Source organism: Pseudomonas sp. DVZ6 (assembly GCF_024259445.1).
GTDB lineage: Bacteria > Pseudomonadota > Gammaproteobacteria > Pseudomonadales > Pseudomonadaceae > Aquipseudomonas > Aquipseudomonas peradeniyensis.
Genome location: NZ_JANCLM010000022.1, coordinates 1 through 98988, shown reverse-complemented (window position 1 = coordinate 98988; position 98988 = coordinate 1). Strand labels below are relative to the sequence as shown.

Genomic DNA, 98988 nt, shown 5'->3' with positions numbered 1-98988 from the left:
GGTGGGTTGGGGGGGGGGTGGCCCGGGGTTTGCAGGGGGGGCCAACCCCCGCTCCCACGCAGATTTCATCATTTCGTCACCATTCCTCCGCCAAACCGTAAACCGCCAAGGCCAGTCTGAAACTCCCGCATCCTATCTGGGAGACAGGCAATGGCACATGATCACGCAGGTGTGTACCAACCCAACGCCAAGGCTCGCAAGCAACAGGAAAAGGACCAGCGCCGCATGGAGTTCCGTCGCGCGATCGAAAGCTACTGCGACCAGCGCCAGCTGCTGCGCGAACTGGCCGACTACCCCGACCTGCAGGACATCACGGTGTGGCAGGTATCGGCGGCAACTTCCCCGAGAAACGCTCAACAAGCCCACTGATTTGCGCACGTTCGCCGCGGATGAACGCCTGGAACGCCAAGGCGACCGGCGACTGGCGCTTGCTTTTGGATTGCACCAGGCACCAGCTGCGGTACAGCGGCAACTCCTCCACCGGCAGTTCCCTGAGCACGCCGGTGGCCAGCTCCAAATTGACTGCGTGGCGGGTCAGCAGGGCGATGCCCAGGCCGGCCACCACGCATTCGCGCTGGGCATCGGTTGAGGCTACCTCGAGGGTCTGGGTGAAGTGCACGCGCTTGTCCTTGAAGAACTCCTCGCAGGCCTTGCGCGTGCCCGAGCCCTGCTCGCGAACCAGCAGGGTATGAGGTTCGAGGTCCTGCAGGCGCAGTTGCTCCAGCTTGCACAGCGGGTGGTCCGGCGGTGCCACGGCGATGATCGGGTTGTTGAGGAAGGGCAGGAATTCCAGACCCATGTCCTGGGGCACCATGGACATGATGGTCAGGTCGTCGCGGTTGTCCGAAAGGCGCCGGATCGCCTGGGCCCGGTTGACCACCGTGAGGGTGAGGTTGACCTCCGGGTGGCGCTGCTTGAAGGCGGCGAACAGGTGTGGCACGAAGTACTTGGCGCTGGACTCGATCGCCAGTTTCAGCTGCCCCTGCAATGAGCCCTGCAGGTCCGACAGCTGCATGTCGAGGTTCTCCAGGCGCCCGAAGATATCCCGGCTGGCGCGTTGCAGCGCCTCGGCCGCCTCGGTCAGGTAGAGCTTCTTGCCGACGTACTCGAACAGCGGCTGGCCGACCAGCTCCTCGAGTTGGCGGATCTGTAGACTAACGGCGGGTTGCGTCAGCGCCATCTCCTCGGCCGCCCGGCTGTAGGAGCGCAGATCACACACCTCGTTGAACACCTGCAGTTGACGTAAAGTCATACGCATCAAGGACTTACGCATTTTTTCCGGGGCTCCGGCAAAACCTTGTTACCTCACTATAAGCTTTTGCTAATGCTGCCCCTAACAAATATTGATTTTTGTTTATCGATCTTCAGCGCTAGGGTGAATATGCGACTGGCCAGCGACGTCTGGTCACGCGCCGACCGGTAAAACCGGATCGTCTGTTCCTACGGCTTTGGGAAGACTCCAGTGATAACAAAAATCCTGATCGCCAACCGGGGTGAGATCGCAGTTCGGATCGTGCGTGCCTGCGCCGAGATGGGCATTCGCTCCGTCGCGATCTATGCCGACGCCGACCGTCACGCCCTGCACGTCAAGCGCGCCGACGAGGCCTACAGCATCGGTGCCGAGCCCCTGGCCGGCTACCTGAACCCGCGCAAGCTGGTGAACCTTGCTGTCGAGACCGGCTGCGATGCCCTGCATCCAGGCTACGGTTTCCTGTCGGAAAACGCCGAACTGGCAGAAATCTGCGCCGAACGTGGAATCAAGTTCATCGGCCCGTCCGCTGATGTCATTCGCCGCATGGGCGACAAGACCGAAGCGCGCCGCACCATGATCGCGGCCGGTGTCCCGGTCACCCCCGGCACCGAAGGCAACGTCGCCGATATCCATGAAGCCCTGCGCGAGGGTGACCGCATCGGTTACCCGGTGATGCTCAAGGCCACCTCCGGTGGCGGCGGGCGTGGCATCCGCCGCTGCAACAGCCGTGAAGAGCTGGAGCAGAACTTCCCCCGTGTCATCTCCGAGGCCACCAAGGCCTTCGGCTCGGCGGAAGTGTTCCTGGAAAAATGCATCGTCAACCCCAAGCACATCGAGGCGCAGATCCTCGGTGACAGCTTCGGCAACGTGGTGCACCTGTTCGAGCGCGATTGCTCGATCCAGCGCCGCAACCAGAAGCTCATCGAGATTGCTCCGAGCCCGCAGCTCACCCCCGAGCAGCGCGCCTATATCGGCGACCTGGCGGTGCGCGCAGCCAAGGCGGTGGACTACGAGAACGCCGGTACCGTGGAGTTCCTGCTCGCCGATGGCGAGGTGTACTTCATGGAAATGAACACGCGGGTGCAGGTGGAACACACCATCACCGAGGAAATCACCGGCATCGACATCGTCCGCGAGCAGATTCGCATCGCCTCCGGCCTGCCGCTGTCGATCAAGCAGGAAGACATCCAGCACCGCGGCTTCGCGTTGCAGTTCCGCATCAACGCCGAAGATCCGAAGAACAACTTCCTGCCCAGCTTCGGCAAGATCACCCGCTACTACGCTCCCGGCGGCCCCGGCGTGCGCACTGACACGGCGATCTATACCGGCTACACCATCCCGCCGTTCTACGACTCCATGTGCCTGAAACTGGTGGTCTGGGCACTGACCTGGGAAGAAGCCATGGACCGCGGCCTGCGAGCCCTGGACGACATGCGCGTGCAGGGGGTGAAGACCACCGCCGCGTATTACCAGGAAATCCTGCGCAACCCGGAATTCCGCAGCGGGCAGTTCAACACCAGCTTCGTCGAAAGCCACCCTGAACTGACCAACTACTCGATCAAGCGCAAACCCGAAGAGCTGGCCCTGGCCATCGCCGCCGCCATCGCCGCGCACGCAGGCCTGTGAGGAACCGAACAATGTCCAAGAAAATCTTTGTTACCGACACGATCCTGCGCGACGCCCACCAGTCCCTGCTGGCTACCCGCATGCGCACCGAAGACATGCTGCCGATCTGCGACAAGCTCGACAAGGTCGGCTACTGGTCGCTGGAAGTCTGGGGCGGCGCCACCTTCGACGCCTGCGTGCGCTTCCTCAAGGAAGACCCGTGGGAGCGCCTGCGCAAGCTGCGCGCCGCATTGCCCAACACCCGCCTGCAGATGCTCCTGCGCGGCCAGAACCTGCTGGGCTACCGCCACTACAGCGACGACGTGGTCAAGGCCTTCGTCGCCAAGGCGGCGGTCAACGGCATCGACGTGTTCCGCATCTTCGACGCCATGAACGACGTGCGTAACCTGCGCGTGGCCATCGAGGCGGTGAAGGCCGCCGGCAAGCACGCCCAGGGCACCATCGCCTACACCACCAGCCCCGTGCACACCATCGATGCCTTCGTGCAGCAGGCCAAGCAGATGGAAGCCATGGGCTGCGACTCGGTGGCGATCAAGGACATGGCCGGCCTGCTGACCCCGTTCGCCACCGGCGAGCTGGTCAAGGCGCTGAAGGCCGAGCAGTCGCTGCCGGTGTTCATCCACTCCCACGACACCGCCGGCCTGGCCGCGATGTGCCAGCTCAAGGCGGTGGAAAACGGCGCCGACCATATCGACACCGCGATTTCCAGCTTCGCCTGGGGCACCAGCCACCCGGGTACCGAATCGATGGTCGCCGCGCTCAAGGGCAGCGAGTTCGACACCGGCCTGGACCTGGAGCTGCTGCAGGAGATCGGCCTGTATTTCTACGCCGTGCGCAAGAAGTACCACCAGTTCGAGAGCGAGTTCACCGCCGTGGACACCCGCGTGCAGGTCAACCAGGTGCCGGGCGGGATGATTTCCAACCTGGCCAACCAGCTCAAGGAGCAGGGCGCGCTCAACCGCATGAACGAAGTGCTGGCGGAGATCCCGCGGGTGCGTGAAGACCTCGGCTTCCCGCCGCTGGTGACCCCGACCTCGCAGATCGTCGGCACCCAGGCGTTCTTCAACGTGCTGGCCGGCGAGCGCTACAAGACCATTACCAACGAAGTGAAGCTGTACCTGCAGGGCGGTTACGGCAAGGCTCCGGGCGTGGTCAACGAGCAGCTGCGCCGCCAGGCCATCGGCAGCGAGGAAGTGATCGACGTGCGCCCGGCCGATCTGCTCAAGCCGGAGATGGCCAAGCTGCGTGCCGATATCGGCAGCCTGGCGCACTCCGAGGAAGACGTGCTGACTTTCGCCATGTTCCCCGACATTGGCCGCAAGTTCCTCGAGGAGCGCGAAGCCGGCACCCTCAAGCCCGAAGCCCTGCTGCCGATTCCGGAAGCCGGCGCGGTGGGCTCGGTGGGCGGTGAGGGCGTACCGACCGAGTTCGTCATCGACGTGCACGGCGAGACCTACCGCGTCGACATCACCGGCGTGGGCGTCAAGGCCGAAGGCAAGCGCCACTTCTACCTGTCCATCGACGGCATGCCGGAAGAAGTGGTGTTCGAGCCGCTCAACGACTTCGTCGGCGGTGGCGGCAGCAAGCGCAAGCAGGCCAGCGAACCGGGCCATGTCAGCACCACCATGCCGGGCAACATCGTCGATGTGCTGGTCAAGGAAGGCGATGTGGTCAAGGCCGGCCAGGCAGTGCTGATCACCGAGGCGATGAAGATGGAGACCGAAGTCCAGGCGGCCATCGCCGGCAAGGTCGTGGCCATCCACGTGGCCAAGGGCGACCGGGTAACCCCGGGCGAGATCCTGATCGAGATCGAAGGCTGACAGAAGCCTTCATCTGCAAGCGGTTAACCTCTGGGGAGCGAATGCTCCCCTTTTTTTGTCATTCCATCTGCACTATTTTGCAGAACAAGACATGGAGGCTTTAAAGCTTATGTATTTTGATGCAGATTATTTGTTGAACCTTTGTAAAAATCTGCACTATGCTGCATATCGAAGGAATGGTTGACCCCTTCACATGCAGTCAATCACAGGCGGCCCATGCACAGACTTACGCTCCAGCTCCATGACGACGGCAAGTGGCAGGACGCTCTGGCGATGGCCTTCGCACAGCCGGAGCACAGCCTCGCCAGCCCTTGCGAGTTTGGCTATCTGTCCGATTACGTCAGGGCGAATCCGGATGGCTATGACAGCCTGTTCTGCCGGGCGGCGAGTGCAATGCTGCCGGTGGATTTTGGCAACCATCGCCTGCCCCACGCCCCTGCATTCCTTTACGACATCGCGCCTGCTGGTGCCGCCAAGTGTTTCCTGCTCAAGCATATTGGCCGCGAGAAGCCGGCCGGCATGGGAGAGGACCTGTTTCTGCTTGGGCGCTCCACCCCTGCGCCGATCGGCAACCTGCGCATCAAGGAGTCCTTCGAGCAACTGGATCTGGCAAGCCCCATCGGTTTTACCCGCGAGGATGTCGTTTCCCGGGATCAGCGCTTTCTCGAGTACGCCTATGAGCAGGGAGCGGCCATTGGCGGTGCGACCGGTGCTGGCGGAGAAGCGCCGAAGCTGTTGATGACCGAGGACGAAAGCGGGCAGTTGTACCCGGATGCCGTGCTTGCCGACGAACACGCTCGCCGTCACTGGTTCATCAAATTTGCCAGAAACCAGGCACTGGTCGATGACCAGGAGATTCTGCGAGCCGAGCACCTCTACTACAAAGCCTTGCAGCGTTTAGGTATTGATACGGTCGCCAGTGAACATATGGCGTTGGAGGAGGGCCGCAAGCCCAGCCTCTGGATGGCGCGCTTCGATCGTAAGGTGTCCGCAGGGGGGGTGCAGCGCCTTGCGGTGGAGTCGGTCTACTCGTTGTGCGGCGTGACCGAGCCCGGCAGCCGTATGGGTCACCTGGAAGTGATCGATACCCTTGTCGCCCTATGGCATGAGGCTGGGCAGTCGGATCAGGTGCCTGGGCTGATTGCGGACTACCTGCGCCGCGACCTGATCAACAAGATCCTGGGCAACTCCGACAACCATGGACGCAATACCGCCATCATCCGCACCCGCGATACGGTGCGCCTGGCGCCAATCTATGACCTTGCGCCGATGGTGATGGATCAGGAGGGGGTAACCCGGACAACCAAATGGCCAGTGCCGATCGAGCGGGCTGGTGAAATCGACTGGATGGCGGTGTGCGACGCCCTGGCCTCGGTCATTGACCCGGAGCAGGCGTACCAGCGTTTGCGCGAGGATGCCCGCCAGTTGCTGGCATTGCCCGATATCCTGAGCGGACTGGGGTTGGCAAGCCGAGTCATGAATCACCCGGCGATTGCGCTGGGCAAGCTTGAGCGGCGGATGGCCGAGTGGGGGTTGGCATGACGGTATCCATCGATGCCCGCGGGTTGTTGATTGACGGTGTGCGTGAGGGAATCGCCGACGGCAGCCTGGAGCTGGGCGCAGCGGTCAGGCGCTTGCGTACGGAAGTGGCGAAGATGCAGCAGACCCAGTTTGCGCGGATGTGCAAGGTTTCGGTTCGCACGTTGATCCAGATCGAACAGGGGGAGGGCAACCCCACGCTCAAATCGCTGAATGCGGTCTTCAAGCCGTTCGGGCTGCAGATGGGCGTCGTCAGGCGTCATCGTCAGATCAGATGAGGACCTTGGGGGCAAGTCTGCTCCCACGCATTACCGTGGGAGATCGCCCAGCCCTTCAGGCTACGCTGTCGCGCAGGTAACAGAGTTCCAGCGTGGGAGCGGGCTTGCCCCGCGATAAGGTCAGCCCTGGCGACAGGCCTCCAGCGTCCTCGCCTGACCTTCAGGTTGCTGGTTATCCACACTCAACCATCGCTCGAACCCCGCCGCCACCGCCGGCCATTCGCCGTCGGTAATCGAATACCACGCCGTATCCCGGTTGCGGTCCTTGACCACCATGTGCTGACGGAACACACCTTCGAAGACGAAGCCGAAGCGCTCCGCCGCGCGTTTGGAGCGGGCATTGGCGTCGTTGCACTTCCATTCCAGACGGCGGTTGCCCAGCTCGAAGCCCAGCTTGCCCAGCAGGTACACCGCCTCGGTGCCTTTCGGCGTGCGTTGCATGGCGGCGCCGAAGGCGATGTGGCCGATCTCGAAGCGGCCCTGTTCCGGGACGATCGACATGTAGCTCAGGATGCCTTGAACCTGGCCGCTGGCGCGGTCGATCACGCTGTAGAACAGCGGATCGCGGCTGGCGGCGTTGCCTTGCAGCCAGTGGTCGAAGCCGGCGCGCTCGGCAAATGGGCCGTAGGGCAGGTAGTCCCACAGCACCGGGTCCGAACCCGGACCTTGCAGTACTTCCCAGAGGTCGTCGCCATGGCGGGCCGGATCGAGCTTTTCCAGGCGGATGAAACGGCCTTCCATAGGGTCGGCCTTGGGTGTGCCGGCGGGCTTCCAGTTCAATGCGTCGTTCATGTTCGGCCTACAGTGCTTTGCGAAATTGAATGAAGCCTGGCCGCTCGGCGACCTGTTCGTACAGGCTGATGGCGGTGGCGTTGGTCTCATGGGTCAGCCAGTGCACCTTCGTGCAGTCGGCGGCCTTGGCCGTCGCGTAGACATGCTCGATCAACTGGCGGCCAATACCCAGACCGCGTTGCTCGCTGTCCACGTAGAGGTCCTGCAGGTAGCAGGAATTCTGGATGCTCCAGTTGGTGCGATGGTAGATGAAGTTGACCAGGCCCACTGCCTTGCCGTCGACCCAGGCCAGGGTCGAATGGGTGGGCTCGTTGGGGTCGAGCAGGCGTTGCCAGGAGCTGACGTAGATCTCGTCGGCCAGTTCGGTCTGGTAGAAGCGCAGGTAGGCCTGCCACAGGGAGCGCCAGGCGGCGTGATCGTGGGCGCCGACCGGGCGCAGGGTAACGTGGCTCATGGGCTTTTCCTTCAGAGATCGCGCATGTGCGCGGCGAGTTGGTTGTCCAAGTGGTCATTGCTGGCGCCGAGGCCTTCGCACACGCCGGCAATGTCCTGCGCCGAGCGGTTCTGGCTCAGCTTGCGCGCACCTTGCAGGCGGCTGATGGGCAGGCGGATGCCGACGATGGCGCGGAGCATGCCGTCGAGGTAGTCGCTGGGGGCGTCAGACACTTTCCAGGGTTCGTTGCGGTGTTGTTCATGGCGTTCGGTGAGGCGGGTGACGATGCCCAGCAACGACTGGGCGTTGTGGATAACTTCGACCGGGCCGTAGGCGTGCACAGCCAGGTAGTTCCAGGTCGGCACCACCTTGGGGTTGTCCGCCTTGCTCGGGTAGTAGCTCGGGCTGACGTAGGCATCGGCACCGGGAAACACCAGCAGCGCCTCGCCCCCTTGCTCCAGGTCCTGCCACTGGCGGTTGGCCCGAGCGAGGTGGGCGTAGACCGTGCCGAACTCGCCTTCGCCGGTCTCGACCAGTACCGGCAGGTGGGTGGCCAGCAGGCCCTGTTCACCCTGGCTGACCAGCAGCGCCAGGCGGGTTTGCAGCATGTGCCGGTGCAGGCGGTCGAGGTCGTGTTCCTGGTGGGGCTTGTTGTTGTACATGCTGGATGTCCTTGTTGAATGGCTCCATGCTAGGCAGGCTATTGGCTCTGGGTAAGAGCCATTCACGGCTGTTTTCATAGGTCCAATGCCATGATCGAACGTTGCCATCCTCTGCCTTTCGACCCCACGGGTATCGTCCTGGACCGCCGCCGCGGGCTGAGCCAGCAGCTCTACCATGCCTTGCGCGCCAGGGTTTTGGATGGGCGTTTGGGCAGCGGCACGCGGTTGCCGGCCACCCGCGACCTGGCGGCGATGCTGACGCTGTCGCGAAACAGCGTGGTGCGGGCCTACGACCAGCTGTATGCCGAAGGCTTCATCGAGAGCCGGGTCGGCGATGGCACCTATGTGAGCCAGCTACCGAAACTATCCACACAATTATCAACAGGGTTATCCCTGGGTTTATCAACAGACTTATCCACATTTCGCACTGCGGATACTGAGGATTTATCCAGTCAGGCTGTCATCAGCGAGCCCCTGCAACGTCTGAAAAATCATCATTTGCCGCTGCCCAGGGGCGGGGCACCCAGGGCTTTTCGCGTGGGTGTGCCGGCGTTCGACCTGTTCCCGTTCGAGGTGTGGGCCAAGCTGCAAGCGGGTTTCTGGCGAAATCCCGACCCGGCGATGCTGGGTTATGGCGACCCGGCGGGTGAGTGGCAGCTGCGCGAGTTGATTGCCACCTACCTGCGACGCTCGCGGGGGCTTTACTGCGCGGCTGAACAAATTGTGATCACCAGTGGCGCGCAGGAGGCCATCAGCCTTTGTGCACAGCTGCTGTTGCAGCCTGGCGATGGCGTGGCTGTGGAAAACCCGGGGTACCGGGCTGCCGGGCATGCGTTCGCGATGGCCGGGGCGACGCTCAGGGGTGTGCCGGTGGATGCCGAGGGCATGGACTGCGCGAGACTGGCCGAGATGCCCGAGTGCCGGCTGGCCTACGTGACGCCTGCCCACCAGTACCCCACGGGTATCACCATGAGCCTGGCTCGTCGCCTGTCGTTGCTGGCCTGGGCCGAGCGCCAGGATGGCTGGATCCTCGAGGACGACTACGACGGCGAGTACCGTTACAGCGGTGCGCCGCTGGCGCCACTGGCCGCGCTGGACCGCCAAGGGCGCGTGCTGTACGTGGGGACCTTTGGCAAGATCGCCCTGCCGGCCCTGCGCCTGGGATACCTGGTGCTCCCTGGGCGTCTGGTGCAGGCGTTCAGTCAATGCCGGGCGCTGGCGGTGCGCCATTCGGAGGTTGGTACCCAGTGCGTGATGGCGCAGTTCATGGCCCAGGGGCATTTCCAGCGGCATGTCCGCCGCATGCGCCGGGCTGCGCTGGCGCGGCGCAATGTGCTCCAGGCTGGCTGGCCACAGGATGTGCCGGGGCTGGGGGCCATGCCGGTGGTGGCGGCGGGGCTTCATGTGAAGGTGGATGTGGATAACTTCGCGCAGGAACAGGACCTGGTGGCTCGGGCGGAAGCGGTGGGGGTGGAGGTCAATCCGCTGAGCAGCTACTGGCTGGAGGACAGCGAGGAGCCTGTGGATAAAAGGGCGGGGCTGGTGCTGGGGTTTGCCGCGGTGCCGGAGGGGGAGATTGCGCAGGCTTTGATGCGCCTGCGCAAGACCTGGCGCTAGCCATCGCGGGGCAAGCCCGCTCCCACGCAGCCAACACAATCGGCGTGGGAGCGGGCTTGCCCCGCGATGGTGTTCAGGTACCGGACTTGATCTTGGTCCAGGCCCGCGTCCGTGCCCGTTCGGCATCCCGCGGCAACGGCTTGAGGGTATACAGCTTGGCCATCGCCTCCGCCGTCGGGTACAGGTTCGGGTTGTTGCGGATCGCCGGGCTGACCTTGTCGGTCGCATCCTTGTTCGGGTTCGGGTAGCCGACGAAATCGCTGATCGGCGCGATCACCTCAGGCCGCAGCAGGTAGTTGATGAAGGCATGGGCATCCTCCGGGTTGGCGGCATTCTTCGGGATTGCCAGCATGTCGAACCAGATCGGTGCGCCTTCCCTGGGCAGGCGCATGTCCACCACTACGCCGTTCTTCGCCTCGTGGGCGCGGTTGGCGGCCTGGGAGAAGCTGCCCGAATAGCCCACCGCCACGCAGATGTCGCCGTTGGCAATGTCGGCCATGTACTTGGAGGAGTGGAAGTAGGTGACATGCGGGCGAATCTTCAGCAGCAGGTCCTGGGCCTTCTGGTAGTCGGCCGGCTTGCCGCTGTTGGGGTCCAGGCCCAGGTACGACAGGGCCAGCGGCAGGATCTCCGACGGCGAGTCGAGCAGTGCCACGCCGCATTGCTTGAGCTTGGCGATGTTCTCCGGCTTGAAGATCAGGTCCCAGCTGTCCACCGGAGCGTTGTCGCCGAGCACGGCCTTGACCTTGTCCGGGTTGAAGCCGATCAGCACGGTGCCGTACATGTAGGGCACGGCGAACTTGTTGCCGGGATCGTTGGCCTCGATCAGCTTCATCAGCGCCGGGTCCAGATGTTGCCAGTTGGGCAGCTTGGTGCGATCGAGCGGCTGGAACACGCCGGCCTCGATCTGCTTGGCGAGGAACACATTGGACGGCACCACCACGTCGTAGCCGGAGTTGCCGGTCAGCAGTTTGGCCTCCAGCGCCTCGTTGGTGTCGAAGATGTCGTAGACCAGTTTCACCCCGCTGTCCTTCTGGAAGTCGGTGAGGGTCTGCGGGGTGATGTAGTCGAACCAGTTGTAGACCCGCAGGGTGCGCTGGTCGGCGTGGGCCTGGAGCGCGCCGGCGAGCAGGCCGGCGGTGATGAGCGGGGCGAGCAGACGCTTGAGTCGGACCATGTTCAGGCTCCTGGCTGGGCGCGCTGGAAGCCTTCCAGCACATTGACCGCGTTGATGCCGATTTCCTCCACAGCGTAGCCGCCCTCCATCACGAACAAGGTCGGCTTGCCCAGCAGGGCGATGCGCTTGCCCATCTCCAGGTAGTCCGGGCTGTCGAGCTTGAACTGGGAGATCGGGTCGTCCTTGAAGGTGTCGACGCCGAGCGAGATCACTAGTACATCCGCATCGTAGGTGGCGATGCGCTGGCAGGCGGCTTCCAGTGCCGCGCTCCAGGCCGCCCAGTCACTGCCGGCGGGCAGTGGGTAATTGATGTTGCAGCCTTCACCCGCGCCTTCGCCGACCTCGTCGGCATAGCCCAGGAAGAACGGGAACTCGTCCTGCGGGTCGCCGTGGATTGAGGCGAAGAACACATCGTTGCGGGTGTAGAAGATGTCCTGGGTGCCGTTGCCGTGGTGGTAGTCGACATCGAGGATGGCCACCTTGCGCCGGCCCTGGTCGAGAAAGGCCTGGGCGGCGATGGCGGCGTTGTTCAGGTAGCAGTAGCCACCCATCACCTCGGCGGCGGCGTGGTGTCCCGGCGGGCGGCACAGGGCGAAGGCCGCGTAGGCGCCTTGCTGGATCGCGGCCTGGGCGGTCAGGGCCACTTGCGCTGCGCTGTAGGCGGCCTGCCAGGTACCGGCGGTGATCGGCGCGCCGGCATCGAAGCTGTAGTAGCCGAGTTCGCCGTGCAGGCCGGTGGGCTTGACCTGGCGCAGGGTGCGCGCCGGCCAGGTGAAGGGCAGCAGGTCGCCGTCGTGGCCCAGTGCGGCCCAGCGGGCCCAGGCGCCTTCGAAGAAGTTCAGGTAGTCGGTGCTGTGGATGCGTTGCAGCGGAGCGCGGCCGAAATCGGTGGGGCCTTGCACAGGGCCGAGGTTGCGCCTTTGCACCTGCTCCAGGACGTGGTCGGCGCGGGAGGGCATTTCAAAGCAGGGCATCAGCTGGCCGTCGATCAGCTCGCAGCGGCCATGGTGCAGGCGGTGGTCATCGGAATAGACCGTCAGCATTTGTTGTTCTCCGTTTATGACTGGCGTGAGGCCATTCTGCTGGGTGGGCCAGTGAGGAGAGAACGGTGCGGATGGCCAAAAGGGGATCGATGTGGCCAAGGCATGTGCTGGCCTCATCGCGGGGCAAGCCCGCTCCCACGCCAGATCTTCCGTGGGAGCGGGCTTGCCCCGCGATAGGGTCGGCTCAGATCAACCGCGGAAATGACTGGGCGCCACGCCGCTCCAACGCTGGAAGGCATGCCTGAAACTCGCCGTCTCGCTGAACCCCAGCGATTCGGCAATGCGATAGATCGGCATCTGGTCTTCGGCCAGCAGTTGCTTGGCCCGTTCGAAGCGCAACTCGTCGAGCAGCTGTTGATAACTGCTGCCCAGCGCCTGCAGGTGCCGGCGCAAGGTGCGCGACGAGCAGTTCATCTGCCGTGCCAGCCCCTCCAGCCCGGGAGCGGCATCCAGCTGTTGGACCAGCAACTGGCGAATGCGCCCGAGCCAGGCCTGGCGTCCGGTGAACTCCAGGTTCAGGCGCCGGCAGCGTTCGCCCATGGCCTTGTGGGTGATCGGGTCGGCCAGCGGCAGCGGCATGTCCAGCCAGCGGCGCTCGAAGGCGAAGGCGTTATCGCCGGCCTCGAAGCCGAGCGGGCACTGGAATGCACCGTCGTAGAGCGTGTGGTAGCCGGGGCGCGAGTGTTCGAAGCGCGCCGCCAGCAGCGGCAGCGGGCGGCCGAGCAGGTCATCGCAGATCACTTTCAGCGACACCAGGCAGAACTCGGCGTTGAAGGCGGCAAGGCCGGGGGCGTCGTAATGATCGCTGGCGCAGAGCCAGACCCGCTGGCCGTCGTCCACCAGGCGCAGCTGGAAGACTGTTCCCAGCAGTGCCGGGTAACTCAGCGCCAGGCGCAGGGCGTCACCCAAAGTGGCACTGGAGAGCAGGGCGTAACCCAGCATCCCGTAGCACGAAACATGCATCCGTCGGCCCAGTTCCAGGCCGATGTCCTCGCGTCTGGCCACGGCGTTGGCGCACACCTGCAGCTCCTGCTGGGTGGTGATGCGCGCATCGGCGTGGCCCAGGTCCGCCGGGCCTATGCCGCTGCCGGCGAGCAGCTGCCGCGAGTCGACGCCGGCCTCCTGGAACACCTGGAGGATCAGCGAAACCGCGTTGAGGGTGGTGAGGTGGCTGTGCAGCATGCTCGGCGTCCCATTGGGCTGAGCGGATAATGGAGCAAGTTGTGTGCCGGGTGCGCGGCATGGCGTGGGAGCGGGCTTGTCCCGCGATGGCGTTGTTGAGGCCCGCATCGATATCGCGGGGCAAGCCCGCTCCCACGAAGCCGCTCCCCCAACAACGGCATTTCCCAGGCATAAAAAAAGGGCCCGGAGCGTGCGCTCGGGCCCTTGAAAGGTTGAGAGGTGTCTAGTCCCTCGACCTGGTGAGACTGTTTGCAGCGGTCTGGGTTACGCCTTCAGCGGAACCAGACGGGGAGCGATCATGTTTTCCGGACGCAGGATGTCGTTGAGCATCTCTTCGTCCAGCAGCTTCTCTTCGCGCACCAGTTCCAGTACACCGCGGCCGGTTTCCAGGGCGACGCGGGCGATACGGGTGGCGTTTTCGTAGCCGATGTACGGGTTCAGGGCGGTGACCAGGCCGATCGAGTGCTCGACCAGTTCACGGCAGCGCTGTTCGTTGGCGGTGATGCCGACGATGCAGTGCTCGCGCAGCATGTCCATGGCGCGTTGCAGCAGGCGGATCGAGTCGAAGATCTTGTAGGCGATCAGCGGTTCCATCACGTTCAGCTGCAGCTGGCCACCTTCGGCGGCGACGGTCAGCGCCAGGTCGTTGCCCATGATGGCGAAGGCCACCTGGTTGACGGCTTCCGGGATCACCGGGTTGACCTTGCCTGGCATGATCGAGCTGCCTGGCTGGCGCGCCGGCAGGTTGATCTCGTTGATGCCGGTGCGTGGGCCGCTGGACAGCAGGCGCAGGTCGTTGCAGATCTTCGACAGCTTGACTGCGGTGCGCTTGAGCATGCCGGAGAACAGCACGAAGGCGCCCATGTCGGAGGTGGCTTCGATCAGGTCGGCAGCCGGGACCAGCGGCTGGCCGCTGATGATCGCCAGGCGCTGAACGGCCAGCATCTGGTAGCCCGGGTCGGCGTTGATGCCGGTACCGATGGCGGTGCCGCCCAGGTTGATTTCGGTCAGCAGTTCCGGAGCCAGCGAGCGCAGGCGCTGCAGGTCTTCGGTCATGGTGGTGGCGAAGGCGCGGAATTCCTGGCCCAGGGTCATCGGCACGGCGTCCTGCAGCTGGGTGCGGCCCATCTTCAGTACGTGGTCGAACTCTTTACCCTTGGCGGCGAAGGCCTGGATCAGGCTGTCGAGGCTGGCCAGCAGGGCGTCGTGACCCAGCAGCAAGCCCAGACGGATCGCGGTCGGGTAGGCGTCGTTGGTCGACTGCGCCATGTTCACGTCGTTGTTCGGGTGCAGGTACTGGTACTCACCTTTCTGGTGGCCCATGTGCTCCAGCGCGACGTTGGCGATGACTTCGTTGGCGTTCATGTTGGTGGAGGTGCCAGCACCGCCCTGGATCATGTCCACGACGAACTGATCGTGGAAGTCACCCTTGATCAGTCGGGCGCAGGCTGCAGTGATGGCAGCGTGCTTGGCATCGCTCAGGTGCCCCAGCTCACGGTTGGCGTCAGCAGCAGCCTGCTTGACCATCGCCAGGCCGACTACCAGTTTCGGGTAGTGCGACAGCGGAACGCCGGAGAGGTGGAAGTTGTTGGCAGCGCGCAGAGTCTGGATGCCGTAGTAGGCATCGGCAGGGACTTCAAGGGTACCAAGCAGATCTTTTTCGACGCGGAACGATGCAGCGGAGGACATGATGGATATCATCTCGATTTTGACCCGGCACCTGCCGGAATGGCGCCAATGCTAGGGCTGCCCGGATTTTGCGGCCAATGCTGTTGCACGCTAACCTATGCACAAACGGCATACGGTTTGATGTGACGCCGATTGACAATCGAGCGTGTTCCATTTTGGTGCACGCGTTGCGGAGTAGTCGATGAACCTCGAAAGCAAATGGCTGGAAGACTTCAGTGCCTTGGCCTCCACCCGCAGTTTTTCCCAGGCGGCCGAGCGCCGTTTTGTCACCCAGCCGGCCTTCAGCCGACGCATACGCAGCCTGGAGGCGGCGCTGGGGCTGACCTTGGTGAATCGTTCCCGCACACCCATCGAACTGACCGAGGCCGGTCAGCTGTTTCTCGTCACTGCGCGTACCGTTGTCGACCAGTTGAGCGAAGTTCTCCGCCATTTGCATCACCTCGAAGGCGGGCAGGGCGAGGTGATCCAGGTGTCGGCGGCGCACTCCCTGGCGTCGGGCTTTTTCCCGCGCTGGGTGGCGCAGTTGCGCAACGATGGCTTGAACATCGCCACGCGCCTGGTGGCCACCAACGTCGGTGATGCCGTTCATGCATTGCGCGAAGGTGGCTGCGACCTGATGCTGGCTTTCTATGACCCGGACGCCGCCCTGCAGATGGACGCCGAGATATTCCCCTCATTGCACATGGGCACCACCGAAATGCTTCCGGTGTGCGCGGTGGGCCCGGACGGCAAGCCGCTGTTCGACCTGGAGGGCGAGGGTAGCGTGCCGCTGCTGGCCTATAGCGCCGGCGCCTTTCTCGGCCGTTCGGTCAATCTGCTGCTGCGCCAGCGCAACCTGCGCTATACCACTGTCTATGAAACCGCGATGGCCGACAGTCTCAAGAGCATGGCCCTCGAAGGCATGGGCATCGCCTGGGTGCCGAGGCTGTCGATGCGTGGTGAGCTGGAGCGCGGCGAACTGGTGATCTGTGGCGGCAGCCAGTGGCATGTGCCGCTGGAAATCCGCCTGTATCGCTGCGCGCTGGTGCGCAAGGCCAACGTGCGGTTGCTGTGGCGCAAGCTGGAGGGCGGCTCAGTTGACCCGAAAGTCAGCCAAACCCCCGAAAAATAAGGGCGACAGTTGGTCGCCGGGGGTGCCGTGATCGCCTCGCGTTACGCTATACTGCGCGGCCCCTCGACCGGATAGATCCGGTCATGATCAGCAAACAAGCCACGCCGGTCGTCCCGCGTGGCTTGTTGTTTTTTGACGCGCCTGCGGGCGCACAAGCGAAGAGGCTCGACGATGAGTGCACTGGTTGGCGTGATCATGGGCTCCAAGTCCGATTGGTCCACCCTTAGCCACACCGCCGATATGCTGGAAAAACTCGGCATCCCCTACGAGGTGAAGGTGGTTTCCGCCCACCGTACCCCGGACCTGCTGTTCCAGTACGCCGAGGAGGCCGAAGGCCGCGGCATCGAGGTGATCATCGCCGGTGCCGGCGGCGCCGCCCACCTGCCAGGCATGTGCGCCGCCAAGACCCACCTGCCGGTGCTGGGCGTGCCGGTGCAGTCGTCGATGCTGTCGGGTGTCGATTCGCTGCTGTCGATCGTGCAGATGCCGGCCGGCGTGCCGGTAGCCACCCTGGCCATCGGCAAGGCCGGCGCGATCAACGCCGCGCTGCTGTCGGCGAGCATCCTGGGCGCCAAGTACCCGCAGTTCCACGCGGCGCTCAAGCAGTTCCGCACCGAGCAGACCGACACCGTGCTGGACAATCCAGACCCGCGCCAGGCTTGAGGTTGACGCTATGAAGATCGGTGTAATCGGTGGCGGCCAACTGGGCCGCATGCTGGCCCTGGCGGGCACCCCGCTGGGCATGAACTTCGCCTTCCTCGACCCGGCCCCGGACGCCTGCGCCGCCCCGCTGGGCGAGCACCTGCGCGCCGACTACGGCGACCAGGACCACCTGCGCCAGCTGGCCGACGAAGTCGACCTGGTAACCTTCGAGTTCGAGAGCGTGCCGGCGGAAACCGTCGCCTTTCTCTCGCAGTTTGTGCCGGTCTACCCGAGTGCCGAGGCCCTGCGCATCGCCCGTGATCGTCTGTTCGAGAAGAGCATGTTCCGCGACCTGGGGATTCCGACCCCGGCTTTCGCCGACATCCTCTCGCAGGAAGACCTGGATGCGGCCGTCGCCAGCATCGGCCTGCCGGCCGTGCTCAAGACCCGCACCCTGGGGTATGACGGCAAGGGCCAGAAGGTCCTGCGCAAGCCTGAGGACGTGGTCGATACCTTCGCCGAGCTGGGTAGCGTGCCCTGCCTGCTGGAAGGTTTCGTGCCGTTCACCGGCGAAGTGTCGCTGGTGGCCGTGCGTGCCCGCGATGGCGAAACCCGCTTCTATCCGCTGGTGCACAACACCCACGACAGCGGCATCCTGAAACTGTCGGTGGCCAGCGACGCGCACCCGCTGCAGGCCCTGGCCGAAGACTACGTCGGTCGCGTGCTGCAGAAGCTGGACTATGTCGGCGTCATGGCCTTCGAGTTCTTCGAAGTCGACGGCGGCCTGAAGGCCAACGAGATCGCCCCGCGCGTGCACAACTCCGGGCACTGGACCATCGAAGGCAGCGAGTGCAGCCAGTTCGAGAACCACCTGCGCGCCGTCGCCGGCCTGCCGCTGGGTTCGACCGCCAAGGTCGGCGAGAGCGCCATGCTCAACTTCATCGGCGAAGTGCCGCCGGTGGACAAGGTCGTGGCCATCGACGATTGCCACCTGCACCACTACGGCAAGGCGTTCAAGGTCGGACGCAAGGTCGGCCATGCCACCCTGCGCTGCGCCGACATGGCCACCCTAAAGGCCAAGATCGCCGAAGTAGAGGCGTTGATCGCCGGCTGATCGAACTTCTGCCCGGCAATGCCGCTCTGAGATGGCAACATGCCAAAGCGCTGACTAGGCTTTGGCATGTTTCATGTTCATCACAGAGGGATTGCCATGGGCATCATTGGAACCATCTTCATCGGCCTGATCGTCGGCCTGCTGGCGCGTTTCCTGAAACCGGGTGACGACAGCATGGGCTGGATCATGACCATCCTCCTCGGCATCGCCGGCTCCCTGGCCGCCACCTATGGCGGGCAAGCCCTGGGCATCTACCAGGCCGGACAGGCCGCAGGCTTCTTCGGGGCCCTGGTCGGCGCCATCATCCTTCTGGTGATCTACGGCTTCATCAAGAAGAACTGAACACAGGCTAGAATGCCCGGCAATTCAATCCCGAGTTGTCGAGCATTCCCATGCGTGCGTTATTCCTCGTCCCCCTGCTGTTGGCCAGCGCCCTGGCCCATGCCGAACTGCCCGAGACCGACTGGCTTGAGCTGATGCCCAAGTCGGACCAGAAAGCCCTCGAGCAGATGCCCGAGATCGACCACGACTCCCCGGAAGCCCAGGGGACCTTTACTACCAAGGGTGGCCTGAAGCAGAGCAAGGGCTTGCCTGCGGTGATGTACTCGACCAAGACCGTGGCAGCGATGAACGGCAAGCAGATCCGCCTGGGCGGGTATCCGGTGCCGCTGGAGAGCGATGCCAAGGGCAACAGCACGCTGTTCTTCCTGGTGCCGTACCCGGGCGCTTGCATCCACGTACCGCCGCCGCCGCCGAACCAGCTGGTGCTGGTGCGTTATCCGAAAGGTTTGAAGATCGACGACATCTACACGCCGTTGTGGGTGACCGGCACGCTGAAGGTGGAAACGGTCAGCAATGACCTGGCGGATGCGGCGTATGCGCTGGAGGCGGGGCAGGTGAGGGTGGTGGAGGATGCTGATCTGTGATTGGACCAATCGCGGGGCAAGCCCGCTCCCACGTGATAGTCGTGGGAGCGGCGATGCGGCGACCCGACTTGCCCCGCGATGGCATTAACAGAGCACTTCGCTACCGATCGCCACGCTCATCGCATGACTCGCCCCCGGCTTGAGCACCACCACGTCGTCCATCACATTCGCCGTCTCGATGCACAGCATGCGCTGCCAGCCATCGTCGGCCATGTCCGGCAGGTCGCGGGCGCGCTCGGTCCAGGGGTTCCAGATCACTGCGGTGCGTGAGCCGCCGGCCTGCAGGGTGATGCGGCGGTTCCAGTGTGGGTCGACGATGGCCAGGCGCTCAGGGGCGTTCAGGTAGATGCGATCGGTCTCGCCCGCGAAGCCCAGGTTGCCCTGCTGTTGGCGTTGCTCCCAGTTGGCCAGGGTTTCGATATAGGCCAACCCGTCCACACCTTGCACCTGTACCTGGCGCACGTCGCTTACCGCGAAGTAGCTGTGCAGGGCCTGGCTCAGGGTGACATCGGTATTGCCGAGGTTGTAGCTGGTGAGGGTCAGCTTCAGCTGGTCGCCCAGTTCCACCAGCAGCTTGAGCTGGACCTCGTGGGCCCAGCCGGGCAGGTCGCCCTGGGCTTCGGGCAGTTCGAATTCGATCCGCAGGTTGTCGCCGTGTTCCTCGGCCCCCAGCAACTGCCAGTCGCGGCCTCGCACCAGGCCGTGGGCCGGTGGTTGCTCGCCCTTGAACATGGCTTTGACCGAATCCGGGTTGCGGTCGAAGATGCCGAACCAGGGCCAGCACACCGGTGCGCCGGCGCGCACCGATTTGCCCTGGCGGAAGATGGCTTTCTCGCTCAGCCATAACAGCGGCTCGTCACCAAAGCGCTGGTAGCTGAGGACCTGCGCGCCCTGCTGGGCGATCAATAGTTCGGCATGCTCGCTGGTGATGCGCCAGCAATTGAGTTCGCCGTGAAGCTCGGTCTCGACCGTGAAGTTAGCCATTGCGCTCGTCTCATTGATTGTCTGTCAGGCCGTTGGACCCGGTGACGTGCAATGAGTTTACCGCTCGCTCGGCTCAGCGACGAGGCACCGAGCGGGTGCGACCGCTGCCGTCGATGGCGACGAACACGAACACCGCCTCGGTGACCTTGCGCCATTCGCTCGAAAGCGGGTCATCGCTCCACACTTCGACCATCATCTGGATCGAGCTGCGGCCGATCTCCAGGGTCTGGGTATAGAAGGACAGCTGCGCGCCCACCGCCACCGGCACCAGGAAGGCCATGCGGTCGATGGCCACCGTGGCCACCCGGCCGCCGGCGACGCGGCTGGCCATGGCGGTGCCGGCCAGGTCCATCTGGGCGACCAGCCAGCCGCCGAAGATATCGCCGAAACCATTGGTCTCGCGTGGCAGCGCGGTGATCTGCAAGGCCAGGTCGCCCTGCGGGATAGGATCTTCTTGTTCGAGCTCAATCATGCCGTGGGGCCTCTGACCCGTGAAGCTTCGTTGGTGGCGCAATGAAGGACGCCGTAAAAACGATTCAGCAACACGCATACTACGCTGATTTCGCTTCGCGAGGCGGCCAAAGGGAAACTCTGCGAAACAGTCTGACAACAATGACCGACGTTTTCGCACAACTTCCCACAGGGAAAGCAACCTTTTCCTACGAGCGGGCAGTATATATACCTGCAAAGCCAGCGACGACCGCACATTCATGAATATCTGTATGGATTTTGTACCGCTATGAGCGCGGCTCGGCAATTTGCTATCTTCGCTGCCTATCCAATCCAGAAGCCGCATGCCAAGCGGTCCGCAGACCTACAAGAGAAAGAACAGCGATGACCTCCGTGCAGAGCAGTATCGAGCAGCCGTCCCGGCCGTTGTCCCGCAGTGACTACAAGACCCTCTCGCTGTCCGCCCTCGGCGGGGCCCTGGAGTTCTACGACTTCATCATCTTCGTGTTCTTCGCCACGGTGGTCGGCAAACTGTTCTTCCCGGCCGACATGCCCGAATGGCTGCGCCTGATGCAGACCTTCGGCATCTTCGCCGCCGGCTACCTGGCCCGCCCCTTGGGCGGGATCGTCATGGCTCACTTCGGCGACCTGCTCGGGCGCAAGAAGATGTTCACCCTGAGCATCTTCCTGATGGCCGTGCCAACCCTGGTGATGGGCCTGCTGCCGACCTATGAGCAGATCGGCTTGTGGGCGCCGATCCTGCTGCTGCTGATGCGGGTGATCCAGGGGGCGGCCATCGGCGGCGAGGTGCCGGGGGCCTGGGTGTTCGTTTCCGAGCACGTGCCGGCGCGCAACACCGGCTATGCCTGCGGCACCCTGACCGCTGGCCTGACTTCGGGCATCCTGCTCGGCTCGCTGGTGGCGACGCTGATCAACACGATCTATACCCCGTACGAAGTGGCGGACTTTGCCTGGCGTATTCCGTTCCTGCTCGGTGGGGTATTCGGCTTCTTCGCGGTCTACCTGCGCCGCTGGCTGCATGAAACCCCGGTGTTCGCCGAAATGCAGGCGCGCAAGGCGCTGGCCGAGGAGCTGCCGCTGCGCGCGGTGCTGCGCAACCACCGTGGCGCGATCATCCTTTCGATGCTGCTCACCTGGCTGCTGTCGGCCGGTATCGTGGTGATCATCCTGATGACCCCGGCCTTGCTGCAGAGCCTCTATCACGTCAGCCCCACCGACTCGCTCAAGGCCAACAGCCTGGCCATCGTGCTGCTCAGCCTGGGCTGCATCGGTGCTGGCAGCCTTGCCGACCGTTTCGGCGCCGGGCGCGTGTTCATCGTCGGCAGCCTGGCGCTGCTGGCGTCGTCCTGGGCCTTCTACCACAGCCTGCCGACTCGACCGGACCTGCTGTTCCCGCTGTACGCCCTGACTGGCCTGTGCGTGGGTATCGTCGGCGCCGTGCCCTACGTGATGGTCAAGGCCTTCCCGCCAGTGGTGCGCTTCAGTGGCCTGTCGTTCTCCTACAACCTGGCCTACGCGATCTTTGGCGGGCTGACGCCGATGGTGGTGACCGCGCTGCTCAAGTTCAGCCCTATGGCACCGGCCTATTATGTGGCGTGCCTGTGTGCCGTTGGTCTGCTGGTTGGTACCTATCTGCTCGTCAACAAGCGCTGAGCCGAACAAAAATCGCGGACCTGTAGGAGCGGCCTCGTGCCGCGAAAGGGGCGCGCAGCGGCCCCAGGATCTCGGCCTCCTGCAAGACCGTCGGGGCTGCTTTGCAGCCCTTTCGCGGCGCAAGGCCGCTCCTACAGGGGCGTGCTCCGACCCCCTCCAGAAACATCTTGAAAGGCCATCCCGGATAACCGGTGATGGCCTTTCATCCAATTGTCACATTCGAGTCATAGAGTGTTCATGCGGCCTGCAGATACTTGGGCCCGTTCCATCTCACAACCCACGATATTCCTGCTAGGAGCAAGGCATGAAACTGAAGCGTTTGATGGCGGCCCTGACCTTTGCCGCCGCTGGCGTCGCTGCCGCCAATGCGGTCGCCGCTGTCGATCCTGCAATCCCGACCTACACCAAGACCACCGGTGTATCGGGCAACCTCTCCAGCGTCGGTTCCGACACCCTCGCGAACCTGATGACCCTGTGGGCCGAGGCCTACAAGAAGGAATATCCGAACGTAAACATCCAGATCCAGGCCGCCGGCTCCTCGACCGCGCCACCCGCGCTGACCGAAGGCACCGCCAACCTGGGCCCGATGAGCCGCAAGATGAAGGACGTCGAGCTGCAGGCCTTCGAGCAGAAGTACGGCTACAAGCCGACCGCCATCCCGGTCGCCGTCGACGCCCTGGCCGTGTTCGTGCACAAGGACAACCCGATCAAGGGCCTGACCATGGCTCAGGTTGACGCCATCTTCTCCTCCACCCGCCTGTGCGGCGCCAAGGCTGACGTCAAGACCTGGGGCGACCTGGGCGTGACCGGCGACCTGGCCAACAAGCCAGTGCAGCTGTTCGGCCGCAACTCGGTATCGGGTACCTACGGCTACTTCAAGGAAGAAGCCCTGTGCAAAGGCGACTTCAAGCCTAACGTCAACGAACAGCCTGGCTCGGCCTCGGTCGTGCAGTCGATCAGCTCCTCGCTGAACGGCATCGGCTACTCGGGCATCGGCTACAAGACCGCCAGCGTCAAGACCGTGGCCCTGGCCAAGAAAGAAGGCGGCGCCTTCGTTGAAGACAACGAAGCCAACGCCCTGAACGGCACCTACCCGCTGTCGCGCTTCCTCTACGTCTACGTCAACAAGGCCCCGAACAAGCCTCTGGCCCCGCTGGAAGCCGAGTTCGTCAAGCTGGTGCTGTCGCAGGCCGGCCAGCAAGTTGTCGTGAAGGACGGCTACATCCCGCTGCCAGCCAAAGTGGTCGACAAGACCCTGGCCGACCTGGGCCTGTCCCACGCGGGTAACGTTGCAAAGAAGTAAGTAACTGAGGACGAGGCCGGTGACCACAATGCCGGCCTCCTCCACGAATTCCTTAGTCCGAAGCCAGGGCTCCTGAGCGGCGGGCTTTTTTGCGTCACTGCACTGTCATGTTTTTGTCATACGGGACCGCTAGGGTGTGCGCATGAATGATCTGGCCAACTCCACAATGACCCAAAATTCTCCTCCCGTGCGCATTGACTTCAATACGCCCGAGTTGCAACGCAAGCGCCGCATGCGCGCCCTCAAGGACCGCCTGACCCGCTGGTACGTCCTGGTGGGCGGCCTTGCCGTGCTGGCAGCGATCACGCTGATCTTCTTCTACCTGGCCTACGTGGTGCTGCCGCTATTCCAGGGTGCCGAGTTGACCAGCAAGAAAGCCCTGGAGCCGACCTGGCTGCAACAGGACGCCGGCAAACCCCTGATGATCGCCCTCGAGGAGCAGAACCTCGTGGGCATGCGCGTGTCCGACAAGGGCCAGGCGCTGTTCTTCGATACCAAGACCGGCAATGAACTGAAGCGCGTCGACCTGCCACTGCCCGCCGGCGCCCAGGTCAGCTCGATCAGTACCGACCAGCCCGGCAGCCCGCTGGTGGTGCTGGGCCTGTCCAACGGCCAGGCGCTGGTGTTCCACCACACCTACAAGATCACCTATCCGGACAACAAGAAGACCATCGAGCCGGGTATCGACTACCCCTATGGCCAGGACCTGTTCACCCTGGATGACCAGGGCCGTGCGCTGGAGCACGTGAGCGTCAACGTCAATGGCGATACCCTGCTGCTGGCCGGCTCCACCGGCGCGCACCTGCAGGTGCTCGAACTGTCGCGCACCGAGAACATGATGACCGACGAGGTCACCATCGAGCAGAACCGCATCGAGCTGCCGCAGATGACCGAGGTGGTGAAGAACATCTTCATCGACCCGCGCCAGCAGTGGCTGTACGTGGTCAACGGCCGCGCCACCGCCGATGTGTTCAGCCTGCGCGACAAGAGCCTCAATGGCCGCTACAAGCTGCTGGAAGACGGCAACGCCGAAATCACCGCGACCGCCCAGCTGGTCGGCGGCATCTCGCTGATCTTCGGTGATTCCAAGGGCGGCCTGAGCCAGTGGTTCATGGCTCGCGATCCGGATGGCGAGTCGCGCTTCAAGCTGATCCGCAGCTTCCAGCTGGGCAAGGCCCCGGTGGTGCAGATCGACGCCGAAGAGCGCCGCAAGGGCTTCATCGCCCTGGACAGCGAAGGCAAATTGGGCGTGTTCCACAGCACCGCGCACCGCACCCTGCTGGTCGAATCGGTCGCCGAAGGCGCGGGTGTACTGGCCCTGTCGCCGCGCGCCAACCGCATCATCATCGAAGAAGGCGGCAAGCTGCTGCCGCTGAGCCTGCGCAACCCGCACCCGGAGATCTCCTTCAGCGCGCTGTGGGGCAAGGTCTGGTACGAGAACTACGACGAGCCTAAATACGTCTGGCAGTCGACCGCCTCGAACACCGACTTCGAACCCAAGCTGAGCCTGTCGCCGCTGACCTTCGGTACGCTCAAGGCCGCGTTCTACGCGATGATCCTGGCTGCGCCGCTGGCCATCGCCGCCGCCATCTACACCGCCTACTTCATGGCCCCGGGCATGCGCCGCAAGGTCAAGCCGGTGATCGAGCTGATGGAAGCGATGCCGACGGTGATCCTCGGCTTCTTCGCCGGCCTGTTCCTCGCGCCGTACCTCGAAGGCCACCTGCCGGGCGTGTTCAGCCTGTTCGTGATCATGCCGATCGGCATCCTGCTCGCCGGCTTCAGCTGGAGCCGCCTGCCGGAGTCGATCCGCCTGCGTATCCCGGATGGCTGGGAAGCGGCGATCCTGATCCCGGTGATCCTGGTGATCGGTTGGTTCGCCCTGTACATGAGCCCGCTCCTCGAGAGCTGGTTCTTCAAGGGCGACATGCGCCTGTGGATCAGCAACGATCTTGGCATCACCTACGACCAGCGCAACGCCCTGGTGGTCGGTATCGCCATGGGCTTCGCGGTCATCCCGAACATCTATTCCATCGCCGAAGACGCCGTGTTCAGCGTGCCGCGCAGCCTGACCCTGGGTTCGCTGGCCCTGGGCGCCACGCCGTGGCAGACCCTGACCCGCGTGGTCATCCTCACCGCCAGCCCGGGTATCTTCTCGGCGCTGATGATCGGCATGGGCCGTGCGGTGGGCGAGACCATGATCGTGCTGATGGCCACCGGCAACACCCCGGTGATGGAGATGAACCTGTTCGAGGGCATGCGCACCCTGGCCGCCAACGTGGCCGTGGAAATGCCCGAATCGGAAGTCGGCGGCAGCCACTATCGTGTGCTGTTCCTCGCCGCCCTCGTGCTGCTGATGTTCACCTTCGTGATGAACACCCTGGCCGAGCTGATTCGCCAGCGCCTGCGCAAGAAATACTCGTCGCTTTGATAGAAAGGTAGAGATCCGTGAAAAAGGATTCCCTCAAAGGCTGGTTCAAGAGCGGCGCCCCCGGCGTCTGGATCAGTGGTGGCGCGGTCGCCATGGCGGTCATCATGACCGTCGGCCTGCTGGCCGTGATCGCCGTGCGCGGCCTGGGCCACTTCTGGCCGGCCGACTTGGTCCAGGCCACCTACAAGGTGCCGGGCCAGGCCGACCACGTGGTCGTCGGTGAAGTGGTGCAGAAGGAAGAAGTACCGCGTGAACGCCTCAAGGGTGCCGGCCTGCCGGTGCCCGAGCAGGGCCCGGAGTTCATGACCCGCGAGCTGATCAAGGTCGGTAACCGCGACCTCAACGGCAGCGACTTCACCTGGGTCGTTGGCGAGTGGCTGGTGGACCAGCAAAAGCCGGTCGACCTGATCGCCCTGGAGCGTCGTGAGTGGGGCAACTTCTACGGCTACCTGGTCAGCGTCAAGGAAGAGGGCCGCGTGGTCGCCCAGGGCCCCGAGGCCTGGAACGAGCTGCAGGCCCGCCTCAAGCGCGCCAGCGAGTTCAACGACCAGTTGGTGAAGCTGGAGAAGAAGGATATCGGTGCCATCAACCATGGCCTCGAGCGCCTGCGCCTGCACAGCCGCAAGCTGGAACTGGACGGCAAGCTGGACGCTGCCGCCCAGGCCGACATGGACGCCGAGCGCGCCGAGCTGAACAACCGCTACAAGGCCATCGAAGAGCGCCTGACCGGCCTGCACCAGGCCTTCGCCCGCGACAGCCTGGTGGCCCGCGACGGCAACGGCCGCGAGGTGGAGATCAACCTGAGCAAGGTGGTCCACGCCATCCAGCCGAACGCCATGTCGGGCATGACCAAGATGGGCGCCTACTTTGCCAAGGTCTGGGAGTTCCTCAGCGACGACCCGCGTGAGGCCAACACCGAAGGCGGTATCTTCCCGGCCATCTTCGGCACCGTGATGATGACCCTGATCATGGCCGTGATCGTCACCCCGTTCGGCGTATTGGCGGCGGTCTACCTGCGCGAGTACGCCAAGCAGGGCCCGGTGACCCGCTTGATCCGCATCGCGGTGAACAACCTGGCCGGCGTTCCGGCGATCGTCTACGGCGTGTTCGGCCTGGGCTTCTTCGTCTACGTGCTGGGCGGCTCGATCGACCGATTGTTCTTCCCCGAGTCGCTGCCGGCGCCGACCCTCGGCACCCCCGGCCTGCTGTGGGCCTCGCTGACCCTGGCGCTGCTGGCGGTGCCAGTGGTGATCGTGGCCACCGAAGAAGGCCTGGCGCGGATTCCGCGCACGGTGCGCGAGGGCTCGCTGGCCCTGGGCGCGACCAAGGCCGAGACCCTGTGGAAGATCGTCCTGCCGATGGCCAGCCCGGCCATGATGACCGGCATGATCCTCGCCGTGGCCCGTGCCGCCGGCGAAGTGGCGCCGCTGATGCTGGTGGGTGTGGTGAAGCTGGCGCCGTCGCTGCCGGTGGATGGCAACTACCCGTACCTGCACCTGGACCAGAAGATCATGCACCTGGGCTTCCACATCTACGACGTCGGCTTCCAGAGCCCCAACGTCGAGGCCGCGCGGCCGCTGGTGTACGCCACGGCGCTGTTGCTGGTGCTGGTGATCGCCACCCTCAACCTCTCGGCGGTGTGGATCCGTAACCACCTGCGCGAGAAGTACAAGGCCCTCGACCACTGATCCTGATTGCAAGCGTGCCGCCCGAACGCCGGGCGGCCCTTTGAAACGAATTGATAGCGTATGGAGTTGACCATGCAGCATGAATCCCACGCCCACGGCATCGACATGTCGGCCCTGGGCCGCGACAAGCAGAGCCTGCGCCTGGCCGAAGAGACCGTGGCCATCGAAGTACCCGGGCTGTCCCTGTTCTACGGCGACAAGCAAGCGCTGTTCGACGTCAGCATGAACATCCCCAAGCAGCGCGTGACTGCCTTCATCGGCCCGTCCGGCTGCGGCAAGTCGACCCTGCTGCGGACCTTCAACCGCATGAACGACCTGGTCGATGGCTGCCGCGTGGAAGGCGCCATCAACCTGTACGGCAGCAACATCTACCGCAAGGGCGAGGACGTGGCCGAGCTGCGCCGCCGCGTGGGCATGGTGTTCCAGAAGCCCAACCCGTTCCCCAAGACCATCTACGAGAACGTGGTCTACGGCCTGCGCATCCAGGGCATCAACAAGAAGCGCGTGCTCGACGAAGCCGTCGAGTGGGCGCTGAAGGGCGCGGCGCTGTGGGATGAGGTCAAGGACCGCCTGCACGACTCGGCCCTGGGCCTGTCCGGTGGCCAGCAGCAGCGCTTGGTGATCGCCCGTACCATCGCCGTGGAGCCGGAAGTGCTGCTGCTCGACGAACCGTGTTCGGCGCTGGACCCGATCTCGACGCTGAAGGTCGAAGAGCTGATCTACGAACTGAAATCCAAGTACACCATCGTCATCGTCACCCACAACATGCAGCAGGCGGCCCGCGTTTCGGACTACACCGCGTTCATGTACATGGGCAAACTGGTCGAATTCGGTGACACCGACACCCTGTTCACCAACCCGGCGAAGAAGCAGACCGAAGACTACATTACTGGCCGTTACGGCTAGGTAGGCTCAGTGGGAGCGGGCTTGCCCCGCGATTGCGTCGGTGCTGCCGCCGGAAATCGCGGGTCAAGCCCGCTCCCACGCTGGATTTTCATTGCCAGGACGACACGAACGACTTGAAGCCTGCAGCTGCTTCGCGGAGCGAAACGATGATCAACAAAGAAAGCCTTACCCACCATATCTCCCAGCAGTTCAACGCCGAGCTCGAGGAGGTGCGCAGCCACCTGCTGGCCATGGGCGGGCTGGTCGAGAAACAGGTGAACGACGCCGTCACCGCGCTGATCGAGGCCGACTCGGGCCTGGCCCAGCAAGTGCGCGAGGTCGATGAACAGATCAACCAGATGGAGCGCAACATCGACGAGGAGTGCGTGCGCATCCTCGCCCGTCGCCAGCCGGCGGCCTCCGACCTGCGCCTGATCATCAGCATTTCCAAGTCGGTGATCGACCTGGAGCGCATCGGCGACGAGTCGACCAAGATCGCCCGCCGCGCCATCCAGCTGTGCGAGGAAGGCGAGTCGCCGCGTGGCTACGTCGAGGTGCGCCACATCGGCGACCAGGTGCGCAACATGGTTCGCGACGCACTGGACGCTTTCGCCCGCTTCGACGCCGAGCTGGCGCTGTCGGTGGCCCAGTACGACAAGACCATCGACCGCGAGTACAAGACCGCGCTGCGCGAGCTGGTCACCTACATGATGGAAGACCCGCGCTCGATCTCCCGTGTGCTCAGCGTGATCTGGGCCCTGCGTTCGCTGGAACGCATCGGCGACCACGCGCGCAACATTTCGGAGCTGGTGATCTACCTGGTGCGTGGCACCGACGTGCGCCACATGGGCCTCAAGCGCATGAAAGCCGAGGTGCAGGGCGAAGCGTTCGATGAGGGCGAAATCGCTAATGTTCCGGCTGAACCGGACGATAAATAGGATTGCTCCCGAGCATGAACGCCCGGCAACCGCCGGGCGTTTTCGTTTGCGGTCGAGCACCAGCAGGCACCCGCGAACCGTGTGAGAAGTCCCGGCGTGACCAGTGGTTTGGCAAATGGCCATCAGTCGGCGGTATGCTAGCCGGGATTCAAGAGGAGTATCGATGAGTAAAGTGAATGTGCTGGTCGTGGACGATGCCCCGTTCATCCGCGACCTGGTAAAAAAGTGCCTGCGCAACGCCTTTCCCGGCGTGGTGATCGAGGACGCGGTCAACGGCCGCAAGGCCATGGCCATGCTGAGCAAGGAACGTTTCGACCTGGTCCTGTGCGACTGGGAGATGCCCGAGATGTCGGGCCTCGAGCTGCTGACCTGGTGCCGCCAGCAGGAAGAGATGAAGACCATGCAGTTCATCATGGTGACCAGCCGTGGTGACAAGGAAAACGTGATCCAGGCCATCCAGGCCGGTGTTTCCGATTTCGTCGGCAAGCCGTTCACCAACGAGCAACTGCTGACCAAGGTGAAGAAGTCGCTGACCAAGATCGGCAAGCTCGACGCCCTGATGTCCAGTGCGCCGGCGCGAGTCAACTCGGCGTTCGCCAACGACTCGCTCAGCGCCCTGACCGGCGGTCGTCCGGAAGCGGCCAAGGTGACCGCGCCTGCCGCCGCACCCGTGGCAGCAGCGACCAAGCCGCTGATCAACGCCCCCACGCCAAAGACTGCCGCCGCCGCGGCCCAGACTGGCCGTGGCCAAGGCCAACTGCGCCTGTCCAGCGGAACCCAGCCGTGCATGATCAAGGCCCTGAGCCTCAAGGAAGCCCTGCTGGTGGTGCGCCGCGGCAGCAACCTACCGCAGGTGCTCGAAGGCGCGGTGCTGGACCTGGAGCAAGGCGAGAATGCCGAGACGGCGCGGCTGAACGGCTACCTGCACGCCATTGCGGCGCTGGAGCCCAAGCCCGAGAGCGACTGGCTGCAATTGACCTTCAAGTTCGTCGACCAGGATGCGCAGAAGCTCGACTACCTGTCGCGGCTGATCGCTCGCGGTACGGCGCAGAAGCACTTCACGCCCGGCGCCTGATGGCCGCTTGAGCACCGCGACAGGTCGGAGCGGATTTTGTGGGAGCGGGCTTGCCCCGCGATAGTGGTGGTATGGCCACCGTCGTCATCGCGGGGCAAGCCCGCTCCCACGTTACTCAACCGGCACTTCGCCCGACCAACTGTCATATCCCTCTCAAATCTGGCTGCTAGGCTTCGACAGAACACAACTGTCAAAAAGCCACCATCATGCCGCCCGCCCGCCTGTTGCTGTTCTGTGCCTTGCTCACGGCCTCGGCGTCGAGCCTGGGCATGACCGTCTACAAGACCACCGACACCTTCGGCGTGGTCTCCTATTCAGACCGCCCGAGCCCGGGGGCGAAAGCCTTTGTGTTCCGTGAACCCATGGTCGAGCGCCTGGATGGCCAGGTTCGCCTCAAGACCGAGCCCTTTGCCGGTGGCGTGCGCTTTGTCGCCCGCAACGAACTGTTCGTGCCGATGGAGGTGGAACTGCGCGTGGAGCGCCTGGCCAATGCCCAGGGCGGCAACGCGCCGCGTATCGTCCGGCGCCTGGTGCCGCCGCGCTCGACCCAGGTGCTCAGTGTGGTCCAGGCCCGCCAGGGGGCCGGCCTCAGGTACGACACCAGGTTTCGCTATGCCATGGGTGACCCGGGGCAGCGCCCGCAGGGCTATCGCTATCCCTTCCCCTGGAAGGGCGGGCCGTTTCGCCTGAGCCAGGGGCCCAACGGCCGTTTCAGCCACTTCGGGCCCAAGGGTCGCTACGCCATGGACATCGCCATGCCCGAAGGCACACCGATTATCGCGGCGCGGGGTGGGGTGGTGGTGAAGATCGAGAACAACCAGAGCGGGCGGGGCAACAACCCGGCGGGCAACTTCGTCAGGATCCTGCACCCGGACGGCACCATGGGCGTGTACCTGCACCTGATGCGCGGTTCGGTGGTGGTGGGCGAGGGGCAGCGGGTGGCCCAGGGGCAGGCGCTGGCCAAGTCGGGCAACACCGGCAACAGCAGCGGGCCGCACCTGCATTTCGTGGTGCAGCGCAATGTGGGGTTGGCGCTGGAGTCGATACCGTATCAGTTCGACCGGCCGATTGGCGGGTTACCGGATTTTACTGCCGGCAACCCTTGAGGCTTTCGCGGCACAAGGCCGCTCCTACAGGGGAATGCGATCTACTGTAGGAGCGGCCTTGTGCCGCGATAGGGCTGCAAAGCAGCCCCAGGGATATCAATCGAGCTTGAGCACCTTGGCCAGCACGATCTTCGGCCCTTTCATCTTCTTGATGATGATGCGCAGGCCGTCGACCTCCAGCACTTCCTCTTCCTCGGGCACGCGCTTGAGGGTCTCGTAGACCAGGCCGGCCAGGGTTTCCGCCTCGATATGGTCGAGGTCGACGCCCAGCAGGCGCTCGACCTTGAACAGCGGCGTATCACCGCGTACCAGCAGCTTGCCCGGCTGGTAGGCGAGGATGCCGCGCTCGGTCTTGCGGTGTTCGTCCTGGATATCGCCGACCAGCACCTCCAGCACGTCTTCCATGGTCAGGTAGCCGATCACCTTGCCATCGGCTTCCTCCACCAGCACGAAGTGCGCGCCACCCTTGCGGAACTGCTCCAGCAGCTGGGACAACGGCATGTGCCGCGACACGCGCTCCAGCGGGCGGGCGAGGTCCTCGAGGTCGATGGTCTCGGGCAGGTGGTCCAGTTCGGCCAGCTCCAGCAGCAGGTCCTTGATGTGCAGCAGGCCGGTGAACTCCTCGCGCTCGGCGTCATACAGCGGGTAGCGGCTGAACTTGTGACGGCGCAGCAGGGCGAGGATTTCCTTCAGTGGCGCATGGGCGTCGATGCTGACCATGTCTTCGCGGGAGTTGGCCCAGTCGACCACTTCCAGCTCGCCCATCTCCACGGCCGAGGCCAGCACGCGCATGCCCTGGTCGCTCGGATCCTGGCCGCGGCTGGAGTGCAGGATCAGCTTGAGCTCCTCGCGGCTGTAGTGGTGCTCGTGGTGCGGCCCGGGCTCACCTTGGCCGGCGATGCGCAGGATGGTGTTGGCGCTGGCGTTGAGCAGGTAGATGGCCGGGTACATTGCCCAGTAGAACAGGTACAGCGGCACGGCAGTCCACAGCGACAGCAGCTCGGGCTTGCGGATCGCCCACGACTTCGGTGCCAGCTCGCCGACCACGATGTGCAGGTAGGAGATCACGAAGAAGGCGACGAAGAACGAGATCGCCTTGATCAGCTCGGGGCTGTCCACGCCCACGGCGGCCAGCAGCGGCTCGAGCAGGTGGGCGAACGCCGGCTCGCCGACCCAGCCCAGGCCCAGGGAGGCGAGGGTGATGCCCAGCTGGCAGGCCGACAGGTAGGCGTCGAGCTGGTTATGCACCTTGCGCAGGATGCTGCCACGCCAGCCGTGCAGCTCGGCGATGGATTCGACTCGGGTGGAACGCAGCTTGACCATGGCGAACTCGGCGGCAACGAAGAAGCCGTTGAGCAGCACCAGGAACAAGGCGAAGAGAATCATGCCGAAATCGGCGAACAACGAGGTGAGGCTGATACCAGGGGAAGGGTCCATGATGGAGTTTTTACGGGGTCCGTCTTTGAATTGAAGAGAAAAAAAGTGCCAGCGATGGCTGGCACGGGGGATCCAATGTAGCGGCTGGAGCCGCAAAAGCAAAGGGGATGCGTCCCATCGCGGGGCAAGCCCGCTCCCACGATCGCTTAGGCAGTGCGTGGGAGCGGGCTTGCCCCGCGATGATTCAGGCTTTGCTTGACACCAATTGCGCCGGCGCGAAGTGGCAGGTAAAGGTGCTGCCATGCCCCGGCACGCTGCTGATTTCCAGGCGTGCGCGATGGCGCATCAGCACATGCTTGACGATCGCCAGCCCCAGCCCGGTGCCGCCGGTATTGGACGCACGGCTTGAGTCGACCCGGTAGAAGCGTTCGGTCAGGCGTGGCAGGTGCTTGGCTTCGATCCCCACCCCCGAGTCCTGCACGCTCAGGTGCGCGCCCTGTTCGTCGGCCCACCAGCGGATGCGGATATTGCCTTCGTCCTGGGTGTACTTGACCGCGTTGAACACCAGGTTGGAGAACGCGCTGCGCAGCTCCGACTCACTGCCCTTGAGACGAATGCCGGGCGTCGCCTCCAGGCTGATGCGCTGGTTGCGCGGGCCTGACAGGGCCTGGGCGTCGTTCTTGATGGCACCGAGCAGGGTGTCGACCAGCACCGGCTGGTTGTCCGAGGGGTAGTCGGTGGCCTCGAGCTTGGCCAGCAGCAGCAGGTCGTTGAGCAGGGTCTGCATGCGCGAGCCTTGCGCGCTCATCTGCTGCAGGGCGCGGCTCCAGCGTGGGTTCACGTCCTCGACATTGTCCAGCAGCGTCTCCAGGTAACCGGTGATCACCGTCAGCGGCGTGCGCAGCTCGTGGGAAACGTTGGCGACGAAGTCCTTGCGCATCTGTTCCAGCTGGTGGATGCGGGTCACGTCGCGCACCAGCATCAGGTGTTCGTTGTTGCCGTAGCGGGTCAGGTGCAGTTGCACGCGCAGGCGGTCGTTGATCGGCGAGGGGATCTCCAGCGGCTCGGCGTAGTTGTCCGACTCGAAATACTCCTTGAAGCGCGGGTGGCGCACCAGGTTGGTCACCGGCTGGCCGCCGTCCTGCGGCGTCTTGAAGCCCAGCAGGGTCTCGGCGGCGCGGTTCCACCACTCCAGGTTGCCTTCGCTGTCGAGCATGATCACCGCGTCGCGCAGGGCGGCGGTGGACTCCTGGACCCGGTCGATCACTGCTTGCAGGCGGCCGCGCACGCGCTGGTCGCGGCGTTGCAGGTGGTAGATGCTGTCGAACACCTCGCCCCACAGGCCGTAGCCATCGGGGGGCGCTTCGTCGGGCTGGTGGTTGCGCAGCCAGTCGTGCAGGCGCAGCAGCTGCTTCAGCGTCCAGCCCAGGTACAGGGCCAGGCCGATGGCCAGGCTCCAGCCGTAGTAGCCGCTGACCAGCCCGCCGATCAGGCAGACGGTGATCAGCAGGAGCATGTGGCGAATCAGGGTCGCGTGCCAGTTCTGGTTCAATTGACAGTCCTTGTACAGCGGGCGCTGGGGCTTCGATCAGCTCTTGGTCGAGAAGCGATAGCCGGTGCCGCGGACGGTTTGTACCAGATTTTCATAGGCTTCACCCAGCGCCTTGCGCAGGCGACGGATGTGCACGTCGACGGTGCGTTCCTCGACGTAGACGTTGCCGCCCCAGACCTGGTCGAGCAGTTGGCCACGGGTGTAGGCGCGCTCCTGGTGGGTCATGAAGAACTGCAGCAGGCGGTATTCGGTGGGACCCATCTCGGCCGGCTTGCCGTCGATGGTCACGCGGTGGCTGATAGGGTCGAGCAGCAGGCCACCGACTTCGATCGGCGCCTCGCTGTCGCTCGGGCCGGTGCGGCGCAGCACGGCCTTCAGGCGCGCCACCAGCTCGCGGGGGGAGAACGGCTTGGTGATGTAGTCGTCGGCGCCGACTTCCAGGCCCTGGATCTTGTTGTCCTCTTCACCCTTGGCGGTGAGCATGATGATCGGGATGTCGCCGGTCAGTTCGTCGCGCTTGAGGCGGCGGGCCAGCTCGATGCCCGAGGTGCCCGGCAGCATCCAGTCGAGCAGGATCAGGTCCGGCTTGCGGTCGACGATGATGGCGTGGGCCTGTTGCGAGTTCTCGGCCTCGAGGCAGTCATAGCCGGCCATTTCCAATGCAACGGCGATCATCTCGCGGATAGGCGCTTCGTCGTCGACGATCAGAATGTTTCTGCCAACCATGCTCAATTACCTCTCCCAGGAACGGTGTCTTGGCCCGCATTAGATAACGGAATTATTGCAGCTGTGTGACAGGGTGTTGGCCATTCTGGCGACATTGCGTGACTGGGCTAGGCTTCAGGGGGCCGCGAAGGCGGCGCGGACATTCAATCCACCCCCGAAACAATGGTGATTCCAATGACACGACATACGCTGAGCTGGATGGCCCTTTGCGCTGCGCTGGCAGTGCCGGGGGTGGCGTCGGCTCATCACGCCACGGAAAAGGACGGCATGTGGGTCGATCACAACGGCATGACGCTGTACACCTTCGACAAGGATGCCGGCGGCAAGTCCATGTGCAACGGCGAGTGCGCCAAGAACTGGCCGCCGTTGATGGTCAGCGATGGTGAGAAGGCCGAAGGCAAGTGGACGCAGATCAAGCGTGACGACGGCAAGATGCAGTGGGCCTACGACGGCAAGCCGCTTTACACCTTCGTCAAGGACAAGAAGGCCGGGGAGACCACCGGTGATGGCATGAAGGACGTCTGGCATATCGCCAAGCCCTGAAGGTTGATCTTTGACCCTGTGGGAGCGGGTTTACCCGCGAATGCTGCGGTGCCGCCGCCATCGCATTCGCGGGTAAATCCGCTCCCACAGAGACGGTGAGCCTCAGCGCAACGCGTAATCCAGCACCACCCCGCCAAAAATCAGCATCCCCGCCCAATGGTTGTGCAGAAACGCCTTTAAGCACGACTCCCGATCCAGCTTGCGCGTCGACCAGAACTCCCAGGCAAAGCACACCGCCGCCGCCAACAGCCCCAGGTGGAACCAGCCGCCCAGCTCGAAACGGTTACCCGCCAGCAACAGGCAGCCCAGCGACAGCAACTGCAAGGTCAGGATGATCACCCGGTCGGCCTCGCCGAACAGGATGGCGGTGGATTTCACGCCGATCTTCAGGTCGTCGTCACGGTCAACCATGGCGTAGTAGGTGTCGTAGCCCACCGTCCATAGCAGGTTGGCGATGTACAGCAGCCAGGCGCTGGCCGGCAGCTCGCCGCCCGCGGCGGTGAAGGCCATGGGGATACCCCAGGAGTACGCCGCGCCCAGCACCACCTGCGGGTAGTAGGTGTAGCGCTTCATGAACGGGTAGCAGAACGCCAGGGCGACCGCGCCGAACGACAGCCATACCGTGGTAGCGTTGGTGCACAGCACCAGCAGGAAACTCAGCCCCACCAGCAGGGCGAACAGCGCCAGCGCTTCGCGGGGTTTCACCCGGCCGCTGGCCAGTGGCCGGTCAGCGGTGCGCTTGACGTGGCCGTCCACCTTGCGGTCGGCGAAGTCGTTGATGCAGCAGCCGGCGGCGCGCATCAGCACCACGCCCAAACCGAAGATCAGCACGTTGGCCAGGGTCGGCGAACCGTTGCCGGCGATCCACACCGCCACCAGCGTCGGCCACAGCAGCAGGTAGATGCCGATCGGGCGGTCCATGCGGCTCAGCTGGATGAAGTCCCAGGCCCGTGGGTGCAGGCGGTTGAGCGACTTGAGCAGTTGCAGGTACATCAGCGGTTCTCCTCCTTGGCCGCGTGCCACAGGGCGGGCAGGAACACCTCGGCCACCAGCAGGTCGAGGCCGTCGCGCTCGAAGCGCGAGCGCCGCCCCCACAATCCGGCGCCGGCGACCTCGGCGGGCAGCCAGCCCTGTGGATAACTGCACACTTCGATCGGGTGGCGGACGAACGCCTGGTCACAGAACAGCAGCTCGCCCAGCGAGCGGCTGCCCAGGGTCTCCAGGTCCAGCCCGCCGCGTTCCAGCGCCGTGCGACTGGCCACGCTGCGGGCGAACACCCACGGATGGCCGTGGCCGCGCAGGTAGACCTCGCGCACCCAGCCCTGCGCGCCAGGCGCCAGGCCCAAGGCGGCGCACTCGTCGTCGCGCAGGGGCTGCCAGCCTTCGAACAGGGGCGTGACGCTGAAGTGATCGTGGGAGAGACGGGTCAGGCGACGGGTCAGGGAGCCCTCGTCGAACAGCCAGCCCAGGGTCGGCTGGTCGAGGGTGGTCGCCAGCTGCGGATACGCCAGCCACGCGACAGCGGCTGCTTGCGGGGTTTCGTACGGCACGTCGGTATGCTTGATACAGGCCAGAGAGGCGGCGAGCTTAGCATGTTTGCCCGGACTGCTTGCATACTGCTGGCAGGGCCAGTACAAAGCCCCCACGAATTGCGCGGTAGCCCCTTCGCGGGTAAACCCGCTCCCACAGGTACAGTGCAGCCCTCGGGAACTGCGCGTCCCTTGTAGGAGCGGGCTTGCCCCGCGATGAGGCCGTCAGCTGCAACGCATCCTTAAGCCTGACCGAGGAACAGCAGTAAATGAAGAAGTGGCAATGTATTGTCTGCGGCCTGATCTACGACGAGGCCCAAGGTTGGCCGGACGACGGCATCGCCCCCGGCACCCGCTGGGAAGATGTACCGCAAGACTGGCTGTGCCCCGACTGCGGCGTGGGCAAGAGTGATTTCGAAATGATCGCCATCGGCTGATCGCAACCCTGGCTTGAAGAAGGAACGCACGACATGACGTCCCCCGTGGTGATCATCGGTACCGGCCTTGCCGGCTACAACCTGGCGCGAGAGTTTCGCAAGCTCGACGGCGATACGCCGCTGTTGCTGATCACCGCCGACGACGGTCGCTCCTACTCCAAGCCCATGCTGTCCACCGGCTTCGCCAAGCAGAAGGACGCCGACGGCCTGTGCATGGCCGAACCGGGTGCGATGGCCGAGCAGCTCAAGGCCGAGATTCGTACCCATACCCGTATCAGCGGCATCGACCCGGGCCACAAGCGCCTGTGGATTGGCGAGGAAGCGGTGGAGTACCGCGACCTGGTACTGGCCTGGGGCGCGCAGACGGTGCAGGTGCCTGTGGAAGGCGATGCCGGCGAGCTGGTCTTCCCGATCAACGACCTGGAGGACTACGCACGCTTTCGCGCTGCGGCCGCGGGCAAGCAGCGTGTGCTGATCCTCGGTGCCGGCCTGATCGGTTGCGAATTCGCCAACGACCTCAGCCTGGGCGGCCTGCACTGCGAGGTCGTCGCCCCCTGTGAGCAGGTGATGCCGACTCTGCTGCACCCAGCTGCCGCCGCAGCCGTGCAGGCGGGCCTGGAAGGACTGGGCGTGCGCTTTCACCTCGGCCCGGTGCTGACCCGCCTGCAGCGGGCAGGGGAGGCGCTCGAGGCGCACCTGTCCGATGGCAGCGTGATTCCCTGCGACCTGGTGGTGTCAGCCATCGGCCTGCGTCCGCGCACCGACCTGGCAGCGGCGGCGGGGTTGCAGGTCAACCGTGGGGTGGTGGTGGACCGCCAGCTGCGCACCTCCCATGCCAATATCTTCGCCCTGGGCGACTGCGCCGAGGTCGATGGCATCAACCTGCTGTACGTCATGCCGCTGATGACCTGCGCCCGTGCCCTGGCCCAGACCCTGGCCGGCAACCCGACCGCGGTGGCCTACGGCCCGATGCCGGTCACCGTGAAGACTCCGGCCTGTCCGCTGGTGGTATCCCCGGTGCCGCCCGGCCATGAGGGCACCTGGGTGGTCGAAGGCAGCGGCGCCGACTTGAAAGTGCTCTGCCACGGTGCCGATGGCCAGCTGCTGGGCTACGCCCTGACCGGCGGCGCGGTCATGGAGAAACTGGCGCTGAATCGCCAGTTACCGCCCTTGATGGCGTAAATAGCGGGCGTTCTGTCGGAATTATCCTGTTCTTGCCGCGACAATGGCCGCCCAGATACTGGCGCGGCCCCGGTCGGCGTGCCATCCTCACTGGCGTCTGCCGCAGCCTAGAGCCTGCGGTGCCTTGAACGCTGCTCCCTTCGGCAGCACGGCATAACAACAAGAAATCCCGTCAAAGAGGCTTCACTATGCGTAAACCAGAACTCGCCGCCGTCATCGCCGAAAAGGCCGATCTGACCAAGGAAAAGGCCAACCAGGTCCTCAACGCGATTCTCGACAGCATCACCGGCGCGCTCGACAAGGACACCGTCACCCTGGTCGGTTTCGGCACCTTCGAAAAACGCCACCGTGGCGCCCGCACCGGCAAGAACCCGCAGACCGGCCAGCCGGTGAAGATCAAGGCCAGCAATACCGTCGCTTTCAAACCAGGCAAGAACCTGCGTGACAGCGTCAACGTCCCGGCCAAACCTGCCAAGAAAAAGTGATCGAACAGTTTCACCCGACGGGCGCCTGGAGGCGCCCGTTGCGTTTCTGGTAAGCAAATGCGGCGAACTTGCATAATCAGGGCGAGAAACGGATAAACTGCGCGACTCAGTCACTTTTCATTCGAGGCGTGTTGATGAAGTTTCGCTTTCTTCTCTGGGCCATGGGTCTGCTGATGGCCAAGGCCAGCCGCAACAACCCGGCGTTCCAGCAGCAGTTGCAGGACAAGGACCTGGTCTTCCAGATGCAGACGCTCGATGGCAAGGTCGCCCGGCACTTCATCGTCAAGGACCTGCGCATCAGCAGCAAGGGCGGCCTGCACCCGCAGCCGGCCTTCGCCATCGCCTTCAAGGACGCCGCCTACGGCTTCGCCACGCTGCAGGCCGGCAACAAGCAGCTGGCGTTCATGCAGGGGATCCAGGAGAAGAACATCCAGATCAAGGGCAATCCGGCGCTGGTGATCTGGTTCCAGGGCTTGATGAAGTACCTGAAGCCGAAGAAGAAGGCCTGAGCCCCAGGCGCAGGGCTTCTCTGTAGGAGCGGCCTTGTGCCGCGAATGGGCTGCGTAGCAGCCCCAGCTGGTCTGCGCCATTATTGAAATTGCTGGGGCCGCTTCGCGCCCCTTTCGCGGCGCAAGGCCGCTCCTACAGAGTGATCTTAATGCGAGTGCGGCGCGTGGAACTGCGACGCCAGCTCGCGCAGCAGGGCCTCGGCCTCCAGCACCTTGTTCACCACCTCTTCGGCCTTGTCCCGGGTCAGCCCCAGGCGCTCGAGCAGGGCATCCGGGATCTCGTCCTTCGGCCCCGAGCCGATTCCCCGGGCGCGCAGCAGGCGCGTCGCCAGGCACACCAGGTTGGGGAACGCCGCATAATCGCCGGCGTACGCCGGATCGTGCTGGAAGCGCAGGGCCGTTGACAGCTCATCGGGCATGTCCCACAGCTTCATCAGCCAGGCCCCGATCTGTTCACGGCTGATCCCCAGCAGGTGCTGTTCCACATAGCTGTGGCACAGGTGCGGGTTGACCTCCAGGTGGCGGCAGATCAGCGAGAAGTGCGGCGGGAAGACGTGGGCCAGCAGCAGGTAACCGAAGTTGTGCAGCAGGCCGGCCAGGTAGGTCAGGCCCGCTTCCGGGCGCTCGGCGCGCGGCATGGCGCGGGTCAGGCCCTCGATCACCGCGGCGGTGTAGATCGACTGCTGCCAGTACGGCGTGGCCTGTTGCGGGTGGTCCTTGGGCAGGCTCAGGGTCTTGCCCAGCGCCAGGCCCAGGGCCAGGTTGATCACCAGGTCGAAGCCCAGCACGCGGACGATGGCGTCCTCCACCGAGCGAATCTTGCCGGGCGAGGCGTAGTACGGAGAGGCAGCCCAGCTGACCACCTGCGCGGCCAGGGCCGGGTCGGTCTCCACCACACCGGTGATGTCGTCGATGCTGGCATTGGGGTCGACGCGCAGCTTGATGATCTTCTGCGCGGTGTCGGCCAGCGGCGGAATCTCGATGGTCTGCTCCAGGCGTTGCTGGATGCGGCGGGCGGTGAAGGCCTGGACGGCGCGGATGACTTCCTTGGGAGGGCCGTCCAACTGATCGAAACTCAGGCGAATATCGCTGATCTGCTGGCCGAACGTGCTGGCGCTGGCCTTGAACAGCATCTTCTTGAAGGCTGTCCTGCCGATTTCCAGGAGCAGGCCGGCTTCGCCGGACTGGATCAGCAGGGTCTCGTTGTCGAGCAGGCTCTTTTCGTACTGGCACGGCGAGCTGGTCAGGGCGGGAATGGCCGGCAGGGCCTTGAGGTGATGCTTGTCGAGCATCTGCTTCAGGCGCTCCAGCGGCACGGCCTTGAGCTTGCGGCCGGTCAGCTCTTCAAGGCGCTTGAGGTCCAGCAACTGGCTTTGCGGGAACAGCACCATCAAGGCACCGATCTCGTCATCGAGCAGCACGGCCTGCACCCGCGAGGCGGCCGGCAGCCCCGGGTGCTCGGGCACCTCGCGGAAGCTGACGCCGAGCTTGTCGAGCAACAGCCGGATGACAGACGGTGCGTGTAGGGTTGCGGTATCCAGGGCAACTTCAGTCATGGCCTGTATCCAATCATTCTGTAAACGCGAAGTATAACCAGCCTGTCCGACAAGCTGGATCCATTATGGGACGGGCGTCACACCTGGCCATATTGTTGACCGTGGCGCAGCCAGCGATCGAGCAACGGGCTGACGTGGTCGGGCCAGCGTGCCAGCAGGGCCTGGGCGGCGTCGCGTACGGCCGGCAGCAGGTCGGCGTCGCGCATCAGGTCGGCGACCTTGAACTGTAGCAGGCCGGTCTGGCGGGTCCCGAGCATCTCGCCGGGGCCACGCAACTCCAGGTCCTTCTCTGCTATGACGAATCCGTCGTTGGTTTCCCGCATGATGCCCAGGCGCTCGCGGCCGATCTGCGACAGCGGCGGGTGATAGAGCAGCACGCAGTGGCTCACCGCGCTGCCCCGGCCGACCCGGCCACGCAGCTGGTGCAGCTGGGCCAGGCCCAGGCGCTCGGGGTTCTCGATGATCATCAGGCTGGCATTGGGCACGTCGACGCCGACCTCGATCACCGTGGTGGCCACCAGCAGTTGCAGGTCGCCGGCCTTGAACTCGGCCATCACCGCGGCCTTTTCCGCAGGCTTCATGCGCCCGTGGATCAGGCCCACGCGCAGCTCGCCGAGGGCGCTGCCCAGCTCTTCGAAGGTGCTCTCGGCGGCCTGGCAGGTCAGCTCTTCGGACTCTTCGATCAGGGTGCACACCCAGTAGGCCTGGCGGCCTTCGGCACAGGCGGCGCGGACCCGCTCGACCACCTCGAAGCGGCGGCTGTCGGCGACCAGCACGGTGTTCACCGGGGTACGTCCGGGCGGCAGCTCGTCGAGGACCGAGGTGTCGAGGTCGGCATAGGCGCTCATGGCCAGGGTGCGCGGGATCGGCGTGGCGGTCATGATCAGTTGGTGCGGGCACAGCTGGCCCATGACGCCCTTCTTGCGCAGGGCCAGGCGCTGCTGCACGCCGAAGCGGTGCTGTTCGTCGATGATCGCCAGGGCCAGGTGCTTGAACTGCACCTCGTCCTGGAACAGCGCGTGGGTGCCGACCACCATGGGCGCGCCATTGGCGATCTGCTCCAGGGCGCTGGCGCGGGCCTTGCCCTTGAGCTTGCCGGCCAGCCAGGCGACCTCGATGCCCAGCGGTTCGAGCCAGCGCTTGAAGGTGATGTAGTGCTGTTCGGCGAGGATCTCGGTGGGCGCCATCAGGGCGACCTGGTAACCCGCTTCCAGAGCCTGCAGGGCGGCCAGCGCGGCGACCACTGTCTTGCCGGCGCCTACGTCGCCTTGCACCAGGCGCATCATCGGCTCGTGCTGGCTGAGATCGTAGGCAATTTCGTTGCCGACCCGCTGCTGGGCGCCGGTCGGGCTGAAACCGAGGTTGGCCAGGTACTGCGCCGGCAGGCGGCTGGCCTTGGGCAGCACCGGCGCCCGCAGGCTGCGCTGGCTCTCGCGCAGGCGTTGCTGCGAGAGCTGGTGGGTCAGCAGCTCCTCGAAGGCCAGGCGATGCTGGGCCCAGTGATGGCCCTCGGCGAGTTCCTCGAGGTCGGCGTCTGCCGGCGGGTTGTGCAGGTAGCGGATGGCGTCGCTGAGCGGCGCCAACTGGTAGTCGCGGGCCAGTTCGTCGGGCAGCCAGTCGGGCAGGCTGCGCGGGCCGAGCAGGCCGAGGCTCTGCTGGCACAGCAGGCGCAGGCGCTGCTGGGTCAGGCCTTCGGTGGTCGGGTAGATCGGTGTCAGCGTCTGTTCGACCGGCGGCGGTGCTTCGTCGCCGTTCAGCGCCCGGTATTCCGGGTGGTAGATCTCCAGCCCCGAAGCGCCGGGGCGGGCTTCACCATAGCAGCGCAGGTGGGTGCCACGCTTGAGGCCCTCCTTCTGCGCATTGCTGAAATGGTAGAAGCGCAGGCTCAGCGTGCCGCTGCCGTCGCCCAGGCGCACCACCAGGCTGCGGCGCTTGCCCATGGTCACGTCGGCCCCGCTGACCACGCCCTCGATCACCGCGTCCTGGCCTGGACGCAACTGGCCGATGGGCACCACGCGGGTGCGGTCCTGGTAGCGCAGCGGCAGGTGGAACAGCAGGTCCTGCAGGTTCTCCAGACCGACCTTGGCGAGTTTTTCCGCCATGGCGTCGCCTACGCCCTTGAGCGTGGTGACCGGGACGTTCGACAGCTCGGTCATGGGTTCAGGCCGGTTGTTCCACCGGCGGCTTGGCCACCGAGCAGAGGCGGATCGAGTCGGCGAGGATCTCGATGGCCTTCGGCCGCGGGAAGCTGGCACGCCAGGCGATGGCCACGGTACGGAACGGTGCGGGCGCGGTCAGCGGACGGACTTCGATGACGCCCGGCGCGTAATGATGGCTGTGCACCGCCGACAGCGGCAGGATCGACACGCCCAGGCCCGAGGCGACCATGTGGCGGATGGTTTCCAGCGAGCTGGACTCGACCGTGGTGTGCTTGGACCCTTCACCACCCTTGTTCAGCGTCGGGCAGGCCTCGAGCACCTGGTCGCGGAAGCAGTGGCCCTCGCCGAGCAGCAGCAGGCTCTTGTCGTTGAGCATGGCGGTGTCGATGGTGTCCTTGGCGGTCCACGGGTGGTCGGCCGGCATCAAGGCGCAGAATGGCTCGTCGTACAGCGGCAGGGTCAGCACGTCGGCCTCGTTGAACGGCAGGGCGATGATCACCGCGTCCAGTTCGCCGTTGCGCAGCTTTTCGCGCAGCACGTGGGTGAAGTTCTCTTCGATGTACAACGGCATCTGCGGCGCCACGCGGTGCAGCTGCGGGATCAGGTGCGGGAACAGATAGGGGCCGACGGTGTAGATGGCGCCGACCTTGAGTGGCGCGGTCAGCTGGTTCTTGCCGGCCTGGGCCAGCTCGCGGATGCCCTGGGCCTGCTCCAGTACCTTCTGCGCCTGGGCGACGATGCTCTCGCCGACCGGCGTGAGGCGCACCGCGCTCTTGCTGCGCTCGAAGATCAGCACGCCGAGTTCGTCCTCGAGCTTCTTCACGCCCACCGACAGGGTCGGCTGGCTGACGTGGCAACGCTCGGCCGCGTGGCCGAAGTGCTGCTCTTGCGCGAGGGTGACGATGTAGCGAAGTTCGGTGAGGGTCATAACGTGCGTCCATGAAGTTGCGGCCCCAGCATAGCGGCTGCAATCGATAGACGCACGTTATCAGACTTGCCGTTTTGTGACAGAAACAAAAACGTCAGCGTCGGTCCAGCGAGTAGACGAACGGCGCGACGACTTCGATCGTGCCATTGTTCAGCAACTCCGCCGGAGGCTTGGGCACCGTGCCGGCACGGCGGATCATCTCCAGCGTGGCCCGGTCCAGCGCCGCGCTGCCGGAACCGCCGGCCAGCGCGTACGAGACCACCTTGCCTTCGGCGTCGACCACGAAGCGCAGGCGGTTGATGCCCTGCAGTCCGCGACGGCGAGCGTCCTCGGGGTACTTCTTGTACTTGGCCAGGTGACGCAGCAGATCGCTCTGCCAGCTTGGCAGGGCATTGCTGTTGGACGCGATGCTCGGCTGTGGCGCCGCCGACTTCTGCGGTGGCGTGTTGCTCGGCGGCGTGTCCGCGACGTCGTCCTTGGCCGGTGGTTCGTCCTTCGGCGGCTCAAGCTTCTTCTCGGGCTTGGGCGGCTGTGGCTTGGCCTTGGGCTTGGGCGGCTTGGGAATGGCGATCTTCGGCTTCGGTGCCTCTGCCAGCTTCGGCAGTGGCGGTTCCTCGACCGGCGTCGGCGGTTTCGGGGCGGCCTTGGGCGGTGGCGGCGGCGCGGGCTCGGGCAGCGGTGCCAGCTCGACCATCATCGCTGCCGGCGGCAACTCGAGGGCCTGGGGCACCGACCAGTTGAGCGTCAGCAGCACGGCGACTGCGTGCACACCCAGCACGATCGCCAGGCTGCCACCGTAGCGCGCCATGTTTGAGCGCGTTTTCGTCATTTCTTGGCTGCCGTCTCGAGTCCGACCAGGCCGACCTTGAGGTAGCCGGCGGCGCGCATGGTGTTCATCACTTCCATCAGGTCGCCGTAGTCGACGCCCTTGTCAGCCTGGAAGAAGATGGTGGTTTCCTTGTCGCCCTTGGTCTTGGCGTCGAGCATGGCGCCAAGCTGGTCGCGCTGGGCCACCTCGTCGTCGCCGAGGTAGAGCTTCTTGTCGGCCTTGACGCTGACGAACACCGGCTTCTCGGGCCTCGGCGCGGGCTTCGCGGTCGAGGCGGGCAGGTCGACCTTGATGTCGACCGTGGCCAGGGGCGCCGCGACCATGAAGATGATCAGCAGCACCAGCATCACGTCGATGAACGGCGTGACGTTGATTTCGTGGTTCTCGGCGAGGTCATCGCCACCTTCGTTGAGATGCAGGCCCATGGCTTACCCCACTTTCACCATGTGCGGGGCGGCGCGCTCGCTGCCCTGGTGGTCCAGATCGCGGCTGACCAGCAGCAGGACCTGGGCGGAGGCGTCGGACACCTGTGCCTTGTAGCCGGCGATGGAGCGGGCGAAGACGTTGTAGATGACCACGGCCGGGATCGCGGCGACCAGGCCCAGGGCGGTGGCCAGCAGGGCTTCGGCGATGCCCGGGGCGACCACGGCGAGGTTGGTGGTCTGGGTCTTGGCGATGCCGATGAAGCTGTTCATGATGCCCCACACGGTGCCAAACAGGCCGACGAACGGCGCGGTAGAACCGATGGTGGCCAGCACGCCGGTGCCGCTGCTCATGGTCCGGCCGCTGGCGGCCACCAGGCGCTCCAGGCGGAAGCTGACGCGTTCCTTGATGCCTTCCTTCTCGCGAGCGTTGGCCGACAGGCGCATCTCTTCGAGGGCGTCATGCACCAGGGTGTGGGCCAGGGTGCCTTCCTTGTTCGAGACCTCGCTGGCCTCTTTCAGGCTCACCGAGCGCTTCAGGGCGGCGATCTCGCCACGCAGGCGGCGCTTGGCGCCCATCAGTTCGAAGCCCTTGGCGATCCAGATGGTCCAGGTGATGATCGAGGCGATGGCCAGGCCGATCATCACGGCCTTCACCACCACGTCGGCGTTCTTGTACATGCCCCATGGGGACAGGTCGTGGGCCATGCCCAGCGAGGTGTCTTCGACCATCGCCTGCACGTTCTCGTCGGCCGGAGCCTGGCCTTCCACCGGAGCATTTGCGTCAGCAGGCGCGGCGATCGGCGCGGCAACCGGTGCCTGGCCTTCGGCGGCAGGCGTGGCCGGGGCGGTGGCAGCGGCGGCTGCCGGGGTAGCGGCGACAGGCTCATCGGCCATGGCTGCCGGGGCCAGTACCAGGCTGAACATCAGCGCGGCAATGGCGCGCCAGGCGCGCGACGGGGTTGGCGAAGCGGAAGGTTGAGTACGTGTCATGCTGGCCGGACCTGATGAAGAGAAATGGGTTGAGTTCTTCAAGGCCTCGAAGCAGGCCGAGAACAGACAGGGCCGCCATTATTGCAAGTAATTCTTGTTAACAAAAGTAATACTGTTGCTTTTTTTGACCTTGGTATAGCCGTTTATCGCGCTAACCCGATAGCCTGTGCCTTTCGCATTAGGAGGTTCGGTATGTCAGACGTTTCAGCTTTGATCGTGGGTTGCGGTGATGTGGGCAGCCGCCTGGCCCGCCAACTGCTTGCTCAAGGCTGGCAGGTCAGCGGCTTGCGCCGTTCGGTCGATCAGCTGCCCGAAGGGGTTCGGCCGATCGCCGCCGATCTGGCCGAGCCGCAGATACCGAGCGCCTGGCCTGAGCAGGGGCCTGATTACCTGGTGTATTGCGTGGCGGCCAGCCAGCACGATGAAGCCGGCTACCAGGCGGCCTATGTCGAAGGTCTGCGCCATGTGCTGGGATGGCTGGCGGCGAAAGGGCAGCGGCCACGACGCCTGGTGTTCGTGTCCAGTAGCAGCGTGTATGCGCAGCAGGACGGTGAATGGATTGCCGAAGCGGCAGCCACGCAGCCCGAGGGCTATTCCGGCAAGGTGATGCTCGAGGCCGAGCGGCTGGCGCTGGACAGCGGCATTCCCGCGACGATCGTGCGCCTGACCGGCATCTATGGGCCGGGGCGTGAGTGGTTGCTGAGCCAGGTGCGCCAGGGTTACCGCGTGGCCGAGGAGCCGCCGTTGTACGGCAACCGTATCCATGCCGAGGATGCCGCCGGCCTGATGGCGCACCTGCTGCGCGCCGATGCCCGGGGTGTTGCGCTGGACGATTTTTATATCGGTGTCGATGACAATCCGGCGCCGCTGGCCGAGGTGGTGGCCTGGCTGCGCGAGTACTTGGGCGTTACCCAGTGGTCGGATGAGCAGCGGGTGCGGCGTACCGGCAGCAAGCGTTGCAGCAATGCGCGGGCGCGGGCGTTGGGGTGGGTGCCGCAGTACCCGAGTTATAAAGAAGGCTATGCGGCCATTCTCGAGGGAAGAAACTAACCTTCAAGGCTTGATGCGCCCCCTTGTAGGAGCGGCCTTGTGCCGCGAAAGGGCTGCGAAGCAGCCCCAGCAATCCATGCGGCGCCTCTTGAATCCTGGGGCTGCTTCGCAGCCCTTTCGCGGCGCAAGGCCGCTCCTACAGAGGGCGTGCGCGCTTCAGTCCTTTTCCAGCACCCACTGCCGCGCACCGGCGGCCAGTTGCGGCATTTCATCCGGCTGGGCGCGGTTCACCGCCTGGAAGATCTCCAGGGTGTCGCCGTCGCGCTTGAAGATCCACGGCGCGCCGCGCTGGTTGCGCTCCAGCCACAGGCTGTCGTTGCCATCGCCCATGGTCGCGCAGTCGCCCGCCAGGCACAGGGCGAAGCGGTCCGGGCCGGGCAGGCCGGTGACGTTACCGGTGTCGCTGAAGTGCACCACGGCGCCCTTGCCCTGGCCTTCGACGATCTTCCAGTCGCCGCCCAGGTATTGCTGGTATAGCGCCTTCTCGAAGCTGCCGCCCAGCGGCGTGTTCTGTGGGCCTTCGCTGCGCACGAAGGTTTGCTGGTGACCGGACGGGTCGATGGCCAGCAACTCGTCGCCGTCGAGCTTGAGCTGTTCGACCAGGCCACCTTCGAAGCTGACCTGCCAGTCCTTCTCGTTGGCGCTCAGACGCCCGTCGGCAGCCTCGAAGCCATTGCTGAAGCTGGCCTGCTGGTTCTTGACGTCGATCTTCCATTCGAACACCGGGCCCTGGGCGTCGAGGGCCTGGCGTAGGCTGGGGCCTTTGCGGGCGGCGTCGATGGCGGCCTGGTTGATCCAGGTGCCGTTGAAGTCTTCGGGTTTGTGGCTGGCGCAGCCGCCCAGGAGCAGGGCTGCCAGCGCGAGAGGCAATGCGTGGCGCATGGGGGAAACCTTGGGGCAGGAGAGGGTGGTGACGGGCGTGGCGCCCGTCACCGGGGGTATTACTCGAGGACCAGGATCGCGTCCATTTCGACCTGGGCACCCTTCGGCAGCGCGGCTACGCCGATGGCGGCGCGGGCTGGGTAAGGCTGTTCGAAGTAACGGCCCATGATTTCGTTGACCTTGGCGAAGTGGCTCAGGTCGGTGAGGAAGATGTTCAGCTTGACGATGTCCTTGAACGAGCCGCCAGCGGCTTCGGCCACCGACTTCAGGTTCTCGAACACCTGGACGGTCTGGGCTTCGAAGCCTTCGACCAGTTCCATGGTCTTTGGATCGAGCGGGATCTGGCCCGACATGTACACGGTGTTGCCAGCCTTGATCGCTTGCGAGTAGGTGCCGATGGCGGCAGGGGCCTTGTCGCTGGTGATGACGGTCTTGCTCATGATGACTCCTTGCGGTTGGCGGACTACGCACGCATCCGGGTGATGCGGACCACGCCGGTCAAGGTGCGCAGCTTCTTGATCACACGGGCCAGGTGCACACGGTCGTGCACGCTGACCACCAGTTGGACCACGCTGATACGGCCGTCGCGTTCGTCCATGCTGATTTTCTCGATGTTGCCGTCGGCGGCGTTGACGCTGCTGGCCAGCAGCGCGATCAGGCCGCGCTGGTGCTCCAGCTCGACGCGCAGCTCGACGTTGAACTCGCCGGTGATGTCCTTGGCCCAGGAGAGCTGCAGGCACTTCTCCGGGTTGTGGCGGACTTCACTGATGTTGCGGCAGTCTTCCAGGTGCACGACCATGCCCTTGCCGGCCGACAGATGGCCGACGATAGGGTCGCCCGGGATCGGGGTGCAGCACTTGGCGTAGCTGAGCACCAGACCCTCGGTGCCGCGGATCGCCAGCGGGCCTTCCGGCGCCGGCAGCTGTTCGCCTTCGGCGGACAACAGGCGGCGGGCGACCACGTAGGCCATGCGGTTGCCCAGGCCGATGTCTTCGAGCAGGTCCTCGAGCAGTTCCAGGCGGTACTCGGCGAGGATCGACTGGATGCGCTCCTGGGGGATCTTCTCCAGGCTGCTGTCGAAACCGGTCAGCACCTTGTTCAGCAGGCGCTCGCCAAGGCTGATGGACTCGGAGCGACGCTGCTGCTTGAGGGCGTGGCGGATGTGCGTGCGTGCCTTGCCGGTGACCACGAAGTTGAGCCAGGCCGGGTTTGGCCGGGCGCCCGGTGCGCTGACGATCTCGACGGTGGAGCCGCTCTGCAGCGGCTCGGACAGCGGCGCCAGGCGGCGGTTGATGCGGCAGGCGATGCAGCTGTTGCCAACGTCGGTGTGCACCGCGTAGGCGAAATCGACGGCGGTGGAGCCCTTGGGCAGCTCCATGATCCGGCCTTTGGGGGTGAAGACGTAGACCTCGTCCGGGAACAGGTCGATCTTCACGCTCTCGATGAATTCCAGCGAGTTGCCGGCACGCTGCTGCAGCTCGAGGATGCCCTTGACCCACTGGCGGGCGCGGGCGTGGCTGCCCTTGGGCTGCTCTTCCTCGTTGGACTTGTACAGCCAGTGCGCGGCGATGCCGTTGTTGGCCATCTCTTCCATTTCACGGGTGCGGATCTGGATCTCGATGGGTACGCCGTGCATGCCGAACAGCGTGGTGTGCAACGACTGGTAGCCGTTGGCCTTGGGGATCGCGATGTAGTCCTTGAACCGACCCGGCAGCGGCTTGTACAGGTTGTGCACGGCGCCGAGCACGCGGTAGCAGGTGTCGACCTTGTCGACGATGATGCGGAAGGCGTACACGTCCATGATCTCGGTGAAGGCGCGGCGCTTGCCGCGCATCTTCTTGTAGATGCCATAGAGGTGTTTCTGCCGGCCGCTGACCTCGCCCTGGATGCCATCGGCGGCCAGGCAGTTGGCCAGCGAGGTCTCGATCTTGGCGACGATTTCCTTGCGGTTGCCCCGCGCGCTCTTGACCGCCCGGTGGATCAGCGACGAACGCATCGGGTGCATGGCCTTGAAGCCGAGGTCCTCGAACTCGACGCGCACGGTGTGCATCCCCAGGCGGTTGGCGATGGGGGCGTAGATTTCGAGGGTTTCCTTGGCGATGCGCCGGCGTTTTTCGCCGGACAGTACTTCCAGGGTGCGCATGTTGTGCAGGCGGTCGGCCAGCTTGACCAGGATCACGCGGATATCGCGGGCCATGGCCATGGCCATCTTCTGGAAGTTCTCGGCCTGCGCCTCGGCCTTGGTCTCGAAGTTCATCTGGGTCAGCTTGCTGACCCCGTCGACCAGCTCGGCGACGGTCTCGCCGAATTGCTGGCTCAAGGCTTCCTTGGCGATGCCGGTGTCTTCGATCACGTCGTGCAGCATGGCCGCCATCAGGCTCTGATGGTCCATGTGCATGTCGGCAAGGATGCTGGCGACCGCCAGCGGATGGGTCACGTAGGGCTCGCCGCTGCGGCGGCGCTGGCCATCGTGGGCCTGCTCGGCGTAGAAGTAGGCCCGGCGAACCAGGTTGACCTGTTCGGGGCCCAGGTAAGTCGACAGCCGTTCGGCGAGGGCTTCTATACCCGGCATGGTTTCACCTCTTGCTGAAGAAGAGGGCCTTGCGCCGCACGGTGTCGACTGGGCATCAATCAGACGGCCTCGTTGTTCTCGTCCTCGAACGCGGCGAATACCGGATCCTCGGTGACGATCTCTTCGGCGGCGATGAACTCTGGCGTGACGATGCCTTCGGCGATTTCACGCAGGGCGACGACGGTCGGCTTGTCGTTTTCCCACGCAACGCGTGGCTCTTTGCCGCCGGTAGCCAGCTGGCGGGCGCGCTTGGTCGAGAGCATGACCAGCTCAAAGCGGTTATCCACGTGTTCCAGGCAGTCTTCAACAGTTACGCGGGCCATGGTCTTCCTCAGTAGCAAATGCGGTAGGCGTGCGCCCAGAATGGGCAGGCGGACTCGATAGTTTAAAAAATCACCAGCCAATAGGGAAGGGCTGTTTTGTCGGGTGTGCCTGTGGCGCTTCTATCGCGGGGCAAGCCCGCTCCCACGAATGTGTTCCCGAAACGGGCAACGTGGGAGCGGGCTTGCCCCGCGATAGGGCCGATCCAGACAACTGGAGCCAACCGCCGATGCCCGACAATAGCGTGCCGTCCATCGCCGACACAACCGCCCCTGACGCGTTAACGCAACATTGCGTCGCGCAGGCGCGGAGTCAGCTCCTCGAACAGCGTCTGCACCGAGCGCAGGGCGCGGCAATCGGGTCGGGTCAGCAGCCACAACTGGGTGTCGCAGCCGGGCAGCGGGCCGCTCAGCGCCTCGACGCCGGGCAGGTCGTGGACCATGTAGTCGGGCAGTGCCGCGACGCCCAGGCCGGTGGTCACCAGTTGGGCGATGGTCGACATGCCGCTGCACTGGTAGCGCGGGATCAGCCCCGGGTGATGCTGGTTACGCCAGACCACCGTGGCGTGGTCCTGCATGGAATCGTCGGGGGCGATCCATGGCACGTTGGCGGCGGACTCCTGCAGGCGCTCGCGCAGCACCGGCAGGCCGCAGACCACGTAGGAGGTCGAGCCCAGGCAGCGGCCCACCAGGTGTTCCGGCGGCGTGTTGGTCAGGCGCAGGGCGATGTCGGCATCGCGGCGGCTGAGGTTGGCGAAGGTGTTGGAGGTGCCCATTTCCAGCGACAGCGCCGGGTAGTTGGGCATGAACTCGGCCAGCGCCGGCAGCAGCAGGCTGTGCAGCACCGCCTCGGTGCAGGTCAGGCGCACGGTGCCGCTGACCACCTGCTCACCGCTGGTCAGGGCGATGCGCGCCGCGTCCAGCGCCTGTTCGGCGCGCTCGGCCTGCTCGGCCAGGGCCTGGGCGGTATCGGTGGGCAGGTAGCCCTTGCGGCTCTTGACGAACAGCGCGGTACCCAGCGCCGATTCCAGCCGGCGGATCGAGCGGAAGACCGTGGAAACGTCGACCTTGAGCAGTTCGGCGGCCTTGGCCAGGGAGCGGCCGCGCTCCAGCGCCAGGACCAGTGAGAGGTCTGCATGGTTGATCTGATATTGCATCGGTGCACGCTCTGCTTGCCAAAATGCCAATGTCTGTTGCGTTGAGGCCATTTTATAGTGGAACGGCCCCCGGGAATCAATGCAGCCGGTCGGCAACAAGCCCCCCACGATGGGTTAGTTAAAAGAACAACAGCAGCACCATCGTCGCCTGCCAAGGCGTCATCCGCAGTTCCCCACATCGCCGCTCCAAATCGAAGGATGTACAGCCATGACGTCGGTCTCCCCGTGCGCCAGTTCTTCCCGCGAGATGAATGAGTTCCTGGATGCCCATCCGGATACCCAGTACGTCGACCTGCTGATCTCCGACATGAACGGGGTGGTGCGCGGCAAGCGCATCGAGCGCGCCAGCCTGCACAAGGTGTACGAGAAGGGCATCAACCTGCCAGCCTCGCTCTTCGCCCTGGACATCAACGGCTCGACCGTCGAAAGCACGGGCCTGGGCCTGGACATCGGTGACGCCGACCGTATCTGTTTCCCGATTCCCGGCACGCTCTGCGACGAGCCATGGCAGAAGCGCCCGACCGCGCAGTTGCTGATGACCATGCACGAACTGGACGGCGCGCCGTTCTTCGCCGACCCGCGCGAGGTGCTGCGCCAGGTGGTGAGCAAGTTCGACGACCTGGGCCTGGATATCTGCGCCGCGTTCGAGCTGGAGTTCTACCTGATCGACCAGGACAACCTCAACGGCCGTCCGCAGCCGCCGCGCTCGCCGATCTCGGGCAAGCGCCCGCAGTCGACCCAGGTGTACCTGATCGACGACCTCGACGAATACGCCGACTGCCTGCAGGACATGCTCGAAGCCGCCAAGGAGCAAGGCCTGCCTGCCGACGCCATCGTCAAGGAAAGCGCCCCGGCGCAGTTCGAGGTCAACCTGCACCACGTCGCCGACCCGATGAAGGCCTGCGACTACGCGATCCTGCTCAAGCGCCTGATCAAGAACGTCGCCTACGACCATGAGATGGACTCCACCTTCATGGCCAAGCCCTATCCGGGCCAGGCGGGCAACGGCCTGCATGTGCACATCTCGCTGCTGGACAAGAAGACCGGCAAGAACATCTTTGCCAACGACGACCCGCTGCAGAGCGACACCCTGCGCCACGCCATCGGCGGCGTATTGGAGACCATGCCGGCGTCGATGGCCTTCCTGTGCCCGAACATCAACTCCTACCGCCGCTTCGGCGCCCAGTTCTACGTGCCCAACGCACCGAGCTGGGGCCTGGACAACCGCACCGTGGCGGTCCGCGTGCCGACCGACAGCAGCGAGAACGTGCGCATCGAGCACCGCGTGGCCGGCGCCGACGCCAACCCGTACCTGATGCTCGCGGCGATCCTCGCCGGCATCCATCACGGCTTGACCAACAAGGTCGAGCCGGACGCGCCGATCGAGGGCAACTCGTACGAACAGCTGGAACAGAGCCTGCCGAACAACCTGCGCGACGCCCTGCGCGCGCTGGACGACAGTGAAGTCCTCAACCAATACATCAGCCCGGACTACATCGACATCTTCGTGGCCTGCAAGGAGAGCGAGCTGGCCGAATTCGAAGTGTCGATCTCCGACCTCGAGTACAACTGGTACCTGCACACGGTGTAAGCCCATGAGCGCAATTGCGGTCCCCTTGATCGGTGTCAGCGCCTGCCGCCAGCAGGTGGGGAAGAACTCGTCGCACACGGTGGGCGACAAGTATGTCGAGGCCGCAGGCTTTGCCGGGCTGCCGCTGATCCTGCCGGCGCGTGATGGCGGCAGCGACACCCAGGCGCTGCTGGCCCGGCTCGATGGCATTCTTTTTACCGGTTCGCCTTCAAATGTCGAGCCGCATCATTACAATGGCGCCCCCAGCGCGGAAGGTACCCGGCACGATCTTGCACGTGACCGCCTGACCTTGCCGCTGCTGCAGGCGGCCATTGCCGCCGGTGTGCCGGTGTTGTGCATCTGCCGTGGCTTCCAGGAACTGAACGTGGCCCTTGGCGGCAGCCTGCACCAGCGGGTGCAGGAATTGCCCGGCTACCTGGACCACCGTGAACCTGAGGACGCACCCCTGGAGGTGCAATACGGCCCTCGTCACCCTGTCGGCATCGAGCCGGGTGGGGTGTTCGAGCGCCTGGGCCTGGCTGCGCGGTTCGAGGTCAACTCGCTGCACAGTCAGGGCATCGACCGTCTGGCCCCGGGCCTGCGTGTCGAAGCACGGGCCCCGGATGGCCTGATCGAAGCGGTGTCGATGCCTGATGCGCCGGGCTTTGTTGTCGGCGTGCAGTGGCACCCTGAATGGCGTTTCGCCGAAAACCCGGTTTCGCTGCGCCTGTTCGAGGCGTTCCGCGAGGCCTGCATTGCCCATGCTGCACGGGAGGGTGCGCGCCAGGAGCGATTCTGACGTCACCCGAAAGTCTCGGATGACTCACCCCCAAAGCGAGCTTTCAATGAGTGGAAGCGGGCCCTCTACGGCGGGTCTGTGACAACAATTCCAATAGTTACGGCAAATACTCATGAGCGATTACACAGAAGCCGGACGCCCACCCGACGTGGCGTCCGACTCGGGCAACACCCAGCGCGGCAAGGGCCTGGCCAAGGGCCGCCTCGGCCTGCTGGCCAGCGTCGTGCTGGGCATTTCCACCATCGCCCCGGTCTACACCCTGACCGGCGCGCTCGGCCCGACCGTGCGCGAAGTCGGCGCCCACCTGCCGGCGGTGTTCATCGTCGGCTTCCTGCCGATGCTGCTGGTGGCCCTGGGTTACCGCGAGCTGAATTCGGCGGAGCCCGACAGCGGCACCTCCTTCACCTGGTCGGCCCGGGCTTTTGGCCCGATGATCGGCTGGATCGGCGGCTGGGGGCTGGTGGTCGCCACCACCATCGTGCTGTCCAACCTGGCGGGCGTGGCGGTGGACTTCTTCTACCTGTTCCTGGCCCAGATCACCGGCAACCAGGAGCTGGCGGCACTGGCGGACAACCTGTTGGTCAACGTCACCACCTGTTGCGTGTTCATTGCCCTGGCGGTGTGGATCTGCTGTCGCGGCATGGCCACCACCATGACCGTGCAGTACGGCCTGGTGGCCTTGCAACTGCTGGTGCTGATCGGCTTCGCCTTCGCCGCCTTCGGCGAGACCACCGCGCCGCCGCCGCTGGCATTCGATCTTGCCTGGTTCAACCCGTTCGGCGTCGAGTCGTTCTCGGCGTTCGCTGCGGGCCTGTCGTTGTCGATCTTCATCTTCTGGGGTTGGGACGTGTGCCTGACCGTCAGCGAAGAGTCGGTCGGCAGTGAAGAAGTGCCCGGCAAGGCCGCCACCTGGACCGTGCTGCTGATTCTCGGCCTGTACCTGCTCACCGCCATCGCCACCCTGCAGTTCGCCGGGATCAGCGAGGATGGCCTGGGCCTGGGCAATCCGCGCATCCAGGAGAACGTGTTCGCCCACCTGGCCGGCCCGGTCATGGGGCCGCTGGCGATCCTGATGTCCATCGCCGTGCTGGCCAGCACCGCCGCCTCGCTGCAGTCGACCTTCGTCTCGCCGGCGCGCACCTTGCTCGCCATGGGTTACTACGGCGCCGTGCCGCAGCGCTTCGCCACGGTCTGCCCGCGTTCGCAGACGCCACGTTACGCAACCATCTGCGCCGGTATTGCCGCGGGCCTGTTCTACGTGACCATGCGTACCCTGAGCGAGAACGTGCTGGCCGACACCATCACCGCGCTGGGCATGATGATCTGTTTCTACTACTCGCTGACCGCGTTCGCCTGCGTGTGGTACTTCCGCCGCAGCCTGTTCGACAGCGTGCGCCACTTCTTCATGCGCGGCGTCTGCCCGCTGGTGGGTGGGGTGATCCTGTCGGTGATCTTCATGCGCACGGCGATCGACAGCGCTTCGCCGGACTTCGGCAGCGGCTCGCATGTGGGCGGGCTGGGGCTGGTGTTCGTGATTGCGGCGATCATCTCGGCACTGGGGATCGTGCTGATGATGCTGTCGCGGCTGCGGGCGCCGGCGTATTTCCTGGGGGCTACCCTGCGTCAGCAGGCGACCATTCAGTTGCAGGAATGAAGCTGGGGGCGCTCTGCGCCCCTTTCGCGGCACAAGGCCGCTCCTACAAGGGATCGCGTCAATATGGACTGATGCGATCGCCTGCAGGAGCGGCCTTGTGCCGCGAAAGGGCCGCAGAGCGGCCCCTCGGTCTATCAGTTCAGCAGTTCTTTTAGCAGGCCACCATGGCGCTGTTGCTGTTTCTTCAGCAGCAGGCGGTTGGCCTTGAACACAGCCTTCAACTCGTCCAGCGCCACGTCAAAGTCATCGTTGATGATGACGTACTCATACTCGTCGTAGTGCACCATCTCGCTGACCGCTTCCTTCATACGCCCGGCGATGATCTCCTCGCTGTCCTGCCCACGGCCATCCAACCGTTGACGCAAGGCCTCCTGGCTTGGCGGCAGGATGAAGATCGAACGCGCCTCGGGCATCAGCTTGCGCACCTGCTTGGCGCCTTGCCAGTCGATTTCCAGGATCAGGTCGAAGCCCTGGTCGAGAGTTTCCTGCAACGCGCTGCGCGACGTGCCGTAGAAGTTGCCGAACACTTCGGCGTGCTCGAGGAAGTCGCCCTGGGCGATCAATGCCTTGAACTCCTCGTGGACGACGAAGTGGTAGTTCACCCCGTGCTCCTCGCCCGGACGCATGGCGCGGGTGGTGTGGGAGACCGAGACGCGCACGTTGGTGTCGTCCTTGATCAGGGCCGTGACCAGGCTGGTCTTGCCGGCGCCGGACGGGGCCGAAACGATGTAGAGGGTGCCGCTGCTGTGGTTCATGGTGGGGGTGGCCTTACTCGATATTCTGTACTTGTTCACGCATCTGTTCGATCAGCACCTTCAGGTTGACCGCCGCCTGCGTGCTGCGCGGGTCGAAGGCCTTGGAACCGAGGGTGTTGGCTTCGCGGTTGAGCTCCTGCATCAGGAAGTCCAGGCGCCGGCCGGCGGCGCCGCCGGACTTGAGCACCCGGCGCACCTCGGTGACGTGGGTGCTGAGGCGGTCCAGCTCCTCGGCGACATCGCTCTTCTGCGCCAGCAGGACCATTTCCTGCTCCAGGCGCTGCGGATCGAGCTCGGCCTTCATGTCGCCGAAGCGATCGAGGACCTTCTGCCGTTGCGCGGCCAGCATCTGCGGCACCAGGGTGCGCAGGGTGGCGACTTCGCCGGCCATGCTGTCCAGGCGTTCGTTGATCAGCCGGGCCAGCTCGGCGCCTTCGCGCTCACGGCCCGCCTTGAGTTCGGCCAGCGCCTCGTCGAACAGGGCGATGGCTTCGGCATTGAGCGCCTGCGGGTCGCTGGCGTCGGCCACCAGCACGCCTGGCCAGGCCAGCACTTCCAGCGGGTTGAGCGGCGCTGGCTGCTTGATCAGGCCGGCGACGGTCTCGGCGGCGGCCACCAGATGCGCGGCGCGCTCGCGGTCGACCTGCAACGGCTTGCCGGCGTTGTCCTCGCTCAGGCGCAAGGTGCACTCGACCTTGCCGCGGGACAGGCCCTGGCGCAGGCCCTCGCGTACCGCGCCTTCGAGGTCGCGCAGCGCTTCGGGCAGGCGCAGGTGGGGTTCGAGATAGCGGTGGTTGACCGAGCGCAGCTCCCAGACCAGGGTGCCTTGGCTGCCAGCGCGCTCGACACGAGCAAAAGCGGTCATGCTATGCACCATGGGGAGTACCTCGCGTATTCAGGTGAACGGGGAGCCTGTCGGCTGCAAGGCGCAGGATTGTAGCGCAGTGCGGCCCGGGCGCCCAATCCACCCATGCTACCGACCCTCTTCTGGCCTGTCGGAAAAGGCGACAGGCTGCGCGGGTACGACGACAGGCGTGCCTTCGGCGGGCGGCGGGCTCTATAATGCTCGGCAGATTCAAAGTCCCGGTACAGGTATCCCAGATGAAACGTCCAAGTGGTCGCGCCGCCGATCAGCTCCGCTCGATCCGCATTACCCGCAACTACACCAAGCACGCCGAGGGATCGGTACTGGTCGAGTTCGGTGACACCAAGGTCATCTGCACGGTCAGCGTCGAGAATGGTGTTCCCCGCTTCCTCAAAGGTCAGGGCCAAGGCTGGCTCACCGCCGAATACGGCATGCTGCCGCGTTCGACCGGCGAGCGTAACCAGCGTGAGGCCAGCCGCGGCAAGCAAGGTGGCCGCACCCTCGAAATCCAGCGCCTGATCGGCCGCTCCCTGCGCGCCGCGCTGGACATGAGCAAGCTCGGCGACATCACCCTGTACGTCGACTGCGACGTGATCCAGGCCGACGGCGGTACCCGTACCGCCTCGATCACCGGCGCCATGGTCGCCCTGTGCGACGCCCTGGCGGTGATCAAGAAGCGTGGCGGCCTCAAGGGCGGCAACCCGCTCAAGCACATGATCGCCGCAGTGTCGGTGGGCATGTACCAGGGCGAGGCCGTGCTCGACCTCGACTACCTCGAGGACTCCGCCGCCGAGACCGACCTGAACGTGGTCATGACCAGCGCCGGTGGCTTCATCGAAGTGCAGGGCACCGCCGAAGGCGCGCCGTTCCAGCCTGAAGACTTCAACGCCATGCTGGCGCTGGCGCAGAAGGGCATGACCGAGATCTTCGAACTGCAGCAGGCCGCATTGGCTGACTGACTGTTCCTGTAGACACGAAAAAGCCGACATCAATGTCGGCTTTTTCGTGTCTGGACAGCACTCAGATGGTCAGCGTCCAGTCGTAGTCCACGATCAGCGGCGCATGCTGGGAGAAGCGCGGCTGGCGCGGCAGACGGGCGTTGCGCACGAAGCGGCGCAGGCCTGGGGTGAGGATCTGGTAGTCGAACCGGTAACCCAGGTTGAGCATCTCGGCCTGCTCGTTGTCCGGCCACCAGCTGTACTGGTCGCCTTCACGGCTGACTTCGCGCAGGGCGTCGACATAGCCCATGTCGCCGACGATGGCGTCCATCCAGGCGCGTTCCGGCGGCAGGAAGCCGACCGACTGCTGGCTGTCGCGCCAGTTCTTGATGTCGAGCTTCTGCTGCGCCACGTAGAACGAGCCGCAGTAGATGTATTCGCGACGCTTGCGACGCTGCTTGTCCAGGTACTTGGCGAAGTCGTCCATCAACTTGAACTTCTGGTTCAAGTCTTCGTCGTCGTTCATGCCCGAAGGCAGCAGCAGGCTGGCAATACTGACTTTGTCGAAATCTGCTTGCAGATAACGCCCGTAGCGGTCGGCTGTCTCGAAGCCCAGGCCGGTGATGACTGCCTTGGGCTGCATGCGCGAGTACAGTGCCACGCCACCTTGGGTGGGCACCTCCGCGTCGCAGGCGTAAAGGAAATAGCCATCGAGCTGGAAAGCTGGGTCGTCGAGTTCAAAGGCCGAGGCGCGGGTATCCTGAAGGCAGATGACGTCGGCATTCTGGGCTTGCAGCCAGCTGAGCAATCCACGCTCGGCCGCAGCCTGAATGCCATTTACGTTCACACTGATGATCCGCATAAATGGCCCCAAAAATCTCGTGCGTGTATGATACCCGAGCTCAACACATTTAGCTAAATCCGTGGTGTCCGGGACCTTTCATGCAGCCGTATCAGCGCGACTTCATCCGTTTTGCCATCGATCGCGGCGTTCTGCGCTTCGGTGAGTTCACTCTGAAATCGGGGCGTACCAGCCCGTACTTCTTCAATGCCGGCCTGTTCAACACAGGTTCCGCGCTGGCCCAGCTGGGGCGTTGCTACGCGGCGGCCATCGTCGACAGCAAGATCCCCTTCGACGTGCTGTTCGGCCCGGCCTACAAGGGCATTCCCCTGGCGGCGGCCACTGCCGTGGCCCTGGCCGAACAGCACCAGCTCGACGTGCCGTGGTGCTTCAACCGCAAAGAGGCCAAGGATCACGGCGAGGGCGGCAGCCTGGTCGGCGCCCCGCTGGCCGGTGACGTGCTGATCATCGACGACGTGATCACTGCCGGTACCGCCATCCGCGAGGTCATGCAGATCATCAACGCCCAGCAGGCCAAGGCCGCCGGCGTGCTGATCGCGCTGAACCGCGAAGAGCGTGGCAATGGCGAGCTGTCGGCGATCCAGGAAGTGGAACGCGACTTCGGAATCCCGGTGGTCAGCATCGTTTCGCTGACCCAGGTGCTGGAGTTCCTGGCTGACGATCCGCAGCTCAAGCAGCATCTGCCGGCTGTAGAGGCGTATCGGGCGCAGTACGGGATCTGATCCTGGTTTGGAAATGAAAAAGGCGACCTTCTTGCGAAGGTCGCCTTTTTTGTGTCGCCTGTTCCGGCCCTTTCGCGGGTGAACCCGCTCCCACAGGATCGCCACAGCCCTCAAAGGCGGTGCTATCCCTGTGGGAGCGGGTTTACCCGCGAAGAGGCCAGAACAGGCTAACCGATCACTCAGCGTGGCTTGCGGTTGGTGATCAGGGTGCCCACGCCGCTGTCGGTGAAGATCTCCAGCAGCACCGCATTCGGCACGCGGCCGTCGATGATGTGCGAGCTGTTGACGCCGCCCTGGACGGCGTCCAGCGCGCATTTGATCTTAGGCAGCATGCCGCCGTAGATGGTGCCGTCGGCGATCAGCTCGTTGACCTGCTCGGTGGTCAGTCCGGTGAGGACCTCGCCCTGCTTGTCCATCAGGCCGGCGATGTTGGTCAGCAGCATCAGCTTCTCGGCTTTCAGCGCCTCGGCCACCTTGCCGGCCACCAGGTCGGCGTTGATGTTGTACGACTCGCCGTTGGCGCCCACGCCGATCGGTGCGATCACTGGAATGAAGTCGCCTTTGACCAGCATGTTCAGCAGGTCGGTGTTGACGCTCACGACCTCGCCGACATGGCCGATGTCGATGATTTCCGGGGTGGTCATCTCCGGGGTCTGACGGGTGACGGTCAGCTTCTTGGCGCGGATCAGCTCCGCGTCCTTGCCGGTCAGGCCGATAGCGCTGCCGCCGTGGCGGTTGATCAGGTTGACGATGTCCTTGTTCACCTGGCCGCCCAGGACCATTTCCACCACGTCCATGGTCGCCGCGTCGGTGACGCGCATGCCGTCGATGAAGTGGCTGTCGATCGACAGGCGCTTGAGCAGGTCGCCGATTTGCGGCCCGCCGCCGTGCACCACCACCGGGTTGATGCCCACGGCCTTCATCAGCACGATGTCACGGGCGAAGCCGGTCTTGAGCTCCTCGCTCTCCATCGCGTTGCCGCCGTACTTGATCACCAGGGTCTTGCCGACGAAGCGGCGGATGTAAGGCAGTGCTTCGGACAAAACCTCGGCTACATGGGAAGCGGCATCGCGATCGAGGGTCATGCAGGGCTCCAGGTAAGGAACGTATAGTCGTCAGAACGGCAGTTGCAGGCCGGGTTGGACCCGCAGCAACTGCGTGCGGAATACAGCCTTGATTCGGTCGAGCTCTGCCGCGCTGTCGGCCTCGAAGCGCAGCACCAGCACCGGCGTGGTGTTGGAGGCGCGGACCAGGCCCCAGCCGTGGGGATAGTCGACCCGCACACCGTCGATGGTGGTCAGGTTGGCTTCGCCCCAGTCGGCGTCGCGTTGCAGTGCATCAATGATGCTGAATTTACCCTCGTCGGTCACATCAATGTTGATTTCCGGCGTGGAAATATCATTGGGGAACGCGGCGAACAGGCTTTCGGCGTCCTGCCCGGCCTTGCTGAGGATCTCCAGCAGGCGCGCGGCGCTGTAGATGCCGTCGTCGAAACCGTACCAGCGTTCCTTGATGAAGATGTGTCCGCTCATCTCGCCGGCCAGCAGCGATCCGGTCTGCTTCATCTTCTTCTTGATCAGCGAGTGGCCGGTCTTCCACATCAGCGCACGGCCACCGTGCTGCTCGATCAGCGGGGTCAGGCGGCGGGTGCACTTGACGTCGAAGATGATCTCGGCGCCCGGGTTGCGCGACAGCACGTCCTGGGCGAACAGCATCAGCAGGCGGTCGGGATAGACGATGCTACCGGTGTTGGTAACCACGCCGACGCGGTCGCCGTCGCCGTCGAAGGCCAGGCCGATGTCGGCACCGGTCTCTTTCACCTTGGCGATCAGGTCTTCCAGGTTCTCGGGCTTGCCCGGGTCCGGGTGATGGTTGGGGAAGTTACCGTCGACCTCGCAGAACAGCGGGATGACGTCGCAGCCCAGGGCCTCGATCAGTTGCGGGGCGACCACGCCGGCGGCGCCGTTGCCGCAGTCGACCACCACCTTCAGGCGCTTGGCCAGCTTCACGTCGGCGGTGATCTGCTGGAAGTAGCGGTCGAGGATCTCGACTTTTTCCACACGGCCTTCGCCGCGGGTCAGGTCGTTGGTCTTCAGGCGCGTCAGCAGGGCCTGAATCTGCTCGTTGGCCAGGGTGTCGCCGGCGATGACGATCTTGAAACCGTTGTAGTCCGACGGGTTGTGACTGCCGGTGAGCATCACCCCCGACTTGCCGGCCAGCACGTTGGCGGCGTAGTACAGCGCCGGAGTGGGTACCAGGCCGACATCGCTGACCTGGCAACCGGCGTCGGCCAGGCCCTTGATCAGTTGCTCGACCAGCATCGGGCCGGACAGGCGGCCATCACGGCCGACCGAAATCTGTGGCTCGCCCTGGGCGAGGGTCTGGGCGCCGATGGCGCGACCGATCCAGTAGGCGGTCTCGGCATGCAAGGTCTTGCCAACCACACCACGGATGTCATAGGCGCGGAAGATGCTGTCGGGCAGTGCGGGGACCAGCTGGGCCATGTCGTTCATCTCTGGGGACTCCATAAGTCAAAGGCTTCTGGGCAAGCGCAAACTGAACGCTTGGACGGCGGTTTCGCCAGAGAGTTCGCCATCCATGGCCCGAGCGGTCTGCTGTCGGCTCAGCGGGTGCCGGAGTGCCCGAAGCCGCCGGCACCGCGCTGGGTCTCGTCGAACTGCTCGACGATGTCGAAGTGCGCCTGCACCACCGGCACCAGGATCAGCTGGGCGATGCGCTCGCCGACGGTGATGGTGAACGGCGTATTGCCGCGGTTCCAGCAGGAGACCATCAGCTCGCCCTGGTAGTCCGAGTCGATCAGGCCGACCAGGTTGCCCAGCACGATGCCGTGCTTATGGCCCAGGCCCGAGCGCGGCAGGATCATGGCCGCCAGGCCCGGGTCGCCGATGTACACCGACAGGCCGGTGGGAATCAGCAGGGTCTGGCCCGGCTCGAGGACGGTGTCCTCCTTGAGCAGGGCGCGCAGGTCCAGGCCGGCGGAGCCGGGGGTGGCGTACTGCGGAAGGGGGAATTCGGTGCCCAGGCGTGGGTCGAGGATCTTGGCTTGAAGAGCGTGCATGTAACTTATTGAACCTGGTTGAGCCGTTCGGCGATGAATGCAACCAGCTGGCGGGCGATCTTGCCCTTGCTGGTCTGCGCGAAGAGGGTCTGGTGCTGCTGGCGGTCGATCACGGTCAGGGCGTTCTCCTCGCTGTTGAAGCCGATGCTGGGGTTGGCCACATCATTGGCGACGATCAGGTCGAGGTTCTTGTCCTTGAGCTTGCGCGTGGCGTAGTCGAGCAGGTGCTCGGTCTCTGCGGCGAAGCCCACGCTGAACGGGCGATCAGGCCGACCGGCAATGGTCGCAAGGATATCGGGATTGCGCACCATCTGCAGCAGCATGCCGTCGCCTGTGGTGGGATCCTTCTTGAGCTTCTGTGGGGCGACGACTTCCGGGCGGTAGTCCGCGACCGCGGCCGAGGCGATGAACAGGTCGCAGGGCATGGCCGCCTCGCAGGCCGCGAGCATGTCCCGCGCGCTGACCACGTCGATGCGGTTGACCCGGTCGGGCGTCTGCAGGTGCACCGGGCCGGTGACGAGGGTCACCCGGGCCCCGGCTTCGGCGGCGGCCTCGGCCAGGGCGAAGCCCATTTTCCCTGAGCTATGGTTGGTGATGTAGCGCACCGGGTCGATGTTCTCTTGCGTCGGCCCGGCGGTGATCAGCACGTGCTTGCCGGTCAGGGCCTGGCGCTTGAAGCTCTCGGCGGCGCACCAGGCCAGGTCCGTGGCTTCGAGCATGCGGCCGAGGCCCACGTCGCCACAGGCCTGGCTGCCGGAGGCCGGGCCGAACACCTGGATGCCGCGACTTTTGAGCAGCTCGAGGTTGGCCTGGGTGGCCGGGTCGCGCCACATGGCCTGGTTCATCGCCGGGGCGACGGCCACGGTGGCGTCGGTGGCCAGCACCAGGGTGGTCAGCAGGTCGTCGGCCATGCCTTGGGCCATGCGCGCCATCAGGTCGGCGGTGGCCGGGGCGATCAGCACCAGGTCGGCCCACTTGGCCAGCTCGATATGGCCCATGGCCGCTTCGGCGGCGGGGTCGAGCAGGTCCATGTGTACCGGGTGGCCGGACAGCGCCTGCAGCGTGAGCGGGGTGATGAACTCGGCGCCACCACGGGTCATGACCACGCGCACCTGCGCGCCGTGTTCCAGGAGTCGGCGAATCAGCTCGGCGCTCTTGTAGGCGGCGATGCCGCCACCCACGCCGAGAACGATGCGCTTGCGATACAACCGCTGCATAGGCCTTGCCTTATTCCAGTGAAAGCGGGTGGCGACGATAGCTGCCTGCGGCAGATCGTCGCATTTTCGAAGCGAACTAGATTAACACAGCGCCCAAAAGGGCCGTAGTGGCAGGCGAGGAGGGGAAATGAACATCAGGGAGTGGCCGGCTGAGGAGCGGCCGAGGGAAAAGCTGTTGCAGCGCGGGGCGTCGATCCTTTCGGACGCGGAATTGCTGGCCGTGCTACTGGGCTCGGGGGTTGCCGGACGCAATGTGCTTGATCTCGCCCGTGGCTTGCTGGCGAAGTTCGGTGGGCTCCGGCAGTTTCTCGAGGCGGACCGGACCAAGGTGCTGCGCGAGCCAGGCCTGGGGCCGGTGCGGTATGCGCAGTTGCAGGCATTGCTGGAGATCGGCAGGCGCTATCTGGACGAACACATCGAGCGTGCCTCGGTCCTGGAGAGCCCGGCCTCGGTGAGGCGTTATCTCAAGTCCATGCTGCGGCACGAGTCCAGCGAGGTGTTCGGCTGCCTGTTCCTGGATACCAAGCATCGACCGTTGGCGTTCGAAATACTGTTCCGCGGCACCATCGACCGCGCGAGCATCTACCCACGCGAGGTCGTGCGCCGGTCATTGCTGCACAACGCGGCGGCCCTGATCCTCTGCCATAACCATCCGTCGGGCAATTGCGAGCCGAGCCAGGATGACGTGCATCTGACGCTGATGCTCAAGCGCTCGCTGGCGCTGATCGATGTGCGGGTGATGGACCATGTCATCGTCGGTGATGGCGAGCCGCTGTCGATGCTCGAGCATGGGTGGTTGGCGGGTTAGTCGTGGGCAAGCTGCACCGGCCTCTTCGCGGGTAAACCCGCTCCCACAGGATTTGCGCGTAACCTGTGGGAGCGGGTTTACCCGCGAAAAGGCCTCAACGGCTGACGGAAACCTTGCTGAAGTCCTGCCGCCCGAACGGGCTCACCTGATAACCCTCGACCCCTTTGTGCAGCAGCGCCGCCGCCGTCGGATGTGCCAGAGGCAGCCACAGCGCCTGCTGCTGGATCAGCGTCTGCGCCTGCTGGTACAGGCGACTGCGCACGCTCTGGTCGTTGGTGGTGCGTCCGGCATTGATCAGTTGGTCCAGGCGGCTGTCGCAGAAGCGCGCGAAGTTGGTCCCGGACTTGACCGCCGCGCAGGCAAACTGCGGGCTGAGGAAGTTGTCCGGGTCGCCATTATCACCGGCCCAGCCCATGAACAGCAGGTCGTGCTCGCCGGCCTTGGCGCGGCGGATCAACTCGCCCCATTCGATGGTGCGGATCTCGGCCTTGATACCGACCTTGGCCAGGTCCGCCTGGAGCATCTGCGCGCCGAGGCTGGGGTTGGGGTTGAGCAGGCTGCCCGCCGGGCGGGTCCAGATCGTGGTCTCGAAGCCCTTGGCCAGGCCGGCCTTGGCCAGCAGCGCCTTGGCCTTCTTCTGGTCCAGGACGTAGCCGGGCAAGTCCTTGGCGTAGCTCCAGGTGTTCGGCGGATAAGGGCCGTTGGCGGCGGTGGCGGTGTCTTCGAACACCGCCTTCAGGTAGGCGGCCTTGTCGAAGGCCAGGTTGATCGCCTGGCGCACCTCGGGCTTGTCCAGCGGCGGGTGCTGGCTGTTGATGGCGACGAAGGCGGTCATGAACGCTGGCGTGGTGACCACCTTGAGGTTGCCGTCCTTGCCGGCTTCGGCGATGTCCAGCGGCTTGGGCGACAGGGCCACCTGGCACTCGCCGCGCTTGAGCTTCTGCAGGCGTACGTTGGCGTCCGGGGTGATGGCGTAGATTAGCGGGTCGACGGACGGTTTGCCGGCGAAGTAGTCGGGGTTGGCGCGGTAGCGCACCACGGCGTCCTTCTGGAAGCGCTGGAAGACGAACGGCCCGGTACCCACCGGCTGGCTGTTGAGCTTGTCCGGGGTGCCGGCCTTGAGCAGCTTGTCGGCGTACTCGGCGGAGTAGATCGAGGCGAAGCCCATGCTCAGGGTGGCCAGGAAGGTGGCGTCGGCGTGGGTCAGGGTGAAGCGCACGGTGTGCGGATCAGGGGCGTCGATCGCCTTGATCAGGCTGCCCAGTTGCAGCGACTGGGCGTGCGGGTAGCCGCCCGGGGCGGTCTTGTGCCAGGCGTGGGCGGGGTAGAGCATGCGCTGGAAGCTGAACAGCACGTCGTCGGCGTCCAGCTCGCGGCTCGGCTTGAAGTACGCCGTGGTGTGGAACTGCACGCCCTGGCGCAGCTTGAAGTCGTAGATCAGGCCATCGGGCGATACCGACCAGCCTTCGGCCAGGCTCGGCACCACCTTGCCGAGGCCGGCGTCGAACTCGACCAGGCGGTTCATCAGCACATCAGCCGAAGCATTGGTGGTGGTCAGCGAGTTGTACTGCACCACATCGAAGCCCTCCGGGCTGGCTTCGGTGCACACCGACAGCGGTGCGGCCTGGGCCAGGCCGGCGGCGTACAGGGCGGTGAAAAACAAGGAAAGGGCGGCGGCACGCATGGTGGCTCCTTGGCTGGTCGGTGGCCCATCTGCCGGTGCAGTCTGGAAATGGCCCTACCCTAGTGCGCGCTACACGAAATGACCACCTTCTTTTTCAGGCGCTTGGCGACGAGCGGTCGACAGTGCGGCGGGCGAGTCGTTATGCTGCTCCCCCGCAATTTGCAGCACGTGGATGCTCACTTTCTGTTGTTGCGGCGTAGTCTTTCTGGTATAAAGCAGCGCTCTTTTCTAGGGGCTCGGCCTGTCGCATCAGCGAATCCGGTCGATAAGACCTCCAGAATCACGGCGCCTGGCGCCAAAGACTGAGAGATTAAGCGGCCAACCCATGCCGGGTTGGGCATGTGGTTTTAGAGGGCTGAGTCATGTCGAGAGTCTGTCAAGTTACTGGTAAGGGTCCAGTAACCGGGAACAACATTTCCCACGCAAACAACAAAACCCGTCGTCGTTTCCTGCCGAACCTGCAGCACCACCGTTTCTGGGTTGAGTCCGAGAAGCGTTTCGTGCGTCTGCGCGTATCCGCCAAAGGCATGCGCGTCATTGACAAGCGTGGTATCGACGTAGTGCTGGCCGAGCTGCGCGCTCGCGGCGAAAAGTTCTAAGGAGAACGTCATGCGTGAATTGATCCGTCTGGTTTCGAGTGCCGGCACCGGCCACTTCTACACCACCGACAAGAACAAGCGCACCACCCCGGACAAGATCGAGATCAAGAAATACGATCCGGTCGTCCGTAAGCACGTGGTGTACAAGGAAGCCAAGATCAAGTAATTGATCGGCGACCTGAGAAAACCCGCTACCGCAAGGTGGCGGGTTTTTTTATGCCTGCGAATCGGCAATCGCGGGGCAAGCCCGCTCCCACAAGGTTACTTCTGCTCGAACAGCACATAGATCTTGCGGCAGGGCTCCAGCACTTCCCAGGTGCCCTTGAAGCCGGCCGGGATGACGAACCGATCACCGGCACGCAGGGTCTTGGCGTTGCCTTCCTGGTCGCGCAGCACCGACACGCCCTGGACGATCTCGCAGTACTCGTGTTCGGTATAGCTCACCGTCCACTGGCCCACCTCGCCCTCCCAGACGCCGGCGGCGAACTGGCCGCAAGGGCTGGAATAGTGGTTGTAGACAGCCTGGTCAGGCTCGCCCTTGAGGATTTTCTCCGCCGCCGGGCGGTAGCGTTCGGCCTCGGTGAGAACCTGGGCAAAGTCGACGATACTGGCGATGCTCATGGTGATTACCCTGTTGTTGTTTAATAAAATGCACATCAGTAGGCGTTTAGGCCATTCGTGTCAAATATATTGATAGTTTGTCCGCCCTGGTTTAGGGTGTCGGATGCCGGTGTGCGTTCGTCGCCCGGCCAGAATTTCTGACAGCGCCCGTGAGTCCTCAGTGCGGCGTTGCACCTTAACAAGAGAGGAGTTTCCTATGACCACCCTGACTCGTGCGGACTGGGAACAGCGTGCCCAGCAACTGAAGATCGAAGGCCGCGCCTTCATCAACGGCGAATACACCGATGCCGCATCCGGTGAAACCTTCGACTGCCTGAGCCCGGTGGACGGACGCTTCCTGGCCAAGGTCGCCAGCTGCGACCTGGCCGACGCCAACCGCGCCGTCGACAACGCCCGCGCCGTGTTCGAATCCGGCGTCTGGTCGCGCCTGGCCCCGGCCAAGCGCAAGGCCAAGCTGATCCGCTTCGCCGACCTGCTGCGCAAGCACGTCGAGGAACTGGCCCTGCTCGAAACCCTCGACATGGGCAAGCCGATCGGTGACTCCTCCTCCATCGACATTCCGGGCGCGGCCCAGGCCATCCACTGGACTGCCGAAGCCATCGACAAAGTCTACGACGAAGTCGCCCCGACCCCGCACGATCAGTTGGGTCTGGTGACCCGTGAGCCAGTAGGCGTGGTCGGCGCCATCGTACCGTGGAACTTCCCGCTGCTGATGGCCTGCTGGAAGCTGGGCCCGGCCCTGGCCACCGGTAACTCCATCGTCCTGAAACCGTCGGAAAAATCGCCGCTGACCGCCATCCGCATCGCCCAACTGGCCATCGAGGCCGGTATCCCGGCAGGCGTGCTGAACGTGCTGCCAGGCTACGGCCACACCGTGGGCAAGGCCCTGGCCCTGCACATGGATGTCGACACCCTGGTGTTCACCGGCTCCACCAAGATCGCCAAGCAGCTGATGGTCTACGCGGGCGAGTCGAACATGAAGCGCGTCTGGCTGGAAGCTGGCGGCAAGAGCCCGAACATCGTCTTCGCCGACGCCCCTGACCTGCAGGCCGCCGCCGAGGCCGCCGCCAGCGCCATCGCCTTCAACCAGGGCGAGGTCTGCACCGCGGGTTCGCGCCTGCTGGTCGAGCGTTCGATCAAGGACAAGTTCCTGCCCATGGTGGTCGAGGCCCTCAAGGCCTGGAAACCGGGCAACCCGCTGGATCCGGCGACCACCGTCGGTGCGCTGGTCGACACCCAGCAGATGAACACCGTGCTGTCGTACATCGACGCCGGTCACCAGGACGGCGCCAAGCTGCTGGCCGGTGGCAAGCGTATCCTCGAAGAGACTGGTGGCACCTATGTCGAGCCGACCATCTTCGACGGCGTGACCAACGCCATGAAGATCGCCAAGGAAGAGATCTTCGGCCCGGTGCTGTCGGTGATCACCTTCGACACCGCCGAGGAAGCCATCGCCATCGCCAACGACACGCCGTATGGCCTGGCCGCCGGCATCTGGACCGCGGACATCTCCAAGGCCCACAAGACTGCCCGCGCCGTGCGCGCCGGCAGCGTCTGGGTCAACCAGTACGACGGCGGCGACATGACTGCGCCGTTCGGTGGCTTCAAGCAGTCGGGCAACGGCCGTGACAAGTCGCTGCATGCGCTGGATAAGTACACCGAGCTGAAGGCGACCTGGATCAAGCTGTAATCAGGTAGCGTCTTTTCGCGGGGCAAGCCCGCTCCCACGTCAGTCGTGGGAGCGGGCTTGCCCCGCGATGCTTTTTGCCAGATTTTTTCCGGAGGCCGCTATGCGTTGGGGAACCTACTTTGCCGTCCTGGCGTCGGTGCTCAGTGTCGGGCTCGCGCTCGGTGTGAGCATGCCGCTGGTGTCCCTGCGCCTGGAGGGTTGGGGCTACGGCGGGTTCGCCATCGGCGTGATGGCGGCGATGCCGGCGCTTGGCGTGCTGGTCGGCGCTGCCATTGCCAGCCGTCTGGCCGGCTGGATCGGCGTCCCGGCCGCCATGCGCCTGTGCCTGTGGGGCGGGGCACTGTCCATCGGCTTGGTGGCGCTGTTGCCCAGCTACCCGCTGTGGCTGTTGCTGCGGCTGATGATCGGCATGTCGCTGACCGTGGTGTTCATCCTCGGCGAAAGCTGGATCAACCAGTTGGTGGTCGAGCAGTGGCGTGGCCGATTGGTGGCGCTGTACGGCAGCAGCTATGCCCTGAGCCAGCTGGCCGGCCCGCTGGTGCTGGGCTTTCTCGGTTCGGACGACGACTTTGGTTTCTGGGCGGCGACCGGGCTGTTGCTGGTTGCGCCGTTGATCCTGTTGGGCCGAGGTGGGGCACCGAGTACCGAGGCCTGTAGCGTTACTTTCCGCGACCTGTTCGGGTTCTGTCGGCGCTTGCCAGTGATCGCATGGGCCATTGCGCTGTTCGCGGCGTTCGAAGCGATGATCCTCACCCTGCTGCCGGTGTATTGCCTGCAACAGGGGTTCACCACGGAGGTGGCGCTGTTCATGGTCAGTACCGTGGTGGTGGGCGATGCGGTACTGCAATTGCCGATTGGCGCGCTGGCCGACCGTATGTCGCGACGCACGCTGTTCAGTGGTTGCGCGCTGACCTTGCTGGTTTCCAGCCTGGCGATTCCGTTGCTGTTGCACACACCGGTGATCTGGCCGCTGTGGGTGCTGTTCGGTGCCAGTGCGGGTGGCTTGTTCACCTTGTCGCTGGTACTGATCGGCGAGCGCTACCGGGACGACGAGCTGGTGCGGGCCAATGCCCATGTGGCGCAGCTGTGGGGCATCGGTTGCCTGCTTGGGCCGTTGCTGGCCGGGGCGGGGAGCCAGTGGATCAGCGGGCACGCGCTGCCGTTGCTGATGGCGGTGGGGGCGGCGGGGTTGGTGGTGCTGACCCGGCGGCGGGATGCCTTCGAGCCGGCGTCGGCCTGAGCCATCGCAGCCCATCGCGGCACAAGGCCGCTCCTACAGAAGATCGCGGTCCCCTGTAGGAGCGGCCTTGTGCCGCGAAAGGGGCGCAAAGCGCCCCCGGAAATCCCAGCTACAACATCTTCTCCAGCCCGACCGCCTTGCTGATCCAGGCATTGAAGCGTCGCCATATCCCCCCCGGCTCGGTCAGCAGCATATGCCGCTGGCCATTGTCCTCGGTCGCCCAGGCCAGTTTCCCGTCCACCAGCTTCACCTCGTAGCTCAGCGCCGGCGCCATGCCCTGCACGGCCAGGTCGCGGGTGTATTCGGCCAGCTCCGGGCTGTCCACCAGCACCCCGACCTCGGTATTCCACAGCACCGAGCGCGGGTCGAAGTTGAACGAACCGATGAAGGTCTTGCGCCGGTCGAACACCATGGCCTTGCTGTGCAGGCTCGAATCGGAGCTGCCATGCAAGCCCAGGCGTGGCCGAGGGGCGCCGGGCTGGCGACGCAGCTCGTACAGTTGCACGCCATGCTCGAGCAGGGCACGGCGGTAGGGCGCGTAGCCACCGTGCACGGCCGGTACGTCGGTGGCTTCGAGGGCGTTGGTCAGCAGCTTGACCGAGGTGCCGGCGTCGGCGCGGCTGGTCAGGTACAGCAGCCCCGGCTCGCCGGGCACGAAATAGGCGGATACCAGGATCAGTTCCTTGTGCACACCGTTCAGCTCCGGGGCCAACTGCCGACTCATCAGCAATCGTGGATCCGGCTCGTCGTCCGCCAGCACCTTGCTTGGGGCATCCCACAAGGCTTGGCTGTGGGCCCAGATCAGCTCGTTGCGCCATACGTCCAGGCGCGGCTGCGACTGGTAGGCCATCAGGCGGTCGTACAGCGCCTTGCGCTCGACCCGCGCCTCGGCCAGCGACACCTCCAGGCGCTGGCGACTGGCGAACAGGTCATCGGCATCGGGCTGACGCCAGAGGAAATCGCCGATGGGGCGGCTCAGGGCGCTGTTCCAGTACTGGTCGAAACTGTGGCCGAGCTGCTCGGCTACCGGGCCCACGCCCAGCAGGTCGATGTCGGTGAAGTTGAGGTTGGGCTCGGCGTCGAAGTACTCGTCGCCCAGGTTGCGACCGCCGACGATGGCCATGCTGTTGTCCACCAGGAACAGCTTGTTGTGCATGCGCCGGTGCTGGCGCGACAGGTTGAACAGTCGCCCTACCGCGCGGGTGACGCCGGTGCTGCGCCCCAGGTGCAGCGGGTTGAACACGCGGATGTGGATGTTCGGGTGGGCGGCGAGGGTGCCCATCAGGCTGTCCAGGCCGTCGCTGGTGGTGTCGTCGAGCAGGATGCGCACACGCACGCCGCGGTCGGCGGCGCGCAGCAGTTCGTGGACCAGGGCGCGGGTACTGAGGCCGTCGTGGACGATGTAGTACTGCAGGTCGATGCTTGTCCGGGCGTTGCGGATCAGCTCGGCGCGGGCGCGGAACGCCTCGTTGCTGTTGGGCAGCAGACGGAAGCCCGAGCGCCCCTCGTAAGGCGCGGCCTGGCGCTGCACCGAGCGACCGAACGCCGAGTCGGCTGCCGGTAATGCCTGGCTGACTTCACGCGGTGTACCGACGCTGGCGCAGCCAAACAGGCCGAGCGCCAGCAGCAGAGGCAGGGCTCGCTGGAGTCTCAAGGGTGGATCGTCCTGTGCAGCAAGGGCTTATGGGGTTGGACCGTGGAAGGCGGCGCAAAGTTACCCGCCGCCGTTCTCGGCCTCCAGTAGACGAAGGGCGGTTTCACCGACCTTGCGCACGGCGGCTTCGATCTGCGCCGTGGGCCGGGCGGCGAAGTTCATGCGCAGGCAGTTGCGGTACTTGCCCGAGGCCGAGAAGATGCTGCCCACGGCAATCTGCACGCCTTGCTCCAGTAAAGCGCGGTTCAGGCGCAGCGTATCGAAACTTTCCGGCAATTCAACCCACAGCATGAAGCCCCCTTGGGGCCTGCTGGCGCGGGTGCCCGGCGGGAAGTGGCGGGTCACCCAGTCGCACATCTGGTCGCGGCCGCGCTGGTACTGGCTGCGCATGCGCCGCAGGTGCGGCTGGTAGTGGCCTTCGGCGATGAAATCGGCGATTGCCAGCTGTGGCTGGCAGGCGGTGCTGCCGGTGCTGATGTACTTCATGTGCAGCACCCGCTCCAGGTAGCGCCCCGGGGCTACCCAGCCGACCCGCAGGCCAGGGGCCAGGGTCTTGGAGAATGAACTGCAGAGCAGCACGCGGCCATCGTCGTCGAACGACTTGATGGTGCGCGGACGTGGATAGGTGTAGGCCAGGTCGCCATACACATCGTCTTCGAGGATCGCCACGTCGTAGCGCTGGGCGAGGGTCAGCAGGGCCTTCTTGCGCGCCTCAGGCATGATGTAGCCCATCGGGTTGTTGCAGCTGGGGGTGATCTGGATGAGCTTGATCGGCCACTGTTCCAGGGCCAGCTCCAGGGCCTCCAGGCTGATGCCGGTGATCGGGTCGGTGGGGATCTCCAGGGCTTTCATGCCCAGGCCCTTCAGCGTCTGCATGGCGCCGTGGAAGCTGGGCGAATCGACCGCGACGATGTCGCCGGGCTGGCACACCGCGCGAATGCTGCACGACAGCGCTTCGTGGCAGCCGGTGGTTACCACCAGGTCGGCTGGGCCCAGACGGCAGCCGGAGTCGAGCATCAGTCGGGCGATCTGCTCGCGCAGCTGGGCGTTGCCGTGGATGTTGTCGTAGTACAGGCCAGGCATGTCCATGCGCCGGCTGATCTGCGCCAGGCTGCGCAGCAGCGGTTTGAGGGTGGGGCTGTCGACGTCGGGCATGCCGCGACCGAGCTGGATCACATCCGGGCGCGGGGTGGCGCGGACCAGCTCCAGCACCTGTTCCCACTGGGAGATATCCACAGGCCGCTGGGCCGGGCGACTGATGTCGGGCAGGGCCGGGAGCTGGCGATCCTCGGCGACGAAATAGCCGGACTTGGGCCGTGGCGATACCAGGCCGTTGTCCTCCAGCAGGCGGTAGGCCTGCTGTACGGTGCTCAGGCTGACGCCGTGCTCGACGCTCAGGGCGCGCACCGAGGGCAGGCGCTGGCCGGGGCGGTAGAGGCCTTGCTCGATACGCGAGCCGAGCAGTTCGGCGAGGTTGAGGTAGAGCGTCACGGCATACTCCTGCGCGTTTTGCGGGTCGATGACCGATACAGATGGCTGGAAAATACGTCATTCAGCCGACTTTTCGCCAATTCTGTATGGGAATAATAAGTCATTGTTGGGTCTGTATTGTCGAAGGTGCGAGCGCGCATGCTTTCTCCACGGTATCAACTGATGGGAGAACGCAGTGATGGGTGGCTTGAGCGATGTGCGCTTGCAACTGTTGCCTGGTGAACTCGAGGCTGGTCAGCGGCCCAGGGTATTCAATGCGCCGGCTGGCTTGAGTCGTTGGGGCCTGATGCTGCATCGCTGGCGGACCCGCAGGGCGCTGCTGCAACTGGATGATCGGCAGTTGCGCGATATCGGGCTGACTTGGGAACAGGCGCGACAGGAAGGGCGCAAGCCTTTCTGGAAGGATTGAGCCGATCTCCTGTAGGAGCGGCCTTGCCGAGGCGTCGGACCGGCCGGAAAGGGCTGCACAGCAGCCCCGGCCATCTTCAGTCTGATTCGAGACCCTGGGGCCGCGCTGCGGCCCTTTCGCGGCACAAGGCCGCTCCTACAGGGGAGTGCTGAATTCGACTCAAACCAGTTCTTTGAGCCGGTACCAAAGCATCCCCAGCGCCAGCAGCGGCGAGCGCAGCAGCTTGCCGCCGGGGAAGGTGGTGTGCGGCACCTTGGCGAACAGGTCGAAACGTCCACCCTGCTGGCCGCTGATGGCCTCGCCGAGCAGGCGCCCGGCCAGGTGGGTGGCGTTGAGCCCATGGCCGGAATAGGCCTGGGCGTAGTAGACGTTTGGCTGGCTGGCCAGGCGGCCGATCTGTGGCAGGCGGTTGGCGCCGATGCCGATCATGCCGCCCCACTGGTAGTCGATGCGCACATCGGCCAGCTGCGGGAACACCTGGAGCATCTTCGGTTGCATGTAGGCGGCGATGTCCTGCGGATCCCGGCCCGAGTAGTGGCAGGCGCCGCCGAACAGCAATCGGTGGTCGGCGGACAGCCGGTAGTAGTCCAGCGCCACGCGCTGGTCGCACACCGCCATGTTCTGCGGCAGCAACTGGCGGGCGCGCTCTTCGCCCAGGGGCTCGGTGGCGATGATGTAGCTGCCGGCGGGCAGCACCTTGCCGCCCAGCTCGCGGTTGAGGTCGTTGTGGTAGGCGTTGCAGCACAGCACCAGGGTCTTGGCGCGCACCCGGCCCTGGGCGGTGTGCACCTTCACCTCGGGGCCATACTCGATGCGGGTTACTTCAGACTGCTCGTACAGGCCAACGCCCAGGCGGCTGGCCACGGCGGCTTCGCCGAGTGCCAGGTTGAGCGGGTGCAGGTGGCCCGAACCCATGTCGACCAGGCCACCGACATAGCGGTCGGAGCCCACCACCGAGTGCATGTCGCCGGGCTGCACCAGGCGCAGTTCGTGGCGATAGCCCAGGCTGCGCAGTTCCTCGGCGTCCTCGGCGAAGCCTTGCAGTTCGGCGGGTTTGTTGGCCAGGTCGCAGTAGCCCCAGGTCAGGTCGCAGTCGATGCCATGGCGCTCGACGCGGTCGCGGACGATCTCCACGGCCTCCAGGCCCATGAGCTTCAGGCTGCGAACACCGTCTTCACCGAGCACCGGGAGAAACTGCTCCAGGCCGTGGCCGACGCCGCGGATAAGCTGGCCGCCGTTGCGGCCGCTGGCGCCCCAGCCGAGCTTGCGGGCTTCCAGGAGGATCACCGAGAAACCGCGCTCGGCCAGTTCGATGGCGGTGTTCAGGCCCGAGTAGCCGCCGCCGACGATGCATACGTCGGCGCTGTGCTCGCCTTGCAGAAACGGATGGTCTGGGTGTGGCGCGCTGCTGGCGGCGTAGTAAGAGGCGGCGTGCTGCGCGCTGTGGACCATGGGGTGATTCCTGGGTTGGGACGAAAGGGGGAAGGATAGGCAACTGCCCAATCGCGGGGCAAGTCGCATCGGCGCACCGCCGCTCCCACGCTTACGTACTGGCGTGGGAGCCGGCTTGCCCCGCGATTGGGCTTATAATTCAACCTCATTCATCGCACTGTCCTCGGTCATGTCCTGCAACCGCCACAAGATCCACTTCCTGCGCGAACTCATTCCCTCGTTCGAGTGCGAGCCCGGCTGCCACGATTGCTGCGGCCCGGTCACCACGTCCGCCGAGGAGATGGCCCGCCTGCCGCGCAAGACCCAGGCCGAGCAGGACGCCGCCCTGGAGCGCCTGGACTGCGTGCACCTGGGGCCGAACGGCTGCACGGTCTATGAAGAGCGCCCGATGATCTGCCGACTGTTCGGCACCACCCCGCGCCTGGCCTGCCCCCGTGGCCGAGGGCCGGCGCAGCCTATCGAGCCTGAGGCCGAGCAACTGGTCCACCAGTTCATCGCCACGACCCGTCAGGTGCTGGTCTGAGGCCTTGGCTCTGTACGAAATGTATCTGCACTCGCCCATACTGCGTTGAAACGGGGCTCGGAATGCTCATGTACTCCAGTACAGTCGGGCGCGACCCCGGCCGTTCCTCCCCCCGTTTCGCCTTGTCTGGCCTTCGCGCAGACACATTTCGTACAGACCCTAGTCCGGGATCGGCAGGCACAGGCTCTCTTTCACTTCTTCCATCACGATGTAGCTCTTCGACTCGCGCACATGGGGCAGCTTGAGCAGGATGTCGCCGAGCAGCTTGCGGTACGAGGCCATCTCCGAGATCCGCGCCTTCACCAGGTAGTCGAAGTCGCCCGACACCAGGTGGCATTCCAGCACATGGGGCAGCTTGAGCACGGCGCGGCGGAATTCCTCGAAGGTGTCGCCGGACTTGTAGTCCAGGCTGATCTCGACGAACACCAGCAGGCTGCCCTTCAGGTGCTGCGGATTGAGTCGGGCGTTGTAGCCCATGATGATCCCCTCGCGCTCCAGGCGCCGTACGCGCTCGGTGCAAGGGGTGGTGGACAGCCCGACCTTCTCGCCCAGTTCGGTGAAGGAAATACGCCCGTCATTCTGCAGGATCCGCAGGATGTTGCGGTCGATCTTGTCCAGTTCACGTTTGCTCTGGTGCTGGGTTCTCATAGGGGATGCCCCTCCGTGAAAGGCGATTTTGCCGAGAATTCTCGCCAAATATAGCTGCTTATATAGTGAATAGCACTGGCTTGAGATTCATATACTGCGCGCATCCATGCCATTTCAACAAAAGACTGCGGCGAGCCGCGTGCGAGGGATACAACAATGCGAGTTCTGGTACTTGGTAGCGGTGTGATCGGTACCGCCAGTGCCTACTATCTGGCCCGGCAAGGTTTCGAGGTCACGGTGGTCGATCGCCAGCCGGCGGTGGCCATGGAAACCAGCTTCGCCAACGCAGGCCAGATCTCGCCCGGCTATGCCTCGCCCTGGGCCGCCCCGGGCGTGCCGCTCAAGGCCATCAAGTGGCTGCTGGAGCGCCACGCGCCCCTGGCCATCAAGCTGACCGGCGACGTCGACCAGTACCTGTGGATGGCGCAGATGCTGCGCAACTGCACCGCCAGCCGTTATGCGGTGAACAAGGAGCGCATGGTGCGCCTGTCCGAGTACAGCCGCGACTGCCTCGACGAGCTGCGCGCCGAAACCGGCATTGCCTACGAAAACCGCAGCCTGGGCACTACCCAGCTGTTCCGCACCCAGGCCCAGGTGGACGCCGCGGCCAAGGACATCGCCGTGCTGGAACAATCCGGCGTGCCATACGAGCTGCTCGACCGCGATGGCATCGCCCGCGTCGAACCGGCCCTGGCCGGGGTGAAGGACATCCTCGCCGGTGCCCTGCGCCTGCCCAACGACCAGACCGGCGACTGCCAGCTGTTCACCACCAAGCTCGCCGAGATGGCCATCAAGCTGGGCGTCGAGTTCCGCTTCGGCCAGGACATCCAGCGCCTGGACGTCGCCGGCGACCGCATCAACGGCGTGTGGATAGACGGCAAGCTGGAAACCGCCGACCGCTACGTGCTGGCCCTGGGCAGCTACTCGCCGCAGCTGCTCAAGCCGCTGGGCATCAAGGCCCCGGTCTACCCGCTCAAGGGTTACTCACTGACCGTGCCGATCACCAACGGCGACATGGCGCCGACCTCGACCATCCTGGACGAGACCTACAAGGTCGCCATCACCCGTTTCGACGACCGCATCCGTGTCGGCGGCATGGCCGAGATCGCCGGTTTTGACCTGTCGCTGAACCCGCGTCGGCGCGAAACACTGGAGATGATCGTCAACGACCTTTATCCTCGCGGCGGCGACCTGAGCCAGGCGAGCTTCTGGACCGGCCTGCGCCCGGCCACCCCGGACGGCACCCCGATCGTCGGGGCGACCAAGTTCCGTAACCTGTTCCTCAACACCGGTCACGGCACCCTGGGCTGGACCATGGCCTGCGGTTCCGGTCGCCTGCTGGCGGACCTGATCGCGCGCAAGAAGCCGCAGATCAGTGCCGAAGGCCTGGACATCTCGCGTTATGGCAACAGCCGCGAGATCGCCAAGCATGGCCAGCCGGCGCCTGCGCACCAGTAAGCGGGCGTCTGCGCCGGCCCTTTCGCGGGTAAACCCGCTCCCACAGGTTTGTGCTGCCCCCTGTGGGAGCGGGTTTACCCGCGAAGAAGTTCACACCGATTGACCTGTTCCCTCACCCCGGCGCGGTGGGTACCTACCCCCATCTGCCGCGCCGGGGCTTTATCGATAACCAGAACTGCCAGAAGGCTGCCGCCATGCGTCCCGCCCGTGCCCTGATCGACCTCCAAGCCCTCCGTCACAACTACCGTCTGGCCCGTGAGCTGACCGGCGCCAAGGCCCTGGCCGTGGTCAAGGCCGACGCCTACGGCCATGGCGCGGTGCGTTGCGCCCTGGCGCTCGAGCCCGAGGCCGACGGTTTTGCCGTGGCCTGCATCGAGGAAGCCCTGGAGCTGCGCGCGGCGGGCATCAAGGCACCGGTGCTGCTGCTTGAAGGGTTCTTCGAGGCCAGCGAGCTGGCGCTGATCGCCGAGCACGACCTGTGGTGCGTGGTGCATTCGCTGTGGCAGCTGGAAGCGCTCGAGCAGACCTCGGTGCGCAAGCCGCTGACCATCTGGCTGAAGATGGATACCGGCATGCACCGCGTCGGCGTGCACCCCAAGGACTACCACGACGCCTACCAGCGCCTGCTGGCCAGCGGCAAGGTGTCGCGCATCGTGCTGATGAGTCACTTCGCCCGCGCCGACGAGCTCGATGCCGCCGCCACCGAGCAGCAGGTCGCCGTGTTCGAGGCCGCACGCCAGGGCCTGGCTGCCGAGTGCAGCCTGCGCAACTCACCGGCCGTGCTGGGCTGGCCGAGCATCAAGAGCGACTGGGTGCGCCCGGGCATCATGCTCTACGGCGCCACGCCGTTCGAGGTGGCGCAGGCCGAAGCGGCCCGCCTGCAACCGGTGATGACCCTGCAATCGCGGATCATTAGCGTGCGCGAGCTGCCGGCCGGCGAACCGGTGGGCTACGGCGCCAAGTTCCTCAGCCCGCGCCCGACCCGCGTGGGCGTTGTCGCCATGGGCTATGCCGACGGCTACCCACGCCAGGCGCCCACCGGCACCCCGGTGGTGGTGGCCGGCAAGCGCACCCAGCTGATCGGCCGGGTGTCGATGGACATGCTCTGCGTCGACCTCACCGAGGTGCCCGAGGCCACCGTCGGCAGCCCGGTGGAGCTGTGGGGCAAGCAAGTCCTGGCCAGCGACGTGGCGATGCAGGCCGGGACCATTCCGTACCAGATTTTCTGCAATCTCAAACGCGTGCCACTGGACTATATCGGCGAATAAGGCGCTGAAGCGGACAGGCTGCGGGGCTGTGTGTTGTAAATACTGAACGGCATTGCCATCATATCGTTCACACTACCCCCATCTCGACCGATTCAGGAGGCTCCAGCTTTGGACGTCGGTGAACGACTGCAAGCCATCCGCAAGCTCAAGGGCCTGTCCCAGCGCGAACTCGCCAAGCGCGCGGGGGTGACCAACAGCACCATCTCGATGATCGAGAAGAACAGCGTGAGCCCGTCAATCAGCTCCCTGCGCAAGGTGCTCAGCGGTATCCCCATGTCCATGGTCGAGTTCTTCTCGGTGGAGCTGGCGCCGGAAAGCCCGACCCAGATCGTCTACAAGGCCCACGAGCTGATCGACATCTCCGACGGCGCGGTGACCATGAAACTGGTCGGCAAGTCGCATCCCAACCGGGCCATCGCCTTCCTCACCGAGGTCTACCCGCCGGGTGCCGACACTGGCGCGGAAATGCTCACCCACGACGGCGAAGAGACCGGCATCCTGCTTGAAGGCCGCCTGGAGCTGGTGGTTGGTACCGAGATCTTCATTCTCGAGGCCGGCGACAGCTATTACTTCGAAAGCACCCGTCCACACCGCTTTCGCAACCCGTTCGAGGAGCCGGCACGTTTGATCAGCGCGGCGACCCCGTCGAACTTTTGATCCAGCGCAGTGCATTGATTCGCCAATACCCTTTCCCTGAGTGTGGTCGTTTCACGCCTTCCGGGTTCCCGCTATACTTTTCAACGCTCGCAATTCCGTGGCCGCGGGCGTGATTAGCCACCATGAGGGTGTTCGCGTGAACCAAATCAAGAAGATGCTGGCCGTACCAGCAGCCGTATTCGCCCTTTGGGCAATGAGCGCAACCGCTGCAACCAACGACGACATCGCCAAGCGCCTCGAGCCGGTCGGCCAGGTGTGCGTCCAGGGCCAGGAATGCAAGGGCATGGAAGTGGCCGCCACTGCCGGCGGCGGCGGTGCCAAGACACCGGACGAGATCATTGCCAAGCACTGCAACGCCTGCCATGGCACGGGCCTGCTGAACGCGCCGAAGATCGGCGACACCGCGGCGTGGAAAGAGCGTGCCGATCACCAGGGCGGCCTTGACGGCATCCTGGCCAAGGCTATCACCGGGATCAACGCCATGCCGCCGAAGGGCACCTGCGCCGATTGCTCGGATGAAGACCTGAAGGGTGCGATCAAGAAGATGTCCGGGCTGTAAGCCATAGATGGAATACACAAGGCCCGCCTATCCTGGCGGGCTTTGTTTTTGCACCTGGAGTCCTATAGGCTGATACCTGGTATTTTTACCAGTACTCTGTTTCAGGTGTGGTCATGATAATAATGCACCCAACCGTGGCAGAGGGTGCGTCATGCTGAGCGACAAAAGAGTTAGTGCTTTGTTGGCGGTGGCTCAACAGCGATCGATTCTGACTAGGGTCAACCCCTGCTGTTCGCTGCAGAGCGTTGCCTATTCACCTTACGGCTACCATCCTGAGCTGACGATTAGCCTCGGTTTTAATGGGGAGCGATTAGAACCGATAACCGGGCATTATCTTTTGGGTAATGGCTATCGTGCATTTAATCCAGTACTGATGCGCTTCAGTAGCCCAGACTCCCTGAGCCCATTTGCGCGGGGTGGTTTGAATGCGTATGCATACTGCCTGGGGGATCCAGTAAACCATCGCGACCCAAGTGGTCACACCATAGAGCGTTACTTTGTTAGCGCTTTCGAAAGACTTTTGCGGAATGCACCGGATGTAATGGAAGCTTCTCTTACAGGTCAGAATTCGTTGGCGCTGAAGTTGATTTCTCTACATGGAAGCGATAAGGCAAATGAGCACTCGTTGAGAAATGGGGTGTCGTCGGCGTTTTCGGAAAGGAAAACTAATGGGGCTGGTTTTTATACCACGCCAAAACCTAAAAAAGCCAACGGCTACGCTAGAAATTCCACTGACGGAGGGTATGTCTACGGAGTGTTTGCAAAGCAGCCTGAAATTTTTGTGCCAGAAGTGCATTATGTACAATACTCTTCAGGTGTATTGTTATTCCTCGAGCCTGCATTTGAGTTTCTTGTCGTGCAGAAAGAAATTGTAGGGCCAATGCATTTCAACGCTAAGTATGTAGAGTTTGAAAAATATTCAGGTATCAAGTTTTCAAAAGATCTGAGTCATCCATTGAGTAACTACGACGGCCCCTGGGAGGCGTGGTATATAGTTGATCAGTCGACCGGTATGAGGTCGGAGCCCGCAACCAACCCGCATGGACCACTGTCCAACCCCTGAACCCACGGACGACTCAGGAGGCCGAGATGTACCTCTGCTCCATTGATCAGGCTGTCGAGCAGACCCTGTCACGCCTTCCTGCCCACATCCACATGGGTCTTCCTTTGGGCCTGGGCAAGCCCAATGCCTTCGTCAATGCCCTGTATGCCCGGGTGAAGGCACTACCGGAGCGGCGGTTGACCATCTACACGGCCCTGTCGTTAGGCCGTCCATCTCTGGGTGATGGCTTGCAACGGCGCTTTATCGAGCCCTTCATCGAGCGTGTGTTCGCCGACTATGAAGAGCTCACCTACCTGGCCGACCTGCGTGCCGACCGACTGCCACCAAACATCCGTGTCGAGCAGTTCTTCATGCAGCCTGGCAGCCTGCTGCACAGCGAGGCTGCGCAGCAGGACTACGTCAGCAGTAACTACAGCCACGCGGCCCGCGACATCAACGCCAAGGGCCTGAACCTGGTTGCGCAGCTGGTGGCGGCCACACCAGAAAGGCCTGACCACCTGAGCCTGGCCTGCAATCCCGATATCACCCTCGACCTGTTGCCAATGATCGCCCGGCGCCGAGCCGCCGGCGAGACCATCCTGGTGCTTGGCCAGGTCCACGACGAACTGCCCTACATGCCTGGGGACTCGGAGCTGGAACTGACGCAGTTCGACCTGCTGATCGACCAGCCTGAACGCCGTCGGCTGTTCTCCACGCCGAACATGCCGGTGAACACCCAGGACCACTGCATCGGCCTGCATGCCAGCGCCCTGGTGCGTGACGGCGGCACCCTGCAGATCGGCATCGGTGCCATGGGTGATGCGATCACGGCGGCACTGCTGGCGCGCCAGGGCGACAACGAGGGCTATCGTGCGCTGCTCGATGAGCTGGATATCGGCCCATGGCAGGCGCTGATCGAGCGGGAAGGGGGTCTGGATACCTTCGCCCAGGGGCTGTACGGCTGCAGCGAGATGTTCGTCAATGGCCTGCTGGCACTGGCCGACGCCGGGGTGGTGCGCCGCCCTGCCGACGAGCAGGGGGTGCTGATCCATGGCGGGTTCTTCCTCGGGCCACGGGCGTTCTACCAGCGCCTGCGCGAGATGCCGTTGGAGCAGCGCGCACGGTTCGCCATGAGCGCCATCAGCTTCATCAACGAGCTCTATGGCCAGGAGGAGCGCAAGCGTCGCCAGCGGCGGGATGCGCGCTTCATCAACACAGTATTCGGCATGACCCTGCTGGGTGCGGGGGTTGCCGACCAGCTCGAGGATGGCCGGGTACTCAGCGGCGTGGGCGGGCAATACAACTTCGTCGCCCAGGGGCATGCGCTGGAGGGCGGTCGTTCAATCCTGTTGCTGCGCAGTTGGCGCGAGGCCGGTGGCGAGGTCACCTCCAACCTCTACTGGACCTACGGCCACTGCACCATTCCCCGGCACCTGCGGGACATCGTGATCACCGAGTACGGCATCGCCGACTTGCGTGGGCAGACCGACAGCGAGGTGATCGCACGGTTGCTGGCGATCAGTGACTCACGTTTTCAGCGCGAGCTGATGGAGCAGGCCAAGGCGGCGGGCAAGCTGGCCAAGGACTTCGAGCTGGATGCGCGGTTCATGGACAACACGCCTGAGCGGCTCGAGGCTATTCGGGCACGGCATGCGCGGTTGTTCCCGGAGTATCCGCTGGGGACTGATTTCACGGCAGAGGAGCGGGATCTGTTGCGGGCGCTGAACTGGTTGAAGAGCAAGTTCAAGCTGAGCGAGGTTCTGGAGTTGGGCAAGGCGGCATTGGATGCGCCGGGGCCCGAGGGGTATGGGGTAGCGTTGGCGAGGATGGGGCTGGGTGAGCCACAGGGGTTGAAGGAGGAGTTGTATCAGCGGTTGCTGTTGGCGGCGCTTCAGGCCACGCGGCAATGACGGGCATTCCTGGCCCCCTGTAGGAGCGGCCTTGTGCCGCGAAAGGGCCGCAAAGCGGCCCCGGCGATCTGTGCATGAACGCTGAAATGCTGGGGCCGCTGCGCGCCCCTTTCGCGGCACAAGGCCGCTCCTACAGGGTACGCGCAAGGCTTTACTCGATGAAGGTGACCACGCCGCCTTCCAGTGACTTGACCCGGGCCAGCGATTCGACGCGGTAACCCTGGCTGTCCAGCTCGGCACGGCCGCCCTGGAACGACTTCTCGATGACGATGCCCAGGCCGGCCACGGTGGCGCCGGCCTGCTTGATGATCGAGATCAGTGCCTGGGACGCCTTGCCGTTGGCCAGGAAGTCGTCGATCACCAGCACGCGGTCGCTGCTGTTGAGATGGCGCGGCGAGATGGCCACGGTGTTCTCGGTCTGCTTGGTGAAGGAGTACACCGAGGCAGTCAGCAGGTTCTCGGTCAGGGTCAGCGACTGGTGCTTGCGGGCGAAGATCACCGGCACGCCGAGCTTCAGGCCGGTCATTACCGCCGGGGCGATGCCGGAGGCTTCGATGGTGACGATCTTGGTCACGCCCGAATCGGCGAACAGGCGGGCGAACTCGTCACCGATCAGCTGCATCAGCGCCGGGTCGATCTGGTGGTTGAGAAACGCGTCGACTTTGAGAACCTGGTCGGAAAGCACGATGCCTTCTTCGCGAATCTTCTGCTGCAGTGCTTCCACTGTTTTTTCCTCGATGTAGATAGTGGCCTGTATGGCCGATTTGTAAGCCCAACTTCGGCGCCAGACTTCGTCACACTGCGTTGCCGCTCCTCGCCGTAGCTGGGCTACGACTCGTCGCGGCGCCTTGTGTGCCGAACCCTGGCACTCGAATTTGAGCTCACAAATCGGCCATACAAGCCACCGTGGCCGCAAGAAGCGGCAAAGTTTAAGAGTAATGGTTGATCAGCGTTTGAGCATCGCCCGGATATCGGCCAGGGCGTTGTTGCCGCGCGCGGCTTTCACTTCCACGGGCGCATCGTCCAGGCCTTCCCAGGCCAGGTCATCCGGCGGCAGTTCGTCGAGGAACCGGCTCGGGGTGCAGTCGATGATTTCGCCGTACTGCTTGCGCTTGGCGGCGAAGGTGAAGGCCAGGGTCTGGCGCGCGCGGGTGATGCCCACGTAGGCCAGGCGGCGTTCCTCTTCGATGGTGTCGGCTTCGATGCTCGAGCGGTGGGGAAGAATCTCCTCCTCCATGCCCATGATGAACACGTAGGGGAACTCCAGGCCCTTGGAGGCGTGCAGGGTCATCATCTGCACGCCTTCGGCGTTCTCTTCCTCTTCCTGCTGGCGCTCGAGCATGTCGCGCAGCACCAGCTTGCCGATGGCATCCTCGATGGTCATGTCACCCTCTTCATCCTTCTCGAGGGTGTTCTTCAGCGCTTCGACCAGGAACCAGACGTTGCTGATGCGGAACTCCGCGGCCTTGTCGCTGGCGGTCTGCTGGCGGATCCAGTTCTCGTAGTCGATGTCGCGGATCATCTCGTGCAGCGCGGCGATCGGATCTTCCAGGGCGACCTTGTGGCGCACCCCGTCGAGCCAGTGCTTGAAGCGCTGCAGGCGCTCGGTGTAGCGGGCATCCAGGTGCTCGCCCAGGCCCAGCTCCTCGCTGGCGGCGTACATCGAGATGCCGCGCTCGGTGGAATAGTTACCGAGCTTCTCGAGGGTGGTCGAGCCGATCTCACGGCGCGGCACGTTGATCACCCGCAGGTAGGCGTTGTCGTCGTCCGGATTCACCAGCAGGCGCAGGTAGGCCATCAGGTCCTTGACCTCCTGGCGGCCGAAGAAGCTGTTGCCGCCGGAGAGGCGGTACGGCACCTGGTGGTGCTGCAGCTTCAGTTCGATCAGCTTGGCCTGGTAGTTGCCCCGGTAGAGGATGGCGAAGTCGCTGTACGGGCGGTTGGTGCGCAGGTGCAGGGTGAGGATTTCCATGGCCACGCGCTCGGCCTCGGCTTCCTCGTTCTTGCAGCGGATCACGCGGATCTCGTCGCCCACGCCCATCTCGCTCCACAGTTCCTTCTCGAAGGCATGGGGGTTGTTGGCGATCAGCACGTTGGCGCAGCGCAGGATGCGGCTGGTGGAGCGGTAGTTCTGCTCGAGCATGACGATCTTCAGGGAGGGGTAGTCCTCCTTGAGCAGCATCAGGTTCTCGGGGCGGGCGCCGCGCCAGGCGTAGATCGACTGGTCATCGTCGCCGACCACGGTGAACTGGTTGCGCATGCCGATCAGCATCTTCACCAGCAGGTATTGGCTGGCGTTGGTGTCCTGGTATTCGTCCACCAGCAGGTAGCGTACGCGGTTCTGCCAGCGTTCGAGCACGTCGGGGTGTTCCTGGAACAGCTTGACCGGCTGCAGGATCAGGTCATCGAAGTCCACCGCGTTGAACGCCTTGAGCGTGCGCTGGTAGTGGGTGTAGACGATGGCCGCGGTCTGCTCGCGCGGGTTGCGTGCCTTTTCCAGGGCCTCGGGCGGCAGGATCAGGTCGTTCTTCCAGGCACCGATCATGTTCTTGATCTCGTCGATGCCGTCGTCGCCGGAGTATTCCTTCTGCATGATGTCCGACAGCAACGCCTTGATGTCGGATTCGTCGAAGATCGAGAAGCCCGGCTTGTAGCCCAGGCGCTCGTGTTCCTTGCGGATGATGTTCAGGCCCAGGTTGTGGAAGGTGCACACCGTCAGGCCCCGGCCTTCCCCCGGGCGCAGCAGGGTGCCGACCCGCTCCTTCATCTCGCGCGCGGCCTTGTTGGTGAAGGTCATCGCCACGATGTACTGGGCACGGATGCCGCAGTTCTGGATCAGGTGGGCAATCTTGCGCGTGATCACGCTGGTCTTGCCGGAGCCTGCACCGGCGAGCACCAAAAGAGGGCCGCCGACGTAGTCTCGGGCTTCCTGTTGCCGGGGATTGAGTCGGGACATGCTAGAAACCGGGGGTAACCAGAAAATAGCCGCGCATTCTAGCAGGCATGGGGCTGTTAATGCGCGACCGTCTGACGTTGTGATGCAGGGCGCGAATCGGATTTGCCGCATCTGCTACTTTCGCGCAGGATGCACGTCAGATTGCGTCGGGATGGCGGCCAGGGAAGGGCAACGACTAAAAGTGAAAATCATTTCCAATTAATCGGGTAGGATTGCCCGCGCTCGCCGTTCCACCGCCCATGTCTAAGGAGCCCGCTTGTCCACGCCTGTCGAACCCCTGCGTTTGCTGCTGTTGGCTGATGAGCCGGAGTGGGCCGTGCACCTGCGCGAGTGCCTGCAGCCGATGGACGGTAGCGTCGTGCTGCTGACCGCGCCCAACTGGGCGGCGGTGGACAGCTTGTTCGCCAATGACCGCCAGGCCGTGGTGCTGGCCACGCCCGAGCTGCAGCCGGCGCCGGGGCGTTGCGAGCTGCCGACCATCCTGCTGCTGGAGCAGGAGCCGGCCAGCGCGCCGCTGGGCGTCAGCGACTGGCTGGTGCTGGCGCAGCTGACCACTGACACCCTGCGTCGCTCGCTGCGTCATGTGCGCGAGCGCGGCGTGCTGGTGGCCACCCTGCAGCGCCTGGCCGAACAGGATCCGCTGACCGGTATCGCCAACCGCCAGGGCTTCCAGGCCCTGCTGACCGCGCGCCTGGCGGAGAACGAAGGCCGCGGCCTGGCGCTCGGCCACCTCGATCTGGACAACTTCCGCCACGTCAACGACGCCCTCGGCCACCAGGGTGGCGACCGGTTGATCCTGCAGGTGGTCGGTCGGTTGAAACACCAGTTGGAAGCGAGCGACCAGCTGGCACGCCTGGGCAGCGACGAGTTCGCCCTGTTGATCGACACCCGGCGCGACCCCAATCGCGCCGAGTGGATGGCCGAGCGCATCACCGAAGCGCTCACCGAGCCCTACTGGATCGACGGCGAGAGCCTGCTGCTCGGTTGCAGCCTGGGGATCGCCCATGCCCGCGCCCAGGCCGGCGCCGACCCGCTGATGTGGCACGCGCACATCGCCATGCGCCAGGCCAAGAGCAGCCAGGGCTGCACCTTCCATGTGTTCAACGAGCGCATCAACCGCAACGCCCGCAGCCTGGCTGACCTTGAGAGCGAGCTGCGCCGCGCCCTGCGCCGCGACGAGCTGGAGCTGCACTATCAACCGCGGCTCAACCTCGCCGACGGCCGCATCGTCGGGCTGGAGGCGCTGGTGCGCTGGAACCATCCCGAGCGCGGCCTGCTCGCGCCGAGCGAATTCGTGCCGTTGGCCGAGCAGAGCGGGTTGATCGTGCCGCTGGGCTACTGGGTGATCTCCCGGGCGCTGAGCGACATGCAGGCCCTGCGCGAGCGCGGCCTGGCGCCGCTGCACATGGCGGTAAACCTGAGCTTTCGCCAGTTCCAGGACAGCCAGCTGCTGGCCACCCTGAGCCGGCTGATCGTCGAGCACGGCGTCGATGCCCGCTGGCTGGAGTTCGAACTGACCGAGACCGCGGTGATGCGGCGCAACGAGCTGGTGCGCCAGACCATGGACGCCCTGGGGCGCCTGGGGGTGCGTTTCTCGCTGGATGACTTCGGGACCGGCTTCTCGTCGTTCGTGCACCTGAACAGCCTGCCGATCACCCTGCTCAAGGTCGATCGCAGTTTCGTCGGCGGCATGGAGCAGCGCGAGGAGAACGCCAAGCTGGTGCACGCGATGATCAACCTGGCGCACAACCTCAACCTGGAGGTGGTGGCCGAAGGGGTGGAGAGCGAGGAGCAGCTGGCGCTGCTGCGGGCGTTCGGTTGCGACCAGGTGCAGGGGTTCCTGGTAAGCCGGCCGTTACCGGTGGAGGCGTTGATCGAGTACCTGTTGCAGGTGCCGAGTCCTGGTCTGGTGCAGACCTTGTAGATCTCATGCAGCCTTTTCGCGACACAAGGCCGCTCCTACAGGGGATCGTGGTCTTCTGTAGGAGCGGCCTTGTGCCGCGAAAAGGGGCGCAAAGCGCCCCCGGCAATTTCAAGCCGTGAAGATGATCAACCGACCAGCATCCGCCCGGTCTCTTCCAGGTTCTCATGCCAGCTCAAGGCTTCGCGCAGGATATGCGGGGTATGCCCGCCACGCTGGCAGGCGCGCTCGAAGTAATCGTTCAGCGCGGCGCGGTAGTCCGGGTGCACGCAGTTGTCGATGATCACCCGGGCGCGCTCGCGCGGTGCCAGGCCACGCAGGTCGGCCAGGCCCACCTCGGTCACCAGGATGTCCACGTCGTGCTCGGTGTGGTCGACGTGGCTGACCATCGGCACCACGCTGGAAATCGCGCCGCCCTTGGCGATCGACTTGGTGACGAAGATCGCCAGGTGCGCGTTGCGGGCGAAGTCGCCCGAGCCACCGATGCCGTTCATCATCTTGGTGCCGCAGACGTGGGTGGAGTTGACGTTGCCGTAGATGTCGAACTCCAGCGCCGTGTTGATGCCGATGATCCCCAGGCGACGCACCACTTCAGGGTGGTTGGAGATCTCCTGCGGACGCAGCACCAGCTTGTCCTTGTAGCGCTCCAGGTTGCCGAACACGTCGGCGTTGCGGCGGCTCGACAGGGTGATCGAGCTGCCCGAGGCGAAGCTCAGCTTGCCGGCGTCGATCAGGTCGAAGGTCGAGTCCTGCAGCACTTCGGAGTACATGGTCAGGTTTTCGAACGGCGACTCGATCAGGCCGCACATCACCGCGTTGGCGATGCTGCCGATGCCGGCCTGCAGCGGGCCGAGGTTGTTGCTCATGCGCCCGGCGTCCACCTCGCCCTTGAGGAAGGCGATCAGGTGGTCGGCAATGCCCTGGGTCTCGTGGTCAGGCGGCAGCACGGTGGACGGCGAGTCCGGCTGGTCGCTGATGACGATGCCGACGATCTTGGCCGGGTCGATCGGGATCGCGGTGCTGCCGATGCGGTCGTCGACCTTCACCAGCGGGATCGGCGTGCGGGTCGGGCGGTAGGTCGGGATGTAGATGTCGTGCAGGCCTTCGAGGTTGGCATGGTGCGACAGGTTGATCTCGACGATGACCTGCTTGGCGAAGATCGCGAAGCTGGCCGAGTTGCCGACCGAGGTGGTCGGCACGATGTGGCCCTGTTCGGTGATCGCTACCGCTTCGATGACCGCGATGTCCGGCAGGGTGAGCTGTTTATTGCGCAGTTGCTCGACGGTTTCCGACAGGTGCTGGTCGATGAACATCACCTTGCCGTCGTTGATGGCCTTGCGCAGGGTGCTGTCGACCTGGAACGGCATGCGCCGGGCCAGCACGCCGGCCTCGGTCAGTTGCTTGTCCAGGTCGTTGCCCAGGCTGGCGCCGGTCATCAGGCTGATCTTCAGCGGCGACTGTTTTGCACGTTCGGCCAGTGCGTGGGGCACGGCCTTGGCTTCGCCGGCGCGGGTGAAACCGCTCATGCCGACGGTCATGCCGTCCTGGATCAGGCCAGCGGCGTCAGCCGCACTCATAACCTTGCTGTGCAGGGAGGACAAGCGGATACGATCACGGTACATGGATTGTTATCTCAGGCTACTGAAGCTACTGGAAGCGCAGTCTAGAGATTTCACCCGGAACCGTCCCGCGACCATGGTCGTAGGCGAAGGCCGGAAGTAGAGCCGTTGATCTGGATCAGGTAAATACGACAAACCCCGGGAATGACTTCCCGGGGTTTGTTCGACAGCAGCGGTTTCGTGGGAGCGGGCTTGCCCCGCGATGGCGATGCTGCATTCAAGCCATCATCGCGGGGCAAGCCCGCTCCCACAAAGCATCGCTCCTGCTATTACTCCACCGCCTTGACCATGTCCTCGATGACTTTCTTGGCGTCACCGAACACCATCATGGTCTTGTCCAGGTAGAACAGTTCGTTGTCCAGACCCGCATAGCCACTGGCCATGGAGCGTTTGTTGACGATGATGGTCTTGGCCTTGAAGGCTTCGAGGATCGGCATGCCGGCGATCGGCGACTTCGGATCGTTCTTCGCCGCCGGGTTGACCACGTCGTTGGCGCCCAGCACCAGCACCACGTCGGCCTGCCCGAACTCGGCGTTGATGTCCTCCATCTCGAACACCTGGTCGTACGGTACCTCGGCCTCGGCCAGCAGCACGTTCATGTGCCCGGGCATGCGCCCCGCCACCGGGTGGATCGCGTACTTCACGGTCACCCCGTTGTGGGTCAGCTTCTCGGTCAGTTCCTTGAGCGCGTGCTGGGCGCGGGCCACCGCCAGGCCATAGCCGGGGACGATGATCACGCTGTCGGCGTTGCTCAGCAGGAAGGTGGCGTCGTCGGCCGAGCCGGACTTCACCGGGCGCTGCTCCTTTGAACCCTGCGCGGCGCCGGCATCGGTATCGCCGCCGAAGCCGCCGAGGATGACGTTGAAGAACGAACGGTTCATCGCCTTGCACATGATGTACGAGAGGATCGCACCGCTGGAGCCCACCAGGGAACCGGCGATGATCAGCATCGAGTTGTTCAGCGAGAAGCCGATACCCGCCGCCGCCCAGCCCGAGTAGCTGTTGAGCATCGACACCACCACCGGCATGTCGGCGCCGCCGATCGGGATGATGATCAGCACGCCCATGACGAAGGCCAGGGCCAGCATCAGGGTGAAGGCGCTGTAGTGGCCGGTGAAGGTGAACAGCAGCCCCAGGGCGATGGTCGCCAGGCCCAGGATCAGGTTCAGCTTGTGCTGGCCGGCGAACTGTACCGGTGCGCCCTGGAACAGGCGGAACTTGTACTTGCCCGACAGCTTGCCGAAGGCGATCACCGAGCCCGAGAAGGTGACGGCACCGATGGCCGCGCCAAGGAACAGCTCCAGGCGATTGCCGGTGGGGATCGGGTCGCTGATGGCGGCGACGATACCCAGCGATTGCGGCTCGAGCACGGCAGCGATGGCGATGAACACCGCGGCCAGGCCGATCATGCTGTGCATGAAGGCGACCAGCTCGGGCATCTTGGTCATCTCGACGCGCTTGGCCATGATCGAGCCGGCGCTGCCGCCGACCAGCAGGCCGACGATGACGTAGCCGATGCCGGCGGTCGCAAGCTCTGCGCCAAGCTTGTAGATCAGGCCGACCGTGGTGAGGATGGCGATACCCATGCCGATCATGCCGAACAGGTTGCCGCGGCGTGAGGTAGTCGGATGCGAGAGTCCCTTGAGCGCCTGGATGAAGCAGACCGAGGCGACCAGGTACAGAAGCGTTACCAGATTCATGCTCATGCTTACTTCTGCCCCTCGCTCTTGGTTTTCTTCTTGAACATTTCCAGCATGCGGCGGGTGACCAGGAAGCCACCGAACACGTTGACCGCGGCAAGCGCCACGGCCAGGGTGCCCATGACCTTGCCGGCCGGGGTGACGGTCAGCGCGGCGGCCAGCATGGCGCCGACGATGACGATCGCGGAAATGGCGTTGGTGACCGCCATCAGCGGCGTGTGCAGGGCCGGGGTGACGTTCCACACCACGTGGTAGCCCACGTAGATGGCCAGCACGAAGATGATCAGGTTGTAGATGCCGTGGGAAATCAGCATGTCTTCCATTGTCGTGCTCCTCAGCCGTTCTTGCGCACGACTTGGCCGTCGCGGCACATCAGGCACGCGGCGACGATGTCGTCTTCGAGGTTGATGACCAGGTTGCCGTCCTTGTCGAACAGCAGCTTCATGAAGTCCAGCAGGTTGCGCGCGTACAGCGCCGAGGCATCGGCGCCGACCTGGGCCGGCAGGTTGGTCGGGCCGACGAGGGTCACGCCGTTGTGCATGACGACCTGATCGGCCACGGTCAGCGGGCAGTTGCCGCCCTGGGCCGCGGCAAGGTCGATGACCACCGAGCCGGGCTTCATCTGCGCCACGGTCTCGGCGCTGAGCAGGGTCGGCGCCTTGCGCCCGGGAATCAGCGCAGTGGTGATGACGATATCGGCCTGCCTGGCGCGCTCGTGCACGGCCTGGGCCTGACGCTGCATCCAGCTCGCCGGCATCGGCCGGGCATAGCCGCCGACGCCTTCGGCGCATTCGCGTTCTTCATCGGTCTCGTAGGGCACGTCGATGAACTTGGCCCCCAGCGATTCGATCTGCTCCTTCACCGCCGGACGCACGTCCGACGCTTCGATCACCGCACCCAGGCGTTTGGCCGTGGCGATGGCCTGCAGGCCGGCGACGCCGGCGCCGAGGATCAGCACGCGGGCGGCTTTCACCGTGCCTGCGGCGGTCATCAGCATGGGCATGAAGCGCGGGTAGTGGTGAGCCGCCAGCAGCACGGCCTTGTAGCCGGCGATGTTGGCCTGGGACGACAGCACGTCGAGGCTCTGGGCCCGCGAGGTGCGTGGCGCGGCTTCCAGGGCGAAGGCGGTGATGCCGCGTTCGGCCATCTTGCCGATCAGTTCGTTGTTGAAGGGGTTGAGCATGCCCGCCAACAGGCTGGTGCTGTTGATCAGCGCCAGTTCCTGATCATCGGGCGCGACCACCTTGAGTACCAGCTGCGCGCCGAAGGCGTCGGTGGCTTCACCCAGGGTGGCGCCCACGGCTTCATAGGCACTGTCGGGAATGCTGGCTTTGAGCCCTGCCCCCCGTTGCACGGTGACCTGATGGCCCTGGCCTACCAGTTTCTTGATGGTTTCCGGGGTCGCGGCGACCCTTGTCTCACCCGTCTGCGTCTCGAGAGGAACACCAATGTGCACGACTATGTCTCCTGCGGTGACCTTTATTGTCTTTATGGAAACCAGCGCACTTCGGGTGGTGCGGCTGGGCGGCCGTAGAGCACGACTCCGCCTGGTTCGAGGCGGGAGAGGCATTTTGCAGACGAACCCAGGGGCCTTCAACAGGTTCTGAAGCGAAACGAACTCAAAACTACAAGTCACCCTGTGACCGTATGTCGCAACGATTCCGATCGAGCCCGTCAAGTACGCGCTATTCGCAGCTTAGGGGAAAAAACGAAAAAATTTCGGCCGTTTTCGTTCGCGGCATTGTGAATGTCGCAAAATAAGCCGCAAACCCGCGCAGTCACTAGGGTTGCTACGGTTTTTCCGGTAAACGGAACAGATTACGAATTTGCGACAAATCCATATATCTGTAGGTGTTCAAAATAATTGACTACGGAGTCAGGTTGTCGCTTTATGGCCTCAGCTGGTGGCGGTGTACTGCTGTGCCTGCGCCACCAGCCAGTCGCGAAACGCCCGCAGCGAAGCGGACTCCACCTTTCGCTCAGGGATCATCAGATGGTAGGCCTTGTCGCTGGACAGGGCATGCCTGTTAGCGACCAGCAATCGACCTTCCTGCAACTCGCGCTGGATCAGGAACGGCGGAATCAGCGCGATGCCCATGTCGTGCATGGCGGCCTGGGCCAGCATGGAGAACAGTTCGTAGCGCGGGCCAGTCATGTCGCGCTCGACGCTCATGCCCAGGCCGTCGAACCATTGCCGCCAGGCATAGGGGCGCGTGGTCTGCTGCAGCAGGGGCAATTCGGCGATGCGCCGGGCGTCGAGGCTGGCTTGTCCGTCCAGCAACGCGGGGCTGCACACCGGCACGGGGTTCTCGCCCATCAGTCGGTGGGACTGGGTTCCGGACCAGTCGGCGTCGCCGAAATAGATGGCGGCGTCGAAGGGCGTGTCGGCGAACAGAAAGGGGCGGGTGCGGTTGGTCAGGTTGACCGTGACTTCGGGGTGGCGCTGCTGGAAGTCCTTCAGGCGCGGCAGCAGCCATTGCGTGCCGAAGGTCGGTACCACCGCCAGTTCGATCACGTTGGCGCCCTGCTGGCGCATCACCGAAAGCGTGTCGCGCTCCACCGCATCCAGCTGCGCAGCCACCTGGCGGCTGTAGGACAGCCCGGCTTCGGTCAGTTTCACGCCCCGGCGCGAGCGGCGGAACAGTTCGACATTGAGGAAGGCCTCAAGGCCACCGATCTGCCGACAGACGGCGCCCTGGGTCAGGGCCAGTTCCTGGGCGGCCTTGGTGAAGCTCTCGTGACGCGCGGCCGCCTCGAAGCAGACCAGGGCGGTGGTGCTGGGGATCTTGCGGCGCATGTACGTCAACCTCACTTGTAGGGCGTTGAACAGGGCATTTCGATGATTACGAAGTGAGAAAATATCACTAAACCGTGCGCAATCCTCGTTTGTCCCGCAGGCCGATCAGGCCTAGGATCAATCCAGCACAACAATTCGTTCCCATCTTTCGAGGAATCCGCACATGGCTGGCAAGGCAAGCTTCAACTGGATCGACCCGCTGCTGCTGGATCAGCAGCTCACTGAAGAAGAGCGCATGGTTCGCGACAGCGCCTATCAGTTCGCCCAGGACAAGCTGGCACCCCGTGTGCTGGAGGCGTTCCGCCACGAGCAGACAGACCCGGCGATCTTCCGCGAGATGGGTGAAGTCGGCCTGCTTGGCGCGACCATCCCCGAGCAGTACGGCGGTAGCGGCCTGAACTATGTGTGCTACGGCCTGATCGCCCGCGAGGTGGAACGCATCGACTCCGGTTACCGCTCGATGATGAGCGTGCAGTCGTCGCTGGTGATGGTGCCGATCAACGAGTTTGGTACCGAGGCACAGAAACAGAAGTACCTGCCGAAGCTGGCCAGCGGCGAGTGGATCGGCTGCTTCGGCCTGACCGAGCCCAACCATGGTTCCGACCCGGGTTCGATGATCACCCGCGCCCGCAAGGTCGACGGTGGCTATCGCCTGACCGGCAGCAAGATGTGGATCACCAACAGCCCGATCGCCGATGTGTTCGTGGTCTGGGCCAAGGATGATGCCGGCGATATCCGCGGCTTCGTGCTGGAGAAAGGCTGGGACGGCCTCAGCGCCCCGGCCATCCATGGCAAGGTGGGCCTGCGCGCCTCGATCACCGGCGAGATCGTCATGGACAACGTGTTCGTGCCGGAAGAGAACATCTTCCCGGACGTGCGTGGCCTCAAAGGTCCGTTCACCTGCCTGAACTCGGCCCGCTATGGCATCTCCTGGGGCGCCCTGGGCGCCGCCGAGGCCTGCTGGCACACTGCGCGCCAGTACACCCTGGACCGCCAGCAGTTCGGCCGCCCCTTGGCCGCCAACCAGCTGATCCAGAAGAAGCTGGCTGACATGCAGACCGAGATCACCCTGGCCCTGCAAGGTTGCCTGCGCCTGGGGCGGATGAAGGACGAAGGCACCGCGGCGGTCGAGATCACCTCGATCATGAAGCGCAACTCCTGCGGCAAGGCCCTGGACATCGCCCGTCTGGCTCGCGACATGCTGGGCGGCAATGGCATCTCCGACGAGTTCGGCGTGGCCCGCCATCTGGTCAACCTCGAGGTGGTCAACACCTACGAAGGGACCCATGACGTGCACGCGCTGATCCTTGGGCGTGCGCAGACCGGCATCCAGGCGTTCTATTAATAGAGGAGCCAGGCCATGGGCGCGCTTTCCCATCTGCGGGTGCTGGATCTTTCCCGGGTGCTGGCCGGCCCTTGGTCTGGCCAGATCCTGGCCGACCTTGGCGCCGATGTGATCAAGGTCGAGCGTCCGGGGGCGGGTGACGACACCCGTTCCTGGGGGCCGCCTTTCCTGCGCGACGCCCAGGGCGAGAACACCAGCGAGGCGGCCTACTACCTGTCGGCCAACCGCAACAAGCGCTCGGTGACCATAGACTTCACCCAGCCGGAAGGCCAGCGCCTGGTGCGCGAGCTGGCGGCGAAGTCGGATATCGTCATCGAGAACTTCAAGGTAGGCGGACTGGCGGCCTATGGGCTGGACTATCAGAGCCTGAAGGCGGTCAATCCCAAGCTCATCTACTGCTCGATCACCGGCTTCGGCCAGACCGGGCCGTATGCCAAGCGTGCCGGCTACGACTTCATGATCCAGGGGCTGGGTGGGCTGATGAGCCTGACCGGTCGCCCGGAGGGGGAGGAGGGTGCCGGGCCGATGAAGGTTGGTGTGGCGCTGACCGACATCCTCACCGGGCTGTATTCCACCGTGGCGATCCTGGCGGCCCTGGCGCACCGTGATCAGGCTGGTATTGGCCAGCACATCGACATGGCGTTGCTGGATGTACAGGTGGCCTGCCTGGCCAACCAGGCCATGAACTACCTCACAACCGGTACCGCGCCTCGCCGGTTGGGCAATGCGCACCCGAACATTGTGCCGTACCAGGATTTCCCGACGGCTGATGGCAACTTCATTCTTACCGTGGGCAATGACGGGCAGTTCCGCAAGTTCGCGGAAGTGGCCGGACAGGCGCACTGGGCGGATGACCCACGCTTTGCCACCAATAAACAGCGGGTGGCCAATCGCGCCGAGCTGATTCCGCTGATTCGCCAGGCCACGGTGTTCAAGACCACGGCCGAGTGGGTGAGTGAACTGGAGAAGGCGGGCGTGCCGTGTGGGCCGATCAACGACCTGGCGCAGATGTTCCAGGATCCGCAGGTGCTGGCCCGTGGGCTGGCGGTGAATGTTCCCCATCCGTTGGCGGGCAGTGTGCCGCAGGTGGCCAGCCCGATCCGGTTGTCGGAGACGCCGGTGGAGTATCGGCAGGCGCCGCCGTTGCTGGGGGAGCATACCGAGGTGGTGCTGGGGGAGGTGCTGGGGTTGGATGGAGAGGCGGTGCAGCGGCTTCGGGGGGCTGGGGTGTTGTGATGCTTTCTATATAGATATAGGAAGAAGCGGGGAGGCCGAGAGGTCGCCCCGCTTTGCTTTTTGGAGTTGCTTATATAGGTGTCGGGGCTGGCAGGTGCCTGTCTTGGGATTGGGTAGTGTGCGCGAGGTGGTCGCCTTGGGATTGTGGTGTGTCTCAGATGTGTTCGCCGAGGGTTCTCTGGCGCCTATGAGATCGAGCGCCGCCCGCGCGGCGCATCGCGGCACAAGGCCGCTCCTACATCTGTTTCGGGCCAATTGTTCCTGGGAGTGAGGCGGCGCCTGCCTTGGTGCACGCCGAAACCGCGTCGGGCCAACAAGGCTGGCAACCATGGCCTGACAGGTTCGGCACGTTGCAACAAATGTAGGAGCGGCCTTGTGCCGCGATGCGCCGCGCGGGCGGCGCTCGGTCTGATAGGCGCTGCAAGGCTTTCGGCGAACACCTGGCAGCCCTGACACGGTCTTTCCCCCCGATATTTCACTTTAATGAAATTAACGGTTGACGCCCTCTCAGATCCCCTTATAATGCGCCCCACTTCCAGCGACATCGGAACGAAAAACTCCTTGAATATCAAAGAGTTGATTGTTGAAGAGGGTT

General features: G+C 64.5%; 90 protein-coding genes and 2 pseudogenes. 46 read left to right on the top strand and 46 right to left on the bottom strand.

Annotated elements, in window-relative coordinates; genetic code table 11:
* Positions 1–150 precede the first annotated feature (150 nt).
* On the top strand, positions 151–369 hold the full coding sequence (locus tag NMG10_RS14675; protein WP_203649329.1) for a PA3496 family putative envelope integrity protein: 219 nt from the start codon (positions 151–153) through the stop codon (positions 367–369).
* On the opposite strand, the gene NMG10_RS14670 is transcribed toward NMG10_RS14675, so the two are convergent.
* Positions 311–1258: a LysR family transcriptional regulator gene (locus NMG10_RS14670; RefSeq protein WP_203649331.1), complete on the bottom strand. Its 948-nt coding sequence runs from the start codon at positions 1256–1258 to the stop codon at positions 311–313. The two genes, NMG10_RS14675 and NMG10_RS14670, sit on opposite strands and share 59 nt — an antisense overlap.
* 204 nt (positions 1259–1462) lie before the next feature.
* Here NMG10_RS14670 and NMG10_RS14665 point away from each other — a divergent pair, with 204 nt between their 5' ends.
* The 4 genes from NMG10_RS14665 to NMG10_RS14650 all read left to right on the top strand — a co-directional run bounded on the left by NMG10_RS14665 (position 1463) and on the right by NMG10_RS14650 (position 6515).
* Positions 1463–2878 carry an acetyl-CoA carboxylase biotin carboxylase subunit gene (locus NMG10_RS14665; RefSeq protein ID WP_203649333.1) on the top strand — a complete coding sequence of 472 codons (1416 nt, stop codon included), beginning with the start codon at positions 1463–1465 and terminating at the stop codon, positions 2876–2878.
* Between the two features lie 11 nt (positions 2879–2889).
* Positions 2890–4698, top strand: a complete 1809-nt coding sequence (gene oadA, locus NMG10_RS14660) for a sodium-extruding oxaloacetate decarboxylase subunit alpha (protein WP_203649335.1) — start codon at positions 2890–2892, stop codon at positions 4696–4698.
* Between the two features lie 216 nt (positions 4699–4914).
* Complete coding sequence (locus NMG10_RS14655; RefSeq protein WP_254464603.1) at positions 4915–6240, top strand: type II toxin-antitoxin system HipA family toxin; 1326 nt, start codon at positions 4915–4917, stop codon at positions 6238–6240.
* A complete protein-coding gene (locus NMG10_RS14650; protein WP_186712271.1) occupies positions 6237–6515 on the top strand; it encodes a helix-turn-helix domain-containing protein in 279 nt (92 codons plus the stop codon). The genes NMG10_RS14655 and NMG10_RS14650 overlap by 4 nt, the downstream gene beginning before the upstream one ends.
* Before the next feature lie 120 nt (positions 6516–6635).
* On the opposite strand, the gene NMG10_RS14645 is transcribed toward NMG10_RS14650, so the two are convergent.
* From NMG10_RS14645 to NMG10_RS14635, 3 genes are read right to left on the bottom strand one after another with little or no spacing between them, the layout of a single operon-like run.
* On the bottom strand, positions 6636–7307 hold the full coding sequence (locus NMG10_RS14645; protein ID WP_232855415.1) for a GNAT family N-acetyltransferase: 672 nt from the start codon (positions 7305–7307) through the stop codon (positions 6636–6638).
* A 7-nt stretch (positions 7308–7314) separates the two neighbouring features.
* On the bottom strand, positions 7315–7761 hold the full coding sequence (locus NMG10_RS14640; protein ID WP_232855414.1) for a GNAT family N-acetyltransferase: 447 nt from the start codon (positions 7759–7761) through the stop codon (positions 7315–7317).
* Between the two features lie 11 nt (positions 7762–7772).
* Positions 7773–8402: an FMN-binding negative transcriptional regulator gene (locus tag NMG10_RS14635; RefSeq protein ID WP_232855413.1), complete on the bottom strand. Its 630-nt coding sequence runs from the start codon at positions 8400–8402 to the stop codon at positions 7773–7775.
* Between the two features lie 90 nt (positions 8403–8492).
* Between NMG10_RS14635 and NMG10_RS14630 the strand changes: the two genes are divergently transcribed.
* Positions 8493–10019, top strand: a complete 1527-nt coding sequence (locus NMG10_RS14630) for a PLP-dependent aminotransferase family protein (protein ID WP_232855412.1) — start codon at positions 8493–8495, stop codon at positions 10017–10019.
* Between the two features lie 73 nt (positions 10020–10092).
* On the opposite strand, the gene NMG10_RS14625 is transcribed toward NMG10_RS14630, so the two are convergent.
* From NMG10_RS14625 to aspA, 4 genes are all read right to left on the bottom strand, one after another.
* Positions 10093–11196, bottom strand: a complete 1104-nt coding sequence (locus NMG10_RS14625) for an extracellular solute-binding protein (protein WP_203649344.1) — start codon at positions 11194–11196, stop codon at positions 10093–10095.
* A gap of 2 nt (positions 11197–11198) precedes the next feature.
* Entirely contained in the window at positions 11199–12239 is a 1041-nt protein-coding gene (locus NMG10_RS14620; RefSeq protein ID WP_232855411.1) for a histone deacetylase family protein, read from the bottom strand.
* Between the two features lie 189 nt (positions 12240–12428).
* On the bottom strand, positions 12429–13421 hold the full coding sequence (locus NMG10_RS14615; protein ID WP_232855410.1) for an AraC family transcriptional regulator: 993 nt from the start codon (positions 13419–13421) through the stop codon (positions 12429–12431).
* Between the two features lie 264 nt (positions 13422–13685).
* Positions 13686–15110, bottom strand: coding sequence for an aspartate ammonia-lyase (gene aspA, locus NMG10_RS14610; protein WP_110736208.1), 1425 nt, complete (start codon positions 15108–15110; stop codon positions 13686–13688).
* 181 nt (positions 15111–15291) lie between these two features.
* On the opposite strand from aspA, the gene NMG10_RS14605 reads away from it, so the two are divergent.
* From NMG10_RS14605 to NMG10_RS14585, 5 genes are all read left to right on the top strand, one after another.
* Complete coding sequence (locus NMG10_RS14605) at positions 15292–16221, top strand: LysR substrate-binding domain-containing protein (RefSeq protein WP_050707560.1); 930 nt, start codon at positions 15292–15294, stop codon at positions 16219–16221.
* Between the two features lie 171 nt (positions 16222–16392).
* Positions 16393–16884 (top strand): 5-(carboxyamino)imidazole ribonucleotide mutase, encoded by a 492-nt coding sequence (gene purE / locus NMG10_RS14600; RefSeq protein WP_050707559.1) that lies wholly within the window; start codon positions 16393–16395, stop codon positions 16882–16884.
* A 10-nt stretch (positions 16885–16894) separates the two neighbouring features.
* On the top strand, positions 16895–17977 hold the full coding sequence (locus NMG10_RS14595) for a 5-(carboxyamino)imidazole ribonucleotide synthase (protein ID WP_232855409.1): 1083 nt from the start codon (positions 16895–16897) through the stop codon (positions 17975–17977).
* A gap of 96 nt (positions 17978–18073) precedes the next feature.
* Positions 18074–18319, top strand: a complete 246-nt coding sequence (locus NMG10_RS14590) for a GlsB/YeaQ/YmgE family stress response membrane protein (protein WP_050707557.1) — start codon at positions 18074–18076, stop codon at positions 18317–18319.
* Positions 18320–18369: 50 nt separating this feature from the next.
* Complete coding sequence (locus tag NMG10_RS14585; protein ID WP_254464602.1) at positions 18370–18903, top strand: DUF3299 domain-containing protein; 534 nt, start codon at positions 18370–18372, stop codon at positions 18901–18903.
* Between the two features lie 84 nt (positions 18904–18987).
* Here the strand turns inward: NMG10_RS14585 and NMG10_RS14580 are convergent, their stop codons facing one another.
* Together NMG10_RS14580 and NMG10_RS14575 are read right to left on the bottom strand one after the other, a co-directional pair.
* The gene (locus tag NMG10_RS14580; RefSeq protein ID WP_254464601.1) at positions 18988–19887 is read right to left on the bottom strand and encodes a D-hexose-6-phosphate mutarotase; all 900 of its coding nucleotides are present in this window, start codon (positions 19885–19887) and stop codon (positions 18988–18990) included.
* 73 nt (positions 19888–19960) lie between these two features.
* Positions 19961–20359 (bottom strand): acyl-CoA thioesterase, encoded by a 399-nt coding sequence (locus NMG10_RS14575; RefSeq protein WP_003253317.1) that lies wholly within the window; start codon positions 20357–20359, stop codon positions 19961–19963.
* Between the two features lie 362 nt (positions 20360–20721).
* Here NMG10_RS14575 and NMG10_RS14570 point away from each other — a divergent pair, with 362 nt between their 5' ends.
* From NMG10_RS14570 to NMG10_RS14535, 8 genes are all read left to right on the top strand, one after another.
* The gene (locus NMG10_RS14570) at positions 20722–22011 is read left to right on the top strand and encodes an MFS transporter (protein WP_254464600.1); all 1290 of its coding nucleotides are present in this window, start codon (positions 20722–20724) and stop codon (positions 22009–22011) included.
* A 304-nt stretch (positions 22012–22315) separates the two neighbouring features.
* On the top strand, positions 22316–23314 hold the full coding sequence (locus NMG10_RS14565) for a phosphate ABC transporter substrate-binding protein PstS (RefSeq protein ID WP_232855406.1): 999 nt from the start codon (positions 22316–22318) through the stop codon (positions 23312–23314).
* A 142-nt stretch (positions 23315–23456) separates the two neighbouring features.
* Positions 23457–25745 carry an ABC transporter permease subunit gene (locus tag NMG10_RS14560; RefSeq protein WP_232855405.1) on the top strand — a complete coding sequence of 763 codons (2289 nt, stop codon included), beginning with the start codon at positions 23457–23459 and terminating at the stop codon, positions 25743–25745.
* A gap of 17 nt (positions 25746–25762) precedes the next feature.
* Positions 25763–27433 (top strand): phosphate ABC transporter permease PstA, encoded by a 1671-nt coding sequence (gene pstA / locus NMG10_RS14555; protein ID WP_203649355.1) that lies wholly within the window; start codon positions 25763–25765, stop codon positions 27431–27433.
* A 72-nt stretch (positions 27434–27505) separates the two neighbouring features.
* A complete protein-coding gene (gene pstB, locus NMG10_RS14550; RefSeq protein WP_028689970.1) occupies positions 27506–28339 on the top strand; it encodes a phosphate ABC transporter ATP-binding protein PstB in 834 nt (277 codons plus the stop codon).
* 146 nt (positions 28340–28485) lie between these two features.
* A complete protein-coding gene (phoU, locus tag NMG10_RS14545; RefSeq protein ID WP_110736220.1) occupies positions 28486–29256 on the top strand; it encodes a phosphate signaling complex protein PhoU in 771 nt (256 codons plus the stop codon).
* Between the two features lie 163 nt (positions 29257–29419).
* Positions 29420–30331, top strand: coding sequence for a response regulator (locus NMG10_RS14540; protein ID WP_254464599.1), 912 nt, complete (start codon positions 29420–29422; stop codon positions 30329–30331).
* A 206-nt stretch (positions 30332–30537) separates the two neighbouring features.
* On the top strand, positions 30538–31437 hold the full coding sequence (locus NMG10_RS14535) for a M23 family metallopeptidase (RefSeq protein WP_232855403.1): 900 nt from the start codon (positions 30538–30540) through the stop codon (positions 31435–31437).
* A gap of 96 nt (positions 31438–31533) precedes the next feature.
* On the opposite strand, the gene NMG10_RS14530 is transcribed toward NMG10_RS14535, so the two are convergent.
* The 3 genes from NMG10_RS14530 to phoB all read right to left on the bottom strand — a co-directional run bounded on the left by NMG10_RS14530 (position 31534) and on the right by phoB (position 35092).
* Entirely contained in the window at positions 31534–32874 is a 1341-nt protein-coding gene (locus NMG10_RS14530; protein ID WP_203649361.1) for a hemolysin family protein, read from the bottom strand.
* Positions 32875–33058: 184 nt separating this feature from the next.
* Complete coding sequence (gene phoR, locus NMG10_RS14525) at positions 33059–34330, bottom strand: phosphate regulon sensor histidine kinase PhoR (RefSeq protein WP_232855495.1); 1272 nt, start codon at positions 34328–34330, stop codon at positions 33059–33061.
* Positions 34331–34402: 72 nt separating this feature from the next.
* On the bottom strand, positions 34403–35092 hold the full coding sequence (gene phoB / locus NMG10_RS14520; RefSeq protein ID WP_003253341.1) for a phosphate regulon transcriptional regulator PhoB: 690 nt from the start codon (positions 35090–35092) through the stop codon (positions 34403–34405).
* A gap of 174 nt (positions 35093–35266) precedes the next feature.
* Between phoB and NMG10_RS14515 the strand changes: the two genes are divergently transcribed.
* Positions 35267–35635: a hypothetical protein gene (locus NMG10_RS14515; RefSeq protein WP_254464598.1), complete on the top strand. Its 369-nt coding sequence runs from the start codon at positions 35267–35269 to the stop codon at positions 35633–35635.
* A 102-nt stretch (positions 35636–35737) separates the two neighbouring features.
* Here the strand turns inward: NMG10_RS14515 and ubiA are convergent, their stop codons facing one another.
* Positions 35738–36628 carry a 4-hydroxybenzoate octaprenyltransferase gene (gene ubiA, locus NMG10_RS14510; RefSeq protein ID WP_254464597.1) on the bottom strand — a complete coding sequence of 297 codons (891 nt, stop codon included), beginning with the start codon at positions 36626–36628 and terminating at the stop codon, positions 35738–35740.
* Positions 36628–37185, bottom strand: a complete 558-nt coding sequence (locus tag NMG10_RS14505) for a chorismate lyase (RefSeq protein WP_254464596.1) — start codon at positions 37183–37185, stop codon at positions 36628–36630. The genes ubiA and NMG10_RS14505 overlap by 1 nt, the downstream gene beginning before the upstream one ends.
* Positions 37186–37433: 248 nt before the next feature.
* Here NMG10_RS14505 and NMG10_RS14500 point away from each other — a divergent pair, with 248 nt between their 5' ends.
* The 4 genes from NMG10_RS14500 to NMG10_RS14485 all read left to right on the top strand — a co-directional run bounded on the left by NMG10_RS14500 (position 37434) and on the right by NMG10_RS14485 (position 39777).
* On the top strand, positions 37434–37601 hold the full coding sequence (locus NMG10_RS14500; protein ID WP_012312109.1) for a rubredoxin: 168 nt from the start codon (positions 37434–37436) through the stop codon (positions 37599–37601).
* 33 nt (positions 37602–37634) lie between these two features.
* Positions 37635–38783, top strand: a complete 1149-nt coding sequence (locus tag NMG10_RS14495; protein WP_203649372.1) for an NAD(P)/FAD-dependent oxidoreductase — start codon at positions 37635–37637, stop codon at positions 38781–38783.
* Between the two features lie 188 nt (positions 38784–38971).
* A complete protein-coding gene (locus tag NMG10_RS14490) occupies positions 38972–39268 on the top strand; it encodes an HU family DNA-binding protein (protein ID WP_027917040.1) in 297 nt (98 codons plus the stop codon).
* A gap of 134 nt (positions 39269–39402) precedes the next feature.
* Positions 39403–39777: a hypothetical protein gene (locus NMG10_RS14485; protein WP_050707542.1), complete on the top strand. Its 375-nt coding sequence runs from the start codon at positions 39403–39405 to the stop codon at positions 39775–39777.
* A 146-nt stretch (positions 39778–39923) separates the two neighbouring features.
* Here the strand turns inward: NMG10_RS14485 and NMG10_RS14480 are convergent, their stop codons facing one another.
* The 6 genes from NMG10_RS14480 to exbB all read right to left on the bottom strand — a co-directional run bounded on the left by NMG10_RS14480 (position 39924) and on the right by exbB (position 46664).
* Positions 39924–41333 carry an aminoacyl-tRNA deacylase and HDOD domain-containing protein gene (locus NMG10_RS14480; RefSeq protein ID WP_232855398.1) on the bottom strand — a complete coding sequence of 470 codons (1410 nt, stop codon included), beginning with the start codon at positions 41331–41333 and terminating at the stop codon, positions 39924–39926.
* A gap of 77 nt (positions 41334–41410) precedes the next feature.
* Entirely contained in the window at positions 41411–43489 is a 2079-nt protein-coding gene (gene recG / locus NMG10_RS14475; protein ID WP_203649376.1) for an ATP-dependent DNA helicase RecG, read from the bottom strand.
* 4 nt (positions 43490–43493) lie between these two features.
* Positions 43494–44420: a hydrogen peroxide-inducible genes activator gene (locus NMG10_RS14470; protein ID WP_028689956.1), complete on the bottom strand. Its 927-nt coding sequence runs from the start codon at positions 44418–44420 to the stop codon at positions 43494–43496.
* Between the two features lie 94 nt (positions 44421–44514).
* A complete protein-coding gene (locus NMG10_RS14465) occupies positions 44515–45249 on the bottom strand; it encodes an energy transducer TonB (protein WP_028689955.1) in 735 nt (244 codons plus the stop codon).
* A complete protein-coding gene (gene exbD / locus NMG10_RS14460; RefSeq protein WP_023632733.1) occupies positions 45246–45674 on the bottom strand; it encodes a TonB system transport protein ExbD in 429 nt (142 codons plus the stop codon). Before exbD ends, NMG10_RS14465 begins: the two co-directional genes overlap by 4 nt.
* 3 nt (positions 45675–45677) lie before the next feature.
* Entirely contained in the window at positions 45678–46664 is a 987-nt protein-coding gene (gene exbB, locus NMG10_RS14455) for a tonB-system energizer ExbB (RefSeq protein WP_203649378.1), read from the bottom strand.
* 192 nt (positions 46665–46856) lie between these two features.
* Between exbB and NMG10_RS14450 the strand changes: the two genes are divergently transcribed.
* A complete protein-coding gene (locus tag NMG10_RS14450; RefSeq protein ID WP_254464595.1) occupies positions 46857–47714 on the top strand; it encodes an SDR family oxidoreductase in 858 nt (285 codons plus the stop codon).
* A 156-nt stretch (positions 47715–47870) separates the two neighbouring features.
* Here NMG10_RS14450 and NMG10_RS14445 read toward each other — a convergent pair whose 3' ends face one another.
* The 5 genes from NMG10_RS14445 to NMG10_RS14425 form a co-directional block, all read right to left on the bottom strand.
* The gene (locus tag NMG10_RS14445; RefSeq protein WP_254464594.1) at positions 47871–48596 is read right to left on the bottom strand and encodes a hypothetical protein; all 726 of its coding nucleotides are present in this window, start codon (positions 48594–48596) and stop codon (positions 47871–47873) included.
* A 59-nt stretch (positions 48597–48655) separates the two neighbouring features.
* On the bottom strand, positions 48656–49036 hold the full coding sequence (locus NMG10_RS14440) for a RidA family protein (protein WP_028689951.1): 381 nt from the start codon (positions 49034–49036) through the stop codon (positions 48656–48658).
* Between the two features lie 23 nt (positions 49037–49059).
* Positions 49060–51168, bottom strand: coding sequence for a bifunctional GTP diphosphokinase/guanosine-3',5'-bis pyrophosphate 3'-pyrophosphohydrolase (spoT, locus tag NMG10_RS14435; RefSeq protein ID WP_028689950.1), 2109 nt, complete (start codon positions 51166–51168; stop codon positions 49060–49062).
* Between the two features lie 59 nt (positions 51169–51227).
* The gene (rpoZ, locus tag NMG10_RS14430) at positions 51228–51491 is read right to left on the bottom strand and encodes a DNA-directed RNA polymerase subunit omega (RefSeq protein ID WP_008091595.1); all 264 of its coding nucleotides are present in this window, start codon (positions 51489–51491) and stop codon (positions 51228–51230) included.
* Between the two features lie 278 nt (positions 51492–51769).
* Positions 51770–52645, bottom strand: a complete 876-nt coding sequence (locus NMG10_RS14425) for a LysR family transcriptional regulator (RefSeq protein WP_203649385.1) — start codon at positions 52643–52645, stop codon at positions 51770–51772.
* 247 nt (positions 52646–52892) lie between these two features.
* On the opposite strand from NMG10_RS14425, the gene NMG10_RS14420 reads away from it, so the two are divergent.
* The 3 genes from NMG10_RS14420 (at position 52893) to NMG10_RS14410 (ending at position 56668) form a co-directional block, all read left to right on the top strand.
* Positions 52893–54236 (top strand): glutamine synthetase family protein, encoded by a 1344-nt coding sequence (locus tag NMG10_RS14420; RefSeq protein WP_232855494.1) that lies wholly within the window; start codon positions 52893–52895, stop codon positions 54234–54236.
* A gap of 4 nt (positions 54237–54240) precedes the next feature.
* Positions 54241–55014 (top strand): gamma-glutamyl-gamma-aminobutyrate hydrolase family protein, encoded by a 774-nt coding sequence (locus NMG10_RS14415; protein WP_203649389.1) that lies wholly within the window; start codon positions 54241–54243, stop codon positions 55012–55014.
* A 112-nt stretch (positions 55015–55126) separates the two neighbouring features.
* Positions 55127–56668: an APC family permease gene (locus NMG10_RS14410; RefSeq protein ID WP_203649391.1), complete on the top strand. Its 1542-nt coding sequence runs from the start codon at positions 55127–55129 to the stop codon at positions 56666–56668.
* 134 nt (positions 56669–56802) lie between these two features.
* Here the strand turns inward: NMG10_RS14410 and gmk are convergent, their stop codons facing one another.
* Together gmk and NMG10_RS14400 are read right to left on the bottom strand one after the other, a co-directional pair.
* Positions 56803–57423: a guanylate kinase gene (gmk, locus tag NMG10_RS14405; RefSeq protein WP_203649393.1), complete on the bottom strand. Its 621-nt coding sequence runs from the start codon at positions 57421–57423 to the stop codon at positions 56803–56805.
* Between the two features lie 13 nt (positions 57424–57436).
* Positions 57437–58300 (bottom strand): YicC/YloC family endoribonuclease, encoded by an 864-nt coding sequence (locus NMG10_RS14400; protein ID WP_254464593.1) that lies wholly within the window; start codon positions 58298–58300, stop codon positions 57437–57439.
* Between the two features lie 224 nt (positions 58301–58524).
* On the opposite strand from NMG10_RS14400, the gene rph reads away from it, so the two are divergent.
* The gene (gene rph / locus NMG10_RS14395; RefSeq protein ID WP_009681991.1) at positions 58525–59247 is read left to right on the top strand and encodes a ribonuclease PH; all 723 of its coding nucleotides are present in this window, start codon (positions 58525–58527) and stop codon (positions 59245–59247) included.
* A gap of 61 nt (positions 59248–59308) precedes the next feature.
* On the opposite strand, the gene NMG10_RS14390 is transcribed toward rph, so the two are convergent.
* Positions 59309–60088 carry an exodeoxyribonuclease III gene (locus tag NMG10_RS14390; protein WP_254464592.1) on the bottom strand — a complete coding sequence of 260 codons (780 nt, stop codon included), beginning with the start codon at positions 60086–60088 and terminating at the stop codon, positions 59309–59311.
* Between the two features lie 80 nt (positions 60089–60168).
* Here NMG10_RS14390 and pyrE point away from each other — a divergent pair, with 80 nt between their 5' ends.
* A complete protein-coding gene (gene pyrE, locus NMG10_RS14385) occupies positions 60169–60810 on the top strand; it encodes an orotate phosphoribosyltransferase (RefSeq protein WP_011536401.1) in 642 nt (213 codons plus the stop codon).
* 179 nt (positions 60811–60989) lie between these two features.
* Here pyrE and argB read toward each other — a convergent pair whose 3' ends face one another.
* From argB to coaBC, 4 genes and pseudogenes are all read right to left on the bottom strand, one after another.
* Positions 60990–61895, bottom strand: coding sequence for an acetylglutamate kinase (gene argB / locus NMG10_RS14380; RefSeq protein ID WP_028689938.1), 906 nt, complete (start codon positions 61893–61895; stop codon positions 60990–60992).
* Positions 61896–61925: 30 nt separating this feature from the next.
* Positions 61926–63293: pseudogene (locus NMG10_RS14375) on the bottom strand (phosphomannomutase/phosphoglucomutase); the annotation flags it as partial.
* 140 nt (positions 63294–63433) lie between these two features.
* Positions 63434–63889, bottom strand: coding sequence for a dUTP diphosphatase (gene dut / locus NMG10_RS14370; protein WP_050707525.1), 456 nt, complete (start codon positions 63887–63889; stop codon positions 63434–63436).
* Between the two features lie 5 nt (positions 63890–63894).
* Complete coding sequence (gene coaBC / locus NMG10_RS14365) at positions 63895–65106, bottom strand: bifunctional phosphopantothenoylcysteine decarboxylase/phosphopantothenate--cysteine ligase CoaBC (RefSeq protein WP_203649404.1); 1212 nt, start codon at positions 65104–65106, stop codon at positions 63895–63897.
* A gap of 127 nt (positions 65107–65233) precedes the next feature.
* Here coaBC and radC point away from each other — a divergent pair, with 127 nt between their 5' ends.
* Complete coding sequence (gene radC, locus NMG10_RS14360) at positions 65234–65914, top strand: DNA repair protein RadC (RefSeq protein WP_234562099.1); 681 nt, start codon at positions 65234–65236, stop codon at positions 65912–65914.
* A gap of 94 nt (positions 65915–66008) precedes the next feature.
* On the opposite strand, the gene NMG10_RS14355 is transcribed toward radC, so the two are convergent.
* A complete protein-coding gene (locus NMG10_RS14355; protein WP_254464591.1) occupies positions 66009–67598 on the bottom strand; it encodes an ABC transporter substrate-binding protein in 1590 nt (529 codons plus the stop codon).
* Between the two features lie 362 nt (positions 67599–67960).
* On the opposite strand from NMG10_RS14355, the gene rpmB reads away from it, so the two are divergent.
* Both rpmB and rpmG read left to right on the top strand, forming a co-directional pair.
* Complete coding sequence (gene rpmB / locus NMG10_RS14350) at positions 67961–68197, top strand: 50S ribosomal protein L28 (RefSeq protein ID WP_003258972.1); 237 nt, start codon at positions 67961–67963, stop codon at positions 68195–68197.
* Positions 68198–68207: 10 nt separating this feature from the next.
* Complete coding sequence (gene rpmG, locus NMG10_RS14345; protein ID WP_003253507.1) at positions 68208–68363, top strand: 50S ribosomal protein L33; 156 nt, start codon at positions 68208–68210, stop codon at positions 68361–68363.
* A gap of 95 nt (positions 68364–68458) precedes the next feature.
* On the opposite strand, the gene NMG10_RS14340 is transcribed toward rpmG, so the two are convergent.
* The gene (locus tag NMG10_RS14340) at positions 68459–68818 is read right to left on the bottom strand and encodes a cupin domain-containing protein (RefSeq protein ID WP_050707521.1); all 360 of its coding nucleotides are present in this window, start codon (positions 68816–68818) and stop codon (positions 68459–68461) included.
* A 196-nt stretch (positions 68819–69014) separates the two neighbouring features.
* Between NMG10_RS14340 and NMG10_RS14335 the strand changes: the two genes are divergently transcribed.
* Complete coding sequence (locus NMG10_RS14335) at positions 69015–70508, top strand: aldehyde dehydrogenase (protein ID WP_203649416.1); 1494 nt, start codon at positions 69015–69017, stop codon at positions 70506–70508.
* A 100-nt stretch (positions 70509–70608) separates the two neighbouring features.
* Positions 70609–71748, top strand: a complete 1140-nt coding sequence (locus NMG10_RS14330) for an MFS transporter (RefSeq protein WP_203649418.1) — start codon at positions 70609–70611, stop codon at positions 71746–71748.
* Positions 71749–71857: 109 nt separating this feature from the next.
* Here NMG10_RS14330 and NMG10_RS14325 read toward each other — a convergent pair whose 3' ends face one another.
* Positions 71858–73402 (bottom strand): phospholipase D family protein, encoded by a 1545-nt coding sequence (locus tag NMG10_RS14325; protein ID WP_254464590.1) that lies wholly within the window; start codon positions 73400–73402, stop codon positions 71858–71860.
* A gap of 60 nt (positions 73403–73462) precedes the next feature.
* Complete coding sequence (locus tag NMG10_RS14320) at positions 73463–74893, bottom strand: PLP-dependent aminotransferase family protein (protein ID WP_254464589.1); 1431 nt, start codon at positions 74891–74893, stop codon at positions 73463–73465.
* A gap of 178 nt (positions 74894–75071) precedes the next feature.
* Here NMG10_RS14320 and NMG10_RS14315 point away from each other — a divergent pair, with 178 nt between their 5' ends.
* Positions 75072–75302, top strand: coding sequence for a DUF1127 domain-containing protein (locus tag NMG10_RS14315; RefSeq protein ID WP_203649424.1), 231 nt, complete (start codon positions 75072–75074; stop codon positions 75300–75302).
* A gap of 159 nt (positions 75303–75461) precedes the next feature.
* Here the strand turns inward: NMG10_RS14315 and NMG10_RS14310 are convergent, their stop codons facing one another.
* A complete protein-coding gene (locus tag NMG10_RS14310) occupies positions 75462–76754 on the bottom strand; it encodes an FAD-binding oxidoreductase (protein ID WP_254464588.1) in 1293 nt (430 codons plus the stop codon).
* A gap of 169 nt (positions 76755–76923) precedes the next feature.
* Between NMG10_RS14310 and NMG10_RS14305 the strand changes: the two genes are divergently transcribed.
* Positions 76924–77277 (top strand): YkgJ family cysteine cluster protein, encoded by a 354-nt coding sequence (locus tag NMG10_RS14305; RefSeq protein ID WP_254464587.1) that lies wholly within the window; start codon positions 76924–76926, stop codon positions 77275–77277.
* Between the two features lie 159 nt (positions 77278–77436).
* Here NMG10_RS14305 and dadR read toward each other — a convergent pair whose 3' ends face one another.
* Positions 77437–77925: a transcriptional regulator DadR gene (gene dadR / locus NMG10_RS14300; RefSeq protein WP_003258963.1), complete on the bottom strand. Its 489-nt coding sequence runs from the start codon at positions 77923–77925 to the stop codon at positions 77437–77439.
* 156 nt (positions 77926–78081) lie between these two features.
* Here dadR and dadA point away from each other — a divergent pair, with 156 nt between their 5' ends.
* The 6 genes and pseudogenes from dadA (at position 78082) to NMG10_RS14270 (ending at position 84819) form a co-directional block, all read left to right on the top strand.
* On the top strand, positions 78082–79383 hold the full coding sequence (gene dadA, locus NMG10_RS14295) for a D-amino acid dehydrogenase (protein ID WP_186732204.1): 1302 nt from the start codon (positions 78082–78084) through the stop codon (positions 79381–79383).
* A gap of 194 nt (positions 79384–79577) precedes the next feature.
* Positions 79578–80651 (top strand): alanine racemase, encoded by a 1074-nt coding sequence (gene alr, locus NMG10_RS14290; protein WP_254464586.1) that lies wholly within the window; start codon positions 79578–79580, stop codon positions 80649–80651.
* Positions 80652–80759: 108 nt separating this feature from the next.
* Positions 80760–81308 carry a cupin domain-containing protein gene (locus tag NMG10_RS14285; RefSeq protein ID WP_023629132.1) on the top strand — a complete coding sequence of 183 codons (549 nt, stop codon included), beginning with the start codon at positions 80760–80762 and terminating at the stop codon, positions 81306–81308.
* Positions 81309–81462: 154 nt separating this feature from the next.
* Positions 81463–81867: a cytochrome c5 family protein gene (locus NMG10_RS14280; protein ID WP_036985953.1), complete on the top strand. Its 405-nt coding sequence runs from the start codon at positions 81463–81465 to the stop codon at positions 81865–81867.
* A gap of 238 nt (positions 81868–82105) precedes the next feature.
* Positions 82106–82930: pseudogene (locus tag NMG10_RS14275) on the top strand (RHS repeat-associated core domain-containing protein); the annotation flags it as partial.
* A gap of 26 nt (positions 82931–82956) precedes the next feature.
* Positions 82957–84819 (top strand): acetyl-CoA hydrolase/transferase C-terminal domain-containing protein, encoded by a 1863-nt coding sequence (locus NMG10_RS14270; RefSeq protein WP_254464584.1) that lies wholly within the window; start codon positions 82957–82959, stop codon positions 84817–84819.
* A 151-nt stretch (positions 84820–84970) separates the two neighbouring features.
* Here NMG10_RS14270 and NMG10_RS14265 read toward each other — a convergent pair whose 3' ends face one another.
* Positions 84971–85543 (bottom strand): xanthine phosphoribosyltransferase, encoded by a 573-nt coding sequence (locus NMG10_RS14265; protein ID WP_011536381.1) that lies wholly within the window; start codon positions 85541–85543, stop codon positions 84971–84973.
* A 222-nt stretch (positions 85544–85765) separates the two neighbouring features.
* Entirely contained in the window at positions 85766–87775 is a 2010-nt protein-coding gene (gene rep / locus NMG10_RS14260) for a DNA helicase Rep (RefSeq protein WP_050707509.1), read from the bottom strand.
* A gap of 256 nt (positions 87776–88031) precedes the next feature.
* Here rep and NMG10_RS14255 point away from each other — a divergent pair, with 256 nt between their 5' ends.
* Positions 88032–89699: a bifunctional diguanylate cyclase/phosphodiesterase gene (locus tag NMG10_RS14255; protein WP_232855388.1), complete on the top strand. Its 1668-nt coding sequence runs from the start codon at positions 88032–88034 to the stop codon at positions 89697–89699.
* Positions 89700–89824: 125 nt separating this feature from the next.
* On the opposite strand, the gene NMG10_RS14250 is transcribed toward NMG10_RS14255, so the two are convergent.
* From NMG10_RS14250 to NMG10_RS14230, 5 genes are all read right to left on the bottom strand, one after another.
* Positions 89825–91318, bottom strand: coding sequence for an acetyl-CoA hydrolase/transferase family protein (locus NMG10_RS14250; RefSeq protein ID WP_050707507.1), 1494 nt, complete (start codon positions 91316–91318; stop codon positions 89825–89827).
* Between the two features lie 266 nt (positions 91319–91584).
* A complete protein-coding gene (locus tag NMG10_RS14245; RefSeq protein WP_254464583.1) occupies positions 91585–93021 on the bottom strand; it encodes an NAD(P)(+) transhydrogenase (Re/Si-specific) subunit beta in 1437 nt (478 codons plus the stop codon).
* 2 nt (positions 93022–93023) lie between these two features.
* The gene (locus tag NMG10_RS14240; protein ID WP_232855387.1) at positions 93024–93338 is read right to left on the bottom strand and encodes an NAD(P) transhydrogenase subunit alpha; all 315 of its coding nucleotides are present in this window, start codon (positions 93336–93338) and stop codon (positions 93024–93026) included.
* An 11-nt stretch (positions 93339–93349) separates the two neighbouring features.
* Positions 93350–94471: a Re/Si-specific NAD(P)(+) transhydrogenase subunit alpha gene (locus NMG10_RS14235; protein ID WP_232855386.1), complete on the bottom strand. Its 1122-nt coding sequence runs from the start codon at positions 94469–94471 to the stop codon at positions 93350–93352.
* Between the two features lie 441 nt (positions 94472–94912).
* A complete protein-coding gene (locus NMG10_RS14230) occupies positions 94913–95812 on the bottom strand; it encodes a LysR family transcriptional regulator (RefSeq protein WP_203649451.1) in 900 nt (299 codons plus the stop codon).
* A gap of 163 nt (positions 95813–95975) precedes the next feature.
* Between NMG10_RS14230 and NMG10_RS14225 the strand changes: the two genes are divergently transcribed.
* Positions 95976–97157: an acyl-CoA dehydrogenase gene (locus NMG10_RS14225; RefSeq protein ID WP_028689912.1), complete on the top strand. Its 1182-nt coding sequence runs from the start codon at positions 95976–95978 to the stop codon at positions 97155–97157.
* 15 nt (positions 97158–97172) lie between these two features.
* The gene (locus tag NMG10_RS14220; RefSeq protein WP_203649453.1) at positions 97173–98393 is read left to right on the top strand and encodes a CaiB/BaiF CoA-transferase family protein; all 1221 of its coding nucleotides are present in this window, start codon (positions 97173–97175) and stop codon (positions 98391–98393) included.
* The last annotated feature ends 595 nt before the right edge of the window (positions 98394–98988 follow it).

Bases quoted from the DNA above. Each gene is read 5' to 3' on its own strand.
- NMG10_RS14650 (WP_186712271.1), top strand. From the start codon at position 6,237: ATGACGGTATCCATCGATGCCCGCGGGTTGTTGATTGACGGTGTGCGT.
- pyrE (WP_011536401.1), top strand. From the start codon at position 60,169: ATGCAGCCGTATCAGCGCGACTTCATCCGTTTTGCCATCGATCGCGGC.
- oadA (WP_203649335.1), top strand. From the start codon at position 2,890: ATGTCCAAGAAAATCTTTGTTACCGACACGATCCTGCGCGACGCCCAC.
- NMG10_RS14440 (WP_028689951.1), bottom strand. From the start codon at position 49,036: ATGAGCAAGACCGTCATCACCAGCGACAAGGCCCCTGCCGCCATCGGC.
- NMG10_RS14495 (WP_203649372.1), top strand. From the start codon at position 37,635: ATGACGTCCCCCGTGGTGATCATCGGTACCGGCCTTGCCGGCTACAAC.
- argB (WP_028689938.1), bottom strand. From the start codon at position 61,895: ATGACCCTCGATCGCGATGCCGCTTCCCATGTAGCCGAGGTTTTGTCC.
- NMG10_RS14420 (WP_232855494.1), top strand. From the start codon at position 52,893: ATGAATGAGTTCCTGGATGCCCATCCGGATACCCAGTACGTCGACCTG.
- NMG10_RS14515 (WP_254464598.1), top strand. From the start codon at position 35,267: ATGACACGACATACGCTGAGCTGGATGGCCCTTTGCGCTGCGCTGGCA.
- NMG10_RS14625 (WP_203649344.1), bottom strand. From the start codon at position 11,196: ATGGTCCGACTCAAGCGTCTGCTCGCCCCGCTCATCACCGCCGGCCTG.
- NMG10_RS14645 (WP_232855415.1), bottom strand. From the start codon at position 7,307: ATGAACGACGCATTGAACTGGAAGCCCGCCGGCACACCCAAGGCCGAC.
- NMG10_RS14620 (WP_232855411.1), bottom strand. From the start codon at position 12,239: ATGCTGACGGTCTATTCCGATGACCACCGCCTGCACCATGGCCGCTGC.
- NMG10_RS14355 (WP_254464591.1), bottom strand. From the start codon at position 67,598: ATGCGTGCCGCCGCCCTTTCCTTGTTTTTCACCGCCCTGTACGCCGCC.
- ubiA (WP_254464597.1), bottom strand. From the start codon at position 36,628: ATGTACCTGCAACTGCTCAAGTCGCTCAACCGCCTGCACCCACGGGCC.
- rpmB (WP_003258972.1), top strand. From the start codon at position 67,961: ATGTCGAGAGTCTGTCAAGTTACTGGTAAGGGTCCAGTAACCGGGAAC.
- purE (WP_050707559.1), top strand. From the start codon at position 16,393: ATGAGTGCACTGGTTGGCGTGATCATGGGCTCCAAGTCCGATTGGTCC.
- NMG10_RS14270 (WP_254464584.1), top strand. From the start codon at position 82,957: ATGTACCTCTGCTCCATTGATCAGGCTGTCGAGCAGACCCTGTCACGC.
- NMG10_RS14485 (WP_050707542.1), top strand. From the start codon at position 39,403: ATGAAGTTTCGCTTTCTTCTCTGGGCCATGGGTCTGCTGATGGCCAAG.
- recG (WP_203649376.1), bottom strand. From the start codon at position 43,489: ATGACCGAGCTGTCGAACGTCCCGGTCACCACGCTCAAGGGCGTAGGC.
- NMG10_RS14585 (WP_254464602.1), top strand. From the start codon at position 18,370: ATGCGTGCGTTATTCCTCGTCCCCCTGCTGTTGGCCAGCGCCCTGGCC.
- NMG10_RS14340 (WP_050707521.1), bottom strand. From the start codon at position 68,818: ATGAGCATCGCCAGTATCGTCGACTTTGCCCAGGTTCTCACCGAGGCC.
- NMG10_RS14615 (WP_232855410.1), bottom strand. From the start codon at position 13,421: ATGCTGCACAGCCACCTCACCACCCTCAACGCGGTTTCGCTGATCCTC.
- NMG10_RS14500 (WP_012312109.1), top strand. From the start codon at position 37,434: ATGAAGAAGTGGCAATGTATTGTCTGCGGCCTGATCTACGACGAGGCC.
- NMG10_RS14530 (WP_203649361.1), bottom strand. From the start codon at position 32,874: ATGGACCCTTCCCCTGGTATCAGCCTCACCTCGTTGTTCGCCGATTTC.
- NMG10_RS14590 (WP_050707557.1), top strand. From the start codon at position 18,074: ATGGGCATCATTGGAACCATCTTCATCGGCCTGATCGTCGGCCTGCTG.
- alr (WP_254464586.1), top strand. From the start codon at position 79,578: ATGCGTCCCGCCCGTGCCCTGATCGACCTCCAAGCCCTCCGTCACAAC.
- NMG10_RS14315 (WP_203649424.1), top strand. From the start codon at position 75,072: ATGGGTGGCTTGAGCGATGTGCGCTTGCAACTGTTGCCTGGTGAACTC.
- NMG10_RS14630 (WP_232855412.1), top strand. From the start codon at position 8,493: ATGATCGAACGTTGCCATCCTCTGCCTTTCGACCCCACGGGTATCGTC.
- phoB (WP_003253341.1), bottom strand. From the start codon at position 35,092: ATGGTTGGCAGAAACATTCTGATCGTCGACGACGAAGCGCCTATCCGC.
- NMG10_RS14575 (WP_003253317.1), bottom strand. From the start codon at position 20,359: ATGATTGAGCTCGAACAAGAAGATCCTATCCCGCAGGGCGACCTGGCC.
- NMG10_RS14465 (WP_028689955.1), bottom strand. From the start codon at position 45,249: ATGACGAAAACGCGCTCAAACATGGCGCGCTACGGTGGCAGCCTGGCG.
- NMG10_RS14415 (WP_203649389.1), top strand. From the start codon at position 54,241: ATGAGCGCAATTGCGGTCCCCTTGATCGGTGTCAGCGCCTGCCGCCAG.
- rpoZ (WP_008091595.1), bottom strand. From the start codon at position 51,491: ATGGCCCGCGTAACTGTTGAAGACTGCCTGGAACACGTGGATAACCGC.
- coaBC (WP_203649404.1), bottom strand. From the start codon at position 65,106: ATGCAGCGGTTGTATCGCAAGCGCATCGTTCTCGGCGTGGGTGGCGGC.
- NMG10_RS14245 (WP_254464583.1), bottom strand. From the start codon at position 93,021: ATGAGCATGAATCTGGTAACGCTTCTGTACCTGGTCGCCTCGGTCTGC.
- NMG10_RS14450 (WP_254464595.1), top strand. From the start codon at position 46,857: ATGTCAGACGTTTCAGCTTTGATCGTGGGTTGCGGTGATGTGGGCAGC.
- NMG10_RS14425 (WP_203649385.1), bottom strand. From the start codon at position 52,645: ATGCAATATCAGATCAACCATGCAGACCTCTCACTGGTCCTGGCGCTG.
- NMG10_RS14310 (WP_254464588.1), bottom strand. From the start codon at position 76,754: ATGGTCCACAGCGCGCAGCACGCCGCCTCTTACTACGCCGCCAGCAGC.
- gmk (WP_203649393.1), bottom strand. From the start codon at position 57,423: ATGAACCACAGCAGCGGCACCCTCTACATCGTTTCGGCCCCGTCCGGC.
- NMG10_RS14220 (WP_203649453.1), top strand. From the start codon at position 97,173: ATGGGCGCGCTTTCCCATCTGCGGGTGCTGGATCTTTCCCGGGTGCTG.
- aspA (WP_110736208.1), bottom strand. From the start codon at position 15,110: ATGTCCTCCGCTGCATCGTTCCGCGTCGAAAAAGATCTGCTTGGTACC.
- NMG10_RS14640 (WP_232855414.1), bottom strand. From the start codon at position 7,761: ATGAGCCACGTTACCCTGCGCCCGGTCGGCGCCCACGATCACGCCGCC.
- NMG10_RS14535 (WP_232855403.1), top strand. From the start codon at position 30,538: ATGCCGCCCGCCCGCCTGTTGCTGTTCTGTGCCTTGCTCACGGCCTCG.
- NMG10_RS14540 (WP_254464599.1), top strand. From the start codon at position 29,420: ATGAGTAAAGTGAATGTGCTGGTCGTGGACGATGCCCCGTTCATCCGC.
- NMG10_RS14605 (WP_050707560.1), top strand. From the start codon at position 15,292: ATGAACCTCGAAAGCAAATGGCTGGAAGACTTCAGTGCCTTGGCCTCC.
- NMG10_RS14595 (WP_232855409.1), top strand. From the start codon at position 16,895: ATGAAGATCGGTGTAATCGGTGGCGGCCAACTGGGCCGCATGCTGGCC.
- NMG10_RS14230 (WP_203649451.1), bottom strand. From the start codon at position 95,812: ATGCGCCGCAAGATCCCCAGCACCACCGCCCTGGTCTGCTTCGAGGCG.
- spoT (WP_028689950.1), bottom strand. From the start codon at position 51,168: ATGCCGGGTATAGAAGCCCTCGCCGAACGGCTGTCGACTTACCTGGGC.
- NMG10_RS14675 (WP_203649329.1), top strand. From the start codon at position 151: ATGGCACATGATCACGCAGGTGTGTACCAACCCAACGCCAAGGCTCGC.
- NMG10_RS14330 (WP_203649418.1), top strand. From the start codon at position 70,609: ATGCGTTGGGGAACCTACTTTGCCGTCCTGGCGTCGGTGCTCAGTGTC.
- NMG10_RS14335 (WP_203649416.1), top strand. From the start codon at position 69,015: ATGACCACCCTGACTCGTGCGGACTGGGAACAGCGTGCCCAGCAACTG.
- NMG10_RS14480 (WP_232855398.1), bottom strand. From the start codon at position 41,333: ATGACTGAAGTTGCCCTGGATACCGCAACCCTACACGCACCGTCTGTC.
- NMG10_RS14225 (WP_028689912.1), top strand. From the start codon at position 95,976: ATGGCTGGCAAGGCAAGCTTCAACTGGATCGACCCGCTGCTGCTGGAT.
- NMG10_RS14305 (WP_254464587.1), top strand. From the start codon at position 76,924: ATGTCCTGCAACCGCCACAAGATCCACTTCCTGCGCGAACTCATTCCC.
- NMG10_RS14250 (WP_050707507.1), bottom strand. From the start codon at position 91,318: ATGTACCGTGATCGTATCCGCTTGTCCTCCCTGCACAGCAAGGTTATG.
- phoU (WP_110736220.1), top strand. From the start codon at position 28,486: ATGATCAACAAAGAAAGCCTTACCCACCATATCTCCCAGCAGTTCAAC.
- radC (WP_234562099.1), top strand. From the start codon at position 65,234: ATGAACATCAGGGAGTGGCCGGCTGAGGAGCGGCCGAGGGAAAAGCTG.
- NMG10_RS14400 (WP_254464593.1), bottom strand. From the start codon at position 58,300: ATGGTGCATAGCATGACCGCTTTTGCTCGTGTCGAGCGCGCTGGCAGC.
- NMG10_RS14490 (WP_027917040.1), top strand. From the start codon at position 38,972: ATGCGTAAACCAGAACTCGCCGCCGTCATCGCCGAAAAGGCCGATCTG.
- NMG10_RS14580 (WP_254464601.1), bottom strand. From the start codon at position 19,887: ATGGCTAACTTCACGGTCGAGACCGAGCTTCACGGCGAACTCAATTGC.
- NMG10_RS14445 (WP_254464594.1), bottom strand. From the start codon at position 48,596: ATGCGCCACGCATTGCCTCTCGCGCTGGCAGCCCTGCTCCTGGGCGGC.
- dadA (WP_186732204.1), top strand. From the start codon at position 78,082: ATGCGAGTTCTGGTACTTGGTAGCGGTGTGATCGGTACCGCCAGTGCC.
- NMG10_RS14570 (WP_254464600.1), top strand. From the start codon at position 20,722: ATGACCTCCGTGCAGAGCAGTATCGAGCAGCCGTCCCGGCCGTTGTCC.
- exbB (WP_203649378.1), bottom strand. From the start codon at position 46,664: ATGACACGTACTCAACCTTCCGCTTCGCCAACCCCGTCGCGCGCCTGG.
- NMG10_RS14565 (WP_232855406.1), top strand. From the start codon at position 22,316: ATGAAACTGAAGCGTTTGATGGCGGCCCTGACCTTTGCCGCCGCTGGC.
- NMG10_RS14280 (WP_036985953.1), top strand. From the start codon at position 81,463: ATGCTGGCCGTACCAGCAGCCGTATTCGCCCTTTGGGCAATGAGCGCA.
- dut (WP_050707525.1), bottom strand. From the start codon at position 63,889: ATGCACGCTCTTCAAGCCAAGATCCTCGACCCACGCCTGGGCACCGAA.
- phoR (WP_232855495.1), bottom strand. From the start codon at position 34,330: ATGCTCCTGCTGATCACCGTCTGCCTGATCGGCGGGCTGGTCAGCGGC.
- NMG10_RS14635 (WP_232855413.1), bottom strand. From the start codon at position 8,402: ATGTACAACAACAAGCCCCACCAGGAACACGACCTCGACCGCCTGCAC.
- rpmG (WP_003253507.1), top strand. From the start codon at position 68,208: ATGCGTGAATTGATCCGTCTGGTTTCGAGTGCCGGCACCGGCCACTTC.
- NMG10_RS14470 (WP_028689956.1), bottom strand. From the start codon at position 44,420: ATGACCCTCACCGAACTTCGCTACATCGTCACCCTCGCGCAAGAGCAG.
- NMG10_RS14655 (WP_254464603.1), top strand. From the start codon at position 4,915: ATGCACAGACTTACGCTCCAGCTCCATGACGACGGCAAGTGGCAGGAC.
- NMG10_RS14410 (WP_203649391.1), top strand. From the start codon at position 55,127: ATGAGCGATTACACAGAAGCCGGACGCCCACCCGACGTGGCGTCCGAC.
- pstB (WP_028689970.1), top strand. From the start codon at position 27,506: ATGCAGCATGAATCCCACGCCCACGGCATCGACATGTCGGCCCTGGGC.
- rep (WP_050707509.1), bottom strand. From the start codon at position 87,775: ATGTCCCGACTCAATCCCCGGCAACAGGAAGCCCGAGACTACGTCGGC.
- exbD (WP_023632733.1), bottom strand. From the start codon at position 45,674: ATGGGCCTGCATCTCAACGAAGGTGGCGATGACCTCGCCGAGAACCAC.
- NMG10_RS14390 (WP_254464592.1), bottom strand. From the start codon at position 60,088: ATGCGGATCATCAGTGTGAACGTAAATGGCATTCAGGCTGCGGCCGAG.
- rph (WP_009681991.1), top strand. From the start codon at position 58,525: ATGAAACGTCCAAGTGGTCGCGCCGCCGATCAGCTCCGCTCGATCCGC.
- NMG10_RS14670 (WP_203649331.1), bottom strand. From the start codon at position 1,258: ATGCGTATGACTTTACGTCAACTGCAGGTGTTCAACGAGGTGTGTGAT.
- NMG10_RS14560 (WP_232855405.1), top strand. From the start codon at position 23,457: ATGAATGATCTGGCCAACTCCACAATGACCCAAAATTCTCCTCCCGTG.
- NMG10_RS14240 (WP_232855387.1), bottom strand. From the start codon at position 93,338: ATGGAAGACATGCTGATTTCCCACGGCATCTACAACCTGATCATCTTC.
- dadR (WP_003258963.1), bottom strand. From the start codon at position 77,925: ATGAGAACCCAGCACCAGAGCAAACGTGAACTGGACAAGATCGACCGC.